General features: G+C 70.5%; 110 protein-coding genes, 3 pseudogenes and 1 riboswitch (1 of these 114 only partly in view). Of the genes and pseudogenes, 45 read left to right on the forward strand and 68 right to left on the reverse strand.

Translation table 11 applies throughout. The features are described 5' to 3' along the window. Both ACH45E_RS36105 and ACH45E_RS36110 read left to right on the forward strand, forming a co-directional pair. Positions 1–459: pseudogene (locus ACH45E_RS36105) on the forward strand (2-oxoglutarate ferredoxin oxidoreductase subunit alpha); the annotation flags it as partial. Next, positions 452–1,531, forward strand: a complete 1,080-nt coding sequence (locus tag ACH45E_RS36110) for a 2-oxoacid:ferredoxin oxidoreductase subunit beta (protein ID WP_399042283.1) — start codon at positions 452–454, stop codon at positions 1,529–1,531. The pseudogene ACH45E_RS36105 and the gene ACH45E_RS36110, both read left to right, overlap by 8 nt. A gap of 13 nt (positions 1,532–1,544) precedes the next feature. On the opposite strand, the gene ACH45E_RS36115 is transcribed toward ACH45E_RS36110, so the two are convergent. Further along, the gene (locus ACH45E_RS36115; RefSeq protein WP_361449734.1) at positions 1,545–1,946 is read right to left on the reverse strand and encodes a helix-turn-helix domain-containing protein; all 402 of its coding nucleotides are present in this window, start codon (positions 1,944–1,946) and stop codon (positions 1,545–1,547) included. 95 nt (positions 1,947–2,041) lie between these two features. Between ACH45E_RS36115 and ACH45E_RS36120 the strand changes: the two genes are divergently transcribed. Both ACH45E_RS36120 and rarD read left to right on the forward strand, forming a co-directional pair. Further along, positions 2,042–2,896: an SDR family oxidoreductase gene (locus ACH45E_RS36120; protein WP_361449731.1), complete on the forward strand. Its 855-nt coding sequence runs from the start codon at positions 2,042–2,044 to the stop codon at positions 2,894–2,896. 148 nt (positions 2,897–3,044) lie between these two features. Then, positions 3,045–4,064: an EamA family transporter RarD gene (gene rarD / locus ACH45E_RS36125; protein WP_361449728.1), complete on the forward strand. Its 1,020-nt coding sequence runs from the start codon at positions 3,045–3,047 to the stop codon at positions 4,062–4,064. Between the two features lie 75 nt (positions 4,065–4,139). Here rarD and ACH45E_RS36130 read toward each other — a convergent pair whose 3' ends face one another. Beyond that, positions 4,140–5,141, reverse strand: coding sequence for a hypothetical protein (locus tag ACH45E_RS36130; protein ID WP_361449725.1), 1,002 nt, complete (start codon positions 5,139–5,141; stop codon positions 4,140–4,142). 214 nt (positions 5,142–5,355) lie between these two features. Between ACH45E_RS36130 and ACH45E_RS36135 the strand changes: the two genes are divergently transcribed. Beyond that, positions 5,356–5,943, forward strand: coding sequence for an NAD(P)H-dependent oxidoreductase (locus ACH45E_RS36135; protein WP_361449722.1), 588 nt, complete (start codon positions 5,356–5,358; stop codon positions 5,941–5,943). A gap of 163 nt (positions 5,944–6,106) precedes the next feature. Here ACH45E_RS36135 and ACH45E_RS36140 read toward each other — a convergent pair whose 3' ends face one another. From ACH45E_RS36140 to ACH45E_RS36155, 4 genes are all read right to left on the reverse strand, one after another. Next, positions 6,107–6,988 carry an ABC transporter permease gene (locus ACH45E_RS36140; protein WP_361449719.1) on the reverse strand — a complete coding sequence of 294 codons (882 nt, stop codon included), beginning with the start codon at positions 6,986–6,988 and terminating at the stop codon, positions 6,107–6,109. Further along, positions 6,975–7,949 (reverse strand): ABC transporter ATP-binding protein, encoded by a 975-nt coding sequence (locus ACH45E_RS36145; RefSeq protein WP_361449716.1) that lies wholly within the window; start codon positions 7,947–7,949, stop codon positions 6,975–6,977. The genes ACH45E_RS36140 and ACH45E_RS36145 overlap by 14 nt, the downstream gene beginning before the upstream one ends. A gap of 76 nt (positions 7,950–8,025) precedes the next feature. After that, entirely contained in the window at positions 8,026–9,264 is a 1,239-nt protein-coding gene (locus ACH45E_RS36150; RefSeq protein WP_361449713.1) for an outer-membrane lipoprotein carrier protein LolA, read from the reverse strand. Between the two features lie 239 nt (positions 9,265–9,503). After that, positions 9,504–10,514, reverse strand: a complete 1,011-nt coding sequence (locus ACH45E_RS36155) for a polyprenyl synthetase family protein (RefSeq protein WP_361449710.1) — start codon at positions 10,512–10,514, stop codon at positions 9,504–9,506. 530 nt (positions 10,515–11,044) lie between these two features. Continuing rightward, positions 11,045–11,227, forward strand: a riboswitch (cyclic di-AMP (ydaO/yuaA leader). 5 nt (positions 11,228–11,232) lie between these two features. Between ACH45E_RS36155 and ACH45E_RS36160 the strand changes: the two genes are divergently transcribed. Next, positions 11,233–11,730 carry a transglycosylase SLT domain-containing protein gene (locus ACH45E_RS36160; RefSeq protein WP_361449707.1) on the forward strand — a complete coding sequence of 166 codons (498 nt, stop codon included), beginning with the start codon at positions 11,233–11,235 and terminating at the stop codon, positions 11,728–11,730. A 32-nt stretch (positions 11,731–11,762) separates the two neighbouring features. On the opposite strand, the gene ACH45E_RS36165 is transcribed toward ACH45E_RS36160, so the two are convergent. The 3 genes from ACH45E_RS36165 to ACH45E_RS36175 form a co-directional block, all read right to left on the reverse strand. Then, positions 11,763–12,593 carry an HAD family hydrolase gene (locus ACH45E_RS36165; protein ID WP_361449704.1) on the reverse strand — a complete coding sequence of 277 codons (831 nt, stop codon included), beginning with the start codon at positions 12,591–12,593 and terminating at the stop codon, positions 11,763–11,765. Between the two features lie 142 nt (positions 12,594–12,735). Then, on the reverse strand, positions 12,736–13,938 hold the full coding sequence (locus tag ACH45E_RS36170; RefSeq protein ID WP_361449701.1) for an FAD-dependent oxidoreductase: 1,203 nt from the start codon (positions 13,936–13,938) through the stop codon (positions 12,736–12,738). A gap of 84 nt (positions 13,939–14,022) precedes the next feature. Further along, entirely contained in the window at positions 14,023–15,270 is a 1,248-nt protein-coding gene (locus ACH45E_RS36175; protein WP_361449698.1) for an ATP-grasp domain-containing protein, read from the reverse strand. Positions 15,271–15,533: 263 nt separating this feature from the next. Between ACH45E_RS36175 and fahA the strand changes: the two genes are divergently transcribed. The 8 genes from fahA to ACH45E_RS36215 all read left to right on the forward strand — a co-directional run bounded on the left by fahA (position 15,534) and on the right by ACH45E_RS36215 (position 24,930). Beyond that, entirely contained in the window at positions 15,534–16,748 is a 1,215-nt protein-coding gene (gene fahA, locus ACH45E_RS36180) for a fumarylacetoacetase (protein WP_361449695.1), read from the forward strand. Between the two features lie 186 nt (positions 16,749–16,934). Beyond that, positions 16,935–17,873 carry a M56 family metallopeptidase gene (locus ACH45E_RS36185; RefSeq protein ID WP_361449692.1) on the forward strand — a complete coding sequence of 313 codons (939 nt, stop codon included), beginning with the start codon at positions 16,935–16,937 and terminating at the stop codon, positions 17,871–17,873. A 143-nt stretch (positions 17,874–18,016) separates the two neighbouring features. Then, positions 18,017–18,808, forward strand: a complete 792-nt coding sequence (locus ACH45E_RS36190; protein WP_361449689.1) for a GntR family transcriptional regulator — start codon at positions 18,017–18,019, stop codon at positions 18,806–18,808. A gap of 55 nt (positions 18,809–18,863) precedes the next feature. Further along, entirely contained in the window at positions 18,864–19,091 is a 228-nt protein-coding gene (locus ACH45E_RS36195; protein ID WP_010986276.1) for a ferredoxin family protein, read from the forward strand. 50 nt (positions 19,092–19,141) lie between these two features. Beyond that, positions 19,142–20,485 carry an ABC transporter substrate-binding protein gene (locus ACH45E_RS36200; RefSeq protein WP_361449684.1) on the forward strand — a complete coding sequence of 448 codons (1,344 nt, stop codon included), beginning with the start codon at positions 19,142–19,144 and terminating at the stop codon, positions 20,483–20,485. Further along, positions 20,482–21,360: an ABC transporter permease gene (locus ACH45E_RS36205; protein ID WP_361449681.1), complete on the forward strand. Its 879-nt coding sequence runs from the start codon at positions 20,482–20,484 to the stop codon at positions 21,358–21,360. The genes ACH45E_RS36200 and ACH45E_RS36205 overlap by 4 nt, the downstream gene beginning before the upstream one ends. Next, a complete protein-coding gene (locus ACH45E_RS36210; protein WP_361449678.1) occupies positions 21,344–22,111 on the forward strand; it encodes an ABC transporter ATP-binding protein in 768 nt (255 codons plus the stop codon). The genes ACH45E_RS36205 and ACH45E_RS36210 overlap by 17 nt, the downstream gene beginning before the upstream one ends. An 80-nt stretch (positions 22,112–22,191) precedes the next feature. Continuing rightward, positions 22,192–24,930: a fumarate reductase/succinate dehydrogenase flavoprotein subunit gene (locus ACH45E_RS36215; protein ID WP_361449761.1), complete on the forward strand. Its 2,739-nt coding sequence runs from the start codon at positions 22,192–22,194 to the stop codon at positions 24,928–24,930. Between the two features lie 33 nt (positions 24,931–24,963). On the opposite strand, the gene recQ is transcribed toward ACH45E_RS36215, so the two are convergent. From recQ to ACH45E_RS36290, 15 genes are all read right to left on the reverse strand, one after another. Continuing rightward, positions 24,964–26,919 carry a DNA helicase RecQ gene (gene recQ / locus ACH45E_RS36220; RefSeq protein ID WP_361449758.1) on the reverse strand — a complete coding sequence of 652 codons (1,956 nt, stop codon included), beginning with the start codon at positions 26,917–26,919 and terminating at the stop codon, positions 24,964–24,966. A gap of 141 nt (positions 26,920–27,060) precedes the next feature. After that, a complete protein-coding gene (gene nuoN / locus ACH45E_RS36225) occupies positions 27,061–28,710 on the reverse strand; it encodes an NADH-quinone oxidoreductase subunit NuoN (RefSeq protein WP_361449675.1) in 1,650 nt (549 codons plus the stop codon). Next, complete coding sequence (locus ACH45E_RS36230) at positions 28,707–30,278, reverse strand: NADH-quinone oxidoreductase subunit M (RefSeq protein WP_361449672.1); 1,572 nt, start codon at positions 30,276–30,278, stop codon at positions 28,707–28,709. The genes nuoN and ACH45E_RS36230 overlap by 4 nt, the downstream gene beginning before the upstream one ends. Positions 30,279–30,283: 5 nt before the next feature. Continuing rightward, on the reverse strand, positions 30,284–32,179 hold the full coding sequence (nuoL, locus tag ACH45E_RS36235; protein ID WP_361449669.1) for an NADH-quinone oxidoreductase subunit L: 1,896 nt from the start codon (positions 32,177–32,179) through the stop codon (positions 30,284–30,286). Between the two features lie 15 nt (positions 32,180–32,194). Then, the gene (gene nuoK, locus ACH45E_RS36240) at positions 32,195–32,494 is read right to left on the reverse strand and encodes an NADH-quinone oxidoreductase subunit NuoK (RefSeq protein WP_361449666.1); all 300 of its coding nucleotides are present in this window, start codon (positions 32,492–32,494) and stop codon (positions 32,195–32,197) included. Continuing rightward, positions 32,491–33,333 carry an NADH-quinone oxidoreductase subunit J gene (locus ACH45E_RS36245; RefSeq protein WP_361449663.1) on the reverse strand — a complete coding sequence of 281 codons (843 nt, stop codon included), beginning with the start codon at positions 33,331–33,333 and terminating at the stop codon, positions 32,491–32,493. Before ACH45E_RS36245 ends, nuoK begins: the two co-directional genes overlap by 4 nt. Next, positions 33,330–33,980, reverse strand: coding sequence for an NADH-quinone oxidoreductase subunit NuoI (nuoI, locus tag ACH45E_RS36250; protein WP_361449660.1), 651 nt, complete (start codon positions 33,978–33,980; stop codon positions 33,330–33,332). Before nuoI ends, ACH45E_RS36245 begins: the two co-directional genes overlap by 4 nt. Next, complete coding sequence (gene nuoH, locus ACH45E_RS36255; RefSeq protein WP_361449657.1) at positions 33,973–35,337, reverse strand: NADH-quinone oxidoreductase subunit NuoH; 1,365 nt, start codon at positions 35,335–35,337, stop codon at positions 33,973–33,975. The genes nuoI and nuoH overlap by 8 nt, the downstream gene beginning before the upstream one ends. After that, positions 35,334–37,838, reverse strand: a complete 2,505-nt coding sequence (locus ACH45E_RS36260; protein ID WP_361449654.1) for an NADH-quinone oxidoreductase subunit G — start codon at positions 37,836–37,838, stop codon at positions 35,334–35,336. The genes nuoH and ACH45E_RS36260 overlap by 4 nt, the downstream gene beginning before the upstream one ends. After that, positions 37,835–39,184, reverse strand: a complete 1,350-nt coding sequence (gene nuoF, locus ACH45E_RS36265; RefSeq protein WP_361449651.1) for an NADH-quinone oxidoreductase subunit NuoF — start codon at positions 39,182–39,184, stop codon at positions 37,835–37,837. Before nuoF ends, ACH45E_RS36260 begins: the two co-directional genes overlap by 4 nt. After that, entirely contained in the window at positions 39,181–40,053 is an 873-nt protein-coding gene (gene nuoE / locus ACH45E_RS36270; protein ID WP_361449649.1) for an NADH-quinone oxidoreductase subunit NuoE, read from the reverse strand. Before nuoE ends, nuoF begins: the two co-directional genes overlap by 4 nt. Further along, on the reverse strand, positions 40,050–41,384 hold the full coding sequence (locus tag ACH45E_RS36275) for an NADH-quinone oxidoreductase subunit D (RefSeq protein ID WP_361449646.1): 1,335 nt from the start codon (positions 41,382–41,384) through the stop codon (positions 40,050–40,052). Before ACH45E_RS36275 ends, nuoE begins: the two co-directional genes overlap by 4 nt. Next, the gene (locus ACH45E_RS36280; RefSeq protein ID WP_361449643.1) at positions 41,381–42,145 is read right to left on the reverse strand and encodes an NADH-quinone oxidoreductase subunit C; all 765 of its coding nucleotides are present in this window, start codon (positions 42,143–42,145) and stop codon (positions 41,381–41,383) included. The genes ACH45E_RS36275 and ACH45E_RS36280 overlap by 4 nt, the downstream gene beginning before the upstream one ends. Further along, positions 42,142–42,696 carry an NADH-quinone oxidoreductase subunit B family protein gene (locus tag ACH45E_RS36285; RefSeq protein ID WP_007383964.1) on the reverse strand — a complete coding sequence of 185 codons (555 nt, stop codon included), beginning with the start codon at positions 42,694–42,696 and terminating at the stop codon, positions 42,142–42,144. The genes ACH45E_RS36280 and ACH45E_RS36285 overlap by 4 nt, the downstream gene beginning before the upstream one ends. A gap of 14 nt (positions 42,697–42,710) precedes the next feature. After that, a complete protein-coding gene (locus tag ACH45E_RS36290) occupies positions 42,711–43,070 on the reverse strand; it encodes an NADH-quinone oxidoreductase subunit A (protein WP_007383963.1) in 360 nt (119 codons plus the stop codon). A 762-nt stretch (positions 43,071–43,832) separates the two neighbouring features. On the opposite strand from ACH45E_RS36290, the gene ACH45E_RS36295 reads away from it, so the two are divergent. Then, positions 43,833–44,648 (forward strand): C40 family peptidase, encoded by an 816-nt coding sequence (locus tag ACH45E_RS36295; RefSeq protein WP_361449639.1) that lies wholly within the window; start codon positions 43,833–43,835, stop codon positions 44,646–44,648. A 175-nt stretch (positions 44,649–44,823) separates the two neighbouring features. Here ACH45E_RS36295 and ACH45E_RS36300 read toward each other — a convergent pair whose 3' ends face one another. Next, positions 44,824–46,158 (reverse strand): geranylgeranyl reductase family protein, encoded by a 1,335-nt coding sequence (locus ACH45E_RS36300; protein WP_361449637.1) that lies wholly within the window; start codon positions 46,156–46,158, stop codon positions 44,824–44,826. 48 nt (positions 46,159–46,206) lie between these two features. On the opposite strand from ACH45E_RS36300, the gene ACH45E_RS36305 reads away from it, so the two are divergent. Together ACH45E_RS36305 and ACH45E_RS36310 are read left to right on the forward strand one after the other, a co-directional pair. After that, positions 46,207–46,716, forward strand: coding sequence for a GNAT family N-acetyltransferase (locus ACH45E_RS36305; RefSeq protein WP_361449634.1), 510 nt, complete (start codon positions 46,207–46,209; stop codon positions 46,714–46,716). 140 nt (positions 46,717–46,856) lie between these two features. Then, positions 46,857–47,174, forward strand: coding sequence for a PASTA domain-containing protein (locus ACH45E_RS36310; RefSeq protein WP_361449631.1), 318 nt, complete (start codon positions 46,857–46,859; stop codon positions 47,172–47,174). Here ACH45E_RS36310 and ACH45E_RS36315 read toward each other — a convergent pair. The 4 genes from ACH45E_RS36315 to ACH45E_RS36330 are packed head-to-tail and all read right to left on the reverse strand — an operon-like array spanning position 47,161 to position 51,853. Then, entirely contained in the window at positions 47,161–47,856 is a 696-nt protein-coding gene (locus tag ACH45E_RS36315; RefSeq protein ID WP_361449629.1) for a demethylmenaquinone methyltransferase, read from the reverse strand. The genes ACH45E_RS36310 and ACH45E_RS36315 overlap by 14 nt on opposite strands. Positions 47,857–47,908: 52 nt before the next feature. After that, positions 47,909–49,207: an acyltransferase gene (locus tag ACH45E_RS36320; RefSeq protein ID WP_361449626.1), complete on the reverse strand. Its 1,299-nt coding sequence runs from the start codon at positions 49,205–49,207 to the stop codon at positions 47,909–47,911. Then, a complete protein-coding gene (locus ACH45E_RS36325) occupies positions 49,207–51,519 on the reverse strand; it encodes a glycosyltransferase (RefSeq protein ID WP_361449623.1) in 2,313 nt (770 codons plus the stop codon). The genes ACH45E_RS36320 and ACH45E_RS36325 overlap by 1 nt, the downstream gene beginning before the upstream one ends. A 19-nt stretch (positions 51,520–51,538) precedes the next feature. Further along, the gene (locus tag ACH45E_RS36330; protein WP_361449620.1) at positions 51,539–51,853 is read right to left on the reverse strand and encodes a hypothetical protein; all 315 of its coding nucleotides are present in this window, start codon (positions 51,851–51,853) and stop codon (positions 51,539–51,541) included. Between the two features lie 390 nt (positions 51,854–52,243). On the opposite strand from ACH45E_RS36330, the gene ACH45E_RS36335 reads away from it, so the two are divergent. Further along, positions 52,244–53,272, forward strand: a complete 1,029-nt coding sequence (locus ACH45E_RS36335; RefSeq protein ID WP_361449617.1) for a chitinase — start codon at positions 52,244–52,246, stop codon at positions 53,270–53,272. 27 nt (positions 53,273–53,299) lie between these two features. Here ACH45E_RS36335 and ACH45E_RS36340 read toward each other — a convergent pair whose 3' ends face one another. From ACH45E_RS36340 to ACH45E_RS36355, 4 genes are all read right to left on the reverse strand, one after another. Beyond that, entirely contained in the window at positions 53,300–53,899 is a 600-nt protein-coding gene (locus ACH45E_RS36340) for an imidazolonepropionase-like domain-containing protein (protein ID WP_361449614.1), read from the reverse strand. A 7-nt stretch (positions 53,900–53,906) separates the two neighbouring features. Continuing rightward, positions 53,907–55,106: a cyclic dehypoxanthinyl futalosine synthase gene (mqnC, locus tag ACH45E_RS36345; protein ID WP_361449611.1), complete on the reverse strand. Its 1,200-nt coding sequence runs from the start codon at positions 55,104–55,106 to the stop codon at positions 53,907–53,909. 102 nt (positions 55,107–55,208) lie between these two features. After that, positions 55,209–55,943 carry an A24 family peptidase gene (locus tag ACH45E_RS36350; protein WP_361449608.1) on the reverse strand — a complete coding sequence of 245 codons (735 nt, stop codon included), beginning with the start codon at positions 55,941–55,943 and terminating at the stop codon, positions 55,209–55,211. 11 nt (positions 55,944–55,954) lie between these two features. Further along, positions 55,955–58,921, reverse strand: coding sequence for a BTAD domain-containing putative transcriptional regulator (locus ACH45E_RS36355; protein WP_361449605.1), 2,967 nt, complete (start codon positions 58,919–58,921; stop codon positions 55,955–55,957). A 221-nt stretch (positions 58,922–59,142) separates the two neighbouring features. Here ACH45E_RS36355 and ACH45E_RS36360 point away from each other — a divergent pair, with 221 nt between their 5' ends. Next, positions 59,143–59,787 (forward strand): hypothetical protein, encoded by a 645-nt coding sequence (locus tag ACH45E_RS36360; RefSeq protein ID WP_361449602.1) that lies wholly within the window; start codon positions 59,143–59,145, stop codon positions 59,785–59,787. Positions 59,788–59,840: 53 nt separating this feature from the next. After that, a complete protein-coding gene (locus ACH45E_RS36365) occupies positions 59,841–60,833 on the forward strand; it encodes a hypothetical protein (RefSeq protein WP_399042341.1) in 993 nt (330 codons plus the stop codon). A 232-nt stretch (positions 60,834–61,065) separates the two neighbouring features. Here ACH45E_RS36365 and ACH45E_RS36370 read toward each other — a convergent pair whose 3' ends face one another. Continuing rightward, complete coding sequence (locus tag ACH45E_RS36370; protein ID WP_361449596.1) at positions 61,066–61,488, reverse strand: ATP-binding protein; 423 nt, start codon at positions 61,486–61,488, stop codon at positions 61,066–61,068. Between the two features lie 159 nt (positions 61,489–61,647). Between ACH45E_RS36370 and ACH45E_RS36375 the strand changes: the two genes are divergently transcribed. Further along, the gene (locus ACH45E_RS36375; RefSeq protein WP_361449593.1) at positions 61,648–62,499 is read left to right on the forward strand and encodes a helix-turn-helix transcriptional regulator; all 852 of its coding nucleotides are present in this window, start codon (positions 61,648–61,650) and stop codon (positions 62,497–62,499) included. A gap of 8 nt (positions 62,500–62,507) precedes the next feature. After that, positions 62,508–62,690, forward strand: a complete 183-nt coding sequence (locus ACH45E_RS36380) for a DUF397 domain-containing protein (RefSeq protein ID WP_361449590.1) — start codon at positions 62,508–62,510, stop codon at positions 62,688–62,690. Between the two features lie 7 nt (positions 62,691–62,697). Here the strand turns inward: ACH45E_RS36380 and ACH45E_RS36385 are convergent, their stop codons facing one another. The 15 genes from ACH45E_RS36385 to ACH45E_RS36455 all read right to left on the reverse strand — a co-directional run bounded on the left by ACH45E_RS36385 (position 62,698) and on the right by ACH45E_RS36455 (position 74,435). Further along, on the reverse strand, positions 62,698–63,303 hold the full coding sequence (locus ACH45E_RS36385; RefSeq protein WP_361449587.1) for a hypothetical protein: 606 nt from the start codon (positions 63,301–63,303) through the stop codon (positions 62,698–62,700). Positions 63,304–63,311: 8 nt separating this feature from the next. Next, positions 63,312–63,938, reverse strand: a complete 627-nt coding sequence (locus ACH45E_RS36390; protein ID WP_361449584.1) for a hypothetical protein — start codon at positions 63,936–63,938, stop codon at positions 63,312–63,314. Then, entirely contained in the window at positions 63,935–65,281 is a 1,347-nt protein-coding gene (locus ACH45E_RS36395) for a hypothetical protein (RefSeq protein WP_361449581.1), read from the reverse strand. The genes ACH45E_RS36390 and ACH45E_RS36395 overlap by 4 nt, the downstream gene beginning before the upstream one ends. Then, positions 65,278–66,705, reverse strand: a complete 1,428-nt coding sequence (locus tag ACH45E_RS36400) for a hypothetical protein (protein ID WP_361449578.1) — start codon at positions 66,703–66,705, stop codon at positions 65,278–65,280. Before ACH45E_RS36400 ends, ACH45E_RS36395 begins: the two co-directional genes overlap by 4 nt. Beyond that, entirely contained in the window at positions 66,702–67,016 is a 315-nt protein-coding gene (locus ACH45E_RS36405) for a hypothetical protein (RefSeq protein ID WP_361449575.1), read from the reverse strand. The genes ACH45E_RS36400 and ACH45E_RS36405 overlap by 4 nt, the downstream gene beginning before the upstream one ends. 152 nt (positions 67,017–67,168) lie before the next feature. After that, positions 67,169–67,825, reverse strand: coding sequence for a hypothetical protein (locus ACH45E_RS36410; RefSeq protein ID WP_361449572.1), 657 nt, complete (start codon positions 67,823–67,825; stop codon positions 67,169–67,171). A 78-nt stretch (positions 67,826–67,903) separates the two neighbouring features. Continuing rightward, the gene (locus tag ACH45E_RS36415) at positions 67,904–68,320 is read right to left on the reverse strand and encodes a pilus assembly protein TadG-related protein (RefSeq protein WP_361449755.1); all 417 of its coding nucleotides are present in this window, start codon (positions 68,318–68,320) and stop codon (positions 67,904–67,906) included. Between the two features lie 41 nt (positions 68,321–68,361). Then, positions 68,362–68,793: a TadE/TadG family type IV pilus assembly protein gene (locus ACH45E_RS36420; protein ID WP_361449569.1), complete on the reverse strand. Its 432-nt coding sequence runs from the start codon at positions 68,791–68,793 to the stop codon at positions 68,362–68,364. Beyond that, on the reverse strand, positions 68,794–69,255 hold the full coding sequence (locus tag ACH45E_RS36425) for a TadE/TadG family type IV pilus assembly protein (RefSeq protein ID WP_390740423.1): 462 nt from the start codon (positions 69,253–69,255) through the stop codon (positions 68,794–68,796). 37 nt (positions 69,256–69,292) lie between these two features. Then, entirely contained in the window at positions 69,293–69,544 is a 252-nt protein-coding gene (locus tag ACH45E_RS36430; RefSeq protein WP_361449563.1) for a hypothetical protein, read from the reverse strand. Between the two features lie 49 nt (positions 69,545–69,593). Continuing rightward, entirely contained in the window at positions 69,594–70,514 is a 921-nt protein-coding gene (locus ACH45E_RS36435) for a type II secretion system F family protein (RefSeq protein WP_361449560.1), read from the reverse strand. Further along, complete coding sequence (locus tag ACH45E_RS36440; RefSeq protein WP_361449557.1) at positions 70,511–71,536, reverse strand: type II secretion system F family protein; 1,026 nt, start codon at positions 71,534–71,536, stop codon at positions 70,511–70,513. The genes ACH45E_RS36435 and ACH45E_RS36440 overlap by 4 nt, the downstream gene beginning before the upstream one ends. Positions 71,537–71,541: 5 nt before the next feature. Further along, positions 71,542–72,849 (reverse strand): ATPase, T2SS/T4P/T4SS family, encoded by a 1,308-nt coding sequence (locus ACH45E_RS36445; protein WP_361449555.1) that lies wholly within the window; start codon positions 72,847–72,849, stop codon positions 71,542–71,544. Next, positions 72,846–73,685, reverse strand: coding sequence for a hypothetical protein (locus ACH45E_RS36450; protein WP_361449553.1), 840 nt, complete (start codon positions 73,683–73,685; stop codon positions 72,846–72,848). The genes ACH45E_RS36445 and ACH45E_RS36450 overlap by 4 nt, the downstream gene beginning before the upstream one ends. 18 nt (positions 73,686–73,703) lie before the next feature. Continuing rightward, positions 73,704–74,435 (reverse strand): hypothetical protein, encoded by a 732-nt coding sequence (locus ACH45E_RS36455; protein WP_361449550.1) that lies wholly within the window; start codon positions 74,433–74,435, stop codon positions 73,704–73,706. A 285-nt stretch (positions 74,436–74,720) separates the two neighbouring features. On the opposite strand from ACH45E_RS36455, the gene ACH45E_RS36460 reads away from it, so the two are divergent. From ACH45E_RS36460 to ACH45E_RS36500, 9 genes and pseudogenes are all read left to right on the forward strand, one after another. Then, the gene (locus ACH45E_RS36460) at positions 74,721–75,650 is read left to right on the forward strand and encodes a hypothetical protein (RefSeq protein WP_361449547.1); all 930 of its coding nucleotides are present in this window, start codon (positions 74,721–74,723) and stop codon (positions 75,648–75,650) included. 210 nt (positions 75,651–75,860) lie between these two features. After that, positions 75,861–76,517 (forward strand): annotated as a pseudogene (locus ACH45E_RS36465) (hypothetical protein); the annotation flags it as partial. 406 nt (positions 76,518–76,923) lie between these two features. Then, positions 76,924–77,232: a hypothetical protein gene (locus ACH45E_RS36470; RefSeq protein ID WP_361449544.1), complete on the forward strand. Its 309-nt coding sequence runs from the start codon at positions 76,924–76,926 to the stop codon at positions 77,230–77,232. After that, positions 77,229–78,539 carry a hypothetical protein gene (locus ACH45E_RS36475; RefSeq protein ID WP_361449541.1) on the forward strand — a complete coding sequence of 437 codons (1,311 nt, stop codon included), beginning with the start codon at positions 77,229–77,231 and terminating at the stop codon, positions 78,537–78,539. The genes ACH45E_RS36470 and ACH45E_RS36475 overlap by 4 nt, the downstream gene beginning before the upstream one ends. Before the next feature lie 32 nt (positions 78,540–78,571). Next, entirely contained in the window at positions 78,572–78,952 is a 381-nt protein-coding gene (locus ACH45E_RS36480; RefSeq protein WP_361449538.1) for a hypothetical protein, read from the forward strand. Then, positions 78,945–79,580, forward strand: a complete 636-nt coding sequence (locus tag ACH45E_RS36485) for a hypothetical protein (RefSeq protein WP_361449535.1) — start codon at positions 78,945–78,947, stop codon at positions 79,578–79,580. The genes ACH45E_RS36480 and ACH45E_RS36485 overlap by 8 nt, the downstream gene beginning before the upstream one ends. Further along, positions 79,577–80,170 carry a hypothetical protein gene (locus ACH45E_RS36490; protein ID WP_361449533.1) on the forward strand — a complete coding sequence of 198 codons (594 nt, stop codon included), beginning with the start codon at positions 79,577–79,579 and terminating at the stop codon, positions 80,168–80,170. Before ACH45E_RS36485 ends, ACH45E_RS36490 begins: the two co-directional genes overlap by 4 nt. 291 nt (positions 80,171–80,461) lie before the next feature. Continuing rightward, entirely contained in the window at positions 80,462–80,602 is a 141-nt protein-coding gene (locus tag ACH45E_RS36495; RefSeq protein WP_361449530.1) for a hypothetical protein, read from the forward strand. Between the two features lie 41 nt (positions 80,603–80,643). Then, positions 80,644–81,324, forward strand: coding sequence for a hypothetical protein (locus ACH45E_RS36500; RefSeq protein WP_361449527.1), 681 nt, complete (start codon positions 80,644–80,646; stop codon positions 81,322–81,324). 85 nt (positions 81,325–81,409) lie between these two features. Here ACH45E_RS36500 and ACH45E_RS36505 read toward each other — a convergent pair whose 3' ends face one another. After that, positions 81,410–81,712 carry a WXG100 family type VII secretion target gene (locus tag ACH45E_RS36505; protein ID WP_165955698.1) on the reverse strand — a complete coding sequence of 101 codons (303 nt, stop codon included), beginning with the start codon at positions 81,710–81,712 and terminating at the stop codon, positions 81,410–81,412. Positions 81,713–81,902: 190 nt separating this feature from the next. Here ACH45E_RS36505 and ACH45E_RS36510 point away from each other — a divergent pair, with 190 nt between their 5' ends. Next, entirely contained in the window at positions 81,903–86,483 is a 4,581-nt protein-coding gene (locus ACH45E_RS36510; protein WP_361449523.1) for an FtsK/SpoIIIE domain-containing protein, read from the forward strand. Further along, on the forward strand, positions 86,480–87,076 hold the full coding sequence (locus tag ACH45E_RS36515; protein ID WP_361449520.1) for a hypothetical protein: 597 nt from the start codon (positions 86,480–86,482) through the stop codon (positions 87,074–87,076). Before ACH45E_RS36510 ends, ACH45E_RS36515 begins: the two co-directional genes overlap by 4 nt. Here the strand turns inward: ACH45E_RS36515 and ACH45E_RS36520 are convergent. Together ACH45E_RS36520 and ACH45E_RS36525 are read right to left on the reverse strand one after the other, a co-directional pair. After that, entirely contained in the window at positions 87,069–88,760 is a 1,692-nt protein-coding gene (locus tag ACH45E_RS36520; protein WP_361449517.1) for a serine/threonine-protein kinase, read from the reverse strand. The two genes, ACH45E_RS36515 and ACH45E_RS36520, sit on opposite strands and share 8 nt — an antisense overlap. Before the next feature lie 52 nt (positions 88,761–88,812). Beyond that, a complete protein-coding gene (locus ACH45E_RS36525) occupies positions 88,813–89,661 on the reverse strand; it encodes a menaquinone biosynthesis protein (RefSeq protein WP_361449514.1) in 849 nt (282 codons plus the stop codon). Between the two features lie 287 nt (positions 89,662–89,948). Between ACH45E_RS36525 and ACH45E_RS36530 the strand changes: the two genes are divergently transcribed. Further along, a complete protein-coding gene (locus tag ACH45E_RS36530; protein WP_004984723.1) occupies positions 89,949–90,152 on the forward strand; it encodes a cold-shock protein in 204 nt (67 codons plus the stop codon). Between the two features lie 131 nt (positions 90,153–90,283). Here the strand turns inward: ACH45E_RS36530 and ACH45E_RS36535 are convergent, their stop codons facing one another. After that, complete coding sequence (locus tag ACH45E_RS36535) at positions 90,284–90,871, reverse strand: XRE family transcriptional regulator (protein WP_361449511.1); 588 nt, start codon at positions 90,869–90,871, stop codon at positions 90,284–90,286. A gap of 72 nt (positions 90,872–90,943) precedes the next feature. Here ACH45E_RS36535 and ACH45E_RS36540 point away from each other — a divergent pair, with 72 nt between their 5' ends. Together ACH45E_RS36540 and ACH45E_RS36545 are read left to right on the forward strand one after the other, a co-directional pair. Then, on the forward strand, positions 90,944–91,702 hold the full coding sequence (locus ACH45E_RS36540) for an AzlC family ABC transporter permease (RefSeq protein WP_361449508.1): 759 nt from the start codon (positions 90,944–90,946) through the stop codon (positions 91,700–91,702). A gap of 14 nt (positions 91,703–91,716) precedes the next feature. Further along, positions 91,717–92,013, forward strand: coding sequence for an AzlD domain-containing protein (locus ACH45E_RS36545; RefSeq protein WP_399042343.1), 297 nt, complete (start codon positions 91,717–91,719; stop codon positions 92,011–92,013). A 4-nt stretch (positions 92,014–92,017) separates the two neighbouring features. Here ACH45E_RS36545 and ACH45E_RS36550 read toward each other — a convergent pair. Continuing rightward, positions 92,018–92,250, reverse strand: a pseudogene (locus ACH45E_RS36550) (ketopantoate reductase family protein); the annotation flags it as partial. Positions 92,251–92,339: 89 nt separating this feature from the next. Further along, positions 92,340–92,873: a DUF6817 domain-containing protein gene (locus ACH45E_RS36555; RefSeq protein ID WP_361449502.1), complete on the reverse strand. Its 534-nt coding sequence runs from the start codon at positions 92,871–92,873 to the stop codon at positions 92,340–92,342. A gap of 172 nt (positions 92,874–93,045) precedes the next feature. Between ACH45E_RS36555 and ACH45E_RS36560 the strand changes: the two genes are divergently transcribed. Continuing rightward, a complete protein-coding gene (locus tag ACH45E_RS36560; RefSeq protein ID WP_361449499.1) occupies positions 93,046–93,939 on the forward strand; it encodes a LysR family transcriptional regulator in 894 nt (297 codons plus the stop codon). A gap of 14 nt (positions 93,940–93,953) precedes the next feature. On the opposite strand, the gene ACH45E_RS36565 is transcribed toward ACH45E_RS36560, so the two are convergent. From ACH45E_RS36565 to ACH45E_RS36575, 3 genes are all read right to left on the reverse strand, one after another. Beyond that, entirely contained in the window at positions 93,954–95,159 is a 1,206-nt protein-coding gene (locus ACH45E_RS36565) for a cytochrome P450 (RefSeq protein ID WP_361449496.1), read from the reverse strand. Continuing rightward, entirely contained in the window at positions 95,159–96,196 is a 1,038-nt protein-coding gene (locus tag ACH45E_RS36570; RefSeq protein WP_361449493.1) for a DUF1259 domain-containing protein, read from the reverse strand. The genes ACH45E_RS36565 and ACH45E_RS36570 overlap by 1 nt, the downstream gene beginning before the upstream one ends. Positions 96,197–96,322: 126 nt before the next feature. Continuing rightward, positions 96,323–98,236 (reverse strand): AMP-binding protein, encoded by a 1,914-nt coding sequence (locus ACH45E_RS36575; protein WP_361449752.1) that lies wholly within the window; start codon positions 98,234–98,236, stop codon positions 96,323–96,325. A gap of 362 nt (positions 98,237–98,598) precedes the next feature. Between ACH45E_RS36575 and ACH45E_RS36580 the strand changes: the two genes are divergently transcribed. Both ACH45E_RS36580 and ACH45E_RS36585 read left to right on the forward strand, forming a co-directional pair. Continuing rightward, positions 98,599–99,900, forward strand: a complete 1,302-nt coding sequence (locus ACH45E_RS36580) for a 3-oxoacyl-ACP reductase (protein ID WP_361449490.1) — start codon at positions 98,599–98,601, stop codon at positions 99,898–99,900. A gap of 3 nt (positions 99,901–99,903) precedes the next feature. Continuing rightward, positions 99,904–100,740, forward strand: coding sequence for a MaoC/PaaZ C-terminal domain-containing protein (locus tag ACH45E_RS36585; RefSeq protein WP_361449487.1), 837 nt, complete (start codon positions 99,904–99,906; stop codon positions 100,738–100,740). On the opposite strand, the gene ACH45E_RS36590 is transcribed toward ACH45E_RS36585, so the two are convergent. The 9 genes from ACH45E_RS36590 to ACH45E_RS36630 all read right to left on the reverse strand — a co-directional run bounded on the left by ACH45E_RS36590 (position 100,722) and on the right by ACH45E_RS36630 (position 108,038). After that, positions 100,722–101,387 (reverse strand): TetR/AcrR family transcriptional regulator, encoded by a 666-nt coding sequence (locus tag ACH45E_RS36590; RefSeq protein ID WP_361449484.1) that lies wholly within the window; start codon positions 101,385–101,387, stop codon positions 100,722–100,724. The two genes, ACH45E_RS36585 and ACH45E_RS36590, sit on opposite strands and share 19 nt — an antisense overlap. Positions 101,388–101,433: 46 nt before the next feature. Further along, positions 101,434–101,736, reverse strand: coding sequence for a DUF4229 domain-containing protein (locus ACH45E_RS36595; RefSeq protein WP_361449481.1), 303 nt, complete (start codon positions 101,734–101,736; stop codon positions 101,434–101,436). 93 nt (positions 101,737–101,829) lie between these two features. Continuing rightward, positions 101,830–102,354 (reverse strand): GNAT family N-acetyltransferase, encoded by a 525-nt coding sequence (locus ACH45E_RS36600; RefSeq protein ID WP_361449478.1) that lies wholly within the window; start codon positions 102,352–102,354, stop codon positions 101,830–101,832. Positions 102,355–102,375: 21 nt separating this feature from the next. Next, positions 102,376–103,071, reverse strand: coding sequence for a UdgX family uracil-DNA binding protein (locus ACH45E_RS36605; protein WP_361449475.1), 696 nt, complete (start codon positions 103,069–103,071; stop codon positions 102,376–102,378). A gap of 35 nt (positions 103,072–103,106) precedes the next feature. Next, positions 103,107–104,270 carry an aminofutalosine synthase MqnE gene (gene mqnE, locus ACH45E_RS36610; RefSeq protein ID WP_361449472.1) on the reverse strand — a complete coding sequence of 388 codons (1,164 nt, stop codon included), beginning with the start codon at positions 104,268–104,270 and terminating at the stop codon, positions 103,107–103,109. A gap of 82 nt (positions 104,271–104,352) precedes the next feature. Continuing rightward, positions 104,353–104,808 carry an Lrp/AsnC family transcriptional regulator gene (locus ACH45E_RS36615; RefSeq protein ID WP_361449469.1) on the reverse strand — a complete coding sequence of 152 codons (456 nt, stop codon included), beginning with the start codon at positions 104,806–104,808 and terminating at the stop codon, positions 104,353–104,355. Between the two features lie 91 nt (positions 104,809–104,899). Further along, positions 104,900–105,556 carry a UbiX family flavin prenyltransferase gene (locus tag ACH45E_RS36620; RefSeq protein ID WP_361449466.1) on the reverse strand — a complete coding sequence of 219 codons (657 nt, stop codon included), beginning with the start codon at positions 105,554–105,556 and terminating at the stop codon, positions 104,900–104,902. Between the two features lie 125 nt (positions 105,557–105,681). After that, positions 105,682–106,584, reverse strand: coding sequence for a menaquinone biosynthesis prenyltransferase MqnP (gene mqnP / locus ACH45E_RS36625; RefSeq protein WP_361449463.1), 903 nt, complete (start codon positions 106,582–106,584; stop codon positions 105,682–105,684). Further along, positions 106,581–108,038, reverse strand: a complete 1,458-nt coding sequence (locus ACH45E_RS36630) for a menaquinone biosynthesis decarboxylase (protein ID WP_361449460.1) — start codon at positions 108,036–108,038, stop codon at positions 106,581–106,583. The genes mqnP and ACH45E_RS36630 overlap by 4 nt, the downstream gene beginning before the upstream one ends. A 449-nt stretch (positions 108,039–108,487) precedes the next feature. Here ACH45E_RS36630 and ACH45E_RS36635 point away from each other — a divergent pair, with 449 nt between their 5' ends. Further along, positions 108,488–108,796 (forward strand): PLD nuclease N-terminal domain-containing protein, encoded by a 309-nt coding sequence (locus ACH45E_RS36635; protein ID WP_361449457.1) that lies wholly within the window; start codon positions 108,488–108,490, stop codon positions 108,794–108,796. Between the two features lie 13 nt (positions 108,797–108,809). Here the strand turns inward: ACH45E_RS36635 and ACH45E_RS36640 are convergent, their stop codons facing one another. After that, entirely contained in the window at positions 108,810–109,382 is a 573-nt protein-coding gene (locus ACH45E_RS36640) for a LamG domain-containing protein (protein WP_361449454.1), read from the reverse strand. 432 nt (positions 109,383–109,814) lie between these two features. Here ACH45E_RS36640 and ACH45E_RS36645 point away from each other — a divergent pair, with 432 nt between their 5' ends. The 5 genes from ACH45E_RS36645 to ACH45E_RS36665 form a co-directional block, all read left to right on the forward strand. After that, positions 109,815–110,447: a DUF6232 family protein gene (locus ACH45E_RS36645; protein WP_361449451.1), complete on the forward strand. Its 633-nt coding sequence runs from the start codon at positions 109,815–109,817 to the stop codon at positions 110,445–110,447. Continuing rightward, positions 110,444–110,797, forward strand: a complete 354-nt coding sequence (locus ACH45E_RS36650; RefSeq protein WP_361449448.1) for a hypothetical protein — start codon at positions 110,444–110,446, stop codon at positions 110,795–110,797. Before ACH45E_RS36645 ends, ACH45E_RS36650 begins: the two co-directional genes overlap by 4 nt. Positions 110,798–110,860: 63 nt before the next feature. After that, positions 110,861–111,337, forward strand: coding sequence for a nucleoside deaminase (locus ACH45E_RS36655; protein WP_361449445.1), 477 nt, complete (start codon positions 110,861–110,863; stop codon positions 111,335–111,337). Continuing rightward, positions 111,291–112,307, forward strand: a complete 1,017-nt coding sequence (locus ACH45E_RS36660) for a 2-oxoglutarate and iron-dependent oxygenase domain-containing protein (RefSeq protein WP_361449442.1) — start codon at positions 111,291–111,293, stop codon at positions 112,305–112,307. The genes ACH45E_RS36655 and ACH45E_RS36660 overlap by 47 nt, the downstream gene beginning before the upstream one ends. A gap of 91 nt (positions 112,308–112,398) precedes the next feature. After that, a protein-coding gene (locus ACH45E_RS36665; RefSeq protein ID WP_361449439.1) for a hypothetical protein crosses the window boundary here: on the forward strand, positions 112,399–113,283 show its beginning. 1,242 nt of this gene lie beyond the right edge of the window; only the first 885 of its 2,127 coding nucleotides appear in the window; its start codon is at positions 112,399–112,401; the stop codon falls past the right edge of the window.

Below are 113,283 nucleotides of genomic sequence, written 5' to 3' on the forward strand. Positions count from 1 at the left end.
CTGGAGCACCGGATCGGCGGGATCGAGAAGCAGGACGGCACGGGCAACATCTCCTACGACCCGGCCAACCACGACTTCATGGTCCGCACCCGCCAGGCCAAGATCGACGGCATCGAGGTGCCGGACATCGAGGTCGACGACCCCGGCGAGGCGAGCACGCTCGTGCTGGGCTGGGGCTCGACGTACGGCCCGATCACGGCGGCGGTACGCCGCCTGCGCAAGGCGGGGGAGTCGATCGCCCAGGCCCACCTGCGCCACCTCAACCCCTTCCCGCGCAACCTGGGGCCGGTGCTCCAGAGATACGACAAGGTGGTGATCCCCGAGATGAACCTCGGCCAGCTCGCCACGCTCATCCGGGCGAGGTACCTGGTCGACGCCCACTCGTACAACCAGGTCAACGGCATGCCGTTCAAGGCCGAACAGCTTGCCACCGTGCTCAAGGAGGCCATCGATGGCTGACACGTCCACGGAAGGCACGGACACGATCGAGGCGCTCTCTCTCGTGCCGAAGGCCGAGGCCAGGCAGTCGATGAAGGACTTCAAGTCCGATCAGGAGGTGCGGTGGTGCCCGGGGTGTGGTGACTACGCGATCCTGGCGGCGGTGCAGGGCTTCATGCCCGAGCTGGGTCTGGCGAGGGAGAACATCGTCTTCGTCTCCGGCATCGGCTGCTCCTCCCGCTTCCCGTACTACATGAACACCTACGGGATGCACTCCATCCACGGCCGCGCCCCCGCCATCGCCACCGGCCTGGCGACCTCCCGCCGGGACCTGTCCGTGTGGGTGGTCACCGGTGACGGCGACGCGCTGTCCATCGGCGGCAACCACCTCATCCACGCCCTGCGCCGCAACGTCAACCTCAAGATCCTGCTGTTCAACAACCGGATCTACGGCCTGACCAAGGGCCAGTACAGCCCCACCTCCGAAGTCGGCAAGATCACCAAATCGACGCCGATGGGCTCCCTCGACGCCCCCTTCAACCCGGTCTCCCTCGCCCTCGGCGCCGAGGCTTCCTTCGTGGCCCGCACCATCGACTCCGACCGCAAGCACCTCACCGAGGTCCTGCGCGCCGCCGCCGCCCACCCCGGCACCGCACTGGTCGAGATCTACCAGAACTGCAACATCTTCAACGACGGCGCCTTCGACGCCCTCAAAGACAAGCAACAGGCCGAAGAGGCACTGATCCGCCTCGAACACGGGCAGCCGATCCGCTTCGGCGCGGACGGCGGCCGCGGCGTCGTCCGCGACCGGCAGACGGGCGACCTGAAGGTCGTCACCGTCACCCCCGACAACGAGGCCGACGTGCTCGTCCACGACGCCCACGCCGCCTCCCCCACCACCGCCTTCGCCCTCTCCCGCCTCGCCGACCCCGACACCCTCCACCACACCCCCATCGGTGTCCTCCGCGACGTCGACCGCCCCGTCTACGACGACCAGATGGCCGACCAGCTGGACACCGCGATCGAGCAGCGGGGCAAGGGCGACCTGGCCGCGCTGCTGGCCGGCGGCGACACCTGGACGGTCGTCGGCTGACGGCGGCGGTTTCTCAGGAGGCCCGGGTCCGCGCCACCCGGGCCTCGTCGTATGCGGTGCGCGCCCGCTCCACGTCGTCCATCCGCTCCTTCGTCCACAGCGCGAGCCCCCGCACCTGCTCCGCCGCCTCGCGGCCCAGCCCGGTCAGGGAGTAGTCGACGCGCGGCGGGATCACCGGCTTGGCGTCCCGGTGGACCAGGCCGTCGCGCTCCAGGGTCTGCAGGGTCTGGGTGAGCATCTTCTCGCTGACGCCCCGGCCGAAACTGCCGACCTCGCGGCGCAGTTCACTGAAGCGGTAGGAGCGTTCCAGGAGGGCGATGAGGACCAGGACGCCCCAGCGGCTGGTGACGTGCTCCAGGACGAGGCGGTAGGGGCACATCGCCTCGCCTGCCGCACCCATTTCACTTACTGCCATGCCAGTACCTTACTTCAAAGTGGGTACTTTCCAGAAGTTAGTACAGCTCCTAGGGTGAGTGTCGAAGACGCACCCCACAAGGAGATCGCTGAATCATGAGCATCGTCGTCACCGGAGCCACCGGGCACCTCGGCCGTCACGTCGTCGAGCAGCTGCTGGAGAAGGTCCCGGCCGAGCAGATCACCGCGGTCGTCCGTACCCCGGAGAAGGCCGCCGACTTCGCGGAGCGCGGAGTACGGATCGCGGTCGCCGACTACAACTCCCCGGAGACCTTCGACGGCCTCTTCGCCGCCGGCGACAAGGTGCTGCTGGTCTCGGGCAACGAGTTCGACAAGGGCCGCGTGCAGCAGCACCAGGTCGTCATCGACGCGGCCAAGGCCGCCGGTGTCGCGCTCCTCGCCTACACCAGCGCCCCGGGCACCCTGACCGCCGCGCTCGCCGACGACCACCGCGGCACCGAGAAGGCGCTACTGGCCTCCGGTCTGCCGTACACGCTGCTGCGCAACGGCTGGTACCACGAGAACTACACCGAGAACCTCGCCCCGGTGCTGGAGCACGGCGCGGTCGTGCAGGCCGCCGGTGAGGGCAGGGTCTCCTCCGCCTCCCGCGCCGACTACGCGGCCGCCGCGGCCGCGGTGCTGACCGGCGAGGGGCACGAGAACAAGACGTACGAGCTGGGCGGCGACGAGGCATGGGGCTTCGCCGAGTACGCGGCCGAGCTGAGCCGGCAGACCGGCAAGGAGATCGTCTACAACGCCGTCCCCGTCGAGGCCTTCGAGGGCATCCTGGCGGGCGCCGGCCTGCCGGGGCCGTTCGCCTCGATCCTGGCGGGCGTGGACGCGTCCATCGAGAAGGGCGAACTGGTGGTCTCCACCGGTGACCTCTCCCGGCTGGCCGGCCGTCCGACCACCCCGCTCGCCGAGGCGATCAGCGCCGCGCTCAAGGGCTGACCTCCGGGCTGAACTCCCCCACCCGGAGCCCCTGGGCCTTCGACCCCCGCCTGTCATGACCGTATAGCGATACGGGCATGACAGGCGGGGGTGCTCGGCGCTACCTTCGTGCAGGCGGACAGACGTACGGAGTGAGCAGGAGGGGCCCGTGGCCGGGGAGACGAAGGGTGAGCGGCGGACAGGTCTGCTGAACGGCTTCGCGGCGTACGGAATGTGGGGCCTCGTGCCCCTGTTCTGGCCGCTGCTCAAGCCCGCCGACGCGATGGAGATCCTCGCCCACCGGATGGTGTGGTCCCTCGTCTTCGTCGCCGCCGCGCTGCTGGTCGTACGGCGCCGGGCCTGGGCCGGTGAGCTGCTGCGGCAGCCCGGGCGGCTCGCGCTGGTGGCGGTCGCGGCCGGGGTGATCACCGTCAACTGGGGCGTGTACATCTGGGCCGTGAACAGCGGGCACGTGGTCGAGGCCTCGCTGGGCTACTTCATCAACCCGCTGGTCACCATAGCCATGGGTGTGCTGCTGCTGAAGGAACGGCTGCGGCCCGCGCAGTGGCTGGCGGTCGGTGTCGGCTTCGCGGCCGTGGTCGTCCTCACCGTCGGGTACGGGCGACCGCCGTGGATCTCCCTGTGCCTCGCCTTCTCCTTCGCCACCTACGGGCTGGTGAAGAAGAAGGTCAACCTCGGCGGTGTCGAGTCGCTCGCCGCGGAGACCGCGATCCAGTTCCTGCCCGCGCTCGGCTATCTGCTGTGGCTGAGCGCGCACGGTGACGCCAGCTTCGCGAGCGAGGGCACCGGGCACGCAGCGCTGCTCGCCTCGACCGGTGCCGTCACCGCGCTGCCGCTGGTCTGCTTCGGGGCGGCCGCGATCCGGGTGCCGCTGTCCACGCTGGGCCTGCTGCAGTATCTGGCGCCCGTCTTCCAGTTCCTGCTGGGCATCCTGTACTTCCACGAGGCCATGCCGCCCGAGCGCTGGGCCGGCTTCGCGCTCGTCTGGCTGGCGCTGATCCTGCTCACCTGGGACGCACTGCGCACCGCGCGCCGGACGGCCCGCGCGCTGGCCGTCGCGACCGCCACCGCCGCCGAAGTGGCCGCGGAAGCCGCCGTCCCGGTGGACACCGTCGCGCGGCGGCCGGAGGGTGCCGCCTCCGGCCAGGAACCGGAACCGGCCTCCTGACCGGTCCGGGTCCGGCTGCCGGCACTCGGCGCCCCGCGGGTCCCGAGGGGAACGCGTTCCGCGTGCGGTAGGCCGTCAGGCGCCGGCTGCCTTGGCGGCGCGGTTCGTCAGGCGGACCATGCGGGTGCGGGCGGACTCCAGCCGCTCCCGGTCGTCGGCCGCCGGGCCCGGCACGGCGGCCAGTTCGGTCCACAGCTCGATCAGGTCCCGCCCCAGGCGCAGGCCGTGCTCGGGGTCGCGCACCGCACGCCAGGCGGTGGCCGCGCTCTGGACGTTGCCGTAGGCGGCGTCCGCGTTCCGGCCGCGGTCGTGGAGGCGGGCCAGGTCGAGGGAGAGGTCGAAGGCCCGAAGCGGGTCGCCGGCCAGGTAAGCGATGTAGGCGGTCAGTTCGCGCAGCCGCAGCACCTCGGGGTGACCGGCGCCCAGCACGTCCGAGGCGTGGGCGACGGTGCGCTCGGCCAGCTCCGCCGCCGTCTCGATCCGGCCCTCCTTGACCGCTTCGTTGATCCGCGTCATGGGTTCGGTGAGCAGCGCGGCGCCCTCCGCGGTGGCGGTCACCGGACCGTCGCCGAGGACCGCTTCGGCGACCGCGTCGAAGCCCCGGGCCGGCGTGTGGTGCCGGGTGTCGGGGTCGGCGGCGCGGACCGGCGCCGGCGGCACCGGAAGCGGGAGCGGCTCGGGCGGGGGCGGCGGCGTGTCGCGGCGGGGCGGCTGGGGGACGGTGGCCCGGGGCGCCTGCGGGGCCGCGGTCCGGGGCGCCTGCGGGGCGGTGGCCCGTCCGTGCAGTTGCGGCTCGCCCATGAAGCGGCTGGCGCCGTTCACATCCACCTCGAGGGGGACGACGCAGCCGACGCGGTCGTCGTGGACCATGGCGTGCACCGGGTGGCCGAGGCTGATGGCGAGGCGCTGGAGGTGGTTCAGGACGGCCTGCTGGATCTCCTGGCCGGGGGCCGCCATGACCGCCACCCCGCCGACGGAGGCGCTGCCGGAGCCCGAGACGCGGACCTCGAGCGGGGCCGCCGGGTGCGGGTCGTCGTTCCACAGGTCCCGCTTCTTCTCGAAGCTCAGTCGAGCCATCGGTTTCCTCACTCCCCCGGCCTCACGATCCGGTCGTACGCGTCCCTGCCCCCGAGTGTCGCCGCTACACCCCTGCTCCCGCGTCACCACAACGTCACAGCCTCGCACCAGCAGGCCTCCACTGGACATCTAATTGCACGCGCATATAATGCAGGTGCTTGTATTTTCGTGGCACGTCGATCATTTTGCGGTACATCGATCACCTGGGGGACCCATGAACCGCCGTTTCCTGTTCGTGCTCGGCAGCGCCCGCGCCGACGGCAACACCGAGCTGCTGGCGCGCACGGCCGCCGAACAGCTGCCCGGGGACGTCGAGCAGCAGTGGATCAGCCTGGCCGAGCACCCGCTGCCCGACTTCGTGGACCAGCGGCGCGACAGCGACCACGTAAGGCCGCCCGCCGACACCAGCACCGGCCTGTTGCTGGAGGCGACGCTCGCGGCCACGGACATCGTCATCGCCTCGCCGCTGTACTGGTACTCGGTGTCCGGTCTGACCAAGCGCTACCTGGACCACTGGTCCGGCTGGCTGCGCACCCCCGGCATCGACTTCAAGGCGACCCTGGCCGGGCGCACGCTGTGGGGCATCGCCGCGCTCGCCGACCGGGAGCCTTCGGTGGCCGATCCGCTCGTCGACACGCTCAACAACTCGGCCGCGTACCTGGGGATGCGCTTCGGCGGGGTGCTGCTCGGCAACGGCAGCGCGCGCGGGGACGTACTCAAGGACACCGAGGCGCTGGCCCGGGCGAAGACCTTCTTCACCCGCGAGGCCCCGCCGGCCCGCTTCCCGTACCAGGACCGCTGACCGGGCCGATACCGATACGGCTAGGGCCTGTCTGACAATTCCCGTCGTCCGCCCGAAGGGCGGGCCCCGCGGCGGCGATGGGGGTCCCCCCGCGCGAGCGAAGCCGAGCGTGGGGGAGTGCGTGCCAGGCGTCGCGGGGCAGGCGGGAATTGTCAGACAGGCCCTAGGCCGTGATGTCCTTCGTCGTGAACCGCGCCCAGGCCGCCGAGCCGAACACCGCCGCGTACAGGGCCTGGAGACCGAGGTTCTTCACCAGGTCGTCCCAGTAGACCGGGTCACGCATCAGATCGGCGAAGGACAGCCAGTAGTGGGAGAAGAAGTACGGCTGGAGCGCGTGCAGTTGAGGTATCTGGTCGAGGATCTGGACGGTGATGAGCAGGCCGACCGTGGTCGCCATCGCCGCGACCCCGCTGTTCGTCAGCGTGGAGACGAACAGGCCGAGCGCCGCGACCCCGACCAGTGACGCGGCGACGACCAGGGCGATCAGCAGGGCGCGGCCGAGGCCGTCGGCGAAGCTGATCTGCGTACCCGAGATGGTCGTCAGATCGCCGAGCGGGAAGAGCAGCGAGCCGGTCAGGAGGGCGAAGACGGCGACCACGAAGGTGGCGACCAGACAGAAGGCCATGACCGTCGCGTACTTGGTGAGCAGCAGGCGGGTGCGGCCGGCCGGGGCGACCAGAAGGTAGCGCAGGGTTCCGGCGTTGGCCTCGCCCGCGATGGCGTCTCCCGCCACCACGCCGATCGCCATCGGCAGGAAGAACGGGAGCGTCGCTGCCAGCGCCGTGAACACCAGGAACAGCCCGTTGTTGGTGATCTGCGCGATGAACGCCGGGCCTCCGCCTCCGCCGCCCCGGCCACCGCCCGACGAGCCGCCCCCCGTCTCGATCTTCACCGCCACCCCGACCAGCACCGGCACCGCGGCCAGCACCCCGAGCAGCGCGAGCGTGCGCCAGCGCCGGAAGGTGACGGTCAGTTCGTTCCGCAGCAGGCCGAAGGTCCACAGCGGGGTGGGACGGCGTACGGCCACTGCCTCAGCCTGCGACATCGAAGCCCTCCCCGGTCAGCGCCACGAACGCGTCCTCCAGCGAGGCCCGCTCCACTCCGAAGCCGCGCACCCGCACCCCGGCCGTCACCAGCGCCGCGTTCAGCTCGGCGAGCTCACGGTCGGGCGGCTCGCCGCTCACCCGGTCCTCGGCGACGACGACGTCCGCGACCCCCTGCTCCTTCAGCACCCGGGCCGCGTCACCCGGGTCCGGCGTGACGACCACGAGCCGCCCGCGCGCCCCGGCCGCCAGGTCGGCGACCGGGCCCTGGGTGATCAGTCGGCCCTGGGCCATCACCGCCGCGTGGGTGCACACCTGCTCGATCTCGTCGAGGAGGTGGGAGGAGAGGAACACGGTCGTGCCGTCCGAGGCCAACTCCCGCACCAGTGCGCGGATCTCCCGCATGCCCTGCGGGTCGAGCCCGTTGGTCGGCTCGTCCAGGACGAGCAGTCTGCGCGGCTGGAGCAGTGCGGCGGCCAGGCCCAGGCGCTGCTTCATGCCCAGGGAGTAGGCCTTCGCCTTCTTGCCCGCGGCGGCCGTCAGGCCCACCCGGTCCAGTGCGGCCGTGACGCGGGCGCGCCGGGTGCGCGGGTCGGCGGTCGGGTCGGCGGCGTCGTACCGCAGCAGGTTGTCGCGGCCGGAGAGGAAGCCGTACAGGGCCGGTCCCTCGATGAGGGCGCCGACCTGCGGGAGCACGGTGCGCGTGGCCCGGGGCATGGGCTGCCCCAGGACGCGCGCCGTGCCGGAGGTCGGCTCGATCAGGCCCATCAGCATGCGGATGGTGGTGGTCTTCCCGGAGCCGTTCGGACCGAGGAAGCCGAAGACGCTGCCCGCCGGGACGGTCAGGTCGAGACCGTCGACGGCGAGCTGTCCGCCGCGGTAGCGCTTGGTGAGCGCGCGGGTGTGGATGACGCTGTCATCCGCGTCCCGCACGGCCGGCTCCGTGGCGGACGTTTCGTCCATCGGCTCCCCTGTTTCGTCATACGTACGTAGGCACGCAGGTACGCAGGTATGTCCGCGCGTGTTGCGCGGCCGGCGTCTACCGTGCCGCGTCGGCCGCCTTCACCAGCGCGTTCTTGGTCACGGTGCCGACGTAGACCTTGCCGTCGTCCGTGATCAGGGCGTTGACCAGGCGGGTGGAGAACACCGTGCCCTTGCCGAACTTGCCGGTCACGTGGTCGCCGAGCGAGCCGAGGAAGCCGCCCATGTCCCCGCCGCCCTTACCGGTCGGCAGGCCGCCCTCGCTGCCGGAGTCGAAGGTGGCGATCGAGTTCCAGCCCTTGCCGAGGACGTCGAAGCCGCCGCGGCCCTTGGCGAGGTCCTCGTGGGACTTCGGGGCGCGCTTCCCGGGCGCCTTGGCCGCGTCCGGAGCCTTGGCCGCGTCGTCCCCCTCGGTGACCTTCGCGCCCTTCGGCGGGGTGAAGTCGAAGGTCGAGGCGGCCGGCTTGGCGAAGCTGACCTGGGTGAAACCCGCGTCCACGACGGCGGCGCCGCCGCTCGACGGGGTCAGGGTGAACTTCAGCGGCGTCCCCGTCTTCGCGTCCACGGCGATGCTGATCGCACCCACCGTGGTGCCGGACTGCTTGGGCTTGATGAGCAGCTTGTAGGCGTCCCGGCCGGCGACCTGGACGGTGCCGTCGACGGTCACGGACGTGGTGTCGTCGACGGACTTCAGGGCCTCGTCGGCGAAGTCCTTCGGCGTGGCGGGGGTCTTCTCCCGCTGCTGCCTGCCGTCCTGGTCCGCGGTGCCGTGGTACACCTCGTTGGACTTGCTGTCGTAGCCCCAGACGTCCTTGCCGTCGTGGATGAGGCTGTACTCGGCGGCGCTCTCCATCAGCGAGACCTTCTGGCGGTCCGGGCCGTCGGCCGCCACGCGCAGCGTGTGACTGCCCGAGAGCAGTTCGGTGAGCTTGGACTTCGGGTCCGCCGACGAGCCGTCGCCGCCCCTGCCGGCCCCGGACAGCAGGCTGCTCTCCAGCCCGCCGAGATTCGGCAGGCCGAGGTTGGTGCTGAACCGCACCGTGCCGGACAGCTGCTGCACGTCCGACGCGGCGATCTTGTTTATGAGCTGCTGTGCGCTGATCTTCGGCAGGTCGGGGTCGCCGGAGTCGGCGAGCGCCGGGACCAGCCCGATGGTCGCCGCCGCCACCCCCACCACCGCGACCGGTACGACGTACCGGGCCGCCTTGCGGCGTCCGTGGGCCGTGTCGGTGTCGGCCATGCTGTCGTCGGACGCGGTGTCGCCGGACGTGGTGTCGTCGGATCCGTACGGTGCCATGTGTGCCTTACCTCCGTCGTCGGCGGCGGCTGCCCTCACCCTCGTCAACCCTGAGCCGCCATTCTCACCCGAATCGGTGAGGAGTGGTGATTTCCGTGGTTTCCATCTCACCAAATCGGCCGTGAGGATGCGTCAGACCCGGGAGGCAACTCGATGTACGCCTGCGGTATGACACGGGGAAGCGGGATGTCCTCCGACCCGTAGGGGTCGTACCGGATCGCGCCAGGCGAATCCGGGCACTAGCCGGCCCGGTGCACCACCGCGTCGCACAGCTGCAGGAGCGCCGCCTTGGCGTCGCACTCCCGTAGCGGCGCCAACGCCGCCCGCGCGTCCTCCGCGTAGCGCACGGTGTCCCGGCGGGCCTGCTCCAGCGCCGGGTGGGCGCGCAGCGCGGCCAGCGCCTCGGCGTGCCGGGCGTCGTCGGTCAGGTCGGAGTCGAGCAGGTCGCACAGGGCGATGTCCTCGGCCAGCCCCAGCCGGGCCGCCCGCTCCCTGAGCCGCAGCACGGGCAGGGTCGGGATGCCCTCTCGCAGGTCGGTGCCCGGGGTCTTGCCGGACTCGTGGGAGTCGGAGGCGATGTCCAGCACGTCGTCGGCGAGCTGGAAGGCGACGCCGAGCCGCTCGCCGTACTGGGTGAGGACGTCCACGACCGTCTCGTCGGCCCCGGACATCATGGCGCCGAAGCGGCAGGAGACCGCCACCAGCGATCCGGTCTTGCCGCCGAGGACGTCCAGGTAGTGCTCGACCGGGTCGCGGCCGTCCTGCGGCCCCGCCGTTTCCAGGATCTGCCCGGTGACCAGCCGCTCGAACGCCAGGGCCTGTACCCGTACGGCCTCGGGGCCGAGGTCGGCGAGGATCTGGGAGGCGCGGGCGAAGAGGAAGTCGCCGGTGAGGACGGCGACGGAGTTGCCCCAGCGGGTGTTCGCGCTGTCCACTCCGCGGCGCACCGCGGCCTCGTCCATGACGTCGTCGTGGTAGAGCGTCGCGAGGTGGGTGAGCTCGACGACGACGGCCGAGGGCACGATCCCCGGCGCGTACGGGTCCCCGAACTGCGCCGCGAGCATCACGAGCAGCGGCCGGAACCGCTTCCCGCCCGCGCGCACGAGGTGCTGCGCGGCCTCGGTGATGAAGGGGACCTCACTCTTGGTGGCTTCGAGCAGTCCCTCCTCGACAGCCGCCATTCCGGCCTGGACATCGGCTTCCAGAGCCTGGTCCCGCACGCTAAGCCCGAACGGCCCGACGACGGTCACGAGGGGTCTCCTGTCTGCTGGTGCCTGCTGGCGATCACACGGTTTGTCGATAGGTCGCTGCCCTCACTCAAGTCAGCGTATCCGGTCAGCTTTCGATCACCGAGGGCGCCCACTGTTACAGGCCGGGCGCTATCGGATCACGCCCGTTATGTTTTCGATCGGTCGATAAGCACAGATATTTATCGACTTACACGGAAGTACGACATGACTGCGCCGCTTGGAGCAGTTGGCCTTCCACTCCCTCACCCGATGCGCTACCCGATGCGGCGCCCCTCATGTCCTATTTGCCGTAAATGCTATTCCGTGAATTGGGTCACTTCGGCCGATCGGGACACCCCACCGCCCGGCACCGGCACACCGCTTGCCGCCATTGGGCAGTTGAGGGTTGGCAGACGCAAAGGATCAAGCGCCTCATACGCCTCACAACAAGGTCAACTAGGACTTTATGTGAATCCGGCGCTTGTTCAGGACATGTGCTCTCGCATACGTTCCCGGCCGTCGGGCGGAACGCCGAATCCTGCCGCCGCCCGTCACACCCATCGACGAACTCATTCACGACGGCAGGAGCGGGGGACCCAGGTTTGCCGCCGGTACGGGCGACACCCGTCGTCCCGGAACGGCTAGGGGTGAAGCCGCACCGCCTTCGGGCGGCGCGGCCGGGCACCTCCCAGCCCGAACCCGACAGCTCACCTCGCAGGCGACGGAGAGGAACTCAGCCATGTCTGCTGCCGCTCAGCACCGTGCCCCCTTCGCCCGCCTCGCCCGCAAGCTCGCCGTCGCCGGTACCGGTGCCGCCGTGCTCGCCCTCCCGCTGATCGGCGCGACCAGCGCCTCCGCGGCCACCACCACGAGCGCCCCCAAGGCCGCCCCCGCGGCCGCCACCACGCTCCCGTACGCGAACAACCTCGACGGCTGGATCCGCGAGTCGCTCGCGATCATGGCGCAGAAGGGCATCCCGGGCTCGTACAACGGCATCTACCGCAACGTGATGCGCGAGTCGTCGGGCAACCCGGTGGCCATCAACCTCTGGGACTCCAACGCGGCCGCCGGTATCCCGTCCAAGGGCCTGCTCCAGGTCATCGACCCCACGTTCGCCAGCTACCACGTGGCCGGCACCTCGTACAACATCTACGACCCGGTCGCCAACATCACGGCCGCCTGCAACTACGCCGCCCACCGCTACGGCTCGATCGACAACGTGTTCGGCGCGTACTGACCGCTCCGCTCCCTTGAGGGAGCGAGCCCCGCTCAGGGAAAGAGTCTTTCGAGGACGACGGCGATGCCGTCGTCCTCGTTCGACAGAGTGATCTCGTCGGCCACCGCCTTCAGCTCGGGGTGGGCGCCGGCCATCGCCACACCGTGGGCGGCCCAGTCGAACATCGGGATGTCGTTGGGCATGTCCCCGAAGGCAAGGGCCCGTTCGGCGCTCAGCCCGAGGTGGTCGGCGGCCAGCGCCAGCCCGGTGGCCTTGTTGACGCCGCACGGCTGGAGCTCGACGGTCCCCGGCCCCGACATGGTGACCGTCGCCAGCGAACCCACGGCCGCGCGGGCCGTGGCGGCCAACTCGTCGTCGGACAGGGCGTGATGCCGCAGCAGGACCTTGCTGATCGGCTCGCACCACAGGTCGTCGCGCCGCCGGACCCGTACGGCGGGCAGTGTGGGGTGGGGCATCAGGTAGCCGGGTTCGACGAGGGTGAGCCCGTCCACCCCGTCCTGGTCGACGGCCGCGTACACCTCCCCCACCTCGGCCTCGATCTTGCCGAGCGCGGTCTCCGCCAGCTCCCGGTCCAGGGTGACCGACCACAGCAGGCGGTGGGCGCCGGCGTCGTACACCTGCGCGCCCTGTCCGCACACCGCGAGACCCGTGCAGCCGAGGTCGTCGAGCAGCGGCCGCACCCGCGGCGCCGGGCGCCCGGTCACCACGAGGTGCCGGGCACCCGCTCTCCCGGCCCTGGCGAGGGCGGCGCGGGAGCGGTCGGAGACGGTGTCGTCGCCTCGCAGGAGCGTTCCGTCGAGATCCGTCGCGACGAGCGAATACGCAGGGCAGGTCAGGGGGGAATATGCGGGGGGTGCGGCCATGATCAGAGAATACGGACACCGCACCCCCACGACTCACCGCTGTTTCCAGCCCCAAGTGGCGCCCGCGGGCTCCTTGATGGCGATTTGACGACGATGTCGAGACGTGTGACGAGACGTGCGTCGGGACGTGTGGCGCAGCCCGTCAGCCGTGTGCCGCCGCGAGGTGCTTGGCCAGACGCGGCGAGGCGAACTCGGTGCCGCAGACGAAGCGCATCACCGGGCCGTACGACGACGCCGCCGGAAGACCGGTGAAGTACAGCCCCGGGACGGAGGAGACGTATCCCGCACTCAGCCGGGGCGCGCCCCGGCTCACCGTGAGCCGGGTGCGCAGCTCATGGCCGAGGAAGTCCATGGCCGCGATGTCCACGCGGTAGCCGGTGGCCGCGATGACGTGGTCGGCGGGGAGCTGGTTGGCCTGCCCGGCGTGGGTGCGGACGGTGAGGACCGGGCTGCCGTCGAAGACGTCCGCGCCGGCCAGCCGCTCGATCTCCTCCACCCCGACCTTGCCCTCGAACCGGTCGCGCAGCCACCAGGCGCCGAGCGGGCCGAGGACGCGGCGGACCAGGTAGTGGCGGGTGCGGGCCGGGAGGTAGCGGTAGGGGTGCGGGTAGTAGCTCAGCGCCCAGAGGGACCAGGCGCGGCCGAAGGGCGACTCGGGGCGCAGCCTCGGCTGGTTCCAGGGCGGGGCCCCGAAGGCGACCCGGCCGCGGCCCCGCGACACCACCCGTACCCGGGCGCCGGCCTCCGCGGCCAGGGCCGCCGTCTCCAGCGCGGACTGGCCGGCGCCGACGACGATCAGTTCCTTGCCGGAGAACCGGGTCAGGTCGTGGTGCTGGGAGCTGTGGGAGACCGGGCCGGTGAGGCTGGGTCCGTCGGGCGCCGCCGACGCCAGCTCGGCCGGGAGGTGGGCCAGTCCGGACAGGCCGGTGGCGACCACCACCGCGCGCGCGGTGAACGACTCACCGGAGTCCAGTTTGAGTTCGAAGCCGCCGCCGGCGCCCCGGTCCACGGACACCACCCGCACCCGCTCCAGGTCGGGCAGCAGCCTCTGCTGGAACCACTCGCCGTAGGCGATGAAGGTCTCGACCGGGATGATGTCCTCGTCGGTGACCAGCCGGCGGACGCCCGCCGCGTCGCAGTAGTCGGCGAGCGCGTGGCCGGGCTGGGGGCAGTCGATGCTGGACGCCACCGGGGTCGACTTCAGGAGCATTCCGGCGGGCATGTGGTCGCGCCAGCTGACCATGGGATCGCCGAAGACGCGGACGGGGATGCCGCGGGCCCGCAGATGGGCCGCGGTGGACAGGCCGAACGGCCCGGCACCGATGACTGCAACCGGTTGATTCACGAAGTCCCTCCCCAGGACGTGTTTTTCCGTCACTTCGTGGTGGTGGATCGTGCACCGGTCCGGACAGCCCGCCCTGGGCGGGCCTCAGCTTCCGGAACCGGTGCCGCTGCCGCGGCGGTTGGTCCGCCACAGCTGATAGAGGTGCTTCGCGCCCGGTCGCACGAAGCGCGCGAGCATCGTGAGGAACGGCAGCGGGTCGTCACCCGCGAGCCAGGCCAGCTCCGTCCCGCTCGCCCGGGTCGGCGCGTGCGGCGTCGTGTAGCCGCTGCGGCGGTAGGCGAGGAGGGCGGGGAGGTCGATGTTCTCCACGATGTAGCGGTGACCGGCCCGCTGTTCCCCCTCCGGAACGGAGCGGCCGGTCAGATCCAGGTGCATGGCGCGTACGACGTCCACGCCGGACTCGTTCTCGAAGAGCCGGAACTGGGCGCCCATGCGGGGGTTGAAGTCGAGGAGTTTGTACTGTCCGTCGCGCCGGTCGAAGCGCAGGTCGAGGTCGATGATGCCGCTGAAGCCGATCTGCTTGATGAAACGTGCGGCGAGGTCCGCGAGTTCCGGGTTGTCGACGACGTACGCGTTCGCCGTCATGCCCGCGTGCGGCGGCCACGAGCGCACCTTGACGCCGGTGAACATCGCGACCGGTGCGGAGTCGGCGTCGAAGCAGGCGTGCACGATCCAGTCCTCGGCGTCCTCCCGGGGCAGGTACTCCTGGAGGATCACGCCGGGGCGCTCGCCCCAGTCGCGGGCGAGGGCGAGCAGGCCCTCACGGGTGGCGATCCTGGTGGTGCCGTTCACGGCGGGCCGTTCGCGCCGCACGAACGCCTCGCGGTTCTTGGCCACCACCGGGTATCGGGCGGTGTCGGCGAAGGCGGCGATCTCCTCGTACGACCGCGGGAAGGCCGCCGACGGGCTGGCGATGCCGTGTTCCACGCACAGTTCGTGCAGCCCCTGTTTGCTGGCCAGCCGGCGCGGCAGGCCGGGGTCGACCCGCGGGAAGAGGAAGCGGTCCGTCAGGTCGTCCTGGTGCTCGGCGATCAGGACGGCGGCCTCTTCGTCGGTGGGGATGAGGACGGTGGGACGGCCGATGCGCCGGCCGATCCGCCTGAGCCCCTCCACCAGGTACTCCGCATCCTCCGCCCCGCTGGTCGGCCAGACGAAGGCGCGGGTGAGGTAACGGGAGGAGGCCGCGGGCGTGTAGCGGTCCTCGGTGATCGCGTACATCGGGACGCCCAGGCGGCCCAGGCTGCGGATGGCGCCGACACCGCCATGGTGCAGGGGATAGTCGCCGAACTTGACGATCAGTCCCGGTACGTCCCTGTCCGCATCGAAAGGCACACCGACGAAAGGCACACCGACGGAATTCCTGGCCACGGGTCCCCCCACGTGTCCCCCCTACGGACCGGACCCACCCCGTCCGTGTCCCCCAAAGGGACGCTAAGCCGGAATTAGCCGCTCCGACAAGGCCTATTGGGACATTGCGAACTCTTTAGACACTACCCGGCACACTGCCCAGGACCTCCGACTCACCCGTAACGTGTGGCCCGACCACATGCAACGGCCTGCAGTGATGGCACCGGATGAGAGCGAGGCAGCACCCCATGCCCCCCTTCGACGTCCCCGAGGGCGACCCCTTCGGCCCGCACAACCTCCCCTACGGCGTTTTCTCCCCCGCCGGTTCGACCGAGCGGCGCGTCGGCGTCCGGCTCGGCGACCACGTGCTCGACGCGGGCGCGGCGGCACGCGCGATCGGCTCGCCGTACGCCTCCCTGCTCGCGCACCCGACCCTCAACCCGCTGCTCGCCGCCGGCCGTACGGCGTGGTCGGACGTACGGCGGGCCCTGACGGCCTGGGTGACGGTGCCCGCACACCGGGAGACGATCGAACCGCTGTTCCACCCCCTGTCCTCGGTGACCCTGCACCTGCCCTTCGAGGTCGCCGACTACGTCGACTTCTACTCCTCCGAGCACCACGCCCGGAACGCGGGCCGTATCTTCCGCCCCGACGCCGAGGACCCCCTGACCCCCAACTGGAAGCATCTCCCGATCGGTTACCACGGCCGCTCCGGGACCGTCGTGGTGTCGGGCACGGACGTCGTACGGCCGTCCGGCCAGCGCAAGGGCCCCGCCGACCCGGCCCCCGTCTTCGGGCCCTCCGTCCGCCTGGACATCGAGGCCGAGGTCGGCTTCGTCGTCGGCGTCCCCTCGGAACGGGGCAGGCCCGTCCCGCTGGGCGACTTCCGGGAGCACGTCTTCGGGCTGTGCCTGCTGAACGACTGGTCGGCGCGCGACATCCAGGCCTGGGAGTACGCGCCCCTCGGCCCGTTCCTCGGCAAGTCCTTCGCCACGTCGGTGTCCGCGTGGATCACCCCGCTGGAGGCACTCGACGACGCGCTGGTGGCGCCGCCCGAGCGGACCCACCCGCCACTGCCGTACCTGGACGACTCCGGTGAGGAGCCCGGCGGTTACGACCTGCGGATCTCCATCGCCGTCAACGGCCACCCGGTGTCCGAGCCGCCCTTCTCCACCATGTACTGGACGGCGGCGCAGCAGCTGGCGCACATGACCGTGAACGGGGCCTCGCTGCGCACCGGGGACCTGTACGGGTCGGGGACCGTGAGCGGGCCCGAGGAGCGGCAGCGGGGCTCACTGCTGGAGCTGACCTGGAACGGTCGTGACCCGCTCGAACTTCCCGACGGCAAGCGGACGTACCTGGAGGACGGGGACGTCGTGACGCTGTCGGCGTGGGCACCGGGGGCGGGCGGGAGCCGGGTGGGGCTGGGGGAGGTCAGCGGCCGTGTCGTAGCAGGCGGTTGAGCGTTGCGGGAGTAAGGGAGCGAAGAGGCCCGGGAGCGGGTGGTGTTTGCCGTCGACGCCTGACTGCGGGCGCCCGTCGGCGTCATACTGGCGTAACAGCGTGCACCACCCGAACCGCCCCCGGGCCGTCCCCGGACCGCCTCTTCGTCCGCCCCTGCTCTGCGACCAGGAACCGGAGCCCCCGGCATGACCGTCTGCCTGCTCCTGCTGAGCGTCGTCGCCCTGACGGCCGCGGTGCCGGTACCGCGCGCGCTGACCCGGGCCGCGTGGCCCGAGCGGGATCCCGTCGTCGCGTTGTGGGTCTGGCAGTGCCTGGTCGCCACCGTACTGCTGTGCTGCCTGACCGCGCTGATGCTGGGCGCCGCCGCCGTCTTCCACACCGTCCGCGACCGCGTCTTCGCCCCCGCGCCGCCCGCCGTGACCGCCGCGTACGACCTCTCCACCGCCCCGGTCTGGGCCGTCGCGCTCACCGCGCTGCTCGCCTGCGGGGCCGCGTGGACCACGGCGATGCTCGCCCGCGAACTCGTCGAGGCCCGCCGTCGCCGCGGCCAGACCCGGGCCCACCTGCGCGAACGCGCACCCGAACTGCCCGCCGGGCTGCCTGCCTCACGGGGCCCGATGCTGGTGCTCGAGGACGAGTACCCCGACGCCTGGTGGATGCCGGGCCACCCGCCCCAGCTGGTCGTCACCACCGGCGCCCTGCAGCGCCTCACCGACCACCAGCTGGACGCCGTCCTCACCCACGAGCGCGGCCACGCCCGCGCCCACCACGACTGGCTGCTGTATCTGTCCACCGCCCTCGCCACCGGCTTCCCCCGCGTTCCGCTCTTCGCCCACTTCTGCGACCAGACCCACCGCCTGGTCGAACTGGCCGCCGACGACACGGCCTCCCGCCGCTGCGGTCACCTCACCACCGCCCTCGCCCTGATCGAGCTGAACCAGCACCGCGGTGTCCTGTCCTGCGCCTCCAGCCGCCGCCTCCTCGGCGAACGCGTCGACCGCCTCCTGGAACCCCCACCGCGGCTGCTGCGCCGGCAGCGCGCGCTGACGACGACGGCGGCGGCGCTCGTACCGCTGCTGCCGCTGCTCATCACGTTCGCCCCGGGTCTGTCGGCGCTGTCCTGACGGCCGGGCGGTCACGCCGCCAGTGGCAGATCTTCCCCCGCCTACAGGTAAAGCCCCAGCTCAGCTGCTCAACCGGTGGTGTGTCAGATGGCGCAACACTCCGGCAACACGACTTTCCCTACCGCCTCGGTATGGTTCACGACATGCCACCCACCGACCGTATCCGAGACCACGCCGGTCAAGGCGCCGCGACCACCGTCGCCGCCCACCGCACGCGTCGCCGGCTGCGTGCGGACCAGGCCAGGCAGCTCGCCGATCTCCTCCGCCACCAGATCCTCACCGGCGCCCACCCCGACGGCACACTCCCCCACGAGTCCACCCTCGCCGACGACTACAGCGCCTCCCGCAACACCGTGCGCCAGGCACTCGACCTGCTGCGCGCCGAGGGACTGGTGGACCGCCTGCCCGGCGTGGGCACGGTCGTCGTCGCCCAGAAGTACCCGCACGGGCTCGACCGCCTGATGGGCCTCGCGGAAACCCTCCGCGAACACGGCCGCGTCACCAACGAGGTCCGCACCATGGGCCCCGCCTCCGCGCCCTCCCCGGTCGCCGAACGCCTCGGCGTCCCCGCGGGCACCGACGTCCTCTACATCGAACGCCTGCGCCGCCTGAACGGCCTCCCCCTCTCCCTCGACCTCACCTACATCCCGCTCGACATCGGCACCGCCCTGCTCGACGCCGACCTGGAGAACACCGATGTCTTCCGCCTTCTGGAAGCCATCACCGGCCAGCGCCTCGGCCACGCCGAGATCACGCTGGAGGCGGTGAACGCGGACACTCACTCCGCCACCGTCCTCGAGGCCCCGCGCGGCGCGGCCGTCCTGATGCTGGAACGGCTCACCCACCTCGCGGACGGCCGCCCGGTCGACCTGGAGTTCATCCGGTTCCGCGGCGACCGCATCACCATGAGCGGTCTCCTGCACCGCTCCCTCTGACCCACCCGCTTCCCACTTCCCGCTTCCCAAGAGTTCGACCTTCCTGGAGACAGCCATGCCCTTGGCGCCCCAGCGGGCCGATGTGCCCGTGACCATCGACGAGTCCAAGTGCATCGACGGCTGCACGCTCTGCGTGGACATGTGCCCGCTGGACTCCCTCGCCATCGACGAGAGCAACGGCAAGGCGTACATGCACGTCGACGAGTGCTGGTACTGCGGCCCGTGCGCGGCCCGCTGCCCCACCGGAGCCGTCACGGTCAACATGCCCTACCTGCTCCGGTGAAAGGCCCGACTCCCATGAAGCGAACCGTGAAGCGACCCATGAAGCGTCCCGTGAAACGCACGTTCATCGCCGTGTCCACGGCGTCCCTGCTCCTTCCCCTGTCGGCCTGCGGCGGCGACGCCCAGGCCGGCGACGGACGTACGGTCACCGTCACCGTCGGCTACCAGTCCAAGACCATCAACACCGTCACCGCGGGCACCCTCCTGCGCTCCCTCGGCTACTTCGAGCAGCAGCTCAACGCCCTGCACGACGGCCACACCTACAAGGTCGACTGGCAGGACTACGCCACCGGCGCCCCCATCACCGCCCAGATGACCGCCGGGAAGATCGACATCGGCTCGATGGGCGACTTCCCGCTGCTGCTCAACGCGGCCCGCGGCAAGCAGCTCGGCCGCCCGACCCACCTGGTGTCCGTCACCGGCTACAACCTCCGCGGCGGCCTCAACACCGTCGTCACGGCTCCGGACTCCACACTCACCTCCCTGAAGGACCTCAAGGGCAAGAAGGTCTCCACGAGCGTCGGCTCGGCCGCCGACGGCACCCTCGTACGAGCCCTTCAGCGGGCCGGCATCGACCCGGACCACGGCATCTCCAAGCTCAACCAGCAGCCGCCGGTCGGCGCCTCGGCCCTGTCGGCGGGCAGCATCGACGCACTGTCCCAGTTCGTGGCCTGGCCCGGCCTGCTCGCCTACCAGGGCAAGGCGAAGGCCCTCTACGACGGCGCCCAGCTGAACCTCCCCACCTTCCACGGCGTCACCGCCCGCGAGGACTTCGCCAAGGAGCGCCCCGCCGTCCTGGAGGCCTTCCTCAAGGCACAGGCCAAGGCGACCGACTACCTGGGCGCCCACCCCGTGACCGCCGCCGAGAAGGTCGCCAAGGCCACCGGCCTGCCCGCCGAGGCCGTCTACCTCTACAACGGCGCCCAGGGCATCTCCACCTTCGACCCCGCCGTCAAGCCGCAGCTCGTCTCGGCGCTCAAGCAGGACGTGTCCGTCCTGAAGTCCGAGAAGCTGGTCGGCGACGTCGACGTCGACTCCTTCGTCGACGACCGGTACGTGAAGAAGGCCCTCGGCTCCTCCTACGCCAAGGAACTCGCCGCGACCCCCGCACCGGCCGCGAGCGAGGTGTGGGCGAAGGGCTCCGAGAAGACCACGAGCTTCAAGTCCCCGAAGGAACTGCTCGCCTACGTGGCCGGCCACAAGAACGGCATCCGTGCCGCCTACGTCCCCGACGCCACCACCGGCACCCAGTGGTTCGCCGACAAGGCGGTATGGGTGACTGACGGCGACAAGCTGCTCCCGTTCGTCGCCCCGGCGACCGCCCAGGCGTACGTCGCCGCGCACCCGGGCGCCCGGACGGTCCCGTACACCGACGCGCTCGGACTCGCCTCGTGACCCGGCGCCCGCTCGCCCGGTATGCGCTGCGAGTGACGTCCCTGGCCACCGCCCTCGGTCTCTGGCAGCTGCTGACCAGCCTGGACGTCGACCTGTGGCTGCGTTTCTCGCAGTTCCCCACGGTCACCGACGTGGCCCACGCCTTCGCCGACCGGGTCACCGGCGGTGACTACTGGACCGACCTCACCGACAGTCTCACCCGGATCCTCCTCGGCTTCGCGCTGGCGGCCGTCCTGGGCGTGGCGACGGGCGTGCTCGTGGCCCGCTCGCGCCTCGCCGAGGACCTGCTCGGCCCGGTCCTCGAAGTGATCCGCCCGATCCCGGCGATCGCTCTCGTCCCGGTGGCGATCCTGCTCTTCCCGTCCAACGAACAGGGCATCGTCTTCATCACCTGCACCGCCGCCTTCTTCCCCGTGCTGGTCTCCACCCGGCACGCGGTCCGCGCGCTGACCCCCGTGTGGGAGGAGGCGGTGCGCACCATGGGCGGCGGCCGGTGGCGGATCCTCGGCTCGGTCGTCCTGCCGGGAGCGCTGCCCGGCATCTTCGGCGGCCTGTCCGTCGGCATCGGCGTCTCGTGGATCTGCGTGATCTCCGCCGAGATGATCTCCGGCCAGTACGGCGTCGGGTACCGCACCTGGCAGGACTACACGGTCGTCAACTACCCGGGCGTGTTCGTCGGCATGGTCACCATCGGCGTACTCGGCTGGGTCACCTCCACCCTCGTCGAACTGCTGGGCCGCCGGCTGACCCGCTGGCTGCCCCGCACGTCGTACGTCCCCGGCGTGCGCGCCCCCCGGCGGGCGCGCGGCGCCACGGCCCCTGCTCCGACCCTCTCCAGGACCGAGGAGGACGTGCCCCATGACCAGTTCGTCTGACGTCCGTTCACCGTCCCGCACGGGTGCGGGACTCGCCCTGCACGGCGCCGTTCTCGGACGGCCGGGCGCGCCCGTGCTGCACGAGGTGGACCTCGCCGTCTCCCCCGGCGAGATCCTCACCGTCGTCGGCCCGTCCGGCTGCGGCAAGTCGACGCTGCTGCGCACGCTGGCCGGGCTGCTGTCCCCGCTCGCCGGAGAGGTGGTCCAGGACGCGCACCCCCTGACGGGCCCCGGTGCCGACCGCGCCCTGATCTTCCAGGAGGACGCCCTCCTGCCCTGGCGCACCCTGCGCGCGAACGTCGAACTCCCCCTCGCCATCCAGGGGGTGCCCCGGGCCGAACGCCGCGCCCAGGCGGAGTCCTGGCTGGCGCGCGTCGGACTCGCCGAGCAGTCCCGGCAGTTGCCCCACCGTGTCTCCGGCGGCCAGCGCCAGCGCGCGCAGCTCGCCCGTGCCCTGGCCGGCAGCCCGCGTGCCGTCCTCATGGACGAACCCTTCGGCGCCCTCGACGCCCAGACCCGCGCCGGCATGCAGGACCTGCTGGTGGAGGTGCTGGGCGGCACCGGAGCGACCGTCGTCTTCGTCACCCACGACGTGGACGAGGCCCTGTTCCTCGGCGACCGCGTGGCCCTCCTGAGCTCCGGCCGGCTGACCGCCGTACGCGACGTACCGCGCCCCCGCGACCGCACCGCGCACGACGATCCCGCGCGCGTGGCGCTGCGGCGCGACGTCCTGACCTCACTGAGCATCTGAAAGGCACCCCGGTGGACACCCCGGACACCCGCACCGACACCCCCACGGACGCCTCCGCGGACACCCCCACGGACACTCCCCTGGAGATCCCCGCCCTCGCCGACGCCGAGGAACTCACCTGCGACGTCCTCGTCATCGGCGGCGGCACCGCCGGCACGATGGCCGCACTGACCGCCGCCGAGCACGGCGCGAGCGTCCTGCTGCTGGAGAAGGCCCACGTCCGGCACTCCGGGGCGCTCGCCATGGGCATGGACGGCGTCAACAACGCGGTCATCCCCGGCCGCGCCGAGCCCGACGACTACGTCGCCGAGATCACCCGCGCCAACGACGGCATCGTCGACCAGTCCACGGTCCGCCAGACCGCCACCCGCGGCTTCGCGATGGTGCAGCGCCTGGAGTCGTACGGGGTGAAGTTCGAGAAGGACGAGCACGGCGAGTACGCCGTCCGCCAGGTCCACCGCTCGGGCTCGTACGTGCTGCCCATGCCGGAGGGCAAGGACGTCAAGAAGGTGCTGTACCGGCAGCTGCGGCGGCGCGAGATGCGGGAGCGGATCCGGATCGAGAACCGGTTGATGCCGGTGCGCGTGCTGACCGCCGAGGGGCGTGCCGTGGGCGCGGTCGCCTTCCACACCCGCACCGGTGCGTTCGTCACCGTCCGCGCGGGCGCCGTCATCCTCGCGACCGGCGCCTGCGGCCGCCTCGGCCTGCCCGCCTCCGGCTACCTGTACGGCACGTACGAGAACCCCACCAACGCGGGCGACGGCTACGCCATGGCCTACCACGCGGGCGCGGAACTCACCGGCATCGAGTGCTTCCAGATCAACCCGCTGATCAAGGACTACAACGGCCCCGCCTGCGCGTACGTCGCCAACCCCTTCGGCGGCTACCAGGTCAACCGGCACGGCGAACGCTTCGTCGACTCCGACTACTGGTCCGGCCAGATGATGGCCGAGTTCGCGGCCGAGGTGGCCAGCGACCGGGGGCCGGTGTACCTGAAGCTGAGCCACCTCCCCGAGGAGTCGGTCTCGGCGCTGGAGTCCATCCTGCACTCCACGGAACGCCCGACCCGGGGCACCTTCCACGCCGGGCGCGGCCACGACTACCGCACGCACGACATCGAGATGCACATCTCCGAGATCGGCCTGTGCGGCGGCCACTCGGCCTCCGGCGTACGGGTCGACGACCACGCCCGTACCACCGTCCCGCGTCTGTACGCCGCCGGCGACCTGGCCTGCGTGCCGCACAACTACATGATCGGCGCCTTCGTCTTCGGCGACCTGGCCGGCGCGGACGCCTCCCAGTACCGCCCGTACGAAGGGGAGCTTCCGCAGGACCAGTTGCGGGAGGCGCACGAGCTGATCTACCGCCCGCTGCGCAACCCGTCCGGCCCGCCGCAGACCCAGGTCGAGTACAAGCTGCGCCGCTTCGTGAACGACTACGTGGCCCCGCCGAAGTCGGGCGCCCGGCTGTCGCTGGCCCTGGAGGCCTTCGAGCGGATGCGCGCGGACATCGCCGCGATGGGTGCCCGCACCCCGCACGAGCTGATGCGGTGCGCGGAGGTCACCTTCATCCGCGACTGCGCGGAGATGGCCGCGCGCGCCTCCCTGGCCCGCACGGAGTCCCGCTGGGGCCTCTACCACGACCGCCTCGACCATCCGGAGCGCGACGACGCCTCCTGGTTCCACCATCTCGATCTGCACAAGTCCCCCTCCGGTGCGATGGAGTTCACGGCTCGCCCCGTGGCTCCCTATCTGGTTCCGGTCGATGAATTCACTCCGGTCGGCGGCTCTTCCCGGCACCTCGGTGAGGTCCGGCCCGAGGACGTGGCCACCGCCGGGTCCCAGGACCTGGCGCCGGTCGCCACGGGGCCGGCCTCCGCACCCGCCCCCGGGCCCGTGGACCACGGCTCGGCCGAGACCGCCTCGCCCAGGCTCCTGGAGCTGCTGGAGCTGGCCGAGGAGCAGCCGGAACTCGCCGCGATCGAGCCCTACTTGACCGACCTCGACGCTGCCGTGCGGCGGACGGCGGTCTCGGTCCTCACCGAGACGGTGCCGCCCGGCACCGGGCAGGCCCTGGCCGGCGCCCTCGGCGACCCCGACGCCGACGTGCGTGCCGCCGCCGCGGCCTCGTTGCGCGAGCTCGTCGAGACCCTCCCGCCCGAAGCCGCCCTGGGTGCCGCCCTCACCGCCGCGGTCGCCGAGACCGACCCCGTGGTGCGCGCCGCCGCCCTCGACGTACTGCGTGCCCTGCGCCTGGGTGACGCCGGCCTGTTCGCCGGGGCACTGGACGATCCCGACATCACCGTCCGCATCGAGGCCGTACGCGCACTCGTCTCGGTCGACGCCGCCGAACCGCTGGCCGGTGCGGCGGCCGACCCCTCGCGGGAGGTCCGCGTCACCGTGGCCAAGGCACTGGCCGCGGTCAGCTCGGCGACCCTGGCCGCGAGCGCCCTGGAGCTGCTCACCGGCACCCTGGACCGCCTCACCGAGGACACCGACCCCCTGGTGCGCGGCGCCGCGCTCGGCGCGCTGGCCACCGTCGGCTGCCCGGCCCCGCTCGCCGCTCGTGCCGTGGCCGCGCTGGCCGACCCGGCATGGCAGGTCCGGGCGGGCGCGGCGACCGCCCTGGGCTCCGCCGACTCCGGTGCGTCGGTCCCCGCCCTGGCCAAGGCGCTCGCCGACCCCAACGCCGACGTGCGCAAGGCGGCGGTGCTCGCCCTGACCCGGCACAACGGCACAGCGGAGGCCCGGGCGGCCCTCGCCACGGTCACCTCGGACCCGGACGCGGACGTCAGGGCGTACGCGGCACGGGGGCTCTGACGCGTTCCGGCTTCCGCGTCCAGGTCCCGGCGCCTATATCCAGTCGGGCTCCGGCTCCTCCTCCGGCCAGTCGTCGGTCGCGGCGGCCGGAGCCGGAGCCGGAGCGTCCAGAGAGGACAGCACTTCGAGGACACCTTCGCCGTACGTCGCCAGCTTCTTCTCTCCCACTCCCCCGACGGTGCCCAGCTGGTCCACCGAAGCCGGCCAGACCGTGACGATCTCCCGCAGTGTGGCGTCGTGGAAGATGACGTACGCCGGAACACCCTGTTCGCGTGCCTGCTCGGCACGCCAGGCACGCAGGGCCTCGAAGGCGGGCAGCAGCTCCTCGGGCAGCTCGGCCGCGGCCGCCTTGGTCTTGCGGTCGCCCCGGCCGGACGATCCGGCGGACGACGCACGCTGGGTCACCGGCTTCTTCGGCTCCTTGCGCAGCGGCACCTCCCTCTCCCGCCGCAGCACCGCCCCGCTCGCCTCGGTGAGCACCAGCGTGCCGTACTCCCCCTCGACCGCGAGCAGCCCCTGGGCCAGCAGCTGCCGGACGACGCCCCGCCACTCGCCCTCGGAAAGCTCCTCACCGATGCCGAAGACGGACAGCTGGTCGTGGTCGAACTGGATCACCTTGCCGGTGCGCTTGCCGAGCAGGATGTCCACGATCTGCACCGCGCCGAACTTCTGCCCGCGCTCCCGCTGCAGCCGCACCACCGTCGACAGCACCTTCTGTGCGGCGACCGTGCCGTCCCAGGTCTCCGGGGGCGTGACACAGGTGTCGCAGTTGCCGCAGCCCGCCGGGTCCGGGTCCTGGCCGAAGTAGGCGAGCAGCTGGCCGCGGCGGCACCGGACCGTCTCGCACAGGGCGAGCATCGAGTCCAGGTGGGCGGCGGCCCGGCGGCGGAACGCCTCGTCACCCTCGCCGGACTGGATCAGCTTGCGCTGCTGTATGACGTCGCCCAGGCCGTACGCCATCCAGGCCGTCGACGGCAGGCCGTCCCGCCCCGCCCGGCCGGTCTCCTGGTAGTAGCCCTCGATCGACTTGGGCAGGTCGAGGTGGGCGACGAACCGCACGTCCGGCTTGTCGATGCCCATCCCGAAGGCGATGGTCGCCACCACGACCAGACCGTCCTCGCGCAGGAACCGGGACTGGTGCGCCGCGCGCGTGCCCGCGTCCAGGCCGGCGTGGTAGGGCACCGCCTCGACGCCGTTGCGGGAGAGGAACTCCGCGGTCTTCTCCACCGAGTTCCGTGAGAGGCAGTACACGATCCCCGCATCGCCCGCGTGCTCCTCGCGCAGGAAGGCGAGCAGCTGCTTCTTGGGGTCGGCCTTGGGCACGATCCGGTACTGGATGTTGGGCCGGTCGAAGCTCGCCACGAAGTGGCGGGCCGTCGGCATGTTCAGCCGCTGGGTGATCTCCTGGTGCGTGGCGTGGGTGGCCGTCGCCGTCAGCGCGATCCGCGGGACGTCCGGCCAGCGCTCGCCCAGGAGGGAGAGGGCCAGGTAGTCGGGGCGGAAGTCATGGCCCCACTGCGCGACACAGTGCGCCTCGTCGATGGCGAAGACCGCGATCTTGCCCCGCGAGAGCAGGTCGAGCGTGGGCTCCAGGCGCAGCCGCTCCGGTGCCAGGTACAGCAGATCCAGCTCGCCGGCCAGGAACTCCGCCTCGACCACGCGCCGCTCGTCGAAGTCCTGCGTGGAGTTCATGAACCCGGCGTTCACGCCGAGCGCGCGCAGCGCGTCCACCTGGTCCTGCATCAGCGCGATGAGCGGCGAGACCACGATGCCCGTACCCGGTCTGACCAGGGCCGGGATCTGGTAGCACAGCGACTTGCCGCCGCCGGTCGGCATGAGGACGACGGCGTCGCCGCCCGCCACCACATGCTCTATGACCGCTTCCTGCTCGCCGCGGAAGGCCTCGTATCCGAAGACCCGGTGCAGCGTGGCCAGCGTCTCGCTGTCCGTCGTCCCTGGCATCTCGCCGATCCCGCCCGTCCCGCCCATCGTCGTGCCCCCCGTACGTCGCCTCTCGACCACTGCGTCCACGATAGGGCTCCGCACCGACAACGCCGGAGTTATCCACAGGCCCGCGCATACGGAAGGGCCCCGGCCTCCCCACGGAGAACCGGGGCCCCACGCATACGGTCAGCGCACGAACACACTCGCCTGGCTCGCCAGGTTCAGGAAGTACTGCGGCGCCACACCGAGCACCAGCGTCACCGCCACGCCCACTCCGATCGCCGCCATCGTCAGCGGGGACGGCACGGCGACCGTCGGGCCCTCCGGGCTGGGCTCGCTGAAGAACATGAGCACGATCACCCGGATGTAGAAGAACGCCGCGATCGCCGAGGAGATCACACCGATCACGACCAGCGGAACCGCACCGCCCTCCGCCGCCGCCTTGAAAACGGCGAACTTCCCGGCGAACCCGGAGGTCAGCGGGATGCCCGCGAAGGCCAGCAGGAACACCGCGAACACGGCCGCCACCAGCGGCGACCGGCGGCCCAGCCCCGCCCACTTGGACAGGTGCGTCGCCTCGCCGCCGGCATCGCGCACCAGGGTCACCACGGCGAAGGCGCCGATCGTCACGAACGAGTACGCGGCCAGGTAGAACAGAACGGACGAGACACCGTCCTTCGAGGTCGCGATGACACCCGCGAGGATGAATCCGGCGTGCGCGATGGACGAGTACGCCAGCAGTCGCTTGATGTCGGTCTGGGTGATCGCGACGATCGCACCGCCCAGCATGGTGATGATCGCGACGGCCCACATGACCGGCCGCCAGTCCCAGCGCATACCGGGCAGCACGACGTACAGCAGCCTCAGCAGCGCGCCGAAGGCCGCCACCTTGGTCGCCGCCGCCATGAATCCGGTCACCGGGGTCGGGGCGCCCTGGTAGACGTCGGGCGTCCACATGTGGAAGGGGATCGCACCGACCTTGAACAGCAGGCCCATCACCACCATCGCGGTGCCGATCAGCAGCAGCGAGTCGTTGCCCATGGTGTCGGCGAGCGCCGGGTTGACGTTGGTGACCGTGCCGTCGACGACCCGCGCGATCGTCGCGTAGGACACCGAGCCCGCGTAGCCGTACAGCAGCGCGATGCCGAACAGCGTGAACGCCGAGGCGAACGCGCCGAGCAGGAAGTACTTGACGGCGGACTCCTGCGACATCAGCCGCTTGCGGCGGGCGAGCGCGCACATCAGGTACAGCGGCAGCGAGAAGACCTCCAGGGCCACGAACAGCGTCAGCAGATCGTTGGCCGAGGGGAACACCAGCATCCCGGCGACCGCGAAGAGCAGCAGCGGGAAGACCTCGGTGGTGGTGAAGCCGGCTTTGACGGCTGCCTTCTCACTGTCGCTGCCCGGCACGGACGCGGCCTGCGCCGCGAAGGAGTCCACCCGGTTGCCGTGCGCCGCCGGGTCGAGCCGCCGCTCGGCGAAGGTGAACAGGCCGACCAGACCAGCCAGCAGGATCGTGCCCTGGAGGAACAGCGACGGCCCGTCGACCGCGATCGCGCCCATGGCCGCGATGTGCGCCTTGGTGGTGCCGTAGCCGTCGGCCGCGAGGGCGACGACCGCGGCGAAGGCGGCGGCCAGCGCGACCGCCGACACGAACACCTGGGCGTAGTAACGCGACTTGCGCGGGACGAACGCCTCGATCAGCACCCCGATGACCGCCGCACCGACGACGATCAGGGTCGGCGACAGCTGTCCGTATTCGATCTTCGGCGCGTCGATCTTCGAGATCGGGTCGGCCGCCGTTGTCCACAGGCTGTGGACGGCTGTTGCGCTCACTTGACCGCCTCCACCTGGGGCTTGGGGTCCTTCTTGTGTACGTCGGACATGGTCTGTTTGACCGCCGGGTTGACGATGTCCGTGACGGGCTTCGGGTAGACGCCCAGGAAGATCAGCAGCACGATCAGCGGGGCCACGACCACCAGCTCACGCACGCGAAGGTCGGGCATCGCGGAGACCTCCGGCTTCACCGGGCCCGTCATCGTCCGCTGGTACAGGACGAGGGTGTAGAGCGCGGCGAGGACGATGCCGAAGGTGGCGATGATCCCGATCACCGGATAGCGCGTGAACGTGCCGACCAGCACCAGGAACTCACTCACGAAGGGCGCGAGCCCCGGCAGCGAGAGGGTGGCCAGACCGCCGATCAGGAACGTGCCGGCGAGCACCGGGGCGACCTTCTGCACCCCGCCGTAGTCCGCGATGAGCCGCGAGCCGCGCCGGGAGATCAGGAAGCCCGCGACCAGCATCAGCGCGGCCGTGGAGATGCCGTGGTTGACCATGTAAAGCGTCGCCCCGGACTGGCCCTGGCTGGTCATCGCGAAGATGCCCATGATGATGAAGCCGAAGTGCGAGATCGACGCGTAGGCCACCAGCCGCTTGATGTCCCGCTGGCCGACCGCGAGCAGCGCCCCGTAGACGATGCTGATCAACGCCAGTACGAGGATGGCGGGCGTGGCCCACTTGCTCGCCTCCGGGAACAGCTGGAGGCAGAAGCGGAGCATCGCGAAGGTGCCCACCTTGTCGACCACCGCCGTGATGAGCACGGCGACCGGGGCGGTGGCCTCTCCCATGGCGTTGGGCAGCCAGGTGTGCAGCGGCCACAGGGGCGCCTTCACCGCGAAGGCGAAGAAGAAGCCCAGGAACAGCCAGCGTTCCGTGTCGGTCGCCATGTGCAGCGAGCCGTTGGCGCGCGCCTGCGCGATCTCCGTGAGCGAGAAGCTCCCGGCGACCACGTACAGGCCGATCACCGCGGCCAGCATGATCAGACCGCCGACCAGGTTGTAGAGCAGGAACTTCACCGCAGCGTACGACCGCTGCGTCGACGCCACCTCTTCGCCGTGCTGGTGGGCACGGTCCCCGAAGCCGCCGATGAGGAAGTACATCGGGATCAGCATGGCTTCGAAGAAGATGTAGAAGACGAAGACGTCGGTGGCCTCGAAGGAGATGACCACCATCGCCTCGACGGCCAGGATCAGCGCGAAGAAGCCCTGGGTGGGCCGCCAGCGGCGGCTTCCGGTCTCCAGCGGGTCGGCGTCGTGCCACCCCGCGAGGACGATGAACGGGATCAGCAGGGCGGTCAGCGCGACGAGCGCCACCCCGATGCCGTCCACACCGAGCTCGTACCTGACCCCGAAGTCCGGGATCCAGGCGTGGGACTCCGTGAGCTGGTAGCGCGCGCCGTCCGGGTCGAAGCGGACCAGGACGACGACGGCCAGGACGAGCGTGGCGAGCGAGAACAGCAGCGCGAGCCACTTGGCTGCGGTGCGCCGCGCGGCCGGTACGGCGGCCGTGGCGACCGCTCCGACGGCCGGGAGCGCCGCCGTCGCTGTCAGCAGAGGAAAGGACATCGGTATCAGACCGCCCTCATCAGCAGGGTCGCGGCGACCAGGAGTGCCGCGCCGCCGAACATCGAGACCGCGTACGAGCGCACGAAGCCGTTCTGGAGCCGGCGCAGCCGTCCGGACAGACCCCCGAACGAGGCCGCGGTGCCGTTGACGACCCCGTCGACCAGGGTGTGGTCGACGTACACCAGCGAGCGCGTGAGGTGCTCGCCACCACGGACCAGGACGACGTGGTTGAAGTCGTCCTGGAGCAGGTCGCGCCGGGCGGCCCGGGTGAGCAGCGACCCGCGCGGGGCGACGGCCGGGACGGGCTTGCGACCGTACTGGGCGTACGCGAGGCCGACGCCGATGATCAGGCACACCATGGTCGCGCCGGTGACCGCGCCGGCGCTGAGGGGCGAGTCGCCCTCACTGTGACCGGTGACCGGCTCCAGCCACTTCAGGAAGCGGTCGCCGATGCTGAACAGACCGCCCGCGGCGACCGAGCCCACGGCCAGCACGATCATCGGGATCGTCATGACCTTCGGGGACTCGTGCGGGTGCGGTTCGTGGCCGTTCTCATCGGGCTGCCAGCGCTTCTCACCGAAGAACGTCATCAGCATCACGCGCGTCATGTAGAACGCGGTGATGGCCGCGCCCAGCAGAGCCGCGCCGCCGAGGATCCAGCCCTCGGTGCCGCCCTTGGCGAAGGCCGCCTCGATGATCTTGTCCTTGGAGAAGAAGCCGGACAGTCCCGGGAAGCCGATGATGGCGAGGTAGCCGAGGCCGAAGGTGGCGAAGGTGACCGGCATGTACGTGCGCAGGCCGCCGTACTTGCGCATGTCGACCTCGTCGTTCATGCCGTGCATGACCGAACCGGCACCGAGGAACAGCCCGGCCTTGAAGAAGCCGTGCGTCACCAGGTGCATGATCGCGAAGACGTAGCCGATCGGGCCGAGGCCCGCGGCCAGCACCATGTAGCCGATCTGCGACATGGTCGAGCCGGCCAGCGCCTTCTTGATGTCGTCCTTCGCGCAACCGACGATCGCACCGAACAGGAGCGTGACCGCGCCGACCACGGTGACCACGAGCTGCGCGTCGGGCGCGGCGTTGAAGATGGCCGCGGACCGGACGATCAGGTACACGCCCGCGGTCACCATCGTCGCCGCGTGGATGAGGGCCGAGACCGGGGTCGGGCCCTCCATCGCGTCCCCGAGCCAGGACTGCAGCGGCACCTGGGCTGACTTGCCGCAGGCGGCGAGCAGGAGCATCAGGGCGATGGCGGTGAGCCTGCCCTCGGAGGAGTCGCCGGCGTGGCTGAACACCGGCCCGAAGGCGAAGGACCCGAAGGTGGTGAACATCAGCATGATCGCGATCGACAGGCCCATGTCGCCGACGCGGTTGACCAGGAAGGCCTTCTTGGCGGCCGTGGCCGCGCTGGGCTTGTGCTGCCAGAAGCCGATCAGCAGGTAGGAGGCGAGACCGACGCCCTCCCAGCCGACGTACAGCAGCAGGTAGTTGTCGGCGAGGACCAGCAGCAGCATCGCCGCGAGGAACAGGTTCAGGTAGCCGAAGAAGCGGCGGCGCCGCTCGTCGTGCTCCATGTACCCGACCGAGTACAGGTGGATCAGCGAGCCGACGCCGGTGATCAGCAGCACGAACGTCATCGACAGCTGGTCGAGGCGGAACGTGACGTCCGCCTGGAAGCTGCCCACGGAGATCCACGTCCACAGGTGCTGGGTGAGCGTGCGGTGTTCGGCGTCCTTGCCCAGCAGGTCGGCGAAGAGGATCACGCCGAACACGAAGGAGGTCGTCGACAGGAGCGTGCCGACCCAGTGGCCGACGGCGTCGAGGCGCCGGCCGCCGACCAGCAGGACGGCCGCTCCGAGCAGGGGCGCCGCGATCAGCAGCGCGATCAGGTTCTCCACGATTCTCCCGACCCCTTACAGCTTCATCAGGCTGGCGTCGTCGACCGAGGCCGAGTGGCGGGCCCGGAACAGCGACACGATGATCGCCAGACCGACGACGACCTCGGCGGCGGCCACGACCATCGTGAAGAAGGCGATGATCTGGCCGTCGAGGTTGCCGTGCATCCGGGAGAAGACGACGAACGCGAGATTGCAGGCGTTGAGCATCAGCTCGATGCACATGAACACGACGATCGCGTTCCGCCTGATGAGCACGCCGGTCGCGCCGATCGTGAACAGCAGCGCCGCGAGATACAGATAGTTGACGGGGTTCACTTCTGCGCCTCCTCGGCCCGCTTGAGGTTCGCCGGCTCGATCGTCGTGCGCTCCAGGCGCTCCTCCGCGCGCTGCTCCAGGGCCCGCAGGTCGTTGAGGGCCTCCGTCGACACGTCACGGATCTGGCCGCGTTCGCGCAGCGTCTTGCTGACCGTGAGCTCCGACGGCGTGCCGTCGGGCAGCAGGCCCGCGATGTCGACGGCGTTGTGCCGGGCGTACACACCGGGCGCGGGCAGCGGCGGCACGTGCTTGCCCTCGCGGACGCGCTGTTCGGACAGCTCGCGCTGCGTCTTGGCGCGCTCGGTGCGCTCGCGGTGGGTGAGGACCATGGCGCCGACGACGGCCGTGATGAGCAGGGCGCCGGTGATTTCGAAGGCGAAGACGTACTTGGTGAAGATGAGGGCCGCCAGGCCCTCCACGTTGCCGTTCGCGTTCGCCTGTCCGGTGCCCTCGAACTCCTTCAGGGAGGCGTTCCCGATGCCGCCGAGCAGCAGGACGCCGAAGCCCACCCCGCACAGGAGGGCCAGCCAGCGCTGGCCCTTGATGGTCTCCTTCAGCGAGTCCGCGGCCGTGACGCCGACGAGCATCACCACGAACAGGAACAGCATCATGATCGCGCCGGTGTAGACGACGATCTGCACGATGCCCAGGAAGTAGGCGCCGTTGGCGAGGTAGAACACCGCCAGGACGATCATGGTTCCGGCGAGACAGAGCGCGCTGTGCACGGCCTTCTTCATGAAGACGGTGCACAGGGCGCCGATCACGGCGACGGTGCCGAGGACCCAGAACTGGAAGGCCTCTCCGGTGGAGGTGGAGTAGGCGGCGAGCTGCGCGGTCATCGGCCGATCACCTTCTTCGAGGCGGGTTCGTCCGCACCGAAGGTCGAAGCGGCCTCCTGCGGCACCTCGCCCTTGGAGTGGGCCACCTGCGGCACGGTGCCGGGCGCGGCCTCGGTCACCAGGCCCCGGTAGTAGTCCTGCTCGTCCATGCCCGGGTAGATGGCGTGGGGGGAGTCGACCATGCCCTCCTCGAGTCCGGCGAGCAGCTGCTCCTTGGTGTAGATGAGGTTGGCGCGGCTGCTGTCGGCCAGCTCGAACTCGTTGGTCATCGTGAGCGCGCGCGTGGGGCACGCCTCGATGCACAGGCCGCACAGGATGCAGCGGGCGTAGTTGATCTGGTACACGCGGCCGTACCGCTCGCCCGGCGAGTAGCGCTCCTCGTCGGTGTTGTCGGCGCCCTCGACGTAGATGGCGTCGGCGGGGCAGGCCCAGGCGCACAGCTCGCAGCCGACGCATTTCTCCAGGCCGTCCGGATGGCGGTTGAGCTGGTGCCGTCCGTGGAACCGCGGAGCCGTGGTCTTCTTCTGCTCCGGGTACTGCTCGGTCAGCCGCTTCTTGAACATGGCCTTGAAGGTCACGCCGAAGCCGGCCACGGGGTTCTGGAAGCCAGGCTTCGCCTGCCCGGCCTCCTGAGGCTCCTCAGCCATCGGACGCCTCCTTTCCATCCGAAGATCCGTCACTGACAGTGTCCGCTCCACCACTGACAATCAGCTCCCGCTCGCGGCGTGAGCGACGCCGGGGCACCGGCGGCAGCTCCTGTCCGGGCAGCGGCGGCACGGGGAATCCACCGGCCATCGGGTCGAACGCGGCCGGCTGGGCGGCGGACGGCTCGGCCTTCTCGGCCTTGTCGCGGAACATGTCGGCGACGAAGGACAGCAGGAGCAGCGCCAGGACGGCGCCGCCGACGTAGAGGGCGATGTCGGCGAAGTCGTAGTTCTCGTTCCTGAGGGTCCGCACGGTCGCGACGAGCATCAGCCACGTCACGGAGACCGGGATGAGGACCTTCCAGCCGAGCTTCATCAGCTGGTCGTAGCGGACACGCGGGAGCGTGCCGCGCAGCCAGATGAAGAAGAACAGCAGCAGCTGGACCTTGATCACGAACCAGAGCAGCGGCCACCAGCCGTGGTTCGCGCCCTCCCAGAAGGTGCTGATCGGCCAGGGGGCGCGCCAGCCGCCGAGGAACAGGGTGGTCGACACGGCCGAGACCGTCACCATGTTGACGTACTCGGCGAGCATGAACATCGCGAACTTGATCGACGAGTACTCGGTGTTGAAGCCGCCGACCAGGTCGCCCTCGGACTCCGGCATGTCGAAGGGGGCGCGGTTGGTCTCGCCCACCATGGTGACGATGTAGAGGATGAAGGAGACCGGCAGCAGCAGGATGTACCAGCGGTCGTGCTGCTGCTCGACGATCGTCGACGTCGACATCGACCCCGAGTAGAGGAACACGGAGGCGAACGCCGCACCCATGGCGATCTCGTAGGAGATCATCTGCGCACAGGAGCGCAGGGCGCCGAGGAGCGGATACGTGGATCCGGAACTCCAACCCGCCAGCACGATGCCGTAGATGCCGACCGAGGCGACCGCGAGGACGTAGAGCATCGCGATCGGCAGGTCGGTGAGCTGCATCGTGGTGCGCTGCCCGAAGATCGAGATCTCGTTGCCGGCCGGTCCGAACGGGATCACCGCGATCGCCATGAAGGCCGGGATGGCCGCGACGATCGGTGCGAGGACGTACACCACCTTGTCCGCGCGCTTGACGATGACGTCTTCCTTGAGCATCAGCTTGATGCCGTCGGCCAGCGACTGGAGCATGCCCCAGGGGCCGTGCCGGTTGGGGCCGATGCGCAGCTGCATCCAGGCGACGACCTTGCGCTCCCAGACGATGGAGAACAGCACGGTCACCATCAGGAAGGCGAAGCAGAAGACGGCCTTGACGACGACCAGCCACCAGGGGTCGCGGCCGAACATCGAGAGGTCTTCAGCGGCGAGGTACGGGCTCATGCCTCCACCTCCTTGGGGGCCTCTTCGGCGAGTGCCGCCGGGCCGATGCGGACGAGGGAGCCGGGCTGTGCCCCGGTGTCGGAGGCGACGCCGCCGCCTACGGAGTTCAGCGGGAGCCAGACCACCCGGTCGGGCATCTCCGTGATCTGGAGCGGGAGTTCCACGACCCCGGCGGGGCCGGTCACCGCGAGGAGGTCGCCTTCCGTGAGGCCCGCCTCGGCGGCCGTCGCGGCGGACACGCGCGCGCGTGCCGCGTGCCGGGTTCCGGCGAGCGCCTCGTCGCCCTCCTGGAGCACGCCCTGGTCGAGCAGCAGCCGGTGGCCGGCGAGCACCGCCTCCCCGGCGGCCGGACGCGGCAGCGCACTCGCCGTCTCAAGCGGCCCGGAGGCCCGCGGCCCGTCCCAGGCGCCGAGCCGGTCCAGTTCCGCGCGTGCGGTCCGCAGATCCGGCAGGCCCAGGTGTACGTCCATGGCGTCGGCCAGCATCTGCAGCACCCGCGCGTCGGCCGGTGCCAGGCGGCGGGTCATCTGGTCGGGCTTGAGCGCGGCCTCGAAGGAACGGCCCCTGCCCTCCCAGTTGAGGAAGGTGCCCCCCTTCTCGGCGACCGCCGCGACCGGCAGGACGACGTCGGCGCGTTCGGTGACCTCGCTGGGCCGCAGCTCCAGCGACACCACGAAACCGGCCTCTTGCAGCGCCGCACGCGCGCGTGCCGGATCCGGCATGTCGGCGACCTCCACGCCCGCGACCAGCAGGGCCTGGAGCTCACCGCTCGCGGCGGCCTCGATGATCTGGCCGGTGTCGCGGCCGTAGCGGTGCGGGAGTTCGGCCAGCCCCCAGGCCGCGGCGACTTCGTCACGCGCGCGCGGGTCTGTCGCCGGACGCCCGCCCGGCAGCAGCGACGGCAGCGCGCCCGCCTCGATCGCGCCGCGCTCCCCGGCCCGCCGCGGAATCCACACCAGCCCCGCTCCGGTCGCGGACGCGGCGCGTACGGCGGCGGTGAGGCCACCGGCGACCGAGGCCAGCCGCTCACCGACGACGATCACCGCGCCCTCGGTGCGCAGCGCCTCGCCGGCCAGGGCCCCGGCGTCCTCGAGGCCGACACCGCTCGCGAGTGCGTCCAGCCATTCGGTCTCGGTACCGGGAGCGGCCGGGAGCAGTGTGCCGCCCGCCTTCTCCAGTCCGCGCGTGGCGTGCGTGGCCAGCGAGAACACCCGCTGCTTGCGCTTGCGCCAGGCCTTGCGCAGCCGCAGGAAGACGCCGGGTGCCTCCTCCTCCGACTCGAACCCCACCAGCAGGACGGCGGGCGCCTTCTCGAGAGCGGTGTACGTGACGCCCGTACCGTCGAGGTCACGGCCGTGCCCGGCCACCCGGGCCGCCAGGAAGTCGGCCTCCTCGCCGCTGTGCACGCGCGCGCGGAAGTCGATGTCGTTGGTGTCGAGGGCCACGCGCGCGAACTTGCTGTAGGCGTAGGCGTCCTCGACGGTGAGGCGTCCGCCGGTGAGAACGCCGGTCCTGCCGCGCGAGGCCAGCAGGCCCTGGGCGGCGATCTGCAACGCCTCCGGCCAGGAGGCCGGTTCGAGCTCGCCCTCGGCGTTGCGCACCAGCGGCGTGTCGAGCCGGTCCTTCGTCTGCGCGTACCGGAACGCGAAGCGGCCCTTGTCGCAGATCCACTCCTCGTTGACCTCGGGGTCGTCGGCGGCGAGCCGCCGCATGACCTTGCCGCGCCGGTGGTCGGTACGGGTCGCGCAGCCGCCCGAGCAGTGCTCGCAGACGGACGGCGACGAGATCAGGTCGAAGGGGCGGGAACGGAATCGGTAGGCCGCCGAGGTGAGCGCGCCGACCGGGCAGATCTGGATGGTGTTGCCGGAGAAGTACGACTCGAACGGGTCGCCCTCACCGGTGCCGACCTGCTGGAGCGCGCCCCGCTCGAGCAGTTCGATCATCGGGTCGCCGGCGACCTGGTTGGAGAACCGGGTGCAGCGGGCGCACAGCACGCACCGTTCGCGGTCGAGCAGTACCTGTGTGGAGATCGGGACCGGCTTCTCGTACGTCCGCTTCTTCCCGCCGAAGCGGGACTCGGCGTTGCCGTGCGACATCGCCTGGTTCTGCAGCGGGCACTCGCCGCCCTTGTCGCAGACCGGGCAGTCCAGCGGGTGGTTGATGAGCAGCAGCTCCATCACACCGTGCTGGGCCTTCTCGGCGGCCGGTGAGGTGAGGTGGGTCTTCACCACCATCCCGTCCGTGCAGGTGATCGTGCAGGAGGCCATGGGCTTGCGCTGGCCCTCGACCTCGACGATGCACTGGCGGCAGGCGCCGGCCGGGTCGAGCAGGGGGTGGTCGCAGAAGCGGGGGATCTCGATGCCGAGCTGTTCGGCGGCCCGGATGACCAGGGTGCCCTTGGGCACGCTGATCTCGACGCCGTCGATCGTCAGCGTGACGAGGTCCTCCGGCGGGACCGCCGCCGTTCCCCCGGAGGAGGGGGAACTCGTGGTCACGGTCATGCGTTCACCTCCGGGCGGTCCGCCCAGGCCGTCGACTTGGCCGGGTCGAAGGGGCAGCCCCGGCCCGTGATGTGCTGCTCGTACTCCTCGCGGAAGTACTTGAGCGAGGAGAAGATCGGCGAAGCCGCTCCGTCGCCGAGGGCGCAGAAGGACTTGCCGTTGATGTTGTCGGCGATGTCGGCGAGCTTGTCGAGGTCGGACGTGACGCCCTTGCCGGCCTCGATGTCCCGCAGCAACTGCACCAGCCAGTACGTGCCTTCGCGGCAGGGCGTGCACTTGCCGCAGGACTCGTGGGCGTAGAACTCGGTCCAGCGGGTGACGGCGCGCACGACGCAGGTGGTCTCGTCGAAGCACTGCAGTGCTTTGGTGCCGAGCATGGACCCCGCGGCGCCCACTCCTTCGTAGTCGAGCGGGACGTCGAGGTGCTCGTCGGTGAACATCGGTGTCGAGGAGCCGCCGGGCGTCCAGAACTTCAGCCGGTGCCCGGGGCGCATCCCGCCGCTCATGTCGAGGAGCTGGCGGAGTGTGACGCCGAGCGGGGCCTCGTACTGGCCGGGGCTGGCGACATGGCCGCTGAGCGAGTAGAGCGTGAAGCCCGGGGACTTCTCGCTGCCCATCGACCTGAACCATTCCTTGCCGTTTTTCAGGATGGCGGGAACCGACGCGATCGACTCGACGTTGTTCACAACAGTCGGGCACGCGTAGAGGCCCTCGACAGCAGGGAAGGGGGGACGGAGCCGCGGTTGACCACGGCGGCCTTCGAGCGAGTCGAGCAGTGCGGTCTCCTCACCGCAGATGTACGCGCCGGCGCCGGCGTGCACGGTGAGCTGGAGGTCGAGTCCGCTGCCCAGGATGTTCTCGCCGAGGTAGCCCGCCGCGTGGGCCTCGCGCACGGCCTCGTGCAACCGCCGCAGAACGGGGACGACTTCACCACGCAGATAGATGAAGGCATGCGAAGACCTGATGGCATAGCAGGCGATGACGATGCCCTCGATGAGGCTATGCGGGTTGGCGAAGAGGAGCGGGATGTCCTTGCAGGTCCCGGGCTCCGACTCGTCGGCGTTGACAACTAGATAGTGCGGTTTTCCATCACCCTGCGGAATGAACTGCCACTTCATTCCCGTCGGGAACCCCGCGCCGCCTCGCCCGCGCAGACCGGACTCCTTGACGTACGCGATCAGGTCGTCCGGTGACATGGCGAGTGCCTTGCGGAGCCCCTCGTACCCCTCGTGCCTCCGGTAGACGTCCAGCGTCCAGGACCTGTCCTCGTCCCAGAAGGCCGACAGCACGGGTGCGAGCAGCTTCTCGGGGCTGGTGTCCTTGAGTTCGGCGGCCACGCTCATCACTCACCCTCCTCGGCGGTAGGCCCTGCCGGGTGGGACAGGTCCGAGGCCGACGTCTCCTGCGGCGCGTCATGCGAACTGAGGTGTTCGGCCGGCGACGGCTCGTGCACCGCCCGGTCCTGCGGTTCGTCGTGCGGTCCGCCGTCCCGCGGATGCACCACCCGCGCGGGTGCGGTCTCTCCCCTCGCCAGGCGAAGGCCCACCAGCGAAGCGGGTCCCGCGCTGCCGCTCTCCTCGACGGCCCCTGGCCGCTCGTCGGGGAAGCCCGCCAGGATCCGGGCGGTCTCCTTGAAGGTGCACAGGCGTGCCCCGCGCGTGGGCTCGACGGGCCGTCCCGCGCGGAGGTCGTCGACCAGGCGTGCGGCGCTGGCCGGGGTCTGGTTGTCGAAGAACTCCCAGTTCACCATGACGACCGGCGCGAAGTCGCAGGCCGCGTTGCACTCGATGTGCTCCAGGGTGATCTTGCCGTCGCCGGTGGTCTCGCCGTTCCCGACGCCGAGGTGCTCCTGGAGTTCCTCGAAGATCGCGTCGCCGCCCATCACCGCGCACAGGGTGTTGGTGCAGACGCCGACCTGGTAGTCACCGGACGGCTTGCGCCGGTACATGGTGTAGAAGGTGGCGACCGCGGTGACCTCGGCCGTGGTCAGGTCCAGCATGTCCGCGCAGAACCGCATCCCGGTGCGCGTGACATGGCCCTCCTCCGACTGCACCAGGTGCAGCAGCGGCAGCAGGGCCGATCGGGAGTCGGGGTAGCGGGCGATGATCTCGCGCGCGTCCGTCTCCAGCCGGGCTCGGACGTCGTCCGGGTAGCCGGGCGCCGGCAGCTCGGGCATGCCGAGGCTGACGCCCCGCTCCGAAGAAGAGGTGGTCACCGGTCGACGCCTCCCATCACGGGGTCGATGGACGCGACGGCGACGATGACGTCGGCGACCTGGCCGCCCTCGCACATCGCCGCCATGGCCTGCAGGTTGGTGAAGGACGGGTCGCGGAAGTGGACCCGGTAGGGGCGGGTGCCGCCGTCGGACACGGCGTGCACCCCGAGCTCGCCCTTGGGTGACTCGACCGCCGCGTACGCCTGTCCCGGCGGGACGCGGAAGCCCTCCGTGACCAGCTTGAAGTGGTGGATCAGGGCCTCCATGGAGGTGCCCATGATCTTCTTGATGTGGTCGAGGGAGTTGCCGAGTCCGTCCGGTCCGAGGGCGAGCTGGGCGGGCCAGGCGATCTTCTTGTCGGCGACCATGACCGGGCCGGGCTGCAGCCGGTCCAGGCACTGCTCGACGATCCCGAGCGACTGGCGCATCTCCTCCAGGCGGATCAGGAAGCGGCCGTAGGAGTCGCAGGAGTCCGCGGTCGGGACCTCGAAGTCGTACGTCTCGTAGTCGCAGTACGGCTGTGTCTTGCGCAGGTCGTGCGGCAGTCCGGCGGAGCGCAGGATCGGGCCGGTGGCGCCGAGGGCCATGCAGCCGGCCAGGTCGAGATAGCCGACGTCCTGCATACGGGCCTTGAAGATGGGGTTCCCGGTGGCGAGCTTGTCGTACTCCGGGAGGTTCTTCTTCATCTTCTTCACGAACTCGCGGATGTGGTCCACCGCGCCGGGCGGCAGGTCCTGCGCGAGTCCGCCGGGGCGGATGTACGCGTGGTTCATCCTGAGGCCCGTGATGAGCTCGTAGATGTCGAGAATCATTTCACGATCACGGAATCCGTAGATCATGATCGTGGTGGCGCCGAGTTCCATGCCGCCGGTGGCGATGCACACCAGGTGGGAGGAGAGCCGGTTCAGCTCCATCAGGAGCACCCGGATGATCTTGGCCCGCTCGGTGATCTGGTCCTCGATGCCGAGGAGTTTCTCGACGGCGAGGCAGTAGGCGGTCTCGTTGAAGAAGGACGTCAGGTAGTCCATGCGCGTCACGAACGTGGTGCCCTGCGTCCAGGTCCGGTACTCGAGGTTCTTCTCGATGCCGGTGTGGAGGTAGCCGATGCCGCAGCGGGCCTCGGTGACCGTCTCGCCCTCGATCTCCAGGATGAGGCGGAGCACCCCGTGGGTGGAGGGGTGCTGGGGGCCCATGTTGACGACGATGCGCTCGTCGTCGGCACGGGCGGCGGACTGGACGATCTCGTCCCAGTCGCCACCGGTGACCGTGTAGACGGTGCCCTCGGTGGTCTCGCGTGCCGAGGCGGACGCGGCTGCTGACTGCGTGCTCACGAGTACGACCTCCGCTGGTCCGGAGCCGGAATCTGGGCGCCCTTGTACTCGACGGGGATGCCGCCGAGGGGGTAGTCCTTGCGCTGCGGGTGGCCCTGCCAGTCGTCCGGCATCATGATCCGCGTCAGGGCCGGGTGGCCGTCGAAGACGATCCCGAAGAAGTCGTAGGTCTCGCGCTCGTGCCAGTCGTTGGTCGGGTAGACGGAGACCAGCGACGGGATGCGCGGATCGTCGTCGGGGGCGCTGACCTCGAGGCGGAGCAGCCGGTTGTGGGTGATCGAGCGCAGGTGGTAGACGGCGTGCAGCTCGCGGCCCTTGTCGTGCGGGTAGTGGACGCCGCTGACGCCGGTGCACAGCTCGAAGCGCAGGGCCGGGTCGTCGCGCAGGGTCTTCGCGACGCGCAGCAGGTGCTCGCGCTCGATGTGGAAGGTGAGCTCGCCGCGGTCGACGACCGTCCTCTCGATCGCGTTGTCGGGCAGCAGGCCCTGTTCCTCCAGCGCGCCCTCGAGTTCGTCGGCAACCTCGTCGAACCAACCGCCGTAGGGCCGGGTCGCCGGGCCCGGGAGCCGGACCGAGCGGACCAGACCGCCGTAGCCGGAGGTGTCGCCGCCGTTGTTGGCGCCGAACATGCCGCGCTGGACGCGGATCTCCTCGCCGCCCTGGCCGCGGCGGCCGGGGAGGTTGGAGGCGGCGAGGTCCTTCTCGGGGTTCACCCCGTTCGCGGACCCGTTCACGCCGTTGGTGCCGTTCACGTCGCTCACCGCAGCAGCCCCTTCATCTCGATCGTGGGCAGGGCCTTGAGCGCCGCCTCCTCCGCCTCGCGGGCCGCCTCCTCGGCGTTCACGCCGAGCTTGGAGGACTGGATCTTCTGGTGGAGCTTGAGGATCGCGTCCATCAGCATCTCGGGGCGGGGCGGGCAGCCGGGCAGATAGATGTCCACCGGGACGATGTGGTCGACGCCCTGGACGATCGCGTAGTTGTTGAACATGCCGCCGGAGGAGGCGCAGACGCCCATGGAGATCACCCACTTCGGGTTGGGCATCTGGTCGTAGACCTGCCTGAGCACCGGCGCCATCTTCTGGCTGACCCGGCCCGCGACGATCATCAGGTCCGCCTGGCGCGGTGAGCCGCGGAAGACCTCCATGCCGAAGCGCGCCAGGTCGTAGCGGCCGGCTCCGGTGGTCATCATCTCGATGGCGCAGCAGGCGAGGCCGAACGTGGCGGGGAAGACGGACGCCTTGCGCACCCAGCCCGCGGCCTGCTCGACGGTGGTGAGCAGGAAACCGCTCGGCAGCTTTTCTTCGAGTCCCATGTCCTAAAGGCCCCTCAGTCCCATTCCAGGCCGCCGCGCCGCCACACGTACGCGTAGGCGACGAAGACGGTGAGCACGAAGAGCAGCATCTCCACGAGCCCGAAAACACCCAGGGCGTCGAAGGTGACGGCCCAGGGGTAGAGGAAGACGATCTCGATGTCGAAGACGATGAAGAGCATCGCCGTCAGGTAGTACTTGATGGGGAAGCGCCCGCCGCCGGCCGGCGTGGGTGTCGGCTCGATACCGCACTCGTAGGCCTCGAGCTTGGCGCGGTTGTACCGCTTCGGACCGATCAGCGTGGCCATGACCACGGAGAAGATCGCAAAGCCTGCCCCGAGGGCTCCCAGTACGAGGATGGGCGCATACGCGTTCACCGCTCCTCGCTCCTCTCAGTCGGCACTGACTGCTGGCGGTTGCGTCGGACCATCCGCCTCACCGGTCCCACGAACCCCGCTCGTCCCGGGCGAAGATCGAGAACATGTGAAGCAGGTCACAAGCCCGACTGCCTCGCATCTTATGCCCGTCACTCTGTGATCTGCGACACGGCGTATTACCCAAGCTTTGTGATCTCCGCCACCTGACGAACGATCATGAAGTCGGATGAGCAGTGATCTTCACACCGGAAGCGTCCGAGTGATCACCAGAGGTGACATTTTCGCTCGTCACCGCAGGCCGGAGGGTGCGTCTCAATATCAAGAGACTTCCCTTGCATGCAAATTCGCGCTGGACGTCCCGCCCTGCTAGACGCTCGCGTTCACACATCGGAGGGAGGTGCGGTGCTGGATGTGGACGCGTGCACGCGTTCACGAAGTCCGTCGCGTGACATGGCTGTGATTCGGTCGTGATCTACGCGCGAGACGCGGCCCCACTGGTGACCGTTCCGTGACCTCCGCCACATTCATGAGAGGCGTCTGAGAACCGGGCTTGGCCACTGAACGCAACCGATGGTAGGCGGAGGGCAATTCGGACGTAATCATGAAAACCCATGATCAACGGCCTGATCGCCTGCGTCCGCAATGTCCGTTACGGCGTCAATAAGGAATGACACGCGAGGGTTTCAGGGGTCCCGTTGAGTAAATGTGGCGCAGCACACGTTTCTTGAAGATATGAAGGAGCCCCTGGTACCGCTTATCCCCATGTCCCACACCGCTCACATACGCAGCCACCGGAAACCCCGCCGCAGCGCGTCGAAAATCGCGATGCGGGCCGGAGTTGCCGGTGGCGTCCTCAGCACCCTGGCAGTGGCCGGGGCGTCCGGCGCGGCGAACGCCGCCGAGCCGGTGACGCAGACCCTCGAACTGCCCACGCTGACGGCCGACGTCGCCACCCAGGTCGCCCAGTCCGCGGATGCCACGCAGCAGGCCGCCGCGAACTACCAACTGCAGGCCGAGCGTGACGCGGCCGCCGCAAACGCCGCGAAGCAGGCCAAGTCGGACCTCGCGGACGCGAAGCAGAAGGCTGAGGCCAAGAAGAAGGCCGCGCAGGAGGCCGCCCGCAAGGAGGCCGCCGCCCGCGCCTCGCGCAACTCGGAGCGGACCACTCTCTCCGCCAAGGCGACCGTCAACACCTCGACGAGCACGTCCTCGTCCACGGCCACGGGTTCGGCCGCCGCCGTCGTCGCGTTCGTCAAGGCGCAGATCGGCAAGGCCTACGTCTCCGGTGCCACCGGTCCGTCCGCCTACGACTGCTCGGGCCTGGTGCAGACGGCGTTCAAGCAGGTCGGGATCAGCCTTCCGCGTGTCTCCCAGGACCAGTCGACGGCCGGCACCCAGGTGTCGCTGAGCAACCTTCAGCCGGGCGACATCCTGTACTGGGGCAGCGCGGGCAGCGCGTACCACGTGGCGGTGTACGTGGGCGACGGCATGTTCGTCGGCGCGCAGAACCCCTCCAGCGGCGTCGGGGAGCACCCGCTCTCGTACGACCCGCCGACCGGCGCCGTGCGGGTGCTCTGACAGCACCCCACCCCACGCGTGAAGGGCCGCAGCCGCTCGGGGGCAGCGGCCCTTCGGCGTCCCCCGCGATGCCCAGTCGTCCAACATGTCGGACATGTCGTCAACTGGATGCGGAACGGCCCGGCGGGAGGACGTGTCCACCCGCCGGGCCGTCAGGACGCTGCCGTCAGGACACTCACGCCTTCGGCGCCACCCGGCTCAGCCCGTTGATGATCCGGTCCATCGCGTCGCCGCCCGTCGGGTCGGTCAGGTTGGCGAGGAGCTTCAGGGTGAACTTCATCAGCATCGGGTGGGTCAGGCCGCGCTGGGCGGCGATCTGCATGACCTTCGGGTTGCCGATGAGCTTCACGAAGGCGCGGCCCAGCGTGTAGTAGCCGCCGTAGGTGTCCTTGAGGACGCGCGGGTAGCGCTGGAGGGCCAGTTCGCGCCCGCCGGGCGTGGACCGCGCGTGGGCCTGGACGATGACGTCGGCGGCGAGCTGGCCGGACTCCATGGCGTAGGCGATGCCCTCGCCGTTGAAGGGGTTCACCAGTCCGCCGGCGTCGCCGACCAGCAGCAGGCCCTTGGTGTAGTGCGGCTGGCGGTTGAAGGCCATCGGGAGGGCGGCGCCGCGGATCGGGCCGGTCATGTTCTCCGGCGTGTAGCCCCAGTCCTGCGGCATGGAGGCGCACCAGGCCTTCAGGACCTCGCGCCAGTCCAGCTCCTTGAAGGAGTCGGAGGTGTTGAGCACGCCCAGGCCGACGTTGCTCGTGCCGTCGCCCATGCCGAAGATCCAGCCGTAGCCGGGCAGCAGGCGGTCCTGGGGGCCTCGGCGGTCCCAGAGCTCCAGCCACGACTCCAGGTAGTCGTCCTCGTGGCGCGGCGAGGTGAAGTAGGTGCGGACCGCGACGCCCATCGGGCGGTCCTCACGGCGGTGCAGGCCCATCGCGAGGGACAGGCGGGTGGAGTTGCCGTCGGCGGCGACGACGAGCGGCGCGTGGAAGGCGACCTCGCGCTTGTCCTCGCCGAGTTTGGCGGTGACGCCGGTGATGCGGCCGGTGCGGTCGTCGACGATGGGGCCGGAGACGTTGCAGCGCTCGTACAGGCGCGCGCCGGCCTTCTGGGCCTGCCGGGCGAGCTGCTCGTCGAAGTCGTCGCGCTTGCGGACCAGTCCGTAGTCGGGGAAGGAGGCGAGATCAGGCCAGTCCAGCTGGAGGCGGGCGCCACCGCCGATGATGCGAAGGCCCTTGTTGCGCAGCCAGCCGGCCTCCTCGGAGATGTCGATGCCCATCGCGACGAGCTGCTTCACGGCGCGCGGGGTCAGGCCGTCGCCGCAGACCTTCTCCCGCGGGAACTCGGTCTTCTCCAGCAGGAGTACGTCGAGGCCGGACCTGGCGAGGTGGTACGCGGTGGTGGAGCCGGCTGGCCCCGCGCCCACGACGATCACATCGGCGGTGTTGTCGGAGAGGGGCTCGGTCACGGCGGGATCTCCCCAAGGTTCGTAATGTGCGTGCCGACCGGCACTGGACATGGGCAGTCTATTCAGCAGCATTGATCACTCGGCTGAAGGGCTGCCTCCGTGAACCGACCTCTCCCCGCGGTACGACTGCGCGTCCCCACTCACGAGGACGCGTTCGCCTGGCACCGGGCCTTCGACGACCCCGAGGTCATGGAGTTCTTCGGCGGCACGTCGGCGACCCTGTCGGTCTACGAGGAGCTCACCGCCCGTCAGCGCCGGCACGACGCCGAGCGGGGCTTCTGTCTGTGGTCCCTGCTCGGCGAGGAGGACGAGGTCATCGGTTTCACCGGTGCCCAGCCGTGGCCGCGGGAGTGGGGACCGAAGGGCGAGATAGAGATCGGCTGGCGGATCGGGCGGGCGCACTGGGGCAGGGGGTACGCCACCGCGGCGGCGCGCGAGACGCTCGACCGGGTGCGGGCGGCGGGCGTGCCGGAGGTGGTGGCCGTGATCAGCTCCGGCAACGAGCGTTCCGCCGCGGTGGCCCGCCGGCTGGGCATGGAGCCCGCCGAGACCTACACCCACCCGAGGCTGGACGTGCCCGCGCTCTGCTACCGGCTTGCTCTGACCTGAAATGACCAGAAAAGTCGCTACACAGCGTAGTCAACTGTCACAGAAAGACACCTGAAGCTTCCGGCTGCAGCGCGCGCAGGGTTACCCTTCCAGTACCACTGGGGGTGACATCTGTGCGTATAACACCCAAAACACCCGAAGTGCGCGTACCCCGTCTCGTCGGTCTGATGGCCGTCGACGCGCGCGAGACCGCCCAGGCCTGGGGGCTGTTCCTCAACGCCCCGGACCGGCCGGACTTCCCCCACACCGTCGTCGACTACGTCGTACGCCAGTACCCGCAGCCCGGGGCCGAGGTGCCCCGGGAGTCCATGGTGTACGTGTGGTTCGACTTCGGTGAGGGAGAGGGCGGTGGGGGCATGCGGGAGCCCCGTATCCCGAGACCGCCCCGGGGCGGGCTGCAACGCGAACTGGACGAGCCGGGCGATCCGTACGCCGTCGTCGGGTTCAGCTCTCCTTGAAACCCCGGTGCAGGGCGACCACGCCGCCCGTCAGGTTCCGCCACGCGACCCGGGACCAGCCCGCCTTGCGCAGCCGTTCGCCCAGCGCGGGCTGGTCGGGCCAGGCGCGGATGGACTCGGCGAGGTAGACGTAGGCGTCGGGGTTGGAGGAGACCGCCCGTGCGACCGGCGGCAGGGCGCGCATCAGGTACTCGGTGTAGACGGTGCGGAAGGGCGCCCACACCGGGTGCGAGAACTCGCAGATCACCACCCGTCCGCCGGGCCGGGTCACCCGGTACATCTCGCGCAGCGCCGCGTCCGTGTCCTGCACGTTGCGCAGGCCGAAGGAGATCGTGACGGCGTCGAAGGTGTCGTCCTTGAACGGCAGCCGCGTCGCGTCGCCGGCCGTGAAGGGCAGCCAGGAGTTGCGGCTCTTGCCCACCTGGAGCATGCCCAGGGAGAAGTCGCAGGGGACGACATAGGCGCCCGTCTGCGCGAACGGCAGCGACGAGGTGGCGGTCCCCGCGGCCAGGTCGAGGACCTTCTGCGCGGGGCGCGCGTCGACCGCCTTCGCGACCTCCTTGCGCCAGCGCCGGTCCTGCCCCAGGGACAGCACGTCGTTGGTCAGGTCGTACCGTTCCGCCACGTTGTCGAACATCGAGGCGACTTCGTGCGGCTGCTTGTCCAGGGATGCGCGGGTCACGGGCCCATTGTGGCAGCAGGGCCCCCGACACCGCCGCAGCACCCTCGGCCGGTCACGGCAGCAGCCGCGGCCTCTTCTTCGCCGCCACGTCCTCCACCCAGCCGCACAGCAGGATGAACACCGCGATCAGCACCCAGCCGACGCCGAACATGAACCACTGGCTCTCCAGCGGCAGGTACTTCTCGAAGGCGGGGACGTTCCAGAACTGGTCGATCAGAGGGACGGCGAGGACCAGCGCGATCTCGTGCCAGAGGTAGATCGTGACCGCGCGCGCGTTGAAGACCGTGACCGTCCGGTCCAGGCGCCTGAAGCGGGTGAGCCAGGCGAAGTCGATCCGGAAGTACGCCTTCGCCCACATCAGCAGCATCACGAACCCGGCCGACCAGAAGGCCTGGGCGAGGGGGTTCTCGTCCAGGTCGTACGTGCCGAAGTCGGCCTGGTGCGAGAAGGCGTACCAGCCGCCGTACCCGAGCGCGGCGAACGAGAGCACGACCACCAGGGCAGGTTTCATCCGCTGGAGCACACCGTCGCGGTGGGCGAAGCCGAGGATCCAGCAGAACAGGTACGTGGACAGGTCCCACATCGCGCTGCCCAGCCGGTTGTCCGGGCCGGACCAGACGAAGTCCAGCACCAGGATCGGCGCGAGGGACAGCGCCAGCACCGGGACCGGGGCGAGCCGGAAGACCCGCAGCAGCAGCGGGGAGAGCAGGACGAACCAGAGGTACGTGCGCAGGTACCAGAGGATCTCCCAGGCCTGCTCGCCCCAGGCGTTGCCCGGCGGGTCGCCGAGCGGCACGATCCAGTAGACGATCTGCCAGCCGGGGATCCAGTCGTGGATCAGCATCGCCAGCACCACGAAGAAGCCCCAGAACCAGAAGGGCGGCAGCAGTCTGCGCAGCCGGCTCTTCAGGACCTTGGCCGCGGGACGCTCCAGCGACTTCGCCATCAGGGTGCCGGCCAGGCCGAACATGACCCCCATGGACGGGAAGACCATGCCGCACCAGGCCCAGCCGAAGGTGTGATAGGTGACGACGCGGATGAGGGCGACGGCGCGGAGGGTGTCGAAGTAGCGGTCGCGGCCCGTGGGCCTGAGCCCCGGCTTGGACTTGGATTTGGACTTGGCCCGGGATTTTCTCTCCTCGGCGGCGGACGCCACCACTTCGGGCTCTGGTGCCGGAGCCGCCTCCACCACCGGCAGCGGTGCCGTGGCCTCCGCCACCGTGGCCTCCGCCGCCGCGACCTGCCCGTAGTCCGCATAGTGCTGCTGCGGATACTGCTGCTCCCCGTACTGGTAACCGTCGTACCCCTGCGGATACGGCTGCCCGTACCCCTGCTGCTGCTCCCAGCTCATCAGCCGCTCACCCCCGCCGGCGTCCCGACCTCACCCGTGCGCTTGAGCTTCTGCCAACGCAGCCGGCCGCCGGTGAGGGCGGTGATGCAGGAGTGGATGAGGACGAGGTACATCATCTGCCGGTAGGCCAGCTGTTGCAGCGGCATCATCAGCAGGTAGCGGTACTTCTCCCGGTCCAGACGGAAGGCGTACGCCGCGCACACGAGCTGAACGGCGAGCACCGCGAGCCAGGCGAGCAGCGCGGCCTGGAAGTCGATGAAGATCATCGAGTAGGCGGTGAACACGTCGATGAGCGGGGCGAAGACGGGCGTGACGATCTGGAAGAGCACCACCAGCGGCATCCCGACCCGGCCGAAGCGCCCCGAGGGCCCCCTGTCCGTGAGGGACTTGCGGTGCTTCCACAGCGCCTGCATGGTGCCGTACGACCAGCGGTAGCGCTGCGACCACAGCTGCTTGAGCGAACCGGGCGCCTCCGTCCAGGCCTTGGCGTGCTCCTGATAGACCACCCGCCAGCCCGCGCGGTGCATGGCGATGGTGATGTCGGTGTCCTCGGCGAGGGTGTCCTCGCTCATGCCGCCGACCTCCAGCACCGCGTCCCGGCGGAACGCGCCGATCGCGCCCGGGATGGTGGGCATGCAGCGCAGCAGGTCGTACATGCGCCGGTCCAGGTTGAAGCCCATCACGTACTCGATGTGCTGCCAGGCGCCGATGACCGTGTCGCGGTTGCCGACCTTGGCGTTGCCCGCGACCGCGCCGACCTCCGGGTCGGCGAAGGGCTGCACCAGCTGCCGTACGGTGTCCGCCTCGAAGACGGTGTCGCCGTCCATCATCACGACGATGTCGTGACTGGCGTTGCGGACGCCGTTGTTCAGGGCGGCCGGCTTGCCCGCGTTCTCCTGCCGGATGACCCGGACGTTGCGCATGCCGAGCGACTCGGCCGCGCTGCGCGCGATCTCGGACGTGTCGTCGGTCGAGCCGTCGTCGACGACGATGATCTCGATCGGATGAGTGCTCTGCGCCAGCGACTCCAGGGTGTTGGCGATGCACTCCTTCTCGTTGTACGCCGGGACGATCACGCTCACCGGCCGGGTGACCGTCGGGCCCCAGCTGAAGCGGCGTTTGTTGCGCTGTCTGTAGTGGCGCCGGGCGAGGATCAGCATCATCCCGAAGCGGCCCATGACGGCGACGCCCACGACCATCAGCCCGACCGACAGCGTGGGCACGGTCCACTCGGCGACGGCGACGGCGGCGATGAGGGCCTTGCCCTCGTAGAGGGTCATGCCGGTGGCGGTGCGGTGGGCCGCCTGGAGGCGGGCGGTGGTGCTCGCGGCACCCTGGCCGCCCCGGCCGTTCTCCCCGCCCGGCGCGGTACCGGTGCCGGTACCTGGCCGGCCGCCGGGCTGCCCGCCCGCCGTCTGCCGTTCCGCCGCGTTCTGCTTCTGGACGACACCGCTGATGGTGGTGAAGGTGTAGCCCTTCGCCTTCATCTTCTTGATGTACTGCGGCAGCGCCTTGATGGTCTGCGACCGCTCGCCACCCGCGTCGTGGAAGAGCACGGAGGCACCCTTGGTGCCCGTCGGCGTCGCCCACTTGACGATCTTCGAGACGCCCGGCTTCTTCCAGTCGTCGCTGTCGGTGTCGACGAAGACGCTGGTGTAGCCGTCCTTGCCGAGCTTCTGGTACACGGGCCAGCTGTAGTTGTCGATGGCGTCCGTCTCCGACGAGTACGGCGCGCGGAACAGCGTGGTCGTGATGCCGGCCGCGCCCGCGAGGGCCAACTGCGTCTGCTGCATCTCGCGGTTGACGCGGGCGTCGCTCTGGTACGACAGGTCGACGTGCGTGAAGGTGTGGATGCCGACCTCGTTGCCCTGACCGACCATCGTCTTCACGATGCTCGGGTAGCGGGACACCATCGAGCCGACCAGGAAGAACGTGCCGGGCACGTCGTTCTCCTGGAGGATCTTGAGCACCTGCGGCGTCCAGGTCGGGTTCGGCCCGTCGTCGAAGGTGAGCGCGATGGTCTTGTCCGGCACGGAGACGGTGGCCGCCCGGCCGCCCCGGAAGGTGAGGATCGGGCCGCCGTCGAGGATCTTGTCGGGGACCTTGCTGGAGCTGGCGCCGGTACGCACCCGCTGGTCGCCGCCGACCTCGGCGCGCAGATAGCCGTCGAGCAGCATCACGCAGGTCAGCGCCAGCAGGAGCAGCAGGGCGAGGATGACACGCGGTTTCTGCAGAGCCGCGGCCTTGCCGGCCGCCCGCTCCATACGGGTGGGGGCTCGGCGTCTGCGGCGTGCGGGTGTCGAAGTAGTCATGAGGGTGGCTGCGCTCCCGTCAGTTGGCGGACACGGACGAGGTGGCGGTGGCCGTGGCGGTGGCGGTGGCCGTGGCCCTGGCCGTGGGCGGCGCCGACGGGACGCGGCTGGGCAGGCCGGCCGGGCGGCCGATCCCGCCCTGCGGCTGGTAGCCGCCGGGGGCCTGGCCGCTCCGCCCGCCCGCGAAGGGCAGCAGCGAGGACGGGGTGAGCGAGCTGCCCCAGCCCATGAAGGCCATGACGAGCACGACGGCGTAGCCGGCACAGACGACACCCACGCCGAGGCCGATGCGGCGCAGCACTCTGGACCGACGTCCGGAGTTGTCAACGAACACGGGTCCCTCGGCGGACCCGTTGCCACGTTTGCGACGGCGACCGCGCCCCTCGGCGGTGCTTTCGATGGCAGTCTCGGAATGCATTCCCCGGATATTAGAGACTCTTTATGTGTCCGCACTCCTTCTTCTTGTGAAGTCGCCATGAGAAACGCCTCAACCTGTCGGTTTCCTGAGAGATTCTATGAATACCTGCGCAGCCTCACCTTGGGCGGAAAATACCCGAACACCCCATCTATACAGCCCGATTGGCCCGATTAACGCCCCGCGACCCATGCATTCCCTGTGTATCCTCCGCCGAATTGAACATCGGCTTCGTATGAGACGTTTTCCTTTTGAAGGAGACTTTGTTTCAGTGCTGAGACACACATCACGAGAGCGGGTGCAGAAGCCATGAGGAGTTTCCTGAAGCCGGCGGCCGGGCTCACATGCCTGTTTGCCATGGCAGTCACGGGGTGCTCCTCGGGCTCCGGCGGAACGTCGAAGGCAGCCCCCGCGCCCCCGCAACACAAGGCCGCGAGCACCGGGAGCGCGGCCGCCTCGAGCACCTCCTACGCCCCGTACGTCAGTGCCACGACCGCCTCCGACAACGACTCCGCGGGCTCCCCGTCGACGTACAACCTGGCCTTCGTGATCGCCGACGGCAGCGACTGCGCGCCGAAGTGGAACGACGAGTACGCCATCGGCAACTCTGCGGTGAAGAGCCGGATTTCGCGGCTGAAGCAGGACGGCGCCACGGTACGGGTGTCCTTCGGCGGCGCCTCCGGCAAGGAGCTGGCGGCCACCTGCGACAGCGCGTCGAAGCTGGCCGCCGCCTACACCGAGGCGCTGGACGCGGCGGGCGCCACCGAGGCCGACTTCGACATCGAGGGCGCCGAACTGACCGACTCCGACTCGGTCGCCCTGCGCTCGAAGGCGATCGCCCTGCTGCAGAAGGACCGCGACGACCTCACGGTCTCCTTCACCCTTCCGGTGATGCCCTCCGGGCTGGACGACGACAGCCTGGCGCTGCTGGAGTCCGCGAACGAGTACGACGTCCAGGTCTCGACCGTCAACATCATGACGATGAACTACGGCGAGTCGTACGCCGGCGACATGGGCGACTACGCCCTCACCGCCGCCAGGGCCACCCACACCCAGCTGAAGAAGGTGTTCGGCCTGTCCGACGCGAACGCCTGGCGGGGCATGGCGCTGACCTCGATGATCGGCGTCAACGACGTCGGCAACGAGACGTTCACCCTCTCCGACGCGGCCCAGGTGCGGACGTTCGCCGAGGAGAAGGAGATCGCCTGGGTGTCGATGTGGTCCAGCTTCAGGGACCAGCAGTGCGAGGACGACGACTCCGCGTCCGACGACGCGGCGACCGACTGCAGCGGGGTGAAGCAGAGTTCGGGGGCGTTCGCGAAGGCTTTCGCGGGCTGAGCCGGCGATCCCCGGCACGAGCCGTGATCAGCGACCCCGGTACAGCAGCCGCCCGCCGATCACGGTCGCCACGCAGGTCCCGGCACCACGCCGGACCAGTTCGGCGCGGTCCGCGACGTCGAACACGGCGAATCGGGCGGGACCGCCCGGCACCAGCCTCGGCAGCAGGATCAGCGGGGTCGGGGACAGCGCCGCCGGACCCGGGAGGCGGTCCGGCCGCTGTCCCACCGCGAGCCCGGCCCTGCGCACCGCGTCGGCCACGGCCCGCGACCGCAGCTCCCCGGCCACCGCCACCGTGCCGTGCGCCAGCATCCGCTGCACCCCGCGCCGCGCGCTCGCGCCCAGGCGGGCGGGGTCGGTGCGGAAGATCTCCCGCGCCCGCTCCCCGCCGATGGGCTCGGTACCGAGGGCGTCTGCCTCGCGCGGGTCGGGGTGGTACGTGGCCTCCAGGAGCTCCGGGCCGTACGGGTTCAGCAGTCCCGGTGTCAGGATGCCGGGCCAGCGCCGCACCCTCGCCCGCGGGTGGGCGTCGGCAAGTTCCTGGTACGGGCCGACGGCGGCGACGGACGCCCCGTCGACCAGGACCGCCGCCTCGGGCGACTGCTCGGCGACGTGAAGTGTCAGCACAGCCGCGTCAGTTGGACGCCAGCAGCTTCAGCTCGGGATGGGCGGTGCCGCCCGCGATCGCCGTGGACGAGATGTGCGACATCACCCGCTCGTCGACGGGGTCGTTCGCCGGGTCGTCGTGGACGACGAGGTGCTCGTACGTCGTCGCGCGCTGCGCCGGAACCCGGCCCGCCTTCCTGATGAGGTCGATGATCTCGAGGCGGTTGGAGCGGTGCTTGGCACCGGCCGAGGAGACCACGTTCTCCTCCAGCATGATCGAGCCGAGGTCGTCCGCGCCGTAGTGCAGCGACAGCTGGCCGACCTCCTTGCCGGTGGTCAGCCAGGAGCCCTGGATGTGCTGGACGTTGTCGAGGAAGAGGCGGGCGATCGCGATCATCCGCAGGTACTCGAAGAGGGTGGCCTGGGTGCGGCCCTTGAGGTGGTTGTTCTCGGGCTGGTAGGTGTACGGGATGAACGCCCGGAAGCCGCCCGTGCGGTCCTGGACGTCCCGGATCATCCGCAGGTGCTCGATCCGCTCGGCGTTGGTCTCGCCGGTGCCCATCAGCATGGTCGAGGTGGACTCCACGCCCAGCCGGTGCGCGGCCTCCATGATCTCCAGCCAGCGCTCGCCGCTCTCCTTCAGCGGGGCGATGGCCTTGCGCGGCCGCTCGGGGAGCAGCTCGGCGCCGGCCCCCGCGAAGGAGTCGAGGCCCGCCTCGTGGATGCGGGTGATGGCCTCCTCCACCGAGACGCCGCTGATCCGGGCCATGTGCTCGACTTCGGAGGCGCCCAGCGAGTGGATCACCAGCTGCGGGAAGGCGTCCTTGATGGCCTTGAAGTGCTTCTCGTAGTACTCGACGCCGTAGTCCGGGTGGTGGCCGCCCTGGAACATGATCTGCGTGCCGCCCAGCTCCACGGTCTCCGCGCAGCGGCGCAGGATGTCGTCGAGGTCGCGGGTCCAGCCCTTCGCGGTGTCCTTGGGGGCCGCGTAGAAGGCGCAGAACTTGCACGCCGTGACGCACACGTTCGTGTAGTTGATGTTCCGCTCGATGATGTACGTCGCGATGTGCTCGGTCCCGGCGTACTTGCGGCGGCGTACGGCGTCGGCGGCGGCGCCCAGCGCGTGCAGCGGGGCGTCCCGGTAGAGGGCGAGCGCCTCCTCGGGGGTGATCCGCCCACCGGCGGCGGCACGGTCGAGGACGGACTGAAGGTCGGCCTTCTCGGTCACCGGCGTCCCTTTCGCAAGGTTCACAAGGGTTATGGACGGACCGAACCAGCCTACGTCAGGGCATTCGTCCGGCTCACGTCAGGCCGTGTGCGCGCCGAGACCTCAGGCCGTGTACGCGCCGACCAGGACCCCCGCGAAGGCCCCCGCGATCAGGAACGGCCCGAACGGGATCATCGTCTTGCGGCCCGCCCGCCGCGCGACGACGAGCGCGCCGCCGTACAGCGCTCCGAACAGGAATCCGGCGAAGGTGCCCAGCATCACCGTCGGCCAGCCGTACCAGCCGAGCACCGCCCCCATCCCGAGCGCCAGCTTCACATCGCCGAAGCCCATCGCGCCGGGGTTGACGAGCCACAGCACGAAGTAGCCGGCGCCGAGGGCGAGGGCGCCCAGCAGGGCGGTGAGCCAGTCCCCGGCGTGTTCGGGGACCAGGGCGACCAGTGCGAGCAGCCCGAGGGCGGCCCCCGCGAGCGGCAGTGTCACCGCGTCCGGCAGCCGGTGCACCCGCAGGTCCACCACCGCAAGCAGCACCGCGGGGGGCGCGAGCAGCAGCCAGACGCCGAGCTCGGGCCGGGTGCCGGTGGCGGCGGCGAGGGCGGCGCAGACGACGCCGGTGACGGCGGCGAGCCGCCAGGCACGCGGGCCGTACGACGACTCGGGCCATGTGCATCGCGTGCATCGCGCCCGTCCGATCCACCCCGCGACCGGATGGCCGCCCGGACAGCTCTCCCGCCATTCCTCCTCCGGGGGGACGGAGAAGCGGTAGGCGGCCCGGGGCAGCAGGGTTCCCGTCGCCGCGCCCCACAGCGCGGCGACGGCGATCAGCAGGGCGTCACTCATCCGCGGTCCTGCTATCCGGCCGCCGCGACGCCGTCGCGCCACGTCGGGAGGAGCTCGTCGAGGAGCGCCTCGGTGCGCGGCGGCAGGCCGCGGGCCCCGCTGCGGCCGAGGAGGTCGGCGGCGAGGGAGCTCAGCCGGGCCGGGTCGCCGGTGGCGTGGGTGGCGCGCAGCAGCTCGTTCCACAGGCGCTCGTCGTCCGGGGCGGTCCGCAAGGCCGCGTTCAGGGCCTCGATGGCCTTCTCCGCGCGGTCCTTCTCCAGGTGGAAGGCGGACAGCGCGAGGCCGATGTCGGCGACCAGCAGCGGGAGCCGGGCGTCGATGATCTCGTGGGTGAGCCAGCGGTAGCGGCCCTCGGGCCGGTCGGCGAGCAGCGGTCCGCGGACCAGCACCAGCGCGTCGGTGAGCAGCCGTCCCCGTACCGCCCGGCTGTCGACGCCCTTGCCCTGCGTGGCCTCGTGGTAGAGGGAACGCAGGACGTCCAGGTCGGAGACGACGGACTTGGCGAGCGTGAGCCGTCCGGTGTCGTCGGCGCGGAGCCGGGGGCTGCCGTCCGGTTCGGTGCCGAGCCAGGCGCGCAGCCGCTCCATGAGCGCGTCCCGCACGTCGTCCGTGACCCCGCGCGGCCACAACGCGGAGGCCAGCACGCGTGGGTGGACGCCCTCGCGGTGCAGGAGCAGCAGAGCGAGTGCCTCGTGCAGCAGGGCGCTGCGGTCGCCCTCCGGGGTGTCGAGGCCGATGATCTCGTACGAACCGACCAGACGCGCGTACACCGCCGGCCGCCCCTGCTCGCTGATGTCGACGAGGAACGGCGGGGTGGTGGTCGGCCCGTCCGGGTCGCGCTCGGGGTCGGCCTCGACGAACAGCTCGACGACCGCGTGCCGCTGGGCGGCGGGCAGCAGCTGGGCGTCGAGTTCGAGGCCGAGCAGCGGGGCGAGCAGCTTGCCCTGGGCGGTGATCTCCATCTCCCAGGCGGCGCCGGGCAGGTCGCCGGTCTCGGTGCCGACCAGGTAGCCGATGCCGAGACGGCCGGCGTCGGCGGCGAGTTCGGCGAGTTTGACGGCGTCCTCGGCGGCGGGCTGGGCGGCGAGCAGGACGAGGTGGGGGGCCCAACGGGTGTGCTGGGCGGGCCCGGTGCGGCCGGTGAGCACGGAGTCGTGTCCGGCGGCGCCCAGGGCGCCCCGGCGCTGCCGGGTCTCGGCCTCCATGGTCTCGATCAGCGCTTCGATGCCGTCGAGGTGGCGCAGCCGGTTGGGGGCGAGCGCGGTGAGGTCCTCGCCGAAACCGACGAGGGTGATGGTCATACGGTCCGACCAGCCGTTGGTGGCGAGTTCGGCGGCGACGGAGGCGAACAGGGCGGCCCGGTCGGCCTCGCGCCCGCTCAGCGAGACGATGCCGGGCACCGCCTCCAGGTTGAGCAGCAGCCGCGAGTCGTCCATGGTGCCGAGGCTGACGAGGCCCGGGTAGGGCGCGGCGGTGTCGACGTCCTCGTACCGCTCGGCGTCGGTGCGGGACAGCATCCAGAACGTCTGGTCCTGCCCGAGCCGCCACGGTGCCGGCGGCTTCCCGGCCGGCTGGGCGAGCTGGAGGTGCAGGTCGCCGTTGCTGAGCCAGGCGGCGTAGACGACGGGCAGCGCGCGCGACTCGGCGGCGAGGGAGGCGGCGAGCCCGCGCAGCGACCGGTCCAGCAGCCGTACGCCGTCGGGGTCGGCGCCGACCAGCAGCGCGTCCTGGACGTCCTGGGCGTCCCCCGTCGGCGTCGGCGGCTCCATGCCGCGCCGCCCGCCGACGGCACCGAGCGCCGACTGCCACAGCGCCTGCCGGCGCCGGCGGCCGAGGGCACCGAGGAGACCGGCGGCGAGGAGGGGGGCGCCGAGGAGTGCCTCGGGGAGGCCGAAGCCGTTGTCGTGGGAGGTGCCGTGGGAGGTGCCGTGGGCGGCCGGGGTCGCGGGGGCGGGCTGCTCCTGCCGGTCCGCGCTGCCGTCCGGGGCGGGCCGCTGCTGCGGCAGGGCGACGTGCGAGGAGCCCTCGTGCTGCCCCTGGGCGTGCTCCCCGGACTTGGCGTAGTCGTGGATCTGCTGCCGCACCTCATGGGAGACATGCGTGTCGGGGTTCTCGACGAGCTCGCCGCCGTGGGCGTCGCCGGGCATCTCCATGATCCAGCCGGGCCGGATGAGGCTGGCCTCGGACAGCCGCGAACCGTCCGGCTGGACACGGTCCTTGTTGAGCTCGTAGATCTCCTTGTACCGGCGCCCGTCGCCGAGGTGCCGCTGGGCTATCTCCCACAGGGAGTCGTGGTGACGCCCCTCCGGCGGCTGGATCCGGTAGTACTTCGTCGCACCGGCCTTGGCGGCGCTGTTGCCGGCATCCGCCTGGGCCGCGGCGTGCGAGGCCTGTTCGGCGACGGCGGCCGCGGCGCTCGCCGCCTGCTCCTGCGGCTGCGTGAACAGGCTGCCCGGCGTCTGCTGGGCCGCGGCGACCGTCCCCTTCTGGTTGCCCTCCAGGCCGTGCCCGAGCTGCGACAGCCCCGGCGTGAGGCTGGCCGCCGTGGCGCCGACGAGCAGCAGCGCGGCGACGAGCTGACGGGCGAGCAGCTGGCTGGGCCCGGCACCGGGCACCCGGCCGGGCAGCCCGACACCGGAGAACGCGGCCTTGACCTCGACGAGCACGCACGCGGTGAACTGCGCCCAGGCCAGCCAGACGATGACCGTGAGCACGTGCAGGAACGTCTGGACCGTGATCTCCTGCTGGAGCCAGTCGAGCGACGGCGCCCCGTGCGGCAGCGGCCACCCCACCTGGACGGCCAACGCCCCCGGCACACCGACGACCAGCGCAAGCAGCGCCACGAACGCCAGGAACGCCTTCACGAAGTCCGCGAACGTACGCTGCCGCACACGCACCGGCTGCGGCGTCCGGTTCCGCGGACTCGACGGCCCCCCGCTGGGGCTTCCCGTCGAGCTTGATGTGCTGCGTCGCGCCATGGCGGGTGTCCTGGGTGGTGTGTGGAGGGAGTCGGTCTGGGGGGTGGGCTGAGCCTACCGAGATCCTATTGACTGGGACTGACACGGGCGACGCCCGGAGGGGAAACGGACGCCGCGGCCACCACCCCCACACAATCCCCCGCAACCGCTCAAGTGACTGTCATACGCCCCTGATAGCTTCGTTTCCTGCTGCATACGCCGAACTCGGGGGAGACTCAACCGTGGCCCGCCGCACCCTGACCCTGACCACCTTGACGACGACCGCGACCCTGCTGCTGACCGCCTGCGGCGGAAGCGGCGGCGGCAAGACGGACGACATCAAGGGCGCGGACACGGGGTCGAAGAGCCCGTCGGCCGCCGCGTCGGCATCGGCGCCGTCCGGCGTCAAGCGTCCGGAGATCACGCTGCCGAGTGATTTCCAGCTCACGTTCGCGAACTGGACGAGCAGCGATCCGGTGAAGCAGGCGGTGCTCGACGACGCGAAGGAAGAACTCCGGGCGGGGTACGCGGCGATCATCGCGAACAACCCCGACAACAAGGCCGTCGCCTTCTACGACACCGAAGCGGTCATCGGGCAGACCAAGTCGTGGATCAAGTCCTACACGGACAAGAACGTCACCGTCATCGGCGAACTGCCCGCCTTCGACCCCAAGGTCAGCCTGGCCAAGACCGGGAGAGGCGCGTCCCTCAGCTACTGCACGGACGAGAGCAAGGCGTACACGAAGAACCGTAGGACCAGCAAGGTCCAGGCGAATCCGGCGGGCACGAACCCCCACGTCCTCTATGCGGTCTCGCTGGCGAAGAACCCGCAGGGCGTGTGGCAGAACGCGGGCGTGCACTCGGAGCGGGGCGGGTGCTCCCAGTGAGGGCGCCGTACCGGGCAATTCCCGTGATCGCCACGTCACTTGTCGTGGCTCTGCTGAGCCCCGCACCCGCCATCGCGTTCGGAGGCTCCGACACGCGTGGGCAGTCCAAGGGCAACGAACTGTCCGCCTCCGCAGGCCGATCCCGCATCAAGGTCACCCAAGTCAGCGGCCCCACCGGCGGCAAGCGGGGCACCGTATCCGCGACGGACGTGAACTGGAAGCCGCCGCCGTGCTGGTACGAGCCGGTCTTCTCCCCCGCGCAGCTGAAGGACTTCTCGGAGCACAACGGCGACGGCGACGTCGGCCTGCGCGACGGGTGGTACGGATCGAAGCTCTGGACCGACCACTTCAAGGACGGGAAGGACGCGAGCAGCATCTTCACCACCCCGTCCACCGTGAAGGGGTACAAGAACTACAACCTCGGCAAGCACGGCTACTTCTGGCGCGGAGTCGCCCCGGACCTCTACAACCTCGACGACACGTCACTGTGCACCCGGCTCATGTTCTGGGTCGACGCCGGCAAGATCCCGAACATACCCGCCGCCCCCACGCCGAAGACCCTCGCCGAGTACGCCTACAACAAGATCAAGGTCCCCAGCACCTCGATCGAGCTGAAGCCGACGACCAAGTCCACCGTCAACCTCCCCACCTGGGTGTGGCTGGACAAGGGCACCTTCAAGGAAGTCAAGGTCCGCGCGGAACTCCCCGACACCGGCCTCTGGGCGGAGACCACCGCCAAGCCGGTCGCCCTCCACCTCGACCCGGGCACGTCGGACGCCGAGACCACCCCCTCCTCGGGCAACTGCAAGATCAACGACGACGGCTCGATCGGCACCCCGTACCAGCCGGGCGACGGCGACAAGACCCCGCCCTGCGGCCTCACTTACCTCCGCGCCTCCAACGGCTCCCCGTACCAGCTGAAGGCGAGCATCACCTGGCAGATCTCCTGGAAGGGCTCCGACGGCTCGGGCGGCGACCTCCCCGACGGCGTCTTCGAGACCACGCAGGACATGAACGTCCAGGAGATCCAGTCGGTGAACCGCTGACGCGGCGGCGTCTGCGTCTCGCACAAGCAAGAACCCCCCGTCCCTGGAGCCCCAGGGACGGGGGGTTCTCTTCGGAGCGCCGGGCAGGCCTTGCACCTGCATCTCCCCGCAGGAAGCGGGACGTCTTTCCTTGGACCACCAACGCACTGAGCCCTGCCCGCTCTTCGGCGGCGAGCTCAAGATCCATCGTACAGCACCGCACCGTCCTCCCCCAACCGCCGACGCGAAGCTCTTACGCGGCGGCGGCCACTTCGCACCACACGTACTTTCCGGCGTGGCCGTTCCTCGACAGGGGGTTCCAGCCCCACAGGTCGGCGCAGGCCCGCACCAGGCCGAGGCCGCGGCCCTCCTCCGCCTCCAGTTCCGTCAAGGCGGCCAGCGACAGCGGGGGGTGGGGTGGTCTGGGGTCCGCGTCCCATGCGCCGATCCGCAGTACGCCGTCCCGCCAGCCCAGTCTGAGTGCGGCCGGCCCCTTGGTGTGTTGTACGGCGTTCGCGACCAGCTCCGTCGCGAGCAGCTCGGCAATGTCCGTCAGGCGGATCAGGCCGTGGATCGTCAGGATCAGGCGGAGGGTGCGGCGGCAGACGGTGACCGCTCTGACGTCGTGGGGGATGTGGAGGGTGTACTCCCAGGGTTCGGGAGCGGTTTCGGGCATGCGTTATCTCCGTTTCTGCATGGGGGTTGGAGATGGCGACGTCTCGCAGCGTGTACGTCGCGTCACCGACAGTAGGGCCACAATTTGTGACGCTGCAAGTCGTTACCGTAATCTTCACCTCGAACGAGGCGCTGCCATCGGGCAGTCGAGGGGGAAGCAATGCCGCGTAGACAGCAACCCACCGCACGTCAGGAGCGCCTGGGCGCCGAGCTGCGAAAGCTTCGCGAGGCCGCCGGGCTCAAGGGGCGCGACGCTGCCGCGCTGCTCGGCACGGACTCGGCGCAGATCAGTCAGATCGAGTTCGGTACGGCCGGGGTGAGCGAGGAGCGCGTACGAAGGCTCGCGGCCCATTACTCCTGCACGGACGACGCGTTGATCGCGGGGCTGGTGGCGATGGCCACCGACCGCACACGCGGTTGGTGGGAGGATTTCCGGGGGCTGCTGCCGACATCGTTCTTGGACCTCGCCGAGTTGGAGCACCACGCCACCTACCGGTACGACATCGAGTTCCTCACCGTCCCTGGGCTTCTCCAGACGGAGGACTACGCCCGCGCCGTCTTCTCCTACCGGGTCCCGGAACTTCCCAAGGAGGACACGGAACTGCGCGTACGGCATCGCATGCAGCGGAGGACCGTTCTTGAGGGCGCTGATCCGATCCCGTACGAAGCCGTGATCCACGAGGCCGCGCTGCGCATCAGGGTCGGCGACCGCGCCGCCGCGCGCGCTCAGCTCGTCCATGTCCTGCGGCTCTCCGAGGCGGATCACATCACCGTCAGGGTGATCCCCTTCGACCTCGACAGCTTCGGCGGAGCGTGGAGCGCCATGATGTACGTGGGTGGAGCTGTGCCGCAGCTGGACACCGCCGTGCGCGACGCTCCTCACGGAACGGCCCTGATCGACTCCGAAGCCCAACTCGGCGCGTTCCGAGGGCTTTTCCGTAAGGTGGAGGCCGTGTCACTCGACCCCGCTCGTTCGCGTGACTTCATCCACAAGCTGGCGAAGGAACTGTGAGGCGCACTGTGGCCACCCCCATCAACTGGCAGAAGTCGTCCTACTCCGGCGGTGGCGACGGAAACAACTGCCTCGAACTCGCGACCACGGACGACACCCTCCTGCTCCGAGAAAGCGACGAACCCGCAGCCGTGCTCACGACGTCCCGCCCCCCGATCGCCGCCCTCATAGGCCACCTGCGCAAGCAATAGGTGACCGTCACACCGTCAACGTCCCCGCAATGTCGTCCCCCATCTTCTCCACCGGCTCGTCCAGCACCGCCTCCGTCCACGACAGCATCAGCGTGAGCGCCGTGCGCATGCCGTCCGGGCGGACGCCGTAGAAGAGGGAGCGGACCACCGGGCGGGGGCCCAGCAACCGCTTCTTGTCGGCGATGAAGTTCTGGCGGATGCGGACGGCGTCGCCGAGGGGGAGGCGGAGCTCGCGGATGTCCGGGGCGCCGAAGTCCTTGGCCGTCATACGTTCGGCCAGGAGCGCGAGGCTGACCTCTGGGTACTCCGCGTCGGGGTGGATCGCGTCGAGTTCGAGGCCGGCCGCCATGAAGTCGTAGCCGCTCAGGTAGAGGCCGAAGGCGCCCAGCGGGGCGCGGGTGCGGCTGTCCGCCGCCGCGCGCTTCAGGCTTCGGGCCAACACGCGGGCGTCCCCCTTCTTGCCCTCCCGCGCGTACCTGGCGACCAGTTCTTCCGCCTGGTTGCGGGCCCAGTAGTCGAGGGGCACGGTGTCGGTGACCGGGAACGGTACCCAATCCTCCGAGCATTCCAGGCCGAGGTTCGAAAGGTCGTCGGCGGCGTCGTCGTCCGTCATCTGTTTCCTCATTCCGTCCAGGTCAGCGAGCCCGCGACCGCGTCGAAGAGTTCCGCCATCGCGTCCGCTATGGGTTCCAGGGGCGTGGAGAAGGTGAGCAGCAGGAACGCCGTCGTGCCGGGGACGGGGACGTGGTACTCGACGGAGAGCGAGCGGTGTGACCCGTTCGGGGCGGCATCGGTGTCCCGTTCCCGTTCCGGTTTCGGCTGGGTCGTGAGCCGGCGTACGCGTACCGCCTCTCCCGCCGGTAGCTCCTCGATGCTCACCGTCGCCTCGCCGCCGTCGGCCGCCAGCGCCTCGGCCAGCGCCTGTGCCGGGAGCGGCCCCGGGTGCTGGAGCGGGGCGAGGGTGACCAGCAGGGACGCGGGGATGGTGAACGGGCCGACCTGCTGGAGGCTGAGGTACAGCTCGATGCCTCCGCTACGGGCCGCCTTCGCCGAGCGGCGGCGCAGGTCCTTGCGGAGGTCGTCCTTGAGGTGGGGCGCGTTGTCGATGCCCTCGAACTGGCGCTCCACCAGCGCGTCGATGGACCGCTCCCGCTCCTCGGAGGGATCCAAGACGATGCGGAACCAGCCGTCCGGCAGTAGCAGGCGGTAGTCACGGGGAGGGGCGGGTTCCCTGGGGGCGGTGGTCATGCGGCTTGCTCCGTGCGGGTGCGGGCCTCGGCCGTCGGGCGGTCCAGGCGGGTGCGGCTGGTGAGTTGGTGGAGGGCGTACGGCGTCGCCTGGAGTACGGCTCCCAGGGCGCCCAGAATCATCACGGCCACCCCCGCCCCCGGATGTGCGTCCTCGATCCGTACCCCCCACGTCAGGGAGAAGAAGGAGCCCAGCGCCATCACCGCCGTGGACGACACCCCGGCGATCGTGCTCGGGAAGCGGGAGACGGCGCGTGCCGTGCTCGGCGAGTCGGGGACGGGGCGGGAGCCCAGTACCGGTGTCTTGGGCCACCTGCCCTTGCTGCTCAGGCTGCGCTCGGACACGCGCAGGCGGCTGGACCGACGCAGCCGGGACCAGCCGTCCGCGCCGCCCTCGCCCCCGAACCAGGCTTGCCAGGGGAGCACCGCGCGCACCTGGTCTTCGGGACCCCGGAGTTCGGCCCCGATGGGCGTCCCGGCGCGATCGCGGACGAGGGTCAGGGACGTCAGGGCGTGCGGACCGGCCAGTGGGAACCAGTACTCCTGTCCGCCCAGGTCCCGGAGGACCAGGTCTCTTTCCTGTACGCGTAGTTCGGCGCGTTCGCGGAAGCGGACCGTGGCGCCCGTGTCCTCGGCGGGCGCCGGCCCGATCCGCTCCCGTACGGCCGGGTCGTACCGCCGCAGCCGGAACCGCGTCCACGCACGCAGCGCCAGCCGTGTCACCGGGGCGGCGAACGCCGCGACGGCGGACACCAGGACGAGGCCCGGCCGCTCGGAACCGGAGAAGACGATCAGTGTGAAGGTCACGAACCAGATGGCTCCGGCCAGCAGCCGCGTCGTCCAGTACCAGGAGGGAAAGGCCCTTCCCGGGCCGAGGTTCCGGGCCCTGTCGGCACGTCCCCATCCGCGGCCCGGCGCCGGCGGAGCGACCCGCGGGTCCTGCCAGTCCCGTACGACATCGATCGGGATCCCCGCCGACCTCAGCAGGTACGTCACTCCCGTGCGGGCCAGCAACTGCTCCCCCTGCACCGACCGTTTCGGCAGTACGGGGGATTCCGGAAGCCAGTCCTCGATGGCGAACCGGCCGATCAGCGCACCGGCCGCGTCCTGGAGCTGGACCTCGCCCCAGGAGCCGGAGATTTGCGGACCCATCCGCTCGCCCCGGTCCTGGCCGGCCGTGTCGATGAACACCGCTCGGGCGATTCCGGCCAGGCGGAGGGTCCGTGTGCGGGTGCGCAGCACCAGTTCGCCGTTCTCGGCGTAGAGGCGGGAGCGGTGGCACAGTTCCAGGCCGGGGCCGCGCGAGCCCGCGGGTCTGAGGGCGAGGGGGGGCTCGGAAGTCATCCGGTGGCCTTGTCGTAGAGAGACGTCACTGTGCCGTACGCCCCCTCCGCGCCTGCCACGACCCCCGTCGCCGTGGCGCCCGCCCACACGTTGGTCTGGCCGGAGAAGTTGCTCATCGCCCGGCCGACGTCCGGCATGTCCTTCGCGGCCTGGGAGATGCCGTCCAACTCAGCGGCCGAACGGGCCAGTTCTGGGTCCAGGGTGCCCGCCGAGCGCGGCGCGGCCAGGCCCTTGGCACCGTCGCGCCACGCCTGCCCGGAGAACGCCTTCCCGATGGACTTCACGCCGTCGGCGGTGTCCCGGTAGATGGCGACGGGGCTGACGCCTTCCCTGAGGTTGCTCCAGGTGAAGACCTTTCCCTTCGGCATGTTCGCCAGCGCCTCGGCCGCCTGCCTGCCCCGTACCGACCCCTGGGCCCCGGCGTCGGCGATCTTCCACGCCTTGTTGGTCTTGGCACCGGCGGCCACGGCCTCCCGGTACAGGTTGCCGCGCGCCAGCGCCTTGGTGCCCGCGGCCGCTCCCCTCGCCCCGGACATCGCCGCCCGCCCGATCCCGAACGTCGCGAGGCCCACCGCGTCCAGGATGACCGACTTCCAGCTGCCCTCGCCGCCGAGCGCGAGCACCAGGTCGGTCGCGAACGCGACGACGCTCGCCGCCAGGGCGACCGCGTTGGCGACGGCGGCGATGGCCTGCCCGATGACCGGGATCCAGCCGAGTGCGAGGGCCGCCACGCCCGCCCAGAGGGCGATACGGCCCGCCCATTTGGATATCTGGGTCAGCCAACCCGCGTTCTCGTGAACCCAGTTCTTGAACTTGTCCGTCCACCCGTCCTTGAGGCCGTCGCCCTCGATGACGTCGTGAATGGCGTCGGCGGCCAGCCCGGCGGCCCGGTCGCGGATGCCCTTCGCGGCTTCCAGCGCGTCCTTGGCGGCGGACAGCGCGGAGGAGGCCTGCTCCTTCTGGTGCTGGTACTTCTTGGTGTCCGGGTCGTCCTTCGGGGTGTCGTGGCGCTGGCCGTCCAGTGCCTTCTGGGCGGAGCCGAGGTCGCCGTGCGCGGCCTCCGCGTCCTGGAGCGCCTTGTCGGCCATCTGCTGGGCACGGTGCAGTTCGGAGGCGTACTCGTTGCTGCACACCCCGTCCCGTACCTGGGTGCCGAGGGCTGCCGCGGCCTCGTCGTACCGCTTGAACGCCTTGCGCAGCTTGTCGCCCGCGCCCTCGGCGGCACCGCGGAACTCGGTGGCGGTCTTGCCCTTCCAGTTCTCCACCGAGGCCAGCGCCTTGATCTCGCGGGCCTCCTTCTCGATGGCCTCGGCAGTCCTGCGCAACTGGCGTCCGAGGGCGGCCACTTCCTCCGGGTCGCCGGGGACCGGGTCCGAGGTCTCGTCGAGCACCGCCCAGCGGGCAGCGGCGGGGCGGGCGTTCACTTCTCCGCTCCCTTGCCTGCCTTGTCGGCCTTCCTGAGGGCCTCGGCGAGTTCGTGGTCGAGTTTCTCGTACGAGTCCGCCGCCGTCTTGGTGATCCCGGCGAGCTTCTCCAGCTCCTCGGTGAGTTTCCCGCGGTGGATCTTCCAGTTGCTGCCGAACTTCTCGAAGGCGTCCAGCAGTTTCTGCGAGCCGATCTCGGAGACGCTGTACCCTTCGGCCGGGTTGGCCCGCTCGGCGAAGGTGTCCTTGATACGGGTCAGGGCCCTGGAGCAGTCCCTGATCCGGTCGATGTCCGCCTGCTGATCACTCACGCGTACGTCTCCCCCGTCCCCCGTGCCGTGTCACCGGGCGCAGCATCCGTTTCCGGCCATCAGACCGGTCAGCCTGCCGGGGTCGGGTAAGGGACGGGGGTCTCAAGGTGTGAGGAAGGTAAGAAACCCTTGGCGTCTGCCGCGCGTCGGGTTCAGCCCTTGCCGCCCTCCCGCACCACCGCCAGCGCGAGCGCCAGGCGGCGGTCCAGCCAGCTCGCGCGCGGGTGGTACGTCCTGATGTCCGCGAAGTCCTTGAGGTACCGGCAGACCAGCACCTCGGGCTCGGCCTCGCCCTCCGCGCGCCAGGTGACCGGCCAGCCCTCGTTGGACGGCGGACGCCGGGCATCGCCCTCCACGCCGAGGCTGAGGACGGAGTCGACGACGCCGCCGACCACCGCGCCCGCACCGCGCACCACCTTCTCCTTGCCGCGCGCCGCGATGTCCTTGGCGCTCCCCCGCGCCCAGTTGTAGCGGGCCACGATGTCCGGCCGGCCGGGCTGCTGGAGCCACCAGCCGTGCTGAACGGCCCGTTTGGCGGGCGGGGTGCGGTGCAGGTGGCCCAGTTCGGTGCCGTCGGAGTCTGCCACGCGGTAGCGGGCGCCCGCCTTGTCGGGCGTCAGGGAGCACAGGAGAACGTCCGGCCGCGTGGCGTCGTACAGCTCGTACGCGGCCTGCTCGGCGCCGTCGACCGTCAGCAGCACGGCCGGGGCGAAATACCGTACGCCCTCGTGCGTCGTGGTCGCCCGCACCGCGCGCTCGCCCTTCACCGGCTTGCGGGTGAGTGTGCCCGGGCGCAGCACGTCGGTCACGGTGAACCAGGGCGTGCTGTCCCAGGGGACCGGGGGGACCTCCGGGTCTGGCCTGTGGCGGGCGAACAGAGCCAAGGGTCAGCCGACCTCGTTCTCGGCGGTCGCCCGGCCGTGCACCACGACGTTCCCGCCGTAGAACATGCCGGTGAACACCGGCTCGTACGTCAACTGGACTTCGATCTCGACCTTTTGGGCGTCGGCGGCCACGCAGTGGGTCGCGGCGATGTCCGCGCCGCTCATGTCCATCTCGCGGGCAAAGGTCTTCACCCGGGCGTCGCACTCGTCGAACTTGATCGGCGCGGCGCCGCCCTTGTCGTCGTAGAGGGCTTCCTTGTCGATGTCCTGGGCGGCGTAGCGGGCCGCCTGTTCCGCGATGTCGGCGGCGCGTTCGCGCTTGGAGATGGACAGACCGCCGTCGATCACGAACGCGGCGAGGGAGATGAAGACCAGGGCGAAGATGATGACCGCGCCGGCGCCCGAGCCGCGGTCGTCCATGCGTGTCTGGCGCGCGTGCCACCACGTCCGCAGAGCATGACTCACGCCGTCCTCCGGAACGGGTCCAGGGGGGAGCTGAAGCTCGCCGACAGCCGCGTGGGGACGTCCAGACCCAGCATCGCCAGGCCTCGCACCTGGCAGCTGACCTCGACCGTGAAGATGGTGTCGGGTTCGAAGCCCTGGCTCGTCTGGACGACGGACACCGGGCCGGAGCACACGTCCGACAGGTCCGCCTCGGCCGCCTTGCGGGCCTCGGCCATCGCCGTGCCGTGATCCTTCTGGATGGATCCCGCGCGGGCCGCGTCACGCGCGGCGCCGTCCAACGCGCCCCGGCCGTCGACGAGTTGGCCGAAGGCGACGAGGACCAGGATGAACATGATCATCACCGGGGCGAGGATGACGACCTCGACGGTCGACAGGCCCCGGTCCCTGTCCTCACCCGTGAGACGCTCGCGTACGGAGGCGAAGTCCATCTAGTTCTCCCCCTCCTTCACGAACCGCTCCACCGGCCCCGACGACTGCGCGTGCACCGTCAGATCCAGGCCGGGGAACACCGTCGGCACCCGTGCCGTGATCTCCACGCCGACCGTGTGCTGCTCCGGCTGGAGCATCGTCACGTCCGGGGAGAGCACGAGCTGCGGGCCCAGTTGGCGGATGTAGGAGTCGACCACGTCCCGCGCCTCGCCGCGCCACCCGCCGGGCTGTTCGTCGGCCGTGGCGCGGGCCTTGCGGGCGCCGGCCTGGGCAGCGGCCTGGGCCACGTGGTCGGCGAAGAAGTACAGCGCGAACTGCACCGTCGCGAAGATCATGAAGAAGAGGACGGGGGTGAGCAGTACGAACTCGATCGCGGTCATGCCGGAATCACCGGCCCGCCCGCGCGCGGCCTCCGTCCGGCGGCGCGCCCATCTGCCCACGCCCATGAACAACCCCGTCATCCCCGTCTTGTCGTACCCGTGATCAGCGGATCGCGGATCAGCAGGTCTTGCTCGCGCTGGCGCCCTTGATGCAGTCGCCGACCTTGTTGGCGCCGTCGCTCAGCGCGGTGTTGATGATCGCGGCCACCACGCCGACGATCGCGACGACGACCGCGGAGATGATGACCCACTCCACCGCCGAGGCACCGCGGTCGAGTTCGCCGGAGCGGGCGCGCTGCACGCGGGCCTGGAAGAAGGTGACCAGGAAGTCCATCGCCGGGATCCCGGTGCTGAAGTTCCGTCCGTTCATGATGAGTTGTCCTCTCGATACAGCAGTTGGCAGAAGTTCGGGAATCGGCTCACACCTGGAACACCCGCATCGCCGCCGGGAAGATCAGGAACACCAGGAATCCGGCGCACAGCAGCAGCTGGGCGACGAGCATCGACTGTGACTTCTCGCCCGCGCTGCCCTCGATCTCGGCCAGTTCGCGGTGGCGCATCGTCTCGGCGCGGGAGGCGAGGGACTCGCGTACCTTGGCGCCGTCGTCGGCGACCAGGGCCAGCGACGCGGAGAGGTCCTTCAGCTCCTCCACGCCCAGCTCCTCGCCGAGCGCGCCCAGTGCCTGCCACTGGCTGACACCGGTGATACGGGCGTCGGCGAGGGCGTTGCGGATGCGCTGGTTGGCCCAGCCGTCGGAGACCTCGGCGGCGGCCATCAGTGCCTCGGGCAGGCCCCGGCCGCCGGCCAGGCTCATGGAGACCAGGTCCAGGTAGGCGCCGATGACCCGGCGCAGGTCCCGCCGCTTGTCGGCCGCGTCCCGCCGTACCTCGAGGTCGGGCAGGAAGAAGAACAGGGCCGCGCAGAGCAGGGCCAGCCAGACCGGGATGACCGGGCTGCGGCTGAAGCCGAGCGTCCAGACCACCGCGAACAGGAACGGGCCGAAGAACAGCCCGGCCGTGGCCAGCAGCACCTTCGTCGCCAGGAAGTTCTCCCAGCTGCGGTCCAGGACGGCGAGGTCGGCGCGCAGCGAGCGCTGCTCCCAGCCCTGCTGGAGATAGAACTCGCTGACACGCGCGCCGACTTCGGCCCGCAGCGAGCCGATGCGGCCGGTGTCCTTGGCCTGGCGGGTGGATTCGTACGCCGCTCCGCGCGCCCGCATCGCGTCGATCCGCGCGACCTGTGCGACGGCACTGCGCTTGGTCGGCATCAGGGCGCGGACGAGGGCGTAGACGCCCAGGCCGAAGATCACGCCGACGACGATCGGCATCGTGAGGTTCACCGGCGTACCCCTTCCTCCGGTGACTGGGACGGCTGCGGCGACTGCTGCGGTTGCTGTGACTGCGGCGACTGCTGGGCGGACGTCCGGGGACGTACGAACTGCACCCCGGACTGGTCGCGCACCAGGAAGCGCTCCGGCGTCTCGATCGTGGACAGCTTGCGCAGCCACCAGAAGCCGAGTGCGAACAGGCCGCAGACGACGGCGAGTACGAGCTGGCCGACCGGGCTGCTGTACGGGGCCACGAAGTCGCGGTTGAAGACGGCGAGGCCGAGGACGAACGCGATGGAGACCGCGACGACGATCTGCACCGAGCGCCGGGTCGAGGCCCGCTGGGCCATCACGCGCTGGCGCATGTCGACCTCCTCGCGCGCCGACTTGGCCAGGGCGCCCAGCACTTGGCGCAGACCGGGGCCGCGCAGCCGGGCGTTGAGCATGAGCGCGGCGACGATGATGTCCGCCGAGGCGTCGTCGATCTCGTCGGCGAGGTGCTGGAGCGCGTCGGGCAAGGGCGTACGGGCGCGCAGCCGGTCGACGAGCGCGTCGAGATGGGGCCGCAGTACGGGGGCCGCGGCCCGCGCGGAGGCCGGGATGGCCTGCTCCAGGCCGACCGCGCCCGCGATGGTGTCCCGCAGGGACTCGGTCCAGGAGGCGAGGGCCTCGACGCGGCGCATGGCCGCCCGCTCCTCCGCCGCGCCGCCGAAGAGGCGGTCCCAGAAGAAGACGAGGACGCCGGCCGCGACACCGGCCACCGCCCAGCGGGTCAGCAGCAGCACGACGAGCCCGACGATGGCGGCGAGCGAGCCGCGCTGCCCGGCGAACCGGATCAGTTCCGCCGCCCGCTCGTTGGCCTTGTGCTTCTCGTGCTCGGGCTTGGCGGGCAGGCCGCGTAGGGCGATCAGGAGCAGCGCGAGGCCGCCGCCGACGGCGACACCGGCGCCGATCGAGTACAGGACGGTGGTCGAGAACAGCCCGCCCAGGGAGCCGAGCGAACCGAGGGCTTCGTAGGTGACGGCGCTGGTCATGGCGCTCACCCCCAGCTTCCGTGCGGCTGGTAGCCGTAGGCCATCAGGTCCTCCAGGCAGGCTATGGGCGCGTGCGGGACGACGCGTCCGTCGGGGGCCTCGGCGAACACCTCGCTGGACAGCACCCGGCCGTCGACGCCGTTGACCTCGCGTACGGAGGTGACCATGCGCTGGAGGCGGCCGCCCGTCTGGTAGTTGTTGCGCCGCTGGATGAAGACGACGAAGTTCACCGCGCCCGCGATCAGCATCTGGCTGGCCTCGATGGGCAGTCGCTCGGAGGCCTGCAACGCGTATGTGGAGATACGGTTGAAGACCTCGCTGGAGCTGTTCGCGTGGATCGTGGACAGGGACCCGTCGTTGCCCTGTGACATCGCGTTGAGCATGGTCACGATCTCGTCGCCGAGGACCTCACCGACGATGACCCGGGAGGGGTTCATACGGAGGCTGCGGCGGACGAGTTCGGCCATGCTGATGGTGCCCTGGCCCTCGGAGTTGGGCAGCCGCTCCTCGAACGCGACGACGTTGGGATGCAGATCGGGGAAGGTGTCGAGGCCGAGCTCCAGTGCCCGCTCGACGGTGATGAGCCGCTCGTGCGGCGGGATCTCGTTGGCGAGGGCGCGCAGCAGAGTGGTCTTGCCGGCGTTGGTGGCGCCGGCGATCATGATGTTCTTACGGGCCCGCACCGCGCAGGCCATGAAGTGCGCCACCTCGGGCGTCACGGTGCCGTTGCCGACCAGGTCGGAGATGAACACCTTGCCCATGCGCGCACGGCGGATGGACAGCGCGGGCCGCCGGGTGACGTCCATCACGGCCGACAGACGCGAGCCGTCGGGCAGCCGCAGGTCGAGCTGGGGGTTGGCGGAGTCGAACGGACGGGACGACAGACCGGAGTAGGCACCCAGTACCTGAATGAGCTCGATCAGCTCCTCGTCGGTCTCGGCGACCGCCTCGCCCTTCACCTCCCGCCCGTCCGCATAGCCGACGAAGACCTGGTCGCACCCGTTGATGTCGATGTTCTCGACTTCGGGATCGTCCAGCAGCGGCTGAAGCCGCCCGACCCCGAACAGCGCGGCGTGCACGGCGGCCGCGTACTGCTCCTCGGTCTCCGCGTCCAGCGGCGTACGGCCCGCGTTGATCTCGGCGCGGGCGTACTCCTCCAGGATCTGGGCGATGACCGCACGGGCGTACTGCCGCTCGTCCTCCGTGGACATCGGCGTGACGCCGGCCGCCTGGTCCTGACGGCGCTGCTCGGCGATACGGTCACCGGCGTCCTGCCGGAACCGCTTGACCAACTGGTGGTCGACAGCGGTCATCGCCCGGCTCCCGCGGGGGGCGTCGGCGTCGGTACGGTCCAGGCTGCGCCGTACTGCTGGTGGAGGTCCGCGGTGACCTTGCGGGCCGAGCGGATGAGCAGCGACTTGTCGAGGCGCCCGCGCCTGCGGCCGGCCAACTGCTCGGCGCCGGCCGGGTCCTCCGCGATGGTGCCGACGACACGGGCGCCGGTCTGGGCGTGCACCAGCATGTCGTTGACCTGGTTGACCAGCTTGCCGGAGCTGCTCGGGTCGGCGATCAACAGCACGCCGATCAGCGGGGTGGCGAGGGCGGCGGCGCCGCGCGGGCCGCCGTGCAGCTTGGCGGAGAGGGCGGCGGCACGATCCCGGACGCGGGCCAGGGCCTCGGGCTCGGTGCGCGAGACGAGCAGCACCAGGGCCGCGTGCGGGAACAGCTCCACGGCCGGGGTGTCCCCGCTGACCCGTCCGCAGTCGGCGATGACGTCGGCGGGGGCGTTCGGGGAGTCGGCGAGGGAGGCGAAGGCGCGGCCGAGGGTCGGCCAGAGCCCCGCAAGACCGGCGGCCTGCTCGGCGATCCCGAGCCCGACGAGGACCTCGAGCCCCCCGCTCAACGGCTGCACGTGATCCCAGAGTTGATCGGGAACGAGCCCTCGCCGGGCGGTCGCGGCTATGGACAGCATGCCGGTGTTCGGGTTCAGCGGCCCGCCGTGCGCGGCGGCACTGCGGTACACCAGGTCACCGCCCGCCGGGTCGGCCTCGGCGAGCAGCACGCGCCGCGGCCAGACCGCCGCGAGGGCGACGGCCGCGGTGGTGACGCCGGGGGAACCCTTGTCGGCGGCGATAGCGATGAGCGCCATGGGTACGGGTGCCGCCTTCTAATTACTGTTGCTGTTGCCGTTGCCGGAGACGTGCACGATGGCCACCGCCCCGGCGGACGCGGCACGCGCCACGGCGGCGGCGTCGGACTGGTCGACGAGGAGGGTGAGGGAGAGGTTGCCGGTGCTGATGGTGGCGTCGCTGTCGTCGGACACGCTGCTCACCTTCGCGCCGTCGACGATCGCCTCACCGGAGGAAGTGGCCGTGGAGCCGCCGGTCTTGTTCGAACTCGAACTGCTGGTGTCCACGTTGTATACGGCCACCGTGTCACCGGCCTTGATGTCCGCCGGGTACTGGCCCTCCTTCAGGGCGACGCCCACGACGGCCTTGCCGGCCGGAAGGGAATCGCCCTCCGCGAACATGTCACCGATGACGACGGTGCCCGCGTAGATCGTGCTCTTGGCCTTGAGCTTCCTGAGCTGGTTCAGCTGCTCCCACTTGACGTAGTGGATGCTGTCGTCGGCGGCGACCAGGACGGACGTCGTGTTGCTGTCGCTCACGGACTCGCCGGGCTGGATGTCCTTGGTCACCTTGACGACCTCGATCCGGTCGCCGGCCCGCAGCACGAGCGTCGTGGCCCCGAGCGCGCCGAGCAGAATCAGCAGCACCGCGAGCGCGGCCAGCGCGGGCTTGCGCTCACGTGGAGGTGTGGGAAGCCGGTCCCCGACCGACGGCTGAGCCGGAGCGACGGAACGACCGGCGCCCGCCCCCGTACGCTCTTGGATCTTCACGCAACCGCTCCCCGTACATCCAAGAAAATGTCTGCCAATTGCCTTGCAAAAGCGGACACTTCACCCGCGAATCCCTTTTGCCGGATACCCATCGCCGGGGTCAGTGTCAAGCGATCGCACCGTATCAGTCACACATAAGCCCCTCAAGGCGCGATCTCACTCCTCGACCTCACCCGGCCAACCATTTCACTACGCAACTACCGCTGCTCACACCCCAATTGAGCGACCGAGGCCACAAGCCCATGCCCCTGTGCGCCAGCGAACGCCCCATGCCATGATCTCCCGGTGACGAGGACCCCGACACCACCCGGCCTCCTCCCCCTCAACGGCGCCACACTGGCGGCCGACGCCCGCGCCCTGTCGGTGGCCCGCGCGATCGGGGCACGCTGCGGGGTCGACTACACGGACGACGCGACGGTGACCACACTCCTCACCGAACGCCGCCGCGCCCTCGATGCCACCCAGCGCGGCCCCTTGGTATGGCTGGGCGGCCTGACCCTCACAGCCGGCGCGCTCCTCCCCTTCCTGTCCCCCGCCCTGCCCGCCCGGGCCGGCAAGGCGGCTCTCCTCATCACCGGCCCACTGCTCGTCGTCGCCGTGGCCGCCCTCGTCCAGATCCGCGTCCGCTGGAAGCGTGAGCTGACCCATCCGGCGCTCGCCGGTTACCGCGAAGTGCTGGGCGTGGCACGGGCGCACGGGCTGCCCCTGGAGTACGTCCCCGGATGGCTGGAAGGCCGGACTCCCGGCCCGGGCGGGGAGGGCGGCAGGAAGGCGGCGGCGCCGATTCCCTCGTACGAGGGAGTACTGGCGGAGCAGGAGATTCCCCCACACGAGTACGAGGGCCCGGCCCCCGACACGACCGACCGCATCGATCTCACCCCGCCCCCGATCCCTCCGAAGCCCCCCGCGGTCACCGCGTACGAGACGATCGCCGACGAGGGCGGCTGGCACGACGAGGCCGGCTGCCTGCTGGCACTGGCGGGAGTCGTCGGCGCCCTGTGGGCGGCAACGTCGGACGAGCCCATCGGCTACGGCACCCTCGGCCTCATCCCCCTGGCGATCCTCATCTGGCTGGCAGGCATGCGCCAGGGCGCCGAGAAGCAACGCCTCCGGACCGAGGCGGTGGCGTACGTCAGGGCCGTGGTGGCGGCACAGGCGGGCGGGGCGCGGGTGCCGGAGTTGTCGGCTGCGCTGCGGAGGTTGCTGGACGAGTAGCTTGCGTCGTTCGCCCCCTCCTCTCAGACACGCAGAACCCACCAACAGCCCCGAACAGAAGCCCCCCATGAAGCAGGCCCCGCTTGCTGCATCCGCCATGACCATGCTGTCCCTCGCCACGGTGTCACGTACTGCGCGGACGAGAGCAAGGCGTTCAACAAGAACCGCAAGACCAAGAAGGTCGACAAGACGTCGGCCTCGTCCGACTCCTACGTGAACTACAACCTCGACAAGAAGGACGAGGGCAACTGGTGGGTCTCCGTCGTCGACGAAGACCGCTGGATGGAGCCCGAGGCCCAGGCCTGCGACAAGCTGCCCTTCTGGGTCGAGACCGGCGATGCCCCGCCTGTCGCCAACGCGGTCACTCCGAAGGTGCTGGCCGAGCTCGCCTACAACCGGCTTGAGTTGCCGACCACCGAGGTGACGTTGGCCCCCGCCAAGACGACCAAGGTCAACCTCGCCATCTGGGCCTGGCTCGACAAGGCCAAGTTCAAGAAGGTCTCCGTGACCGCCTCCCTCAATGCCGGCGGCCTCGACATCCAGTCGACGACCACCGCGAAGCCGGTCTCCCTCAAGCTGGAGCCCGGCACCAGCGATGCCCAGACGTACCCAACCTCGGGTGAGCGCACCATCAACGCCGACGGCTCCATCGGCGAGCCCTACGCCAAGGGCAAGGCCGACCAGACCCCGCCCTGCGGCATCAAGTACCTCCGCTCCTCCGGAGGCGGCACGTACAAGCTGAAGGCGACCGTCACCTGGCAGATCAGCTGGACGGGTTCCGGCGACGCGGGCGGTGACCTGCCCGATGGGGCCTTCGGGGCGACGCAGGACGTCACCGTGCAGGAAGTACAAGCGGTCAACAGGTAAGACGGCACCCGAAGGTGAGAGCCTCACAGGCAAGTGGGGACGTAGCCGCTCGTTCCCTCCGAGCTGGACGTTCAGCCAATACCCCTGACCTGGGCGGTCAGTCTGCTCGCCACTGTCGCGACGATCGACGCCCCGGTACGGGCGTTCATCGGCACACATCGCCGATGACGTGCCGGTTCCGGAGCGAGCGGGCATCGCCACGAATACCTCACACCCTCTTCGCCCCGGTTTGCCGTGGTGATCGTCATCCAACGGGATGCCCTGCCTGGCGAAACCAGGCGCACCACCGCTACCGTCGATGCCCTTGACTGAACCTTTGTCACACGGGGAGCCCAGCATGAAGCATCCTTTGCCTGCCGTTGCCGCCTCCCAGCCAGTCCCGGCACGGGAGGGCTGAGCAGCCCTCATGGCGAATGACTCGGATCTCATCGTCAATGTCGACCTGCTCGTCGAGTCGGAGTCCCGGCTGAGGAGCATCCAGAAGGAACTCAAGAACCTCGGCCATCGAAGAGATGACATGAGGCCCTACTGGGGCAGCGGAAAAATCGCCGACAAGATGGATGATTTCGTCGACAACTGGGACGACTACCGGACCAAGATGCTGGAGAGCGTCGACACAGTGGGACAACTGGTGAAGTCCACCATCGACGGATTCACGGGCTTGGATGCGCAACTCGCCGACGAGCTGCGAAAAGCAAGGAAGAAAAAGAAGTGAGCGCAACCTCGAAGCCGCGCCCGCGCGACTGGCATCCGCTCGCCGACTCCGACCCCGTACCGGGCGACCCGGAGGAGATCCGCGATGAAGTGAAGCACATGGTCGGCGTCGCTGAGAACCTCCGTGAACAGGCCAAGCTGCTCCGAGGCATCAAGAACGACAACGAGCTCAAAGGGAAGTACGCCACCAAACTGCGTGACGAGTCGGAGGTCTTGGAGAAGCACCTCCGTGAGGTCGCCGAACGGTACGAGCACGTCCACGGCCATCTGAGCAACTGGGCCAATGAGCTGGAGGACTTCCAGTCGGACGCGGACAAGGTCCTGGCGAACGCCAAGAAGGAGCAGGAAGAGCTGGAGGCCGACAAGGCCAAGAAGAAGTCCGGCGACAGCGGTGCGGACGCGGGCAAGGGGACGGACGAGGACCCACTGCAGAAGTACCGTACCCAGCTCGACCGAATCACCGGCGACCGCGACGAACGCGCCGCGCACTACGCGGGGAAGATCGGTGACCAGCTGGACGACGTCATCGAGGACAGCTGGTGGGACAACGTCAAGGGCTGGATCCACGACAACATCGATGCCATCAAGTTCGTACTCGACGCCCTCGGCTGGGTGGCGACGGTACTCGGCTTCATAGCGCTCTTCATCCCTGGTCTCAATGTTCTCGTCATCGGCATCTCGATCTTCATCGCCGCATCGAGATTCCTCATGTACCTGGCGGGTGAGGCCAGCCTCGCCGAAGTCGCGGTCGACTGCATCGGTCTCGTCACCATGGCTCTCGGTGTGGGAATGCTGTCGAAGCTGAAGGTTGCGAACAACGCCGTCAAGGCTGCTTCGAAAGCTCAGCGTCTGAGCCGGCTCAAGGCCGCCGTGCGGGCCAACAAGTCGGCGCGTGAGGGTATCCAGCGGGTTATCGCGGAGACCAGCGATGACGGACTAAGGCAGTTCGGCCGCCAGACGCTCAACCGTATGCGCAGGGAAATCCTGGACAACGCCGGCCGCGTGGCCGACGAGGCGGAGGTTCCACTCAGTCGGCTGGAACGTCTCGGCCTGGGTGACTCCGACGCCCGTGCGCTGGTCGAGAACATCCGTCAGAACGCGGGAACGTTCCCCAACGCAGCCAATGCTTTCGGCCGCTCGGAGGCCTACTACCGTACGGCGGTCGGCGCCGCGACCTTCGGTACGGCCGCCGACTTCACCGACAAGGCGCTCGGCGAGAGCCCCGTATTCCCCGACAAGCCCTATTACGCACCCTATGAGGACGGCAAGGGCGAGCTGTGGCAGCTGCCCCAAGACACGCACTGGTAGAGAGCCTCACCGGAAGAGACAGTCACAGCGCAATGAACCCGAACACACAGACCGGATTCCTGGGACGGCTGGGCGGCGGTGAGATCGCTGTCGCCAAGTTGTGCGTCATCGTCGGCCTGGCTTCCATCGCGGTCGTCGTGGTGGCGGCCCGGCTGCCCGATACCGCCAAAGAGTCGCTGTACTGGTTGCAGCGCGGCATCGTGTCCGTGGCCATCCTCACGCTGCTCTCGCTCTTCATCCGCCACCCACGGCACTCGAGCCGGCCCCAGGGACTGACCCAGCCTCTGGGGCTCTCCTTCTGCCTCGCCCTTGCCTCCTTGGTCACCGGCTTCTGGCCGGGCGTGTTCGCCGCCCTCGTGACCCCGCTGCTCGTCGTGGGCTTCTGGCTCGCCGAAAGGTCCAGCCGTGCCTGAACTCGACGAGCAGCGCCGTTCCACGCCGGTCGGCTACAACCTCGTACCGCCGCCGGGCTGGGACCGGATCCCGCTCCAGAGCGAGTCGATGAACGACACCATCCTGCGGATCATCGACCGCTCCATCGCGAACCTGCCGCAGGACCTTCCCAAGGACGATGTCAGCAAGGCCCGCATGGAGCTGTTCAAGCAGCTCAAGAAGGCGGCGAGGCAGGCTGCCAAGAACGACGGGCTGATGCTGTACCTGCCCGTGGAGCGCATCCACGGCACCTACATCCCTGCTTCCTTCGTCGTCTCCGAGCCGCTCACCGGCTCGGGCATCGGCGTCGAGTCCGGCGAGGTGTTGGGACTTCTCGCCGCAGGTCGTGGGGACAGCGAATCCGTCGATCTCGATGGCACCGAGGCAATGCGAATCGAGCGGATCGTGCCGCCCCCGCCGGACTCCGAGGTTCCACATGCCTCCCGCCGGGTGGAGTACGTCCTGCCCGTCCCCGGCGGCCCCATCCCTCGATGGCTGACCATCACCTTCAGCACGGTCGGCGACGGCAACCCCGACAGCGAGTTCTCGGCCGCTCTGGTGGACCTCTTCGACGCCGTGATGACGACCTTCCGCTGGAGCTACGCGTGATCTTCTTCGAGACCGAGGCCGACCCCACCGAGTGGTTCCTGATGCCGCTGCACTGGACGGAACTGGACCAGGACAAGATCGAGGACTGGTCGCAGGCCTGTGCCGAGATCATGGTCCGACGCCACAAGAAATGGTGGCGCAGCCCCGACAAGGAGGCGCTCACCACACGGTTCCGGCTGCTCCTTCAGGCGCATCCTCATCCAGCGATCCCGGCCGGCCAGGTTTTCCTCTACGGAGGCGACCCACGCCGCGTCCCCCAGGTCTTCTACGCGCTCACCGTCCAGCCCGGCGACGAGGACCGCTACCAGGGCCTTCGCACCCTGGTCCAAGCGGACACGCAGAATCCCGCCCGTCCTCCCGACGTCGAGCCGTTCCACTCGGACCGTCTGGGTGACGGCCTGCGCTGCCTGCGCTATTTCGCGGACGACGACCAGCTGGGTGTGTCCCTGAACTACGGGTGGTGGCTGGAGGATCTTCAGGTCTACGCCTCACTCCGCACAGTGACGAGCGACATCGGCTGGCTGAGCTCGCTCATCGACGAATGGGACGAGTTTGCCCGCAGCATCTGGCTCAGCCCCGACCCGGAGTGACGGCGGGATCGAGGTGCCGTCCTGGCGGGTGCCGTAATGACCACGTGCCGCTGGAGCTACATGCCGCTTGGCGGTACAAATTCGGAGTTCACACAGTGGCTCGACCTGCAACTTGAGGCAGTGCGACGAGGAGCACAGTGCCTTGCACCTGAGCATGTTGGCCGAACCGGATCCCGCAACAGCCGCAGCCAGTCAACGCGTCGAGACCATCCCCTTCGTCTCGCCTCACTTCGGCGAGGCCTCCGCTGCCTGCGTAGCTGGACGGGCCCCGACGGCGGCTTGCTGCTCTCAGTGGCCTACGCCTGGAATGACCCGGCTCGCAACATCGATCTGCTCCTCAAAGGCCACTACGACGATCCCGCGCTCCTCGAATCGTCGTTCGACGCCATCGATGACTTTGCCCGCGGCCTTCGGCTCAGCGACCGTGTTTGATGACGGGTCCTGTTGCCGCGTCGGCGACGGAGAGTCTTGACGTGACATCCAGAGGCAAGCAGCGAGAGACAACCCAACGGCTCGGCGTCCACGCCGAAGCGGGTGAATGGTGCACGGTCGACAAGATCCCGCAGCCCCCCGCGGATGTCCTCGAGGCCGCCGGTAACCCCCGGCTCCGCCCCGGCAGGCTGCGCCCGCTCGGCATGGTCGGGGCGGTTCTCGCCGTGCCGTTCATGTCGGTCCTCATGTTGCTGACCCTGCTGTCCAACGCGGAGGAAGCGGTCAAGCGTTTTCTCGCCACCAAGGACGAGAAGGAGCGGTTGCGGGCCAAGGACGAGGACGACAAGCGCCGGGACGCCACCGTTGCCGAACAGGGCCTCGACCGGGTCTTCGACGGGAACTGGCACGGCAACGCCGGTCAGTTCCTGCTGCGTTGGTACAGCCACTCCACTCACCACCAGCGGCTGGTCCTCGCGACCGCGGACGGGATCGTCCTGGTGGCTCCGCCGCGGCGCGTCACCGTCGGGCGCGAGAAACACATGCAGATCGTCGCCCGTCTTCCCGCCACGGAGGCGACCCTCGTCGACCCGTTCTTCGGCGAGTTCGAGACGAGGATGGTACTTGTCCGCTTCCGTGACGGGTCCTGGCTGCGCGTCGAGACCGAAGAACCCCGCAGTGACCTCCACACGTACCTGCTGCGGCAGCCCCTGCCCGACATCTGACGGCAACGGCCGACCGGGGGCCCGCCTGGTGCGTTCAGCATCTGCTGCCGCACCAGGCCAGCACCTCGCCCTTGCTTGCTCCGGCTTACTTGCTGCGAGCAGCCTTGGCCAGCTCGTCGTCGATCTGCTCGAACTTGTCCGCCGCGTTGGTGAGGTAGTCGCCCATGCCGTCGAGGCCGTCGACCGTGTCCTTGGCGCCGCGGACGAACTCGTCGAAGTTCTCGTCGAAGGCCTTCGAGGAGCTCTTGGTGACGTAGCCGGACTCGACGAGGTTGGCGATGTACTTGCGGAGGGCGTCGAGCTTCTCGTGAAGCTTTTCCTTCTCCTTCACGACGTGCTTGGCAGCGTCGCGCATGTCCTGGTATGTGACGTCAAGGTCCTTGGCCATGAACCGCTCCTCTTCAAAACGCCGCAGGGCCAACCCCCGTGGCTCCCTGTCACTCTTGTGGCAGCAGCTTACGGGGGTGGTCCGAGGTGTCACATCCCCGAACCGGCAACGAGGTTCGTTGCCTTCGGGAAGAGCGGATATCGTCACTGGCGTCACTGAAGACGGCCACAGCGGCCTGGGGAGGACAAGCGTGCGCCTGACTCTGACCGTCGTCGACCCGTTCGGCGGGGGCTCGGCCGACGTCGTGCTCGACGCCGACCCCGAGTCCACCGTGGGGGACATCGCCCAGGAGCTCGCCAAGCAGGTGGGGCAGGGGGGTGCTCAGGTCATTCCCATCGGGCAGGTCGGGCAGAGCCTCCCGGCTGTCGTGCGCGGTAGCGGTCCCCAGGTGTATGTGGACGGGTACGCGGTCGATCCCGGCGCCACCGTCGTCGGGTCGCCGCTGCGCGAGGGGGCCGTCGTCAGTCTGCAGGATCCTGCCGGGTGTCTGCCCGGTGAGCCCACCGGGCTGGTCGAGTTGCGGGTGGCCGGTGGGCCGGCCGCCGGGTTCGTGCACCGGCTGGGTGTGGGGCGGTACGACATCGGCAGTGGGGCTGCCTCGTATGTGCGGATCGACGATCCCGAAGTGGATGCGCGTGCGCTGACGTTGTCAGTTGCAACCGATGGCGGCTGCCGCGTCGTCGTCCATCAGGAGACGGCGGAGGGCGGGGACGCCGTCACTCTCGACGGCAAGCCGATCGACGGTGACGAGTGGCCCCTCGGCGGGCAGATAGCCCTCGGCAACACCCTGCTGGAGCTCGTCCGTTACACCCCGCCCAACGCCGCCCTGAAGTGGTCCGAGGACGGGGTCGGGCTCGACTACAACCGGCCGCCCCGGCTGCGTCCGCCCGAGCGGCAGACCAAGTTCCGGCTGCCGACGCCGCCGCGGGAGTACGAGGCCCGGCCGCTGCCCTGGCTGATGGCGCTGACGCCGCTCGTCGGGTCGGTCGTGTCCGTGCTCATCTTCCACCGCTGGTACTACCTGATCATGGCGGGGCTCAGCCCCATCATGCTCTTCGCCAACTACTTCATGGACAAGAAGCACGGCCGCAAGTCCCATGCGAAGCAGGTCAAGGAGTACAAGGAGCAGAAGGAGCGGATCGAGAAGGACGCGCAGGACGCGCTGACCGCCGAGCGGCAGGACCGGCGGGGCGCCGTGCCCGATCCGGCTTCCGTGCTCTCCCTCGGCACCGGGCCCCGTACCCGGCTGTGGGAGCGCCGGCGCACCGACCGCGACCATCTCCTCGTCCGCTTCGGCACCGGGCGGCTGCCGTCCGAGGTCGTGCTCGACGACCCCGAGCAGGACGACCACCGCCGGCAGGTCACCTGGTACATCGAGGACGCCCCCGTCGCCCTCTCGCTGCGTTCCCTGGGTGTCATCGGCATGGCGGGGCCGGGTGACTCCGCGCGGGCGCTGGGGCGTTGGGCAGTGGCCCAGACGGCGGCGCTGCACAGCCCGATGGACGTGCAGTTCTACGTACTGAGCGAGAACTCCGCCCAGGACAGCTGGGACTGGGTGCGGTGGCTGCCGCACGCGAAGCCGGGCGGCGGTCAGGACGCGAACGTCCTCATCGGGACCGACGCCGAGACCGTCGGCGCCCGTATCGGCGAGCTGACGCAGATCCTCGACGCCCGGAAGAAGGCCGCCGAGAACAACCGCGGTCAGGGCACCTCGTTCAGTGAGCCGGACATCGTCGTCGTATGGGACGGGTCGCGGCGGCTGCGGTCCCTGCCGGGCGTGGTGCGGCTGCTGCGGGAGGGGCCCGCCGTGTCCGTGTACGCCGTCTGCCTCGACGCCGAGGAACGGTTCCTGCCGGGCGAGTGCCAGGCGTTCGTGGTCGCCGAGCCCAAGGCCAGGGAGTACGACACCGGCGCGCGGCAGCACGTACCGCAGCAGGCCTCCGGTGGCTTTCCCTCCTTCCATCAGGCCTGGCAGACCGCCGACCCGCAGGTTGAACAGGCGCAGCAGACCCAGGAGTTGCGGCTGCGGGTCGAGGAGGCGGGGGCGGAGCGGCGGAAGGACGTACGGCCCGACTTCGTCTCGGCCGCCTGGTGCCTGCGGCTGGCCCGCGCCCTGTCGCCGCTGCGGGACATCAGCGGCGAGACCGAGGACTCCGCGCTGCCGGGTGCCAGCCGGCTGCTGGACGTGCTGCAACTGGAACCGCCGACCGGCGATGCCATCGTCGCGCGCTGGCGGATGGGCGGGCAGTCGACGCTCGCGGTCATCGGTGAGTCGTACGACGGTTCCTTCGGCATCGACATGCGGCGGGACGGCCCGCACGGTCTGATCGCCGGTACGACCGGTTCCGGCAAGTCTGAGCTGCTCCAGACCATCGTGGCGTCGCTGGCCGTGGCCAACACACCGGAGAACATGACGTTCGTCCTCGTCGACTACAAGGGCGGTTCGGCGTTCAAGGACTGTGTGAAGCTGCCGCACACGGTCGGCATGGTGACCGACCTCGACGCGCACCTCGTGGAGCGGGCACTGGAGTCACTGGGCGCCGAGCTCAAGCGGCGCGAGCACATCCTCGCCGCCGCCGACGCCAAGGACATCGAGGACTACCAGGATCTCGTGCGGAGGAATCCGTCGCACGCGCCGGTCCCCCGACTCCTCATCGTCATCGACGAGTTCGCGTCCATGGTGCGCGACCTGCCCGACTTCGTGACCGGCCTGGTCAACATCGCCCAGCGAGGCCGTTCGCTCGGCATCCATCTGCTGCTGGCCACCCAGCGGCCGAGCGGTGTCGTCTCGCCGGAGATCCGGGCCAACACCAACCTGCGTATCGCGCTGCGCGTCACGGACGGCGGCGAGTCGTCGGACGTCATCGACTCGCCGGAGGCCGGCCACATCTCCAAGAGCACACCGGGCCGGGCGTACGTCCGCCTCGGGCACGCCTCCCTCGTCCCCTTCCAGTCGGGCCGCGTCGGTGGCCGTCGCCCCGGCGCGGCGGACCCGGCGGCCCTCGCGCCCTGGGTGGGCGAGCTGACCTGGGAGGACCTGGGCCGGGCCGCCCTCGCCAAGCCGAAGTCCGAGGCACGGGAGGACGAGGAGATCACCGACCTCAAGGTGCTGGTGGACGCGGTCCGCGACGCCAACCGGGCGCTCGGCATCCCCGCCCAGCACAGCCCCTGGCTGCCCGCTCTCTCCGAGACGCTGCTGCTCGACGAGATCGAGACCCCCGCGGCGGCAGTGGCTGCGGGCCCCGGCAAGCTGCCGCCCGCCCCGTACGGCGTGGAGGACCTGCCCGCCGACCAGGCCCGCCGCCCGGTCGTGGTCGACTTCTCCACCTTCGGCCATCTCATGATCGGCGGCGCACCCCGCAGCGGCCGCTCCCAGGTGCTGCGGACCATCGCGGGCTCCCTCGCCCGCACCCACTCCTGCGCCGACGTCCATCTGTACGGCATCGACTGCGGCAACGGCGCGCTCAACGCCCTCACCCGGCTGCCGCACTGCGGCGCGGTCGTCGGCCGCAACCAGACCGAGCGGGTGATCCGCCTGGTCAACCGGCTCAAGGGCGAACTCTCCCGACGCCAGGACCTGTTGGCGGAGAAGGGCTACGCCGACATCGGTGAGCAGCGGGCGGCGGCGGACGAGGCGGAGCGGCTGCCGCACGTCGTCGTGCTCCTCGACCGGTGGGAGGGCTGGGTGCCCACGCTCGGCGAGATCGACCACGGGTCGCTGACGGACGAGCTGACCACGATGATGCGGGAGGGCGCGAGCGTCGGCATCCACCTGGTCCTCACCGGTGACCGCACCCTCCTCGTCGGCCGCGTCGCGACGCTCACCGAGGACAAGTACGGCCTCCGCCTCGCCGACCGCAGCGACTTCTCGACGCTCGGTATCCCGGCCCGCAAGGTCCCGGAGGAGATCCCGCCGGGCCGCGCCTTCCGCAACGAGTCCGGTACGGAGACGCAGTTCGCGCTGCTGACCGAGGACACGACCGGCCAGGGCCAGGCGGCGGCGATCTCCGCGATCGGCGAGGCGGCGACGGCCCGGGACGCCTCCGTCCCCCGCTCCCGGCGCCCGTTCCGCGTCGACAGCCTGCCCAGCCGGATCTCCTTCACCGACGCCTGGGAGATGCGCGACCCGGAGGCCTCCCGGTCCCGGCTGTGGGCGCTGGCGGGCATCGGCGGCGACGAGATCGTGGGCTTCGGCCCGGACCTGGCCGGGGGCGTGCCGACCTTCGTCATCGCGGGCCCGGCCAAGTCCGGCCGCTCGACGGTCCTGATGAACTTCGCGCACTCCTTCCTCGCGCAGGGCGTACGCCTGGTCGTCGCGGCCCCCCGCCAGTCCCCGCTCCGCGGGCTCGACGGCACCGAAGGCGTACTGAAGGTGTTCACCGGCGACGACATCGACGAGGACGACTTCGAGGAGATCATCGACTCGGCGTCCCTGGAGGAGCCCATCGCCGTGCTCGTCGACGACGGCGAGATCCTCGAGGACTGCGACGCCGAGAGCCATATGAAGAAGATCGTCTCGCGCGGCGCCGAACGCGGCCTCGCCCTCGTCATCGCCGGTGACGAGGAGGACGTGTGCAGCGGCTTCTCCGGCTGGCAGGTCGACGCCAAGAAGGGCCGCCGCGGCATCCTGCTCTCCCCGCAGGACACCTCGAGCGGCGACCTCGTCGGCGTACGGCTGAACCGGTCCCTGGTGGGCGGGCAGGTGGTGCCCGGCAAGGGGATGCTGCACCTGGGTGACGGGGAACTGCGTACGGTCGTGATCCCCGGGTGAGCGGGGGGTCGGCCAAGCCGAAGCGGGGGAGGGCGGTTCCGGCCGCGTTGCGGTACGAGCACGGGCGGCGGCTGCCGACCGAGGCGGGGGCGAAGAAGCGGGGCTGGAGTGGCTGCGGCTTCGGCCTGCTGCTGATACTGGGCATGCTGGCGGCCGTCGTGCCGTTCGCCCTGGCCGACGACAGCTGGGGCGGCCGGGTGTGGGGCGAGGTGGCGCCCGGGTGGCCAGGCGGTGCCTACGTCTTCGCCGGCACGGTCGGGGCTGTGGTTCCGCTCGCCCTGACCGCCCTCATCGCGCCGCTCACCCGGATGAAATGGAAGGCGAGCAAGGTCCGTTCGCTGCTCTGGGCTGTCGCCGCCCTGCCCGGGCTCGGCGCCTGCTGGCTTCTGTCCTTCGTGATCCTCGGGACCAGCCGGCCCAGGCGTCGGCGGCACTGGGACAGCGAGTGCTACAGCACGGGCCACGCCTGCTGGGTGCACGAGCGGTATCCGTGGATCTGGGCGGTGGGCCTGCTCGCCACCTTCGTGACGGCCGCGCTGCTGATCGCCGCCCTGGCCAAGCTCGCCGACCGCAGGTCCCCGCCCGTTACTTGACCTTCGACATCCGCGAGACCGGGTTGCCCTCCGCCGAGCTGTCCGAGGTGTACTTCAGGTCGTCGCCGACCGGCGTCAACTCCACCTGGTGGGCGGCCGGGTTGCAGCCGTCGTGGTTGCCCTTGGCGCCCACCGACGTGGCGAGGATCCGCGTCTTCGTCACCTTCTTCAGGGTCAGTACGTCGGTGCACACGCCGCCGAGCTGATCGGTCTGCGTGAGCCGACCCAACTCCCGTCCCACGCTGGCCTCGTGGACCGTGAGCCGGAAGGTGCCGACGGGCAGGTTGCCGTCGAGGGCGGTGGCCTGGCCTTCCCAAGTACCGAGGTAGGGCGCCGGGACCGGCACCGGGACAGGAGTGGGGATGGCGCTGGACGCGGAGTCGCCCACGGAGCCGGGGCCGGTGCCGGGTGCCGTGCTGTCGACGGGTGCCGGCGAGGAGGCCTTGCCCCCGGCCGTGTCGTCGTCACCACCACCGATCATCGGCCGCACCAGGAACCCCAGCCCCACGGTCGCCCCCACCAGCGCCCCGGCGACGGCGAGCGCGACCGTGCAGCTCACCCGGCGTCCGCGTCCTCCCTCGCCCGGGGTGGAGGTGGCCGCCATGGTGACGGACACCTTGCCCGGCCGCTGCTCCAAGGACGCCGGAGGCGCGTCCCGGGGCTCGGGCATGACCGGTGCCGGCCCGAACTCCCCGGCCACGGCCCCGGCTTCGCCCCCGAACCCGACCCCCGAAGCCCCGCCCACCGAAGGGCTGCTGAACCCCACCGGCCCGGACGGCACCGCCTCCGCGGCCTCCAGGTTCAGCAGTTGTACGGCGCTGCGGCTGACCTGTTCGACCAGCGGGCCCGGCAGCCAGCCGCCCGCGACCAGCCGGGCCGTCCCGTCGGGAGCCAGCCGCCGGGCCACCTCCTGAGGGGTGGGCCGACGGCCGGGCTCCTTGGCCAGGCAGGCCTCGGCCACCTCCCGCAACTCTCCGCCGAGCGCACCGAGTTCCGGCTCCTCGTGGACGACCTTGTACAGCAGCGCGGCCGAGGAGTCCCCCGGGAAGGGCGGTTCGCCGGTCGCCGCGTACGCCAGGACCGCGCCGAGGGAGAAGACGTCCGCCGCTCCGGTGACGCCCTTGCCGACGATCTGCTCGGGCGACATGTAGCCGGGCGAGCCGACGGAGACACCGGAGGAGGTCAGGGACGCGGTGCCGTCGGTGGCGCGGGCGATGCCGAAGTCGATCAGCAGGGGGCCGTCGAGGGTGAGCAGGACGTTGGACGGCTTGACGTCCCGGTGCACCAGGCCCAGTTCGTGGACGGCCGCCAGCGCCTCGGCGAGGCCGGCGCCCAGGGCTCGTACGGAGGACACGGGCAGCGCACCGTCGGCCTCCACCGCCGCGGCGAGGGTCGGCCCGGCAGCGTACGCCGTGGCGACCCATGGCACCGGGGCCTCGGGGTCGGCGTCCAGAACGGGCGCCGTCCAGGCGCCGCCGACCCGCCGGGCGGCCTCGATCTCGCGCCGGAACCGCGCGCGGAACTCCTCGTCCAGCGCGAAGTGCGGGTGCACGATCTTGACCGCGACCGTACGGCCGCCCGCGCTGCGCCCCAGGTAGACCCGCCCCATCCCGCCCGCGCCGAGCCGGCCGAGCAGCCGGTAGGGCCCGATGACGGCAGGTTCGTCGGCCGCGAGCGGCTGCATGGCGTCCCCTCTCCCCCTCAGGGCCTGCGCCTGGCTCCCAGCAGCGTAGTGATTACGGCCGGAGCAGTTCCACCTTCACGTCCGCCGGGAAGCCGGTCGTCGGCCCCACGCGACGGGCGAACTCCGCGACCGCGTCGAGCTGCGGCCCGCCGAAGCGGAAGTCGAGGGTGGTGAAGTACTGCGCCAGGGTCCGCTCGTCGAAGTCCTCCCAGCGGGCCGCCTGCTCGGCGACCTTGGCGACCTCCTCGAGGGAGAGGTTGCGGGAGGCGAGGAACGCCTCGTGGACCTGGCGGGTGATGTCGGGCTCGCGCTCGACGTAGTCACGCCGCGCCGCCCAGACGGCGAACACGAAGGGCAGCCCCGTCCACTCCTTCCACAGCGCACCGAGGTCGTGCACCTCGAGCCCGTAACGCGGCCCGTCCAGCAGGTTGGCCCGCAGCGCCGCGTCCCCGATCAGGACGGCGGCGTCGGCCTCCTGCATCATCAGGCTGAGGTCGGGCGGGCAGGTGTAGTAGTCGGGCCGGACGCCGTAGCGCTCGGCGAGCAGCAGCTGGGCGAGGCGGACGGAGGTGCGGGAGGTCGAACCGAGGGCGACCCGGGCGCCGTCCAGCTGGTCGAGGGGGACCTGGGAGACGATCACGCAGGACATCACCGGTCCGTCGCATCCCACGGCGATGTCGGGGAAGGCGACCAGTTCGTCCGCGTTGCGCAGGAACTCCACGAGGGTGATGGGCCCGATGTCGAGGTCCCCCCGCACCAGCTGCTCACTGAGCTTCTCGGGGGTGTCCTTGGTCAGCTCGAAGTCGAGGAGGGTGCCGGTTCTCGCGAGCCCCCAGTAGAGGGGCAGGCAGTTCAGGAACTGGATGTGACCGACACGCGGCCGGGTGCGAGAATTGTCCACATCGCGAGACTAGACCCCGTGCGGCACGGTGCCGCGCGCGGCCCCTCGGTCAACTGGCCCATCTGGCGGTCAAACTTCCGGGTGACGTGATCTTGACCTCTATTGCTTCGGGGAGCCCACGTGCTAGGCTCGCCGCAAGTTGCAGTTTGGTTTCCCTTGCAGTACAGAGCCTGCGGAGCATGTAACCGCAGGCTCTAGTCGTTTTCAGACGTATGCAGTTGTGCGGAGCTTGCTTTCACACTTGCAGGTTCTGGAGCAGGGCGACCCTTTGGGCCCAAGGAGGGCTTATGGCTACCGGAACCGTTAAGTGGTTCAACGCCGAAAAGGGCTTTGGCTTCATCGCCCAGGAAGGCGGCGGCCCCGACGTCTTCGTTCACTACTCCGCGATCAACGCCACCGGCTTCCGCTCCCTCGAGGAGAACCAGCAGGTGAGCTTCGACGTCACCCAGGGCCCGAAGGGCCCGCAGGCGGAGAACGTCACCCCCGTCTGATCACTGTCTGATTAGCGGCCTGATTAGCAATACCCAAGGAGCCCCACGCCATCCGGCGACGGGGCTCCTGCCTTTTCCCGCGGCCCGGCGCTCTTGTGCCTGCGTTCATTGCACCTGCGTTCATTTCCAGTTCACACGTGCTGCATGATCAGTACGAACTTCGTTCCCTCCGCGAGCGCCTCGTACGTGTGCGGCACGTCCCCGCGATACGACACATAGTCTCCCGGCCCCAGCTCTACGACTTCCCCGTGCGGCCCCGCCTTCACGCGGCCCTCGCCGACCACGATGTGCTCGACGGTCCCCGGAATGTGCGGCTCGGAATCCCGTACGGTCCCGGGCTCCAGCCATACGTAGTAAATGTCCCGCCGGGCACCGGGCGGGCTCACGGAAAGCAGTGAGGCCAGATAGCTGGACTGCTCGGAGTGCACGGTGGGCCCCTCCCCCGCCCGGATCACCTGGACGGCCGACCCGGGCGGCTCCACCAGCGTGCTGAACGGCACCCCGAGGGCCACCGCCAGCGACCAGATCGTCTCCATGCTCGGATTCCCGCCCGCTCCCTCCAACTGCGAGAGCGTGGACTTCGCGATCCCGGCCCGCTTGGCCAGCTCCGAGAGCGACAGCCCGGCCCGGGCGCGTTCGCGGCGGAGGGAGGCGGCGATCCAGTCGAGGGGGAGGCGGGCGGGGCGGCGGCCCGGGCGGCCGGGGACTGAGTCGGACATGATGTTCGTTCGCTCCATCGGTATGACTGTTCGGCTTGACGAACGGGATGGCTGCTGTTCATTGTAGAGAACATGCGTTCGCTGTTCCGAACACAGACACTGGCACAGACACTGACACAGACACTGGCACCGACCTCGGCATCGACAAAGCGCACCCGCACCACCCTGATCCGCGACAGCTCGCTCGTCTGGCTGGCCAGCGGGATCGTCGGGGTCTCTTTCGGCGCGGTCTCCGTCGCCGGCGGGCTGCCGCTGTGGGTTCCGGTGGTGATGTCGCTGGTGGTGTACGCCGGTTCGGCCCAGTTCAGCGCGGTGGGCGTGCTGCTCGCGGGCGGCGGCCCGCTGGCCGCGGCGGCGACCGGCCTGCTCCTCAACACCCGTACGGCCGCCTTCAGCATCGCGGTCGCGGAGATCATCGGCCGGGGCCGCCTGGCCCGGCTCGTCGGCGCCCACCTCGTGACCGACGAGACCGTGGCCTTCGCCCTCGCCCAGCGGGACCCGGAGCGGCGCCGGACGGCTTTCTGGATCTCCGGACTCGGCCTGTTCCTCACCTGGAACACCGGGGTGCTGGCCGGCGCGTTCGCCGGGAGCGCGCTCGGCGACACCGCCCGGTACGGCCTGGACGCCGCCTTCCCCGCCGTCCTCGTGGCCCTGGTCCTGCCCACCCTGCGCACGGACCGGGCGGTACGACGCTCCGCCCTGCTCGGCGCCGCCCTGGCCCTGGCGGTGACGCCCGCCGTCCCGGCCGGCGTGCCGGTACTGGTGGCACTGTGCGGGCTGCTGCTCCACCGCCCCGCTCCGGCGGGGCCTCGGCGGGAGGCGGCCCGGTGAACGCCACGGTCGCCATGATCCTGGCCCTCGCCGTGGGCACGTACGCCTTCCGGCTGGTGGGCCCCGTACTGCACGGGCGCGTGGAGATACCGGCGCGGGTGCAGGAGCTGGCCTCGGCCGGGGCGGTCGTCCTGCTGGTCGCGCTGCTGGCGACGGGCGCGCTGACCGAGGGCGGGGGTTTCGCCGGGTGGGCGCGGCCGGTCGGAGTGCTGGTGGCGGGGGTGCTGGCGTGGCGGCGGGCGCCGTTCGTGGTGGTGGTGTTGGGGGCGGCTGTGGTGACGGGGGTGTTGCGGGCGCTGGGGGTTGGATGAGGCCCTACTGGCCGGCGGCCTCCAGTTCCCGTACCAGGCGGGTCGTCACCGGGACGAGCACACCGTGCTGGTCGGCCGCGCGCAGCAACGCTCCGCCGATGGCGCCGAGTTCCAGCGGCCGGCCCGCTTCCGCATCTCGCTGCATGGAGGACTTGGTGTCGGCCGGGAAGGCTTCGTAGCGCGCCAGGGTCTGAGCCGGGGGGCCACCGGCGCGCCGCAAGCGCGGCTGACGGCGGCGTTGAGGCTGAAGGGCTGGGAGCCTGGGCGGGGTTGGGGTGGGCGGCCCATGGTCACGACTCAACCGGCGCCGCGTTCAACTCGCCCCTTTACCCGCCCAGCACCCTCACGCAGTCCTGCCAGGCCGGTGGGGTCAGTAGGGGGCGGAGGCGGGTGAAGAGGGTGCGGAGGGCTGGGGCGTGGCGGGTGCGGAAGGTGGGGTCTTCGGCTGCCAGGTCCAGTTCGTTGGCGGCTGTGAGTTCGGCGAAGTCTTGGGCCTCGCGGGGCGGCAAGGAGCCCGCCCGAGTTGTGAAGCGGTCCTTGAACGGGGAGTTGGGGGCCGTGATCCCCAGGGTGGGGTACGTCGCGGCGCGGTCGCAGCTCGCGTAGGTGTAGACGATGGCTTCCGCTTCCTCGCCGATGGCTGCCCGGAGTTCGTCTCGGTGCGTGAGCGGGAGCAGGGCCGGCGGGAAGCCGTCGGTGCCGTAGCAGGCGTGGCAGAGGCCGGCCAGTTGGAGGGCCGGACGGGCGCCCCAGTCGGCCAGGCGGGCGCGTACTCGGTCGCAGTGGGCGAGGAGGGTGCCGCCCGGATGGGGGATCGTGTCCGCGTTCAGGCGGCGTAGGAGTGCGGTCGCTTCCTCCATTCGTGCCACCGTCCCCGCCACCGTCCCCGTCCCCGTTCCCTCGCTGGCAGGCGGTCGGCACCCGCTCCCGGGAGCGGGTTGCCGCCTGGGCCCTGCGGAAATCCTCGTACCGGCCAACCCTCCAGTCAATCCTGGGGATTTGACAGCAGACCCAAGTGTTAGCTTGGGGGTCGTGACGCTCGACGATCTGCGCGTGTTCGTGGCCGTGTGCCGGGGCGGGAGCCTCAGCGCGGTGGCCCGGGAGCTGGGGTGTACGCAGTCGGCGGTGAGCCAGCACGTGAAGCGGCTGGAGCGGGAGACCGGAGTGGCCCTGCTGGAGCGGCAGCCCCGCGGGGTCGTGCCGACGCAGGCGGGGCGGGTGCTGGAGGCCGCCGCCGCGGAAGGGATCGCGGGACTCGACCTCGCCGTAAGGGAGTTGCGGGACCTCGTCGACGGACGCAGCGGGTATGTGCGGGTCGCCACGGGGGCTACTACCGTGCGGCATTTCATGTCCGACGCCGTCGTACGGTTCCGGCAGCGCTACCCGCACGTCAACCTGGAGTTCCGGACGGTCAGTTCAGGGCGCGGCAGCTTCGACGCGCTCGCCGACGGCACGCTCGACCTCGCCTGGATCACCCTCGGCCCCTCCGTGCGCGGGATCGAGCAGCGGGCGGTGGTCGAGCTGCCCTGGGTGCTGGCCGTACGGGCCGACGATCCGCTCGCGCGGCGGCCCCACCTCGACGCCGGCGAGCTGCGTGACGTACGGCTGATCCGGCTGCCGCCCAACTCCGCTTCCGCCGCCCATCTCGACGCCGCCTGCGATGAGTTGGGCGTGCGGCTTGCCTACGAGCCCAGCGTTGCCGACTGGGACACCGCTCTGCTGCTCGCCGAGCTGGGGGCGGGGCGGGCCGTCGTGCCCGCCGTGCCTGGGCTGCCCGTTCCCGGGGAGGGGGAGTTGCGGCTCGTTCCGCTTCCCGGGCTGCGGCCCCTCCCCGTGGGGTGGGCCGTACGCCGGTGGGACGCGCTCAGTCCGGCGGCGCGGGCCTTCGCCGACACGGTCGTCGAGAGCCGGGTGCGGGTGAGCTGAGTTCCCCCTCGCCGTCACCACATCACCGGCAGCTCCACAGGGAACCGGCGAATGGTCTTCGCGTCCCACCGGATCCTCTCCGGCGGCACCGCCAACCGCAGCCGGGGGAAGCGTTCCAGCAGACGGCCTACCGCCACCTCCAGCTCCGCCATGGCCAAGGGCACGCCGATGCAGCGGTGGCCGCCCCAGCCGAAGGTCATGTGGGGGGCGTGCGGGCGGGCGGGGTCGATGGCGTGGGGGTCGGGGTAGCGGGCGGGGTCTCGGTTGGCGGTGAGGTAGGAGACGTGGACGAAGTCGCCGGCCCGGATCTCCGCGCCGGCCATCTCGACGTCCTCCAGGGCCACCCGGGGGATGCCGACGCCCTTGCGGAACGGGATGTAGCGGAGCAGTTCGTGGATGACTCCCGGCAGGGTCTCGGGGTGACCCTTCAGGTGGTCCATCAGTTCGGGGCGCGTCAGCAGCAGGTACACGATGTTGCTGATCTGGCAGGTGGCGGTGTCCTGGCCGCTGAGGACCAGGGTCAGCGTCATGACGGCCATTTCCTGGTCGTCGAGCTGGTCCTCGCCGTCCCGGGCGGCGATCATGCCGCTGATGATGTCGTCGCCGGGGGTGTGGCGGCGCTGCTCGACGAGAGTGAGGAAGTAAGCCGTCAAGTCACTCTTGACCTGGGCGGCCGCCTCCTTGCTGTCCCGGCCGGTGACGAGGAGCTTGAGGACCAGCTCGCGCATCCGGGGCCATTCGTCGCGGGGGATGCCGAGCAGGTCGAGGATGGTGTGCTGGGGGAACGGGTCCGACAGGTGGCGTACGAGGTCCGCGGGCGGGCCTTCCTCCGCCATGCCGTCGAGCAGTGAGTCGGCGAGCTGGACGATGCGGTCCCGCATGGCGTCGACGCGTTCCTGGGCGAAGGCCTGGGAGACCAGGCTCCGTACGCGGCTGCTCTGCGGCGGGTCCATGACGTTGACGGACTCGGGGGACACGATGGGCTCCGGGGTCATCCGGGGGTAGTCGTGGCCCATGATCTGCGCGCGGCTGAAGCGGCGGTCGACGGTGACCTGCTGGACCGAATGGAAGTCGGTGGCCAGCCAGGCGTCGGCTTCGCCGTACGGGAGGCGGATGCGGGTGAGGGACTCGCGTTCCATGAGGGCGGCGAGTTCGGGGTCGAACTCGAGGGCGTGGCTGTAGTCGAAGGGGCAGGTGCGGGGTTCTTCGTCGGTGGTCATCAGCCGGTCACCCCTGCCATGGGTACGACGTCGGTGGCGTCCACGGCGGGGCGCAGCGCCTTGGCGAGCTGGACGGCGTCGCCGACGGCCCAGTAGTGGACGAAGAAGAGGCGGGGCTCGTCGGTGAGGTTGTGGTGGTGGAGCTCGACGAGGTCGATGCCGGCGCGACGGAGGGCGACGAGGGAGTCCTGGACCTCCCGGGCGACCATGACGAAGTCGCCGCTGATCGCGACCCGGCCGCCGCCCAGTGGCTGGTAGTTGACGGAGGTGGTGGAGCCCAGGCCCGGCGGGAGGATGAGGTGGCCGTCGGTGATGGTCTCCCTGCGGACGAAGGTGCTCTTGTAGACGTTTCCGTCGCGTGCGCCCTTCACGCCGATCGCGGCGTCGACGGCGGCGGTGTCCATGTCGAGGGGCGGCAGGGAGTTGGCGGTGGCCGCTTCCGGCCGTGGGGTGGCCGTTCGGTCGAACGCGGCGCGCAGGCCGTGGGCGACGGTCACCGGGTCGTGGGCGTGGGCGTGCACGTGCACCCACCAGATGTCGGGGCGCTGTGCGAGCAGGTGCTTGTGGATCGCGGTGGTCAGGATGCCGTGCTGCTGGAGGACGTCGATGAACGGCTGGAGTTCCTGCTCGGTGAGCACCACGTCGCCCATGAGCAGCGTGCTGCCGTCGGAGTAGCGGACGAAGGACACGTGGGTGCCGAGGGCGAGGCCGGCGTCGACCCTGACGCCGCGTGTGTACACCTTCAGGTCCCGGCGCGGGAGACCGGTGTGGTACATGAACCGCTTCATGTCGCCGGGGCCGCCGAGGGCCTGGCCCACGTCCGTCCAGTCGGACAGTTGGGTCATCACCGGCTCGATGAGCGTGCGGGATGCCGTCGTGCGGGCTCCCGTGGTGCGGGCTGCCGCTTGCGCGTCTCCGGTCATCACCGCGGGGAGTACGGGAGCGAACGCGGCGGTCGCCAGGATGCGGCGCCGGGACGGGATGAACGGGAGTCGGGGGTTTTCCTGTCCGTTTTGCTGCTGCTTGTCATCATTCATGTCATATGCCTCCTGGCGCGATGGAAGCACGGCAGGAGGCACGGACCCGTGATCCGCACCCGCTGGTGGGCCAGGTGGGCTAAGCGTGCCGTGGCGGCCGGGTGAGCCCTCCGGGGAACGGCCGTATCAGCCGTACAGCTCCTCCACCTGCGTCGCGAAGTCCCGCATGATCGCCTCGCGGCGGAGCTTCATCGAGGGGGTGAGGTGGCCGGCCTCTTCGGTGAAGTCGACGGGGAGGACGGCGAACCGCCGGATGGACTCCGGGCGGGAGACCAGCTTGTTGGCCTCGTCCACGGCCCGTTGCAGGAGGGCCGTCAGTTCCTCGTCGCCGATGAGGAGTTCGGGCGGCACCGGGTGCTTGCCGTTCATCTGGCGCCAGTGGGTGATGCCGTCGGGGTCGAGGGTGAAGAGGGCGCCGACGTAGGGGCGGCCGTCGCCGACCAGCATGCACTGGGAGATCAGGGGGTGGGAGCGGATCCAGTTCTCCATGGGGGCGGGGGCGACGGACTTGCCGCCGGCCGTGATGAGGAGTTCCTTCTTGCGGCCGGTGATGGTGAGGTAGCCCTCGTCGTCCAGCTCGCCTATGTCGCCGGTGGCCAGCCAGCCGTCCCGGGTGGCGGGGACGACTCCGCCCGCCTGGGGGTCCCAGTAGCCGCGGAGCACGTGGTCGCCGGAGATCAGGATCTCGCCGTCGGCCGCGATACGGACCTTGGTGCCGGGCAGGGGCCAGCCGACGGTGCCGAGGCGGGGTTTGAGGGGTGGGGTGACCGTGGAGGCCGCGGTGGTCTCGGTGAGGCCGTAGCCCTCGAAGATCTCGATGCCGGCGCCGGCGTAGAACGCGGCGAGGCGGCGGCCCAGCGGGGAGCCGCCGCAGATCGCGTACCGCACTCTGCCGCCCATGGCGTTGCGGATACGGCGGTAGACCAGGGGGTCGTAGAGGGTGCGGGCGGCCTTCAGGGAACGGCTGGGGCCGCCGCCGGTGCCGGTCTGGCGGGCTTCGAGGCCCTCGCCGTAGCGGATGGCGGTGGCGGCCGCGCGGTCGAAGGTGGAGACGCGTCCGCCCGACTCCGCCTTGGCGCGGGCGGAGTTGAAGACCTTCTCCAGCATGTAGGGGATGGTCAGGAGGCAGGTCGGGCGGAAGGCGGCCAGGTCGGGGAGCAGGTCCTCCGCCTTCAGGCTGGGGGCGTGGCCGAGCCGTACCCGGGCCCGGACGCAGGCGATGGCGACCATCCGGCCGAAGACGTGGGACATCGGCAGGAACAGCAGCACCGAGGCCTCCTCGTCCGATCTCGCCTTGAAGACCGGGTGGAGGAGCTCGATGGCGTTGTCGACCTCGGCGAAGAAGTTGCCGTGCGAGAGGGCGCAGCCCTTGGGGCGGCCGGTGGTGCCGGAGGTGTAGATGAGGGTGGCGAGCGTGTCGGGGACGAGCATGCCCCGGCGTACGTTGACCTCCGCGTCCGGCCACCCGGCGCCGAGCTCGGCCAGGCGGTCCACGTGGTCCTTCTCCATCACCCACACGTGGTGCAGGTCGGGGAGGCGTTCGAGTTCGGGGCCCACGGCGGCGGCCTGGCCGGCGGTCTCGGTGACCAGGGCGACCGCGCCGGAGTCCTGGAGGATCCAGCGGGTCTGGAAGACGGAGGAGGTCGGGTAGATGGGGACGGTGACGAGCCCGGCCGCCCAGGCGGCGAAGTCCAGCAGGGTCCACTCGTACGTCGTGCGGGCCATGACGGCGATCCGGTCGCCGGGCATGAGTCCCTCGGCGATCAGCCCCTTCGCCACGGCGAGTACCTGGTCGGCGAACTGGTCCGCCGTCACGTCCTGCCAGCCGCCGTCGGAGGTCTTGCGGCTGAGGACCACCGCGCCGGGGTCCGCCTCCGCGTTGTCGAACGGCAGGTCCGCGAGGGATCCGTGGGTGACCGGCGGGGCGAACGGCGGGACGGACACCTCCCGTACCACCCCGTTCAGACGCCGCGTCTCGGGCTCGACGAGGATCGGCACACCGTCGTAGTCGGTGGCGTGGACGGAAGCGCCGACGGAGATCGGGGCGCCGACGGCGCCGGAGGAGACGGTGGCGCCGTTCGGGTACGGGGTGGACACGGGCGGCTCCTCGGGCGTGCAGCGCGAAGTGCTTGCTGCATTACGTACGTGCCTCGCGCACCGAGGCGTTCACCGGCGGCCTGCCGCAGAAAGGGGTTACCGACGGTTAGGCAGGTGATCGTACGAGGCTCCTGTGGTGGGTTTGTGTCGGTTCGGGGATGGTCCAGCGCCAGGCCTGTGCAGTCTCGGGGGTTACCTGACGGGTGCTCACGTTCTCGGCCTTCTCCTCACCATGAATCCTGACATAGTCTTACCACCGGTAACCTTACTCCAGAGTAAGCAATTGAGCCCCTGGGAGTCGTCAGATGGCCGACCGCTACCTGAGCTTCACCGGCACCGCGCCCGGCCGCTTCCTGACCCGCCGCCTCGGGCTGCCGCAGCCGGCACCGCTGCGGCGCTGGTCGGAGCGGGAGAGCTCCCTGGACGGTCCGCTGCTCCACCTCACCGCCGGGAAGTCCGACCTGGATCTCGCTGCTGTCCTCGGCCGTACGGGGCTCAGCGCGGGGACGGAGAAACCCGCCGCCGTCGTCCTCGACGCGACCGGCGTACGGGACGTCGAGACGCTGGGCGAGGTGCACGGGGCGCTGCACCCTGTCGTGCGGTCGGTCGCCGCGAGCGGGCGGGTGGTGGTGCTGGGCGCCCCGCTCGACCCCGCCGACCACCACCAGGCCGCCGCCCAGCAGGCCCTGGAGGGCTTCACCCGGTCGCTGGGCAAGGAGATCGGGCGGGGCAGGACCGTCAACCTGGTCCGGCTCACCGACGCGACGGCCGCCGAGTCCACCCTGCGCTTCCTGCTCTCCCCCAGGTCCGCGTACGTCAGCGGCCAGGTCATCGGCGTGGGAGAGGGGAGCGTCACCGCCCCCGGCGACTGGGAGCGGCCCCTAGCCGGGCGTACCGCGCTGGTCACCGGCGCCGCGCGCGGGATCGGGGCGGCGGTCGCCGAGACGCTGGCGAGGGACGGCGCCCGGGTCGTCGTACTGGACGTACCGGCGGCGGAGGCGGACGCCCGCCAGGTCGCCGAACGGCTCGGCGGCACCGCCCTCGCCCTCGACATCACCGCCGCCGACGCCGGTGAGCGGATCGCGGCGGCGCTGCCCGACGGGCTCGACGTACTCGTCCACAACGCCGGGATCACCCGGGACCGGCGGCTGGTCAACATGCCCGCCGAGCGGTGGAGTTCCGTGCTGGAGGTCAACCTCGCCAGTGTGCTGCGCACGACCGACGCGCTGCTCGCGCGCGGCACCCTGCGCTCCGGCGGGCGGATCGTGGCCACCGCGTCGATCGCGGGTCTGGCGGGGAACGCGGGGCAGACGAACTACGGGGCGAGCAAGGCGGGGGTGGCCGGGCTGGTGCGGTCCCTGGCGCCCCGGGCGCTGGACGGGCACGGGGTCACCGTCAACGCGGTCGCTCCCGGGTTCATCGAGACCGCGATGACCGCCTCGATCCCCCTGTTCATCCGGGAGGCGGGGCGGCGGATGAACTCCCTCGCCCAGGGCGGGCTGCCCGTCGACGTCGCCGAGACCACCGCCTGGCTCGCCCACCCGGCCTCCGGCGCGGTCAACGGGCAGGTCGTCCGGGTCTGCGGCCAGAGCCTGCTGGGGGCGTAGCGCATGACCGAGCTCGCCGGCCTCCCCGCCCTCCCGCCGCTCCTCCTGCGCGGCGCCCTCCTCTCCCCCTTCAAGCGCCCCCGCCCGGACGCGGACCACCCCCGGGACCGGCTCGTGGTGCCCGGGCTGCGCGTGGACCTCGCGCGGCTGGCCGGCTACGAGCGGGTGTGCGGGTTCCCGACCGGCGAGGACGCGCTGCCGGTGACGTATCCGCATGTACTGGGGTTCCCGCTGGCCATGCGGCTGATGAGCGGGCGGGCCTTCCCGCTGCCGCTGCTGGGGCTCGTCCACACGTCGGTCGAGATGACCCGGCGCGGCCCGCTGGCGGCCGGCGGGACGTACGAACTCGGCGTGCACGTCGACGGGTTGGTGCCGCACCGGCGGGGCACCGAGGCGGTCGTGGTCACCGAGCTACGGGCGGACGGGGAGGCGGTGTGGGAGTCGCGGAGTACGTATCTGGCGCGGCACCGCACCCCGGGGAGCCCTGAGACCCCTGCCAGCGAGGAGCGCAAGGGGCTGCCCGAGGTCGACGAGTGGCAGCTCGGCGGGGACGTCGGGCGGCGGTACGGCGCGGTGTCCGGCGACCGCAACCCGATCCACCTCAGCCCGCTGACCGCCCGCCTCTTCGGCTTCCCCCGTGCCATCGCGCACGGCATGTGGACCGTGGCCCGCTGTCTCGCCGCGCACGGGACACCGGACGCGGTGCTGGTGCGGGCGGAGTTCCGGGCGCCGGTGCTGCTGCCGGGGGCGGTGACGTACGCGGCTCAGGGCGGGCGGTTCGAGCTGCGGGGCGGCGAGAAGACGCACGTCAGCGGGGATGTCTACGCGCTGGTCCCCTGAGCCGTCGGCTCGGGCGGCGACCACGGCCGCCCGGCCATCAGGTCGCCCAGGCCCGACCACGCGAAGTTCATCAGGGTCGCCGCCGCCTGCCGGGCGGTGACGCCCGGGGTGGCGTTGGCCCAGGCGGCGAGGGACTCGGCGGCTCCGACCAGGGCCTCGGCGAGGCCGGCGACCTCGCGCTCGGGGAGGTCGGGGTTCCGGTGGGCCTCCCGGGCGGCGACCGCGATCAGCTGGGTGACGAACGCGACGATCTCCTCGCGCATCGCCCTGACCTCGGCGGCGAACGGCTCACCGTGGGTGCGGGCCTGGAGGTGCAGCACGGACCAGCCGTCCGGGTGCTCGGCGGTGTGCGCGAAGAACGCCTGGAGACCGTCCCAGAGTTGACGGTCGGCGGGCAGACCGGGCCGGACCCCGGTGCGTACGGCCTCCGTCAGCGCCTTGGCCTCACGGCGGATGCAGGCGGTGAAGAGGTCTTCCTTCGAGTTCAGGTACAGGTACACCAACGGCTTGGACACGCCCGCCAGTTCGGCGATCTCGTCCATCGACGCGGCCATGTACCCCCGCTGGCCGAAGGTCCGAACGGCGGCGTCGAGCATCTGCTGCTCCCGCACCGCGCGCGGCATCCGCTTGGTCTTCACGGCACCCATGGGGACAAGCCTAGTTGGGGGAGCCGCGCGCGCCCCCGGCTTGCCCTCAGGAGGTCGTCTGGCCCTGCGCCCGCGCGGTGTCGTCGGCCACGTCCTCCTGGCTGCGGTTGGCCTCGAGGTTGGCCTTCGCGCGGTCGACCCGCTCCACGATCTGCACGGAGGCGCGGTCCCGCTCCTTGCGCAGCACCACCCAGCTGATCGGCGCCGAGAGCACCATGGAGAGCAGCAGGACCCACAGGAAGTTCGAGTCGCCGAAGCCGCGCGGGAAGATGCCCGAGTAGACGGCGCCCCAGACGACCACGAGGCAGCCCGCGAAGATTCCGAGGCGCATCAGCGTGTAGCGGAGCATCTCAATCCAGTCTTCCGATTACGAAAAGGGGCACCGTCCAGTGAAGCACGCCCGGCGACCGATCTTGGACGGGGGTGGGATGCGTGCGGAGCATCAGCGCAGTGGCAGGAGCATGGTGATGTCGTCCCGGTCGTCGCCGGGGGCGACGCGGATCGCGGCGGGGACCCGGCCGACCTCCTCGTAGCCACAGGAGCCGTAGAACCGCTCCAGGCCGTGGCCGCCCCGGCAGCCGAGCCGTATCGCGTCGACGCCCTCGAAGCCGCGGGCGGCGTCCTCGGCGGCGGCCAGCAGGTCGCGGCCGTACCCCTGGCCCTGGTGCTTGGGGTGCACCATCACCGTGTACAGCCACACCCAGTGCGTCATCAGCCGGTGCGTGTTGAAGGAGAAGAAGGCCGTCGCGACCACCCCGCCCGTCTCGTCCCGGCCGACCAGCAGCCGGTGGCGTCCCTCGGCCATCGCCGCGAGGTGCTTCACCAGCTCCGGGCGTACCTCCTCGCGCGTCACGGGGGCCACGAAGCCGACGGCGCCGCCCGCGTTGGAGACGTCGGTCCACAGGTCGAGAATGCCGTCGCGGAGGGCGGGGGTGAGGGCGGGGTCGAGAGTGAAGGTAAGGGGCATGGGCGGATGGTATCTATTACTTCATCGTTCGCACAGCCGATATCGCCGATACCAGGGCGGCTGTCGTCCGAGCGCCCGCGCGGCCACCCTCAGATCCGCCACCAGCCCCCGGTACGCGCCCTCCCGGTCCTCCGCCCGCAGCACCGCCGACGGATGCACGGTCGGCACCAGCCGCTCCGGCCGCCCGTGGATCTCCCGCTCCAGCACGGTCCCGCGCACCTCGGTCACCCGGAACGACGACCCGAGCAGCGCCTTCCCGGCGGTCGCGCCGAGCACCACGATCAGCTCCGGCTCCACCACCGCCAGCTCGGCTGCCAGCCAGGGGCCGCACGCGGTCATCTCGCGCAGGGTCGGCGCCTTGTGGATGCGGCGCTTGCGGGGCTCGGCCCGGGTGAACTTGAAGTGCTTGACGGCGTTGGTCACGTACGCCCCGCCGGGATCGATCCCGGCCTCCGCGAGCGCCTTGTCCAGCAGCTTCCCGGCGGGCCCCACGAAGGGCCTGCCCTGCCGGTCCTCCTGGTCGCCGGGCTGTTCGCCCACGAGCATCACGCGGGCGGGTGCGCTGCCCGCGCCGAAGACGGTCTGGGTGGCGTTCCGGTGCAGGGGGCAGCCGTGGCAGCAGGCGGCGGCCTCCCGGAGGTCGTCCAGGCCGGCGGCACGGTCCGGTACGAAGGGCTCGGCGGTGTAGGTCTCCTCAGGGGCCTTCGTGGTGGCCATGCCGGACGGGTACCCGTCCGGCAAACGGCGTCACGTCACACCCGCATCGGCTGCGGCGACTCCCGGCGCTCGGGGTCCGGGCCCTCGTACTCGCGGATGATCTCGTACCGCGTGTTGCGTTCCACCGGGCGGAAGCCGGCGTCCCGGATGAGGTCGAGGAGGTCCTCGCGGGTCAGCTTGTTCGGGGTGCCGTAGTTGTCGGCGTCGTGGGTGATCTTGTACTCGACGACCGAGCCGTCCATGTCGTCGGCGCCGTGCTGGAGGGCCAGCTGGGCGGTCTGCACGCCGTGCATCACCCAGAAGACCTTGACGTGCGGGACGTTGTCGAAGAGGAGGCGGGAGACCGCGAAGGTCTTGAGGGCCTCGGCACCGGTCGCCATCTGGGTCCGCGCCTGGAGGCGGTTGCGGACCTTGCCGTCCTGCATGTCCACGAAGTCGTGCTGGTAGCGCAGCGGGATGAAGACCTGGAAGCCGTTCGTCTCGTCCTGCAGCTCACGGAGGCGCAGGACGTGGTCGACGCGGTGGCGGGGCTCCTCGATGTGGCCGTACAGCATGGTGCACGGGGTCTTGAGACCCTTCTCGTGCGCCAGGCGGTGGATGCGCGACCAGTCCTCCCAGTGGGTGCGGTGGTCGACGATGTGCTGCCGGACCTCCCAGTCGAAGATCTCCGCGCCGCCGCCGGTGAGGGACTCCAGGCCGGCGTCGATGAGCTCGTCGAGGATCTCGGACGCGGACAGCCCCGAGATGGTCTCGAAGTGGTGGATCTCGGTGGCGGTGAAGGCCTTCAGCGAGACGTCCGGCAGGGCGGCCTTCAGCTCGCGCAGGGAGCGCGGGTAGTACCGCCAGGGGAGGTTGGGGTGCAGCCCGTTGACGATGTGCAGCTCGGTGAGGTTGTCCGACTCCATCGCCTTGGCGAGCTTCACCGCCTCCTCGATGCGCATCGTGTACGCGTCCTTCTCGCCCGGCTTGCGCTGGAACGAGCAGTAGGCGCAGGACGCCGTGCACACGTTGGTCATGTTGAGGTGCCGGTTGACGTTGAAGTGGACGACGTCGCCGTTCTTCCGCGTCCGCACCTCGTGGGCGAGGCCGCCGAGCCAGGCCAGGTCGTCCGACTCGTACAGCGCGATGCCGTCCTCGCGGGTCAGCCGCTCACCGGAGCGGACCTTCTCCTCCAGCTCGCGCTTGAGCCCGACGTCCATGCCAACACCTTTCCTAGACAGCGCGGCCAACGTTACTCCCCCACCCTTCGGGCGGGCGGTGCCCCCATACGGCGCTTCGCGCCTAGACCTCTTCCGGCAGCTCCCCGACCCGGTTCTCCCACTTCGTGGACAGCACGATGGTGGTACGGGTCCGCGAGACGCCCTTCGTCCCGCTGAGCCGGCGGATGGTCTTCTCCAGCCCGTCCACGTGCGGGGAGCGGACCTTGAGCATGAAGGAGTCGTCGCCCGCGATGAACCAGCAGTCCTCGATCTCCGGCAGGTCCTTCAGCCGGCCGGCCACGTCCTCGTGGTCGGCGGCGTCGGAGAGCGAGATGCCGATCAGGGCCGTGACTCCGAGGCCGAGGGAGGCGGAGTCGACGGTGGCCCGGTAGCCGGTGATGACGCCGGCCGCCTCCAGCCGGTTGATGCGGTCGGTGACGCTGGGTCCCGACAGGCCGACGAGGCGCCCCAGCTCCGCGTAGGAGGCCCGGCCGTTCTCCCTCAGGGCCTGGATGAGCTGCCTGTCCACCGCGTCCATGCGATCGAAGCCTTCCGGTGAAAAGTTCTTGGAGTGATGAGAGGTACTGCGTACCGCGTACTGCCAGTGACTCGACTTGCTCAGATGGCGCTCATGTCCCGCGGGTTGCGTCGCCGCCGCCCAGCTCCCCCTGCCAGCGGCGGTAGAGGCGGTGCTCCACGCCCGCCGCGTCGAGGACGCGTCCGGCGACGAAGTCCACCAGGTCCTGGATGTGGGTGGCGCCCGCGTAGAAGGCCGGGGAGGCGGGGACCACGGTGGCGCCCGCGTCGTCCAGCGCGACCAGGTGACGCAGCGTCTGCCCGTTCAGCGGGGTCTCCCGTACGGCCACGACGAGCGTGCGGCGCTCCTTGAGGGTGACGCTCGCGGCCCGTTGCAGCAGATCCTTCGACAGCCCGAGCGCGACCCCGGCCACACCGGCGGTGGAGGCGGGCACGATCAGCATGCCCTTCGCCGGGTACGACCCCGAGGACGGCCCTGCCGCCAGGTCCCCCGCGCTCCAGTACCGCACCCCCTCGACGTCCACCTCGAACGTGTCCGGCTTGCCGTCGGCCCCCCTGGCCAGCCATTCCCGAAGGTCGTCCTGCCAGTGCGCGTCCCGGAACGAGATCCCCGTCTCGTCCAGCAACGTGAGCCGTGACGCCCTCGACACCACGAGGTCGACCGACTCCCCCGCCTCCAGCAGCGCCCGCAGCACGGCAGCCGCGTACGGCGTCCCCGACGCTCCGGACACCCCCACGATCCAAGGCACGCGCTGCGTTTCTCCTGCGTTCACATCTTGAGCGTACCGGCGGGGCGAGCGGTGTTCAGGGCGGGTGGGGCGCTGTCGGGGGCGCTCGGCCGGGCCCGCGGGGAAACGGCCCCCACCCGATCGGGCTACACCGTGAGGCCGCGCACCAGCAGATCGAGCAGGGCGCACACGAACAGGGCGATCCCGATGAAGCCGTTGACCTGGAAGAACGCCCTGTTGAGGCGGGAGAGGTCATGGGGGCGGACGATCCGGTGCTCGTACACGAAGGCGCCCGCGACGACCAGCAGGCCCAGCCAGAAGAACGCGCCGGCGCCCGTGGCCACCCCGTACCAGACGAACAGGGCCGTGGTGATCGTGTGGCACACGCGCGCGCCCCACACGGCCGCCGGGATGCCGAAACGGGCCGGGACGGACATGACGCCGACCTCACGGTCGGTCTCGACGTCCTGGCAGGCGTAGATCAGGTCGAAGCCGCCGATCCAGACGCCGACGGCCAGACCGAGGATCACCGCGTTCCAGGACCACTCGCCGCTGATCGCGAGCCAGCCGCCGACCGGGCCCATCGCCTGGGCGAGGCCCAGGATGGCCTGGGGGAAGTTCGTGAAACGCTTGCCGTAGGGGTAGACCACCATCGGGATCACGGCGATGGGGGCCAGGGCCAGGCAGAGGGGGTTCAGCAGGGCCGCCGCGCCGAGGAAGACCACCAGGGCGATCAGGGCGCCCGTCCAGGCGTGCTTGACCGACATCGCGCCGGTGACGAGCTCCCGGTGGGCCGTGCGCGGGTTCCGGGCGTCGATCTCGCGGTCGATGATCCGGTTGACCGCCATCGCGAAGGTGCGCAGGCCCACCATGCAGACGGTGACCAGGAGCAGCCGGCCCCAGTGGATGTTCCGGTCCGCCTGGTACATCGCGGTGAGGGAGGCGATGTAGGCGAAGGGGAGCGCGAAGACGGAGTGCTCGATCATCACCAGGCGCAGGAACGCCTTGGTGCGTCCCGGCTGGGGGATCGCGGCTGACGCGCTGCTCACAGCCCGTACTCCTTCCAGCGGCGGTCCACCAGGGCCGCCGTATCCGGGTCCGACAGGACCATGTCCGGCCACCCCCCGTCCCGCGTGTACCCCTCCTCGGGCCACTTCTTCGTGGCGTCGATGCCTGCCTTGCCGCCCCAGAACTGCTGGTAGGAGGCGTGGTCGAGGTGGTCGACGGGGCCCTCGGCCACCGTGAGGTCGCGGGCGTAGTCGGTGTTGCCGAGGGCCCGCCAGGCGACCTCGTGGAGGTCGTGGACGTCGCAGTCGGAGTCGACGACCACGATCAGCTTGGTGAGCGACATCATGTGTGCCCCCCAGATCGCGTGCATCACCTTCTGCGCGTGCTTGGGGTACTTCTTGTCGATCGAGACGATCGCGCAGTTGTGGAAGCCGCCGGCCTCGGGCAGGTGGTAGTCCACGATGTCCGGGACGATGATCTTCAGCAGGGGGAGGAAGAAGCGCTCCGTCGCGCGGCCGAGGGGGCCGTCCTCCGTCGGGGGCCTGCCGACGACGATCGACTGGAGCAGGGGGCGGCGGCGCATCGTCACGCAGTCGATCTTCAGCGCGGGGAACGGTTCCTGCGGGGTGTAGAAGCCGGTGTGGTCGCCGAAGGGGCCCTCGGGGAGCATCTCGCCGGGCTCCAGCCAGCCCTCCAGTACGACTTCGGCGTTCGCCGGGACCTGGAGCGGGACCGTCTTGCAGTCGACCATCTCGATGCGCTTGCCCGCGATGAACCCGGCGAAGAGGTACTCGTCGATGTCGCCCGGGAGGGGGGCGGTGGAGGCGTAGGTGACGGCAGGGGGGCAGCCGAAGGCGATCGCGACCGGGAGGCGTTCGCCCTTGCGGGCCGCTACCTGGTAGTGGTTGCGGCTGTCCTTGTGGATCTGCCAGTGCATGCCGATGGTGCGCTTGTCGTGGCGCTGGAGGCGGTACAGGCCGAGGTTGCGGATGCCGGTCTCGGGGTCCTTGGTGTGGGTGAGCCCCAGGTTGAAGAAGGAGCCGCCGTCCTTGGGCCAGGTGAACAGCGCGGGGAGCCGGTCGAGGTCCACCTCGTCGCCGTGCAGGACGACTTCCTGCACGGGCGCGCCCGCGGACTTCACCTTCTTCGGCGGTACGTGCGCCATCGCGCCGAGCTTGCCGAAGGCCTCGCGCACACCGACGAAGCCGTGCGGCAGTTCGGGGCGCAGCAGGCCGCCGATCTTGTCGCTGATCTCGCCGTACGACTTCAGGCCGAGCGCCTTCAGCAGCCGGCGGTCGGTGCCGAAGACGTTCATCGCCAACGGCATCGCGGAGCCCTTCACGTTCTCGAAGAGCAGGGCGGGGCCGCCGGACTTCTGCACCCGGTCGACGATCTCCCCGACCTCCAGGTACGGGTCGACCTCGGCCTTGATGCGCTTGAGGTCTCCCTCGCGCTCCAGTGCCCTGAGCAGGGAGCGAAGATCGTCGTAAGCCATGCGTCCCAGTATCGCGGAGGCCCGTCCGCGCCCGACGCGCGCCCCGCTCGGAGCGGCGCCGCGCCATGTCGGCGGGCTGCACCGGGCCGGGTTCGGGAACCGGATCGGCCTGCCGCCCGCGCATGTCGTCGGGGTGACGGCGCATCCGGGTGCTCACCGGTCCCGCGGTGAGTCGTACGGCGCCCGGCGGGGAGCGCGGTGGCCGGCACCAGGGCGGTCACCGGCTGCTGTTGCTGCCGGTCGGCGGCGGGCCGTACCGTCGCGATCACTACGAGGCCGACGCCTCGGCCCGTTCACCGTCCCGCCCTCGGACGCGGAGGCGCTCCTCCACCGCTGCCGGGTGCGGGGGCCTCCCCCCTTGTCGGCCGCCCGCGGGGACGGGTTCCGGCCACCCGCTACCCTGGCCCGGTCATCGGGGCCGTCCCACTTCACGAGGAGATCGCACACCCATGCTCAGGTATCTGCCGCTCCTGCTGGTCCTGGCGCTGTGGATCTACGCCTTCGTGGACTGCCTCAACACCCCCGAGGAGGAGGTGCGCGCGCTGCCGAAGGTGATCTGGGTGATCGTCATCCTGCTCTTCGGCGAGGTGCTCGTCGGCCCGGTCGCCTGGCTGATCGCCGGCAAGAACCGCGGCGCCCGTGCGGGCGTCCCGGGCCTGGCCGGACGCGGGGGCGAGGGCGGGGGCCGCTGGGTGGCGCCCGACGACAACCCCGAGTTCCTCAAGTCCCTGAACAAGGACGACCCCAAGGGGGACTGACACCGGGACCGCGTCACGGCAGCGTCTTGATGCGTGCCGAGGTCAGGGCCCGGGCGAAGACCCGGACGTCCTTGATGGCGCCGGGGAAGAAGTCGGTGGGCCTGCCGCCGTACTTCGCGCGGCCTATCACCAGGGGGCCGGTGGCGGCGGTCGGCTTGGTGTCGGTGATCGCCGCTTCCTGCACGCCGTTGACGTAGAGCCGCAGCTTGCCGGCGGCGGCGTCGCAGACGCCGACCAGGTGGGTCCAGGTGGCCGCGGCGGGGACCGTGTAGCCGACCGCGCGCCGGCCGGGGCGGGCGAAGGCCCAGCGTTTCTCCTCGCTCGAGTACTGGAGGAAGAAGCCGCTGTCACCGCTGTCGGCGGTGGTCTCCTCCTGGCTGACGGCGGTGGCGAAGAAGCCCGGCACGGCGGACAGGCAGACCCAGGCCGAGACCGTGAAGCCGTGCCCGGCGCCGGTCCTGAGCACCGGGCCCGCGGTGACGACCTGGCTGGTCTTTCCGTCGAACTCGGCGGCGCCGTCCTTGCCGGAACGCCACCCCGGTGTCCCTGGCGAGCGTGCCGGAGGTCTCGTCGAGCGGCCAGACACCGATCGCCGACCCCCGCGGGCGGGCGGCTGCCGACGGAGCGGCGCCGCCTGGGGCAGGCACCCGGTCGGGACCCTTGCCGGCGTCTTCCTCGCCGAGCACGGACCGGCCGAACCAGAACGCGCCCCCGGTCCCGACCGCGGCGACCGCGCCGACTCCGCCGAGCAGGAAGGCACGGCGGGTCCCCGACGGAGCGCGGGTCGTCCGGCTCCAGCGCTGCCACAAAAGCCTCCCGGCGTACGTGCTCTGCCTGTGCGGGCACGCCCAGCATAGGGGCAGCCGCCAGGCCTCCCGCGGCTCAACTCTGCACACGAGCCTCACAGTTGACCACCGATTCCGGCTTGCACCGGAAGCCACTTCGAGTGGTTAATGACCACCGGACAGTGATGGGCCGCGTAAGGGGCCGTGTCATCACCCATGCCTCAGGGGGACGCATGAGCAGTACGGAACCACCGGCTACACAACCACAGCCGCAACCACCGGGCCAGTTCGACATCCCGGCGCCGCCCGCCCAGCCGCCGCGGACGGTGACGGCCGTCGACCTGCGGGTCGGCAAACGGCTGCTGTGGGTCGGCGGGGCGGCGTATCCGCTGGAGAACATCACGCGGGTCCACACCTTCCTGCTGAAGCCGAAGCGTCAGGAAGCCACCGTGCTCTTCCTGAAGCGTCTGGGGATCATCCTGTCGGTGGCCTGCGCCCTGACGATCCTCGGCGGCATCACGGGCATCGCGAGCCAGGACACGGCCAGTGGGATCATCACGTTCGTGTGGCTGGGCTCGGTGGCCGCGCTGGTCTTCAGCGTGGTCGAGCTGTTCTCCGTGCTGACGGCGCCGACGCAGTACGTCCTGGCCGTGGAGACGTCCGGCCCGTCCATCGCCGTGGTGACGAGCCCCGACCCGCACCAGCTGGACGCGCTGGTCGGTTCCATCGTGCACGCGATCGAGCATCCCGACACCGAGTTCCAGGTCAGGGTGGACCGCATCATGGTCAACCCCAAGAACTACTACTTCGGAGACAACGTCAACATGTACGGCGGTACGGGCAACGTGGGGGTGGGGCACGCGTGAGCGGCGACAACTACTACTTCGGCGACAGCGTGAACATGCACGGCGGGCAGGGCAACACGGGCATCGTCAAGAACAAGACGGTGACCGCCGCCCCCGCCGCCTCCCCGGAGTTGGAGGCCGCGGTCCGCGAACTGGTCGCGCTGGTGGCGGAGTTGCGCACACAGGTCGCGCCGGCCAGTGCCCAGGCGATCGACGACTCCCTGCCGGCGATCACGGCCGACCCCGCCGCACCGGCACAGCAGCGGCACGGAGCGCTGATGGCCGTCGCGGGTATCGCGGCGACCGTCGGGGCGGTGGGCCAGCCGGTCGTCGAGGCGGTCAACAAGATCCTTCAGCTGCTCGGCTCGTAACGCTCAACGCTCGGCACGGGCGGGCTCCCGTCCCCAGGGCCGCTCCAGGAGGAGAGTGGGGGCATGGAGCAGGCACAAGCACGGATCTGGCTCGCCACCGCCGTCGCCGAGGCCCGGACCGGGCTCGCCGAGGGCGGTATCCCGATCGGGGCCGCGCTCTACGGCGCCGACGGCGCCCTCCTCGGCCGCGGTCACAACCGCCGGGTGCAGGACGGCGACCCCTCGGCGCACGCGGAGACGGCGGCCTTCCGCGCGGCGGGACGGCAGCGGACGTACCGGGGCACGACGATGGTGACCACACTCTCGCCGTGCTGGTACTGCTCGGGTCTGGTCCGGCAGTTCGGCATCTCGCGGGTGGTGGTCGGCGAGGCGGTCACCTTCCCCGGCGGGCACGACTGGCTCGCCGGGAACGGAGTGGAGGTGGTCCTCCTCGACGACCCGGAGTGCACGGCGATGATGCGCGACTTCATCGCTGAGAACCCGGCTCTGTGGAATGAGGACATCGGACGTGACATCGGCAGCGACATCCGCGGTGACTGAGCCCCGCATCCCCACCATCGACCTCCGGCCCTGGCGGCACGGTGATCCGGACGCCCGCGCCCGGATCGCCCGTACCGTCGACGAGGCCCTCCAGACCGCCGGGTTCCTGCTGGTCAGCGGGCACGGGGTGGCGCCGGGGCTGCGGGAGCGGATCCGGGCGGCGGCGCGGGCGTTCTTCACGCTGCCCGCCGAGGTGAAGCAGGCGTACGAGGCGAGGGTCGGCGGGCGCGGCTGGCTGGGGCCGGGCGCGGAGGCCAACGCGTACGCCGAGGGGACCGAGACACCACCGGACCTGAAGGAATCGCTGACCTTCGCCACGCACGAGCCGTTCGAGGATCCGGTGGTCAACGCGGAGTGGTACGCGCCCAACGTGTGGCCCGCCGAAGTGCCCGAGCTGCGGGCCCTGTGCGAGGAGTACCTCGGGAGGATGGCCGGGCTGGAGAAGGAGCTGCTGTCCCTGCTCGGGTACGCGCTCGGGGTCGAGCCGGACTTCTTCAGCAGGCACATGGACCACCCGACGTACGGCTTCAACGTCAACTGGTACCCCGGGTCCGACGTGATCGGCGAGGCTCGGCCGGGGCAGTTCCGGATCGGGCCGCACACCGACTTCGGGACGGTCACCATCCTGGACCGGCAGGCCGGCAAGGGCGGGCTCCAGGTGTACACGGACCCCTCGCAGGGCGGGGGCGGCTGGGAGGACGCGCCCTACGACCCGGCCGCGCTCACCATCAACATCGGTGATCTGCTGGCCCGTTGGACCGGTGACCGGTGGCGGTCCGGGCGGCACCGGGTGCTGCCGCCGCCCGTGGACGCGCCCGCCGAGGAGCTGATGTCGCTCGTGTACTTCGGGGAGTGCACGCCGGGGACGCTGGTGGAGTCCGTGCCCGCGCCGGTGGGGCGGGTGGCGTATCCGCCCGTCGATTCGCATGTTTATCTGCGGGCGAAGCTGGATTCGATCACCGTCGGCTGACGATCCGGGCACATTCGTAACCCAACGGACATCACGCGATCTGGCCGGAAGCAACTGTCCCTTCTTACACTGGAGTTCGAGGGGGGATGCGGTGCACAGACGTCTGCATGGGCGTGGGGCCCTGTTCGACACGGATCCGGCCGGACTCGCTCCGCGGCTGGTGGGCCTGCGCCCGTACCAGCATCGCGCGCATCCGGTCGAGCATCCCAGGGAGCTGCCCCTCGTCCTGCTCACGGGGGCCCGGGGGCTGGGCAAGAGCTCGGTGCTCGGGGAGTTGCGGGAGGCGTACAAGGGGCACACGCCGGTCGCGTTGATCGACTGTGCCGACGCGCAGTTCGCCGGTCCGCCCGCGGAGCGGCCCGCCGAGTCCTGGTCGCCGGTGGCGCAGGGGCTGCTCGTGATCGCCGAGCAGCTCGCCGAGCCGGTGACCGGCGCCGGGCGGATCCAGTTCCCGCGGCTGATGTCGGGCCTGGTCGCAGTGGCGGCGAGCGGCTGGGGCGACGCCGACTCGGAGCGGATCCGGCGGGAGGTCGAGCGGATCCTGCTGCTGAACGAGAGCGGGTCGTGGATCAGCGGCTTCGCCGGCCGGTGGGCCGGGAAGGTGGCGGCGAAGGTCGTGGCCGCCGCCACCGGGACCGGGCCGCTGCTGTCCGGGGCGATCGAGGCCACCCTGGAGTCGGTCGCGGAGGGGTTCACGCACCGGCGGCACCAGAAGGCGTCCGTGTGGTACCGCTCGTACCCGAACGCGGGCGGGCACGCCCAGCGCGGGCTGATGCTGCTGGCGGGGCACTTCCGGGCGGGCGGCACCTCCCGGGAGCACGCCGAGCGGTATCTCGTACGGGCCCTGCTCGCCGACCTGGCGGAGGCGTACGCGGGGATGCTGCCGCGCATGCAGCGCCTGGGCCGGCCGCTGGTGCTGGTCGACAACGCGCAGAGCGCGCCGGGTCCGGGGCTCGTCGACGCCGTGCTGCGGGAC

Source organism: Streptomyces sp. NPDC020299, from assembly GCF_044387825.1.
Taxonomy (GTDB): domain Bacteria; phylum Actinomycetota; class Actinomycetes; order Streptomycetales; family Streptomycetaceae; genus Streptomyces.

Coding starts and splice junctions, on each gene's coding strand:
- ACH45E_RS36130 (WP_361449725.1), bottom strand. CDS start 5,141: ATGGCTCGACTGAGCTTCGAGAAGAAGCGGGACCTGTGGAACGACGAC.
- ACH45E_RS36470 (WP_361449544.1), top strand. CDS start 76,924: ATGGCGAATGACTCGGATCTCATCGTCAATGTCGACCTGCTCGTCGAG.
- ACH45E_RS36165 (WP_361449704.1), bottom strand. CDS start 12,593: ATGGCCGCACCCCCCGCATATTCCCCCCTGACCTGCCCTGCGTATTCG.
- ACH45E_RS36390 (WP_361449584.1), bottom strand. CDS start 63,938: ATGACCACCGCCCCCAGGGAACCCGCCCCTCCCCGTGACTACCGCCTG.
- ACH45E_RS36140 (WP_361449719.1), bottom strand. CDS start 6,988: ATGTCGCAGGCTGAGGCAGTGGCCGTACGCCGTCCCACCCCGCTGTGG.
- ACH45E_RS36350 (WP_361449608.1), bottom strand. CDS start 55,943: ATGAGTGACGCCCTGCTGATCGCCGTCGCCGCGCTGTGGGGCGCGGCG.
- ACH45E_RS36605 (WP_361449475.1), bottom strand. CDS start 103,071: ATGGCCACCACGAAGGCCCCTGAGGAGACCTACACCGCCGAGCCCTTC.
- ACH45E_RS36530 (WP_004984723.1), top strand. CDS start 89,949: ATGGCTACCGGAACCGTTAAGTGGTTCAACGCCGAAAAGGGCTTTGGC.
- nuoI (WP_361449660.1), bottom strand. CDS start 33,980: ATGGCTGAGGAGCCTCAGGAGGCCGGGCAGGCGAAGCCTGGCTTCCAG.
- ACH45E_RS36645 (WP_361449451.1), top strand. CDS start 109,815: ATGAGCAGTACGGAACCACCGGCTACACAACCACAGCCGCAACCACCG.
- ACH45E_RS36370 (WP_361449596.1), bottom strand. CDS start 61,488: ATGCCCGAAACCGCTCCCGAACCCTGGGAGTACACCCTCCACATCCCC.
- ACH45E_RS36320 (WP_361449626.1), bottom strand. CDS start 49,207: ATGAGCTGGGAGCAGCAGCAGGGGTACGGGCAGCCGTATCCGCAGGGG.
- ACH45E_RS36335 (WP_361449617.1), top strand. CDS start 52,244: ATGAGGAGTTTCCTGAAGCCGGCGGCCGGGCTCACATGCCTGTTTGCC.
- recQ (WP_361449758.1), bottom strand. CDS start 26,919: ATGGGCGGGACGGGCGGGATCGGCGAGATGCCAGGGACGACGGACAGC.
- ACH45E_RS36150 (WP_361449713.1), bottom strand. CDS start 9,264: ATGGCACCGTACGGATCCGACGACACCACGTCCGGCGACACCGCGTCC.
- ACH45E_RS36160 (WP_361449707.1), top strand. CDS start 11,233: ATGTCTGCTGCCGCTCAGCACCGTGCCCCCTTCGCCCGCCTCGCCCGC.
- ACH45E_RS36540 (WP_361449508.1), top strand. CDS start 90,944: ATGCGTTCGCTGTTCCGAACACAGACACTGGCACAGACACTGACACAG.
- ACH45E_RS36425 (WP_390740423.1), bottom strand. CDS start 69,255: ATGACGGGGTTGTTCATGGGCGTGGGCAGATGGGCGCGCCGCCGGACG.
- ACH45E_RS36585 (WP_361449487.1), top strand. CDS start 99,904: ATGACCGAGCTCGCCGGCCTCCCCGCCCTCCCGCCGCTCCTCCTGCGC.
- ACH45E_RS36445 (WP_361449555.1), bottom strand. CDS start 72,849: ATGACCGCTGTCGACCACCAGTTGGTCAAGCGGTTCCGGCAGGACGCC.
- fahA (WP_361449695.1), top strand. CDS start 15,534: ATGCCCCCCTTCGACGTCCCCGAGGGCGACCCCTTCGGCCCGCACAAC.
- ACH45E_RS36300 (WP_361449637.1), bottom strand. CDS start 46,158: ATGTCCAGTGCCGGTCGGCACGCACATTACGAACCTTGGGGAGATCCC.
- ACH45E_RS36630 (WP_361449460.1), bottom strand. CDS start 108,038: ATGGCTTACGACGATCTTCGCTCCCTGCTCAGGGCACTGGAGCGCGAG.
- nuoH (WP_361449657.1), bottom strand. CDS start 35,337: ATGAGCCCGTACCTCGCCGCTGAAGACCTCTCGATGTTCGGCCGCGAC.
- ACH45E_RS36580 (WP_361449490.1), top strand. CDS start 98,599: ATGGCCGACCGCTACCTGAGCTTCACCGGCACCGCGCCCGGCCGCTTC.
- ACH45E_RS36260 (WP_361449654.1), bottom strand. CDS start 37,838: ATGACCGTGACCACGAGTTCCCCCTCCTCCGGGGGAACGGCGGCGGTC.
- ACH45E_RS36600 (WP_361449478.1), bottom strand. CDS start 102,354: ATGCCCCTTACCTTCACTCTCGACCCCGCCCTCACCCCCGCCCTCCGC.
- ACH45E_RS36115 (WP_361449734.1), bottom strand. CDS start 1,946: ATGGCAGTAAGTGAAATGGGTGCGGCAGGCGAGGCGATGTGCCCCTAC.
- ACH45E_RS36450 (WP_361449553.1), bottom strand. CDS start 73,685: ATGGCGCTCATCGCTATCGCCGCCGACAAGGGTTCCCCCGGCGTCACC.
- ACH45E_RS36555 (WP_361449502.1), bottom strand. CDS start 92,873: ATGGAGGAAGCGACCGCACTCCTACGCCGCCTGAACGCGGACACGATC.
- ACH45E_RS36230 (WP_361449672.1), bottom strand. CDS start 30,278: ATGTCCTTTCCTCTGCTGACAGCGACGGCGGCGCTCCCGGCCGTCGGA.
- ACH45E_RS36195 (WP_010986276.1), top strand. CDS start 18,864: ATGCCCTTGGCGCCCCAGCGGGCCGATGTGCCCGTGACCATCGACGAG.
- ACH45E_RS36110 (WP_399042283.1), top strand. CDS start 452: ATGGCTGACACGTCCACGGAAGGCACGGACACGATCGAGGCGCTCTCT.
- ACH45E_RS36590 (WP_361449484.1), bottom strand. CDS start 101,387: ATGGGTGCCGTGAAGACCAAGCGGATGCCGCGCGCGGTGCGGGAGCAG.
- ACH45E_RS36440 (WP_361449557.1), bottom strand. CDS start 71,536: ATGACCAGCGCCGTCACCTACGAAGCCCTCGGTTCGCTCGGCTCCCTG.
- ACH45E_RS36655 (WP_361449445.1), top strand. CDS start 110,861: ATGGAGCAGGCACAAGCACGGATCTGGCTCGCCACCGCCGTCGCCGAG.
- ACH45E_RS36565 (WP_361449496.1), bottom strand. CDS start 95,159: ATGACCACCGACGAAGAACCCCGCACCTGCCCCTTCGACTACAGCCAC.
- ACH45E_RS36635 (WP_361449457.1), top strand. CDS start 108,488: ATGCTCAGGTATCTGCCGCTCCTGCTGGTCCTGGCGCTGTGGATCTAC.
- ACH45E_RS36355 (WP_361449605.1), bottom strand. CDS start 58,921: ATGGCGCGACGCAGCACATCAAGCTCGACGGGAAGCCCCAGCGGGGGG.
- ACH45E_RS36415 (WP_361449755.1), bottom strand. CDS start 68,320: ATGGACGACCGCGGCTCGGGCGCCGGCGCGGTCATCATCTTCGCCCTG.
- ACH45E_RS36120 (WP_361449731.1), top strand. CDS start 2,042: ATGAGCATCGTCGTCACCGGAGCCACCGGGCACCTCGGCCGTCACGTC.
- ACH45E_RS36570 (WP_361449493.1), bottom strand. CDS start 96,196: ATGAATGATGACAAGCAGCAGCAAAACGGACAGGAAAACCCCCGACTC.
- ACH45E_RS36520 (WP_361449517.1), bottom strand. CDS start 88,760: ATGCAGCCGCTCGCGGCCGACGAACCTGCCGTCATCGGGCCCTACCGG.
- ACH45E_RS36660 (WP_361449442.1), top strand. CDS start 111,291: ATGAGGACATCGGACGTGACATCGGCAGCGACATCCGCGGTGACTGAG.
- ACH45E_RS36325 (WP_361449623.1), bottom strand. CDS start 51,519: ATGACTACTTCGACACCCGCACGCCGCAGACGCCGAGCCCCCACCCGT.
- ACH45E_RS36135 (WP_361449722.1), top strand. CDS start 5,356: ATGAACCGCCGTTTCCTGTTCGTGCTCGGCAGCGCCCGCGCCGACGGC.
- ACH45E_RS36245 (WP_361449663.1), bottom strand. CDS start 33,333: ATGACCGCGCAGCTCGCCGCCTACTCCACCTCCACCGGAGAGGCCTTC.
- ACH45E_RS36375 (WP_361449593.1), top strand. CDS start 61,648: ATGCCGCGTAGACAGCAACCCACCGCACGTCAGGAGCGCCTGGGCGCC.
- ACH45E_RS36430 (WP_361449563.1), bottom strand. CDS start 69,544: ATGAACGGACGGAACTTCAGCACCGGGATCCCGGCGATGGACTTCCTG.
- ACH45E_RS36145 (WP_361449716.1), bottom strand. CDS start 7,949: ATGGACGAAACGTCCGCCACGGAGCCGGCCGTGCGGGACGCGGATGAC.
- mqnE (WP_361449472.1), bottom strand. CDS start 104,270: ATGGACGTCGGGCTCAAGCGCGAGCTGGAGGAGAAGGTCCGCTCCGGT.
- ACH45E_RS36545 (WP_399042343.1), top strand. CDS start 91,717: ATGATCCTGGCCCTCGCCGTGGGCACGTACGCCTTCCGGCTGGTGGGC.
- ACH45E_RS36285 (WP_007383964.1), bottom strand. CDS start 42,696: ATGGGACTCGAAGAAAAGCTGCCGAGCGGTTTCCTGCTCACCACCGTC.
- ACH45E_RS36190 (WP_361449689.1), top strand. CDS start 18,017: ATGCCACCCACCGACCGTATCCGAGACCACGCCGGTCAAGGCGCCGCG.
- ACH45E_RS36210 (WP_361449678.1), top strand. CDS start 21,344: ATGACCAGTTCGTCTGACGTCCGTTCACCGTCCCGCACGGGTGCGGGA.
- ACH45E_RS36535 (WP_361449511.1), bottom strand. CDS start 90,871: ATGTCCGACTCAGTCCCCGGCCGCCCGGGCCGCCGCCCCGCCCGCCTC.
- ACH45E_RS36395 (WP_361449581.1), bottom strand. CDS start 65,281: ATGACTTCCGAGCCCCCCCTCGCCCTCAGACCCGCGGGCTCGCGCGGC.
- ACH45E_RS36385 (WP_361449587.1), bottom strand. CDS start 63,303: ATGACGGACGACGACGCCGCCGACGACCTTTCGAACCTCGGCCTGGAA.
- ACH45E_RS36420 (WP_361449569.1), bottom strand. CDS start 68,793: ATGGACTTCGCCTCCGTACGCGAGCGTCTCACGGGTGAGGACAGGGAC.
- ACH45E_RS36595 (WP_361449481.1), bottom strand. CDS start 101,736: ATGCTCCGCTACACGCTGATGCGCCTCGGAATCTTCGCGGGCTGCCTC.
- ACH45E_RS36615 (WP_361449469.1), bottom strand. CDS start 104,808: ATGGACGCGGTGGACAGGCAGCTCATCCAGGCCCTGAGGGAGAACGGC.
- ACH45E_RS36505 (WP_165955698.1), bottom strand. CDS start 81,712: ATGGCCAAGGACCTTGACGTCACATACCAGGACATGCGCGACGCTGCC.
- ACH45E_RS36185 (WP_361449692.1), top strand. CDS start 16,935: ATGACCGTCTGCCTGCTCCTGCTGAGCGTCGTCGCCCTGACGGCCGCG.
- ACH45E_RS36480 (WP_361449538.1), top strand. CDS start 78,572: ATGAACCCGAACACACAGACCGGATTCCTGGGACGGCTGGGCGGCGGT.
- ACH45E_RS36295 (WP_361449639.1), top strand. CDS start 43,833: ATGTCCCACACCGCTCACATACGCAGCCACCGGAAACCCCGCCGCAGC.